The organism is Donghicola sp., assembly GCF_025210255.1.
GTDB lineage: Bacteria > Pseudomonadota > Alphaproteobacteria > Rhodobacterales > Rhodobacteraceae > Donghicola > Donghicola eburneus.
In genome coordinates, this window is sequence record NZ_JAOARZ010000007.1 from 1 (window position 1) to 109617 (window position 109617).

General features: G+C 60.4%; 102 protein-coding genes, 1 tRNA gene, 2 pseudogenes and 1 riboswitch. Of the genes and pseudogenes, 34 read left to right on the forward strand and 71 right to left on the reverse strand.

Going from position 1 to position 109617, the window contains the following annotated elements:
* Positions 1-192: 192 nt before the first annotated feature.
* Positions 193-399, forward strand: coding sequence for a DUF1127 domain-containing protein (locus N4A58_RS00555; RefSeq protein ID WP_072705660.1), 207 nt, complete (start codon positions 193-195; stop codon positions 397-399).
* Between the two features lie 70 nt (positions 400-469).
* Here the strand turns inward: N4A58_RS00555 and N4A58_RS00560 are convergent, their stop codons facing one another.
* Both N4A58_RS00560 and N4A58_RS00565 read right to left on the reverse strand, forming a co-directional pair.
* Positions 470-1336 (reverse strand): 50S ribosomal protein L11 methyltransferase, encoded by an 867-nt coding sequence (locus tag N4A58_RS00560; RefSeq protein WP_293706984.1) that lies wholly within the window; start codon positions 1334-1336, stop codon positions 470-472.
* A gap of 64 nt (positions 1337-1400) precedes the next feature.
* Positions 1401-2645 (reverse strand): MFS transporter, encoded by a 1245-nt coding sequence (locus N4A58_RS00565; protein WP_293706986.1) that lies wholly within the window; start codon positions 2643-2645, stop codon positions 1401-1403.
* Between the two features lie 295 nt (positions 2646-2940).
* Between N4A58_RS00565 and N4A58_RS00570 the strand changes: the two genes are divergently transcribed.
* Complete coding sequence (locus N4A58_RS00570; protein WP_293706987.1) at positions 2941-3990, forward strand: YeeE/YedE family protein; 1050 nt, start codon at positions 2941-2943, stop codon at positions 3988-3990.
* Here N4A58_RS00570 and N4A58_RS00575 read toward each other — a convergent pair.
* Positions 3975-4883, reverse strand: a complete 909-nt coding sequence (locus tag N4A58_RS00575; protein ID WP_293706988.1) for a LysR family transcriptional regulator — start codon at positions 4881-4883, stop codon at positions 3975-3977. The two genes, N4A58_RS00570 and N4A58_RS00575, sit on opposite strands and share 16 nt — an antisense overlap.
* Positions 4884-4948: 65 nt before the next feature.
* A complete protein-coding gene (locus N4A58_RS00580; RefSeq protein ID WP_293706989.1) occupies positions 4949-7141 on the reverse strand; it encodes a primosomal protein N' in 2193 nt (730 codons plus the stop codon).
* Positions 7142-7349: 208 nt separating this feature from the next.
* Between N4A58_RS00580 and N4A58_RS00585 the strand changes: the two genes are divergently transcribed.
* From N4A58_RS00585 to N4A58_RS00595, 3 genes are read left to right on the forward strand one after another with little or no spacing between them, the layout of a single operon-like run.
* A complete protein-coding gene (locus N4A58_RS00585; RefSeq protein WP_293706990.1) occupies positions 7350-8057 on the forward strand; it encodes a DUF484 family protein in 708 nt (235 codons plus the stop codon).
* A complete protein-coding gene (locus tag N4A58_RS00590) occupies positions 8054-8983 on the forward strand; it encodes a tyrosine recombinase XerC (protein ID WP_293706992.1) in 930 nt (309 codons plus the stop codon). The genes N4A58_RS00585 and N4A58_RS00590 overlap by 4 nt, the downstream gene beginning before the upstream one ends.
* 38 nt (positions 8984-9021) lie before the next feature.
* Positions 9022-9720 carry a CDP-alcohol phosphatidyltransferase family protein gene (locus N4A58_RS00595; RefSeq protein ID WP_293706993.1) on the forward strand — a complete coding sequence of 233 codons (699 nt, stop codon included), beginning with the start codon at positions 9022-9024 and terminating at the stop codon, positions 9718-9720.
* An 82-nt stretch (positions 9721-9802) separates the two neighbouring features.
* Here N4A58_RS00595 and ileS read toward each other — a convergent pair whose 3' ends face one another.
* Positions 9803-12706, reverse strand: a complete 2904-nt coding sequence (gene ileS / locus N4A58_RS00600) for an isoleucine--tRNA ligase (protein WP_293706995.1) — start codon at positions 12704-12706, stop codon at positions 9803-9805.
* A 251-nt stretch (positions 12707-12957) separates the two neighbouring features.
* Here ileS and N4A58_RS00605 point away from each other — a divergent pair, with 251 nt between their 5' ends.
* Positions 12958-13356, forward strand: a complete 399-nt coding sequence (locus N4A58_RS00605) for a group III truncated hemoglobin (protein WP_072705640.1) — start codon at positions 12958-12960, stop codon at positions 13354-13356.
* A 227-nt stretch (positions 13357-13583) separates the two neighbouring features.
* On the opposite strand, the gene N4A58_RS00610 is transcribed toward N4A58_RS00605, so the two are convergent.
* From N4A58_RS00610 to N4A58_RS00620, 3 genes are read right to left on the reverse strand one after another with little or no spacing between them, the layout of a single operon-like run.
* Entirely contained in the window at positions 13584-14588 is a 1005-nt protein-coding gene (locus N4A58_RS00610; RefSeq protein ID WP_293706997.1) for a YcjF family protein, read from the reverse strand.
* Complete coding sequence (locus N4A58_RS00615) at positions 14585-15028, reverse strand: GNAT family N-acetyltransferase (protein ID WP_293706998.1); 444 nt, start codon at positions 15026-15028, stop codon at positions 14585-14587. The genes N4A58_RS00610 and N4A58_RS00615 overlap by 4 nt, the downstream gene beginning before the upstream one ends.
* Positions 15025-16431 carry a YcjX family protein gene (locus N4A58_RS00620; protein WP_293707000.1) on the reverse strand — a complete coding sequence of 469 codons (1407 nt, stop codon included), beginning with the start codon at positions 16429-16431 and terminating at the stop codon, positions 15025-15027. Before N4A58_RS00620 ends, N4A58_RS00615 begins: the two co-directional genes overlap by 4 nt.
* A 121-nt stretch (positions 16432-16552) precedes the next feature.
* Here N4A58_RS00620 and truA point away from each other — a divergent pair, with 121 nt between their 5' ends.
* A complete protein-coding gene (truA, locus tag N4A58_RS00625) occupies positions 16553-17320 on the forward strand; it encodes a tRNA pseudouridine(38-40) synthase TruA (protein WP_293707098.1) in 768 nt (255 codons plus the stop codon).
* Positions 17321-17792: 472 nt separating this feature from the next.
* Complete coding sequence (locus tag N4A58_RS00630; RefSeq protein ID WP_293707001.1) at positions 17793-20615, forward strand: Calx-beta domain-containing protein; 2823 nt, start codon at positions 17793-17795, stop codon at positions 20613-20615.
* Between the two features lie 42 nt (positions 20616-20657).
* On the opposite strand, the gene N4A58_RS00635 is transcribed toward N4A58_RS00630, so the two are convergent.
* The 12 genes and pseudogenes from N4A58_RS00635 to N4A58_RS00690 form a co-directional block, all read right to left on the reverse strand.
* The gene (locus N4A58_RS00635; RefSeq protein WP_293707003.1) at positions 20658-21737 is read right to left on the reverse strand and encodes a DUF1513 domain-containing protein; all 1080 of its coding nucleotides are present in this window, start codon (positions 21735-21737) and stop codon (positions 20658-20660) included.
* 1 nt (position 21738) lies between these two features.
* A complete protein-coding gene (locus tag N4A58_RS00640; RefSeq protein WP_293707005.1) occupies positions 21739-22851 on the reverse strand; it encodes an imelysin family protein in 1113 nt (370 codons plus the stop codon).
* 2 nt (positions 22852-22853) lie between these two features.
* Positions 22854-24329 carry a di-heme oxidoredictase family protein gene (locus N4A58_RS00645; RefSeq protein ID WP_293707100.1) on the reverse strand — a complete coding sequence of 492 codons (1476 nt, stop codon included), beginning with the start codon at positions 24327-24329 and terminating at the stop codon, positions 22854-22856.
* Positions 24330-24351: 22 nt separating this feature from the next.
* Positions 24352-24840, reverse strand: coding sequence for a bacterioferritin (gene bfr, locus N4A58_RS00650; RefSeq protein WP_072705628.1), 489 nt, complete (start codon positions 24838-24840; stop codon positions 24352-24354).
* A pseudogene (locus N4A58_RS00655) lies at positions 24773-25103 on the reverse strand (bacterioferritin-associated ferredoxin). Before N4A58_RS00655 ends, bfr begins: the two are co-directional and overlap by 68 nt.
* Before the next feature lie 58 nt (positions 25104-25161).
* On the reverse strand, positions 25162-26415 hold the full coding sequence (locus tag N4A58_RS00660) for an imelysin family protein (protein ID WP_293707008.1): 1254 nt from the start codon (positions 26413-26415) through the stop codon (positions 25162-25164).
* Positions 26416-26569: 154 nt separating this feature from the next.
* Complete coding sequence (locus N4A58_RS00665; RefSeq protein ID WP_293707010.1) at positions 26570-28126, reverse strand: alkaline phosphatase PhoX; 1557 nt, start codon at positions 28124-28126, stop codon at positions 26570-26572.
* Between the two features lie 116 nt (positions 28127-28242).
* On the reverse strand, positions 28243-31542 hold the full coding sequence (locus N4A58_RS00670) for an error-prone DNA polymerase (RefSeq protein ID WP_293707011.1): 3300 nt from the start codon (positions 31540-31542) through the stop codon (positions 28243-28245).
* A gap of 6 nt (positions 31543-31548) precedes the next feature.
* Positions 31549-33030 (reverse strand): DNA polymerase Y family protein, encoded by a 1482-nt coding sequence (locus N4A58_RS00675; RefSeq protein WP_293707013.1) that lies wholly within the window; start codon positions 33028-33030, stop codon positions 31549-31551.
* A gap of 759 nt (positions 33031-33789) precedes the next feature.
* Positions 33790-33875, reverse strand: a tRNA-Leu gene (locus tag N4A58_RS00680).
* Positions 33876-33934: 59 nt separating this feature from the next.
* Positions 33935-34474 carry a tetratricopeptide repeat protein gene (locus N4A58_RS00685; protein ID WP_293707015.1) on the reverse strand — a complete coding sequence of 180 codons (540 nt, stop codon included), beginning with the start codon at positions 34472-34474 and terminating at the stop codon, positions 33935-33937.
* A gap of 30 nt (positions 34475-34504) precedes the next feature.
* Entirely contained in the window at positions 34505-34981 is a 477-nt protein-coding gene (locus tag N4A58_RS00690) for an Lrp/AsnC ligand binding domain-containing protein (RefSeq protein WP_293707016.1), read from the reverse strand.
* A gap of 109 nt (positions 34982-35090) precedes the next feature.
* On the opposite strand from N4A58_RS00690, the gene putA reads away from it, so the two are divergent.
* The gene (gene putA / locus N4A58_RS00695) at positions 35091-38519 is read left to right on the forward strand and encodes a bifunctional proline dehydrogenase/L-glutamate gamma-semialdehyde dehydrogenase PutA (RefSeq protein ID WP_293707018.1); all 3429 of its coding nucleotides are present in this window, start codon (positions 35091-35093) and stop codon (positions 38517-38519) included.
* A gap of 177 nt (positions 38520-38696) precedes the next feature.
* Positions 38697-39437, forward strand: a complete 741-nt coding sequence (locus tag N4A58_RS00700) for a rhomboid family intramembrane serine protease (RefSeq protein ID WP_293707020.1) — start codon at positions 38697-38699, stop codon at positions 39435-39437.
* A gap of 58 nt (positions 39438-39495) precedes the next feature.
* On the opposite strand, the gene N4A58_RS00705 is transcribed toward N4A58_RS00700, so the two are convergent.
* Both N4A58_RS00705 and N4A58_RS00710 read right to left on the reverse strand, forming a co-directional pair.
* Positions 39496-40287 (reverse strand): inositol monophosphatase family protein, encoded by a 792-nt coding sequence (locus tag N4A58_RS00705; RefSeq protein ID WP_293707021.1) that lies wholly within the window; start codon positions 40285-40287, stop codon positions 39496-39498.
* Between the two features lie 71 nt (positions 40288-40358).
* Complete coding sequence (locus N4A58_RS00710; protein WP_293707023.1) at positions 40359-41264, reverse strand: LysR family transcriptional regulator; 906 nt, start codon at positions 41262-41264, stop codon at positions 40359-40361.
* Positions 41265-41357: 93 nt separating this feature from the next.
* On the opposite strand from N4A58_RS00710, the gene metF reads away from it, so the two are divergent.
* Entirely contained in the window at positions 41358-42224 is an 867-nt protein-coding gene (metF, locus tag N4A58_RS00715) for a methylenetetrahydrofolate reductase [NAD(P)H] (protein ID WP_293707025.1), read from the forward strand.
* Positions 42225-42284: 60 nt separating this feature from the next.
* Positions 42285-42746 carry a PaaI family thioesterase gene (locus tag N4A58_RS00720; protein WP_293707027.1) on the forward strand — a complete coding sequence of 154 codons (462 nt, stop codon included), beginning with the start codon at positions 42285-42287 and terminating at the stop codon, positions 42744-42746.
* Here the strand turns inward: N4A58_RS00720 and N4A58_RS00725 are convergent.
* The gene (locus N4A58_RS00725; RefSeq protein WP_293707028.1) at positions 42739-43863 is read right to left on the reverse strand and encodes a DUF2235 domain-containing protein; all 1125 of its coding nucleotides are present in this window, start codon (positions 43861-43863) and stop codon (positions 42739-42741) included. The two genes, N4A58_RS00720 and N4A58_RS00725, sit on opposite strands and share 8 nt — an antisense overlap.
* Complete coding sequence (locus N4A58_RS00730) at positions 43844-46141, reverse strand: xanthine dehydrogenase family protein molybdopterin-binding subunit (protein WP_293707102.1); 2298 nt, start codon at positions 46139-46141, stop codon at positions 43844-43846. Before N4A58_RS00730 ends, N4A58_RS00725 begins: the two co-directional genes overlap by 20 nt.
* 166 nt (positions 46142-46307) lie before the next feature.
* On the opposite strand from N4A58_RS00730, the gene N4A58_RS00735 reads away from it, so the two are divergent.
* Positions 46308-46742, forward strand: a complete 435-nt coding sequence (locus N4A58_RS00735) for an Lrp/AsnC family transcriptional regulator (protein WP_072705572.1) — start codon at positions 46308-46310, stop codon at positions 46740-46742.
* Positions 46743-47005: 263 nt separating this feature from the next.
* Here N4A58_RS00735 and folD read toward each other — a convergent pair whose 3' ends face one another.
* From folD to N4A58_RS00800, 13 genes are all read right to left on the reverse strand, one after another.
* Positions 47006-47908, reverse strand: coding sequence for a bifunctional methylenetetrahydrofolate dehydrogenase/methenyltetrahydrofolate cyclohydrolase FolD (folD, locus tag N4A58_RS00740; protein WP_293707029.1), 903 nt, complete (start codon positions 47906-47908; stop codon positions 47006-47008).
* Between the two features lie 4 nt (positions 47909-47912).
* Positions 47913-48227, reverse strand: a complete 315-nt coding sequence (locus tag N4A58_RS00745) for a chorismate mutase (protein ID WP_293707030.1) — start codon at positions 48225-48227, stop codon at positions 47913-47915.
* Between the two features lie 87 nt (positions 48228-48314).
* Positions 48315-48914, reverse strand: a complete 600-nt coding sequence (locus N4A58_RS00750) for a sulfurase (protein ID WP_293707031.1) — start codon at positions 48912-48914, stop codon at positions 48315-48317.
* A 144-nt stretch (positions 48915-49058) separates the two neighbouring features.
* The gene (ftsH, locus tag N4A58_RS00755) at positions 49059-50975 is read right to left on the reverse strand and encodes an ATP-dependent zinc metalloprotease FtsH (RefSeq protein WP_072705564.1); all 1917 of its coding nucleotides are present in this window, start codon (positions 50973-50975) and stop codon (positions 49059-49061) included.
* A gap of 77 nt (positions 50976-51052) precedes the next feature.
* The gene (gene tilS / locus N4A58_RS00760; protein ID WP_293707032.1) at positions 51053-52282 is read right to left on the reverse strand and encodes a tRNA lysidine(34) synthetase TilS; all 1230 of its coding nucleotides are present in this window, start codon (positions 52280-52282) and stop codon (positions 51053-51055) included.
* Complete coding sequence (gene ybgF / locus N4A58_RS00765; protein ID WP_293707033.1) at positions 52279-53127, reverse strand: tol-pal system protein YbgF; 849 nt, start codon at positions 53125-53127, stop codon at positions 52279-52281. Before ybgF ends, tilS begins: the two co-directional genes overlap by 4 nt.
* A gap of 29 nt (positions 53128-53156) precedes the next feature.
* Positions 53157-53678, reverse strand: a complete 522-nt coding sequence (gene pal / locus N4A58_RS00770; RefSeq protein ID WP_293707034.1) for a peptidoglycan-associated lipoprotein Pal — start codon at positions 53676-53678, stop codon at positions 53157-53159.
* A gap of 64 nt (positions 53679-53742) precedes the next feature.
* Positions 53743-55074: a Tol-Pal system beta propeller repeat protein TolB gene (tolB, locus tag N4A58_RS00775; RefSeq protein WP_293707104.1), complete on the reverse strand. Its 1332-nt coding sequence runs from the start codon at positions 55072-55074 to the stop codon at positions 53743-53745.
* Positions 55075-55121: 47 nt separating this feature from the next.
* Positions 55122-56237: a cell envelope biogenesis protein TolA gene (locus tag N4A58_RS00780; RefSeq protein ID WP_293707035.1), complete on the reverse strand. Its 1116-nt coding sequence runs from the start codon at positions 56235-56237 to the stop codon at positions 55122-55124.
* 9 nt (positions 56238-56246) lie between these two features.
* Positions 56247-56714 (reverse strand): protein TolR, encoded by a 468-nt coding sequence (gene tolR / locus N4A58_RS00785; protein ID WP_072705554.1) that lies wholly within the window; start codon positions 56712-56714, stop codon positions 56247-56249.
* A gap of 3 nt (positions 56715-56717) precedes the next feature.
* Positions 56718-57413 (reverse strand): protein TolQ, encoded by a 696-nt coding sequence (gene tolQ, locus N4A58_RS00790; RefSeq protein ID WP_293707036.1) that lies wholly within the window; start codon positions 57411-57413, stop codon positions 56718-56720.
* Between the two features lie 120 nt (positions 57414-57533).
* Positions 57534-57923, reverse strand: a complete 390-nt coding sequence (gene ybgC / locus N4A58_RS00795; RefSeq protein ID WP_072705550.1) for a tol-pal system-associated acyl-CoA thioesterase — start codon at positions 57921-57923, stop codon at positions 57534-57536.
* A gap of 82 nt (positions 57924-58005) precedes the next feature.
* A complete protein-coding gene (locus N4A58_RS00800; protein ID WP_072705609.1) occupies positions 58006-58635 on the reverse strand; it encodes a hypothetical protein in 630 nt (209 codons plus the stop codon).
* Between the two features lie 205 nt (positions 58636-58840).
* Here N4A58_RS00800 and N4A58_RS00805 point away from each other — a divergent pair, with 205 nt between their 5' ends.
* The gene (locus tag N4A58_RS00805; protein WP_293707038.1) at positions 58841-59482 is read left to right on the forward strand and encodes a hypothetical protein; all 642 of its coding nucleotides are present in this window, start codon (positions 58841-58843) and stop codon (positions 59480-59482) included.
* Between the two features lie 230 nt (positions 59483-59712).
* Entirely contained in the window at positions 59713-60336 is a 624-nt protein-coding gene (locus N4A58_RS00810) for a 50S ribosomal protein L25/general stress protein Ctc (protein WP_072705546.1), read from the forward strand.
* A gap of 79 nt (positions 60337-60415) precedes the next feature.
* On the opposite strand, the gene N4A58_RS00815 is transcribed toward N4A58_RS00810, so the two are convergent.
* Positions 60416-60727 carry an antibiotic biosynthesis monooxygenase gene (locus tag N4A58_RS00815; protein WP_293707041.1) on the reverse strand — a complete coding sequence of 104 codons (312 nt, stop codon included), beginning with the start codon at positions 60725-60727 and terminating at the stop codon, positions 60416-60418.
* A gap of 100 nt (positions 60728-60827) precedes the next feature.
* On the opposite strand from N4A58_RS00815, the gene pth reads away from it, so the two are divergent.
* A complete protein-coding gene (pth, locus tag N4A58_RS00820) occupies positions 60828-61538 on the forward strand; it encodes an aminoacyl-tRNA hydrolase (protein ID WP_293707042.1) in 711 nt (236 codons plus the stop codon).
* A gap of 59 nt (positions 61539-61597) precedes the next feature.
* The gene (locus tag N4A58_RS00825; protein ID WP_293707043.1) at positions 61598-61969 is read left to right on the forward strand and encodes a DUF2237 domain-containing protein; all 372 of its coding nucleotides are present in this window, start codon (positions 61598-61600) and stop codon (positions 61967-61969) included.
* Here the strand turns inward: N4A58_RS00825 and N4A58_RS00830 are convergent.
* The 8 genes from N4A58_RS00830 to rpsA form a co-directional block, all read right to left on the reverse strand.
* Complete coding sequence (locus N4A58_RS00830; protein WP_293707044.1) at positions 61954-62493, reverse strand: LuxR C-terminal-related transcriptional regulator; 540 nt, start codon at positions 62491-62493, stop codon at positions 61954-61956. The two genes, N4A58_RS00825 and N4A58_RS00830, sit on opposite strands and share 16 nt — an antisense overlap.
* An 18-nt stretch (positions 62494-62511) precedes the next feature.
* A complete protein-coding gene (locus tag N4A58_RS00835) occupies positions 62512-62997 on the reverse strand; it encodes a PepSY domain-containing protein (protein WP_293707046.1) in 486 nt (161 codons plus the stop codon).
* Positions 62998-63078: 81 nt separating this feature from the next.
* Positions 63079-63540, reverse strand: a complete 462-nt coding sequence (locus N4A58_RS00840) for a hypothetical protein (protein ID WP_293707048.1) — start codon at positions 63538-63540, stop codon at positions 63079-63081.
* Positions 63541-63828: 288 nt separating this feature from the next.
* Positions 63829-65073 carry a tryptophan synthase subunit beta gene (gene trpB, locus N4A58_RS00845; protein WP_293707049.1) on the reverse strand — a complete coding sequence of 415 codons (1245 nt, stop codon included), beginning with the start codon at positions 65071-65073 and terminating at the stop codon, positions 63829-63831.
* A gap of 115 nt (positions 65074-65188) precedes the next feature.
* The gene (locus N4A58_RS00850) at positions 65189-65833 is read right to left on the reverse strand and encodes a phosphoribosylanthranilate isomerase (protein ID WP_293707050.1); all 645 of its coding nucleotides are present in this window, start codon (positions 65831-65833) and stop codon (positions 65189-65191) included.
* A 3-nt stretch (positions 65834-65836) separates the two neighbouring features.
* A complete protein-coding gene (locus N4A58_RS00855) occupies positions 65837-66187 on the reverse strand; it encodes a LapA family protein (protein WP_293707106.1) in 351 nt (116 codons plus the stop codon).
* A 2-nt stretch (positions 66188-66189) separates the two neighbouring features.
* Entirely contained in the window at positions 66190-66489 is a 300-nt protein-coding gene (ihfB, locus tag N4A58_RS00860) for an integration host factor subunit beta (RefSeq protein ID WP_072705531.1), read from the reverse strand.
* A 247-nt stretch (positions 66490-66736) separates the two neighbouring features.
* On the reverse strand, positions 66737-68413 hold the full coding sequence (rpsA, locus tag N4A58_RS00865; protein WP_072705529.1) for a 30S ribosomal protein S1: 1677 nt from the start codon (positions 68411-68413) through the stop codon (positions 66737-66739).
* Between the two features lie 222 nt (positions 68414-68635).
* On the opposite strand from rpsA, the gene N4A58_RS00870 reads away from it, so the two are divergent.
* A complete protein-coding gene (locus tag N4A58_RS00870) occupies positions 68636-69073 on the forward strand; it encodes a GNAT family N-acetyltransferase (protein ID WP_072705527.1) in 438 nt (145 codons plus the stop codon).
* Here N4A58_RS00870 and cmk read toward each other — a convergent pair.
* The 11 genes from cmk to miaB form a co-directional block, all read right to left on the reverse strand.
* Positions 69049-69669 (reverse strand): (d)CMP kinase, encoded by a 621-nt coding sequence (gene cmk / locus N4A58_RS00875; protein WP_072705525.1) that lies wholly within the window; start codon positions 69667-69669, stop codon positions 69049-69051. The genes N4A58_RS00870 and cmk overlap by 25 nt on opposite strands.
* Positions 69670-69799: 130 nt before the next feature.
* Positions 69800-71146 carry a 3-phosphoshikimate 1-carboxyvinyltransferase gene (gene aroA, locus N4A58_RS00880; protein WP_293707053.1) on the reverse strand — a complete coding sequence of 449 codons (1347 nt, stop codon included), beginning with the start codon at positions 71144-71146 and terminating at the stop codon, positions 69800-69802.
* Between the two features lie 66 nt (positions 71147-71212).
* A complete protein-coding gene (trmB, locus tag N4A58_RS00885) occupies positions 71213-71935 on the reverse strand; it encodes a tRNA (guanosine(46)-N7)-methyltransferase TrmB (protein WP_293707054.1) in 723 nt (240 codons plus the stop codon).
* Positions 71936-72057: 122 nt separating this feature from the next.
* Complete coding sequence (gene metK, locus N4A58_RS00890) at positions 72058-73227, reverse strand: methionine adenosyltransferase (protein ID WP_072705521.1); 1170 nt, start codon at positions 73225-73227, stop codon at positions 72058-72060.
* Between the two features lie 5 nt (positions 73228-73232).
* A riboswitch (SAM-SAH riboswitch) is annotated at positions 73233-73281 on the reverse strand.
* Between the two features lie 14 nt (positions 73282-73295).
* On the reverse strand, positions 73296-74795 hold the full coding sequence (gene lnt, locus N4A58_RS00895) for an apolipoprotein N-acyltransferase (RefSeq protein WP_293707056.1): 1500 nt from the start codon (positions 74793-74795) through the stop codon (positions 73296-73298).
* On the reverse strand, positions 74792-75685 hold the full coding sequence (locus tag N4A58_RS00900) for a hemolysin family protein (protein ID WP_072705519.1): 894 nt from the start codon (positions 75683-75685) through the stop codon (positions 74792-74794). Before N4A58_RS00900 ends, lnt begins: the two co-directional genes overlap by 4 nt.
* A gap of 36 nt (positions 75686-75721) precedes the next feature.
* Entirely contained in the window at positions 75722-76228 is a 507-nt protein-coding gene (gene ybeY / locus N4A58_RS00905; protein ID WP_072705517.1) for an rRNA maturation RNase YbeY, read from the reverse strand.
* A gap of 8 nt (positions 76229-76236) precedes the next feature.
* Entirely contained in the window at positions 76237-77241 is a 1005-nt protein-coding gene (locus tag N4A58_RS00910) for a PhoH family protein (RefSeq protein WP_293707059.1), read from the reverse strand.
* Between the two features lie 185 nt (positions 77242-77426).
* Positions 77427-77762 (reverse strand): hypothetical protein, encoded by a 336-nt coding sequence (locus N4A58_RS00915; RefSeq protein ID WP_072705513.1) that lies wholly within the window; start codon positions 77760-77762, stop codon positions 77427-77429.
* 12 nt (positions 77763-77774) lie between these two features.
* Entirely contained in the window at positions 77775-78383 is a 609-nt protein-coding gene (locus tag N4A58_RS00920) for an OmpA family protein (RefSeq protein WP_083595614.1), read from the reverse strand.
* 206 nt (positions 78384-78589) lie between these two features.
* Complete coding sequence (miaB, locus tag N4A58_RS00925) at positions 78590-79903, reverse strand: tRNA (N6-isopentenyl adenosine(37)-C2)-methylthiotransferase MiaB (RefSeq protein WP_293707060.1); 1314 nt, start codon at positions 79901-79903, stop codon at positions 78590-78592.
* Positions 79904-80023: 120 nt separating this feature from the next.
* Between miaB and N4A58_RS00930 the strand changes: the two genes are divergently transcribed.
* The 3 genes from N4A58_RS00930 to N4A58_RS00940 all read left to right on the forward strand — a co-directional run bounded on the left by N4A58_RS00930 (position 80024) and on the right by N4A58_RS00940 (position 84144).
* Entirely contained in the window at positions 80024-80902 is an 879-nt protein-coding gene (locus N4A58_RS00930; RefSeq protein WP_293707061.1) for a hypothetical protein, read from the forward strand.
* Positions 80903-81012: 110 nt separating this feature from the next.
* Complete coding sequence (locus N4A58_RS00935) at positions 81013-81525, forward strand: oxidoreductase (protein WP_293707062.1); 513 nt, start codon at positions 81013-81015, stop codon at positions 81523-81525.
* A gap of 15 nt (positions 81526-81540) precedes the next feature.
* Positions 81541-84144: a PAS domain-containing hybrid sensor histidine kinase/response regulator gene (locus N4A58_RS00940; protein WP_293707063.1), complete on the forward strand. Its 2604-nt coding sequence runs from the start codon at positions 81541-81543 to the stop codon at positions 84142-84144.
* Positions 84145-84190: 46 nt separating this feature from the next.
* Here the strand turns inward: N4A58_RS00940 and irrA are convergent, their stop codons facing one another.
* Positions 84191-84607, reverse strand: a complete 417-nt coding sequence (gene irrA / locus N4A58_RS00945) for an iron response transcriptional regulator IrrA (protein WP_293707065.1) — start codon at positions 84605-84607, stop codon at positions 84191-84193.
* Between the two features lie 193 nt (positions 84608-84800).
* Here irrA and fabA point away from each other — a divergent pair, with 193 nt between their 5' ends.
* From fabA to N4A58_RS00960, 3 genes are read left to right on the forward strand one after another with little or no spacing between them, the layout of a single operon-like run.
* The gene (gene fabA / locus N4A58_RS00950; protein WP_293707067.1) at positions 84801-85310 is read left to right on the forward strand and encodes a bifunctional 3-hydroxydecanoyl-ACP dehydratase/trans-2-decenoyl-ACP isomerase; all 510 of its coding nucleotides are present in this window, start codon (positions 84801-84803) and stop codon (positions 85308-85310) included.
* Between the two features lie 36 nt (positions 85311-85346).
* A complete protein-coding gene (gene fabB, locus N4A58_RS00955) occupies positions 85347-86576 on the forward strand; it encodes a beta-ketoacyl-ACP synthase I (protein WP_293707069.1) in 1230 nt (409 codons plus the stop codon).
* Positions 86577-86585: 9 nt separating this feature from the next.
* On the forward strand, positions 86586-87374 hold the full coding sequence (locus N4A58_RS00960) for an enoyl-ACP reductase (protein WP_293707070.1): 789 nt from the start codon (positions 86586-86588) through the stop codon (positions 87372-87374).
* Positions 87375-87870: 496 nt separating this feature from the next.
* Here the strand turns inward: N4A58_RS00960 and N4A58_RS00965 are convergent, their stop codons facing one another.
* A complete protein-coding gene (locus N4A58_RS00965; RefSeq protein WP_072705495.1) occupies positions 87871-88299 on the reverse strand; it encodes an FKBP-type peptidyl-prolyl cis-trans isomerase in 429 nt (142 codons plus the stop codon).
* A gap of 169 nt (positions 88300-88468) precedes the next feature.
* Between N4A58_RS00965 and N4A58_RS00970 the strand changes: the two genes are divergently transcribed.
* The 7 genes from N4A58_RS00970 to N4A58_RS01000 all read left to right on the forward strand — a co-directional run bounded on the left by N4A58_RS00970 (position 88469) and on the right by N4A58_RS01000 (position 94814).
* The gene (locus N4A58_RS00970) at positions 88469-89158 is read left to right on the forward strand and encodes a haloacid dehalogenase type II (RefSeq protein WP_293707072.1); all 690 of its coding nucleotides are present in this window, start codon (positions 88469-88471) and stop codon (positions 89156-89158) included.
* Entirely contained in the window at positions 89158-90000 is an 843-nt protein-coding gene (locus N4A58_RS00975) for an alpha/beta hydrolase (RefSeq protein ID WP_293707074.1), read from the forward strand. Before N4A58_RS00970 ends, N4A58_RS00975 begins: the two co-directional genes overlap by 1 nt.
* Positions 89997-90974: a threonine/serine dehydratase gene (locus N4A58_RS00980; protein WP_293707075.1), complete on the forward strand. Its 978-nt coding sequence runs from the start codon at positions 89997-89999 to the stop codon at positions 90972-90974. The genes N4A58_RS00975 and N4A58_RS00980 overlap by 4 nt, the downstream gene beginning before the upstream one ends.
* Before the next feature lie 89 nt (positions 90975-91063).
* Positions 91064-91855: a 3-oxoadipate enol-lactonase gene (pcaD, locus tag N4A58_RS00985; protein ID WP_293707077.1), complete on the forward strand. Its 792-nt coding sequence runs from the start codon at positions 91064-91066 to the stop codon at positions 91853-91855.
* Positions 91852-92565: an alpha/beta fold hydrolase gene (locus N4A58_RS00990; protein WP_293707079.1), complete on the forward strand. Its 714-nt coding sequence runs from the start codon at positions 91852-91854 to the stop codon at positions 92563-92565. The genes pcaD and N4A58_RS00990 overlap by 4 nt, the downstream gene beginning before the upstream one ends.
* 106 nt (positions 92566-92671) lie before the next feature.
* Positions 92672-92959: a helix-turn-helix transcriptional regulator gene (locus N4A58_RS00995; RefSeq protein WP_072705597.1), complete on the forward strand. Its 288-nt coding sequence runs from the start codon at positions 92672-92674 to the stop codon at positions 92957-92959.
* 118 nt (positions 92960-93077) lie between these two features.
* Positions 93078-94814, forward strand: a complete 1737-nt coding sequence (locus N4A58_RS01000; protein WP_293707081.1) for a sugar phosphorylase — start codon at positions 93078-93080, stop codon at positions 94812-94814.
* A gap of 55 nt (positions 94815-94869) precedes the next feature.
* Here the strand turns inward: N4A58_RS01000 and N4A58_RS01005 are convergent, their stop codons facing one another.
* Both N4A58_RS01005 and N4A58_RS01010 read right to left on the reverse strand, forming a co-directional pair.
* Positions 94870-96090: a glycosyl transferase gene (locus tag N4A58_RS01005; RefSeq protein WP_072705481.1), complete on the reverse strand. Its 1221-nt coding sequence runs from the start codon at positions 96088-96090 to the stop codon at positions 94870-94872.
* A gap of 19 nt (positions 96091-96109) precedes the next feature.
* Positions 96110-96886 carry a mannosyl-3-phosphoglycerate phosphatase gene (locus tag N4A58_RS01010; protein WP_293707082.1) on the reverse strand — a complete coding sequence of 259 codons (777 nt, stop codon included), beginning with the start codon at positions 96884-96886 and terminating at the stop codon, positions 96110-96112.
* 221 nt (positions 96887-97107) lie between these two features.
* Here N4A58_RS01010 and rpe point away from each other — a divergent pair, with 221 nt between their 5' ends.
* Both rpe and gph read left to right on the forward strand, forming a co-directional pair.
* A complete protein-coding gene (rpe, locus tag N4A58_RS01015; protein WP_072705477.1) occupies positions 97108-97794 on the forward strand; it encodes a ribulose-phosphate 3-epimerase in 687 nt (228 codons plus the stop codon).
* Positions 97795-98448 (forward strand): phosphoglycolate phosphatase, encoded by a 654-nt coding sequence (gene gph / locus N4A58_RS01020; protein ID WP_293707084.1) that lies wholly within the window; start codon positions 97795-97797, stop codon positions 98446-98448. It abuts the gene before it with no gap.
* On the opposite strand, the gene N4A58_RS01025 is transcribed toward gph, so the two are convergent.
* The 4 genes from N4A58_RS01025 to N4A58_RS01040 form a co-directional block, all read right to left on the reverse strand.
* A complete protein-coding gene (locus tag N4A58_RS01025) occupies positions 98445-99101 on the reverse strand; it encodes a PAS domain-containing protein (protein ID WP_293707085.1) in 657 nt (218 codons plus the stop codon). The genes gph and N4A58_RS01025 overlap by 4 nt on opposite strands.
* A gap of 57 nt (positions 99102-99158) precedes the next feature.
* Positions 99159-101732: an HWE histidine kinase domain-containing protein gene (locus N4A58_RS01030; RefSeq protein WP_293707087.1), complete on the reverse strand. Its 2574-nt coding sequence runs from the start codon at positions 101730-101732 to the stop codon at positions 99159-99161.
* Positions 101729-102328, reverse strand: a complete 600-nt coding sequence (locus tag N4A58_RS01035; protein ID WP_293707088.1) for a biliverdin-producing heme oxygenase — start codon at positions 102326-102328, stop codon at positions 101729-101731. The genes N4A58_RS01030 and N4A58_RS01035 overlap by 4 nt, the downstream gene beginning before the upstream one ends.
* 100 nt (positions 102329-102428) lie before the next feature.
* Positions 102429-103724, reverse strand: a complete 1296-nt coding sequence (locus N4A58_RS01040) for a DUF2254 domain-containing protein (protein WP_293707089.1) — start codon at positions 103722-103724, stop codon at positions 102429-102431.
* A gap of 191 nt (positions 103725-103915) precedes the next feature.
* On the opposite strand from N4A58_RS01040, the gene N4A58_RS01045 reads away from it, so the two are divergent.
* The gene (locus N4A58_RS01045; RefSeq protein WP_245780538.1) at positions 103916-104599 is read left to right on the forward strand and encodes a FadR/GntR family transcriptional regulator; all 684 of its coding nucleotides are present in this window, start codon (positions 103916-103918) and stop codon (positions 104597-104599) included.
* Positions 104600-104602: 3 nt separating this feature from the next.
* Here the strand turns inward: N4A58_RS01045 and N4A58_RS01050 are convergent, their stop codons facing one another.
* The 6 genes and pseudogenes from N4A58_RS01050 to N4A58_RS01075 all read right to left on the reverse strand — a co-directional run.
* Positions 104603-105229, reverse strand: coding sequence for an SGNH/GDSL hydrolase family protein (locus N4A58_RS01050; RefSeq protein ID WP_293707090.1), 627 nt, complete (start codon positions 105227-105229; stop codon positions 104603-104605).
* Positions 105226-106122, reverse strand: a complete 897-nt coding sequence (locus N4A58_RS01055; RefSeq protein ID WP_293707091.1) for a sugar kinase — start codon at positions 106120-106122, stop codon at positions 105226-105228. Before N4A58_RS01055 ends, N4A58_RS01050 begins: the two co-directional genes overlap by 4 nt.
* Positions 106123-106125: 3 nt before the next feature.
* A complete protein-coding gene (locus N4A58_RS01060; RefSeq protein ID WP_293707093.1) occupies positions 106126-106989 on the reverse strand; it encodes an amidohydrolase family protein in 864 nt (287 codons plus the stop codon).
* Positions 106989-108125, reverse strand: coding sequence for a mandelate racemase/muconate lactonizing enzyme family protein (locus tag N4A58_RS01065; protein WP_293707095.1), 1137 nt, complete (start codon positions 108123-108125; stop codon positions 106989-106991). Before N4A58_RS01065 ends, N4A58_RS01060 begins: the two co-directional genes overlap by 1 nt.
* A gap of 8 nt (positions 108126-108133) precedes the next feature.
* A complete protein-coding gene (kdgD, locus tag N4A58_RS01070; protein WP_293707097.1) occupies positions 108134-109039 on the reverse strand; it encodes a 5-dehydro-4-deoxyglucarate dehydratase in 906 nt (301 codons plus the stop codon).
* A 22-nt stretch (positions 109040-109061) separates the two neighbouring features.
* Positions 109062-109617, reverse strand: a pseudogene (locus tag N4A58_RS01075) (aldehyde dehydrogenase (NADP(+))); the annotation flags it as partial.

The window sequence follows — 109617 nt, forward strand, 5'->3', positions numbered from 1 at the left end:
CGGCGTCATATGGGTCTACGGCCTCGGCGACGACAGCGTCATCGCATTTACCCCGTTCGGGATCGAAAACCTGAAAGAACTCATCGAAATGGATCAAGACCGCGCGCATTGACGGCCCCACGGCCTACGCCGAATGCTTACGGATCAGGAAATCACTCCACTTTTTTCTTGCAACCTCGAAGGGACGCAAAAATGGCAGTTCTCGATATCACCCGCATCGACACCCCTGCGGCTGGCATTGGTGCCCGCCTTTGGCAGGCAGCAGTGCATTTCGCATATTCGCTGGCGGCCCCGACGGGCTCTGACAAGGCGCTGGACGCTCTGTCCGACGCGCAGCTGGACGATCTGGGCCTGTGCCGCGCAGACATCATCGACATGAAAAAAGCGCGCCGCTTCTAAGCCGCAGACCAGACCAACGCAAAAGGGCGCCTGATCCAGTCAGGCGCCCTTTTTGTATGTCAGCGTCAGATTACTTCTGCAGGGTCAGGGTCGACCAATCCCCAATGTCTTCGCGGTGGGCCAAGGTCATGCCCTGCGCCACATAGGCTTCGGTGACTTCGTCCGCCTGATCCACCAGTAGGCCGGACAGGATCGCGTAGCCGCCCTCGCCCAGATGCGAGGCCACATCGGGGGCCAGATCAATCAGCGGAGCCTTCAGGATGTTCGCAAAGACCAGATCAAAGGGCGCGGCATCGTGGAAAGTCTCGTGCTCGAAACCAGTCGCCTCGAGGCAGTTGACGCGGCCTTCCAGACCGTTGGCTTTGACGTTCGCTTCGGCGACTTCGACCGCGACGATATCGATGTCGCTGGCCAGAACGGGGTTCGGCCAAATACGCGCAGCGGCCATGCCCAGAACAGCGGTCCCGCAGCCGATATCAACCACGTTCTTGCCCTTGAACCCGCCCGTGTCCAAACGATCCAGCGCCCGCAAACAGCCCAGCGTGGTACCGTGGTGACCAGTGCCGAACGCCATTGCGGCTTCGATCAGCAGAGGCTCGCTATCCGCAGGCACCTTGTCCGCGTCGTGGCTGCCGTAGACAAAGAAACGCCCTGCGACCACAGGGGCCAGATCACGCCGCACTTTGGCGACCCAATCCGTTTCGGGCAGTTCGCTGACCACGAAATCCTGCGCGTCGTTCATGGACGCCAGCAGCGCCAAACCAGCCGCGTCGGGTTCTTCGGTGAAATAGCCGCCGACTTCCCACAGGCCCGAGCCATCTTCCATTTCGAACACGCCGATGCCGGTGGGCTCGGGGATCATGTTCTCCATCGCCACGCCCAAGGCTTCGGCGTTCTCTTTGGCGGTCAGCTTGGTATAGGCGGTGTAGGTGGGCATTTCGGACTCCTGTTCAGGCTTGCAGGGGGCGATAGGCCCCCTTCTGCCTTGGGTCAAGCGCCCTTTACTCTGCGACCGCAGCCACGAACCGGCTAAAGCGGGTTTCGTTGCCCTTTTCCGGATGGCGCGGGATCAGCAGTGCCAGACAGAGCGATGTCGCCGCCATCCCTGCCGCCAGCACAAAGACCGCGCCCGGCGATTGAAGCCACAGGTAGCCCAAGGCCGCAGGCAAGAAGACCGCCGCGATATGGTTGATGGTAAAGGCAACGGCCGCGGTCGGCGCGATATCACCGGGGTCCGCGATTTTCTGGAAATAGGTTTTGATCGCCAGCGCCATGGCAAAGAACAGGTGGTCGATCACATAGAGCACAGAGGCCAGAACGACGCCCCATCCAAACATGTAGATGCCGCCATACAGGCTAAACACAACGATGAGGCCGACATATTCAATCACCAGCGCCTTTTGCTCGCCAAAGCGGGACACCATTCGCCCGATCAGGGGCGCAAAGAACATGTTCGCGACAAGGTTAATCAAAAACAGCCCCGTGACCTCGTGCACGTCAAAGCCAAACCGTTCGACCATCATAAAGCCCGCAAAGACCACAAAGATCTGACGGCGCGCTCCGGCCATGAACTGAAGCAAGTAATACAGCCAGTAGCGGCGGCGCAGAACGAACTTCTTAACCTGAGGATTGGGTGCTTCGAACTGAGGATAGGCAAAGATCGCAAAGAGCGCGACCGCCGCCGTCACCCCGCCCGCAATCATGTAGACTGTGGAATAAGACAGCGAAAAGCTCTGCCACGTCAGCATGATCAGGCCGTAGGCCACCAGCGTCGCGGCACTGCCTGTCGCCAGCAAAGCGCCCAGAACTTTGGGCGCCTCCTCCTTGGACAGCCATTGCAGCTGGAGCGACTGGTTCACCGTCTCATAATAATGAAAGCCGATTGAGCTCAGCATTGTGACCACCAGAATTCCGCCCAATGACGGAAAGAACCCTGTGATCGCCGTCGCGACACCCAGCAAGATCAGAGAGACCAGCCCCAAGACCTGCTCTCGAATGATCAGCAGCAGCGCGATCACGCCAATCGCCAGAAAACCTGGAATTTCGCGCACCGTGTGTAGCCAGCCGATGTCAGAGCCATCGAACTGTGCCACCTCGATCACGAAGTTATTCAGCAGGGCAGACCATGTCGCAAACGCCACCGGCATCGCGGCGGCCATCACGAACAGCAATGTTTTGGGCTGACGCCATTTCGGCAAATGGCGCGCGTCGGCCAGCGGAAGCGGGGAAAAGAAAGAACGACTCATGCCAAGTCTATTACGCCCGCCCGTGATCGCTGGCAAAGCTCAATCTGCGCGGGACGTCGTAAACGGGTATTCCAATTCTGCACATAAAACACGTTGCGCGTGGTCGCGCATCGGCGGGACGACGCACCTCCCGATGAACTTCGCTAGATACGGCCTTCGTCCCGACAAAAGGCACTCCCCAATCGCGGAGCGAACAATCAGCGATCAAATTCACACATTCATATTCTGATACAAATCAAAGTACGCCGCGGCTGATCTGCGTAAACCCCTCCCAATCGCCCGACAGGAGAGCACAATGGACATACTCTGGATCGTCGAATCGCTGGGAGAGGCCGCAACTGCCGCTCTGTTCGGTCTGATCACCGGCGTGATCTTTGGCGTCGCTGCTCAGCGATCACGATTCTGCCTGCGGGCGGCGACGGTAGAATTTGGACGGTTCCAGATGGGGGACCGAGTGGCGGTCTGGCTTCTGACCTTCTCAACGGCGCTGGTCTGGGTACAGGCGGCAGAACTCAGCGGTCTGATGCAGGCCGAAGACGCACGAATGATGGCCGTCCCCGGAAGTTGGTCCGGTGCAATTCTTGGCGGGCTACTTTTCGGTTGCGGAATGGTGCTAGCCCGAGGCTGCTCTGGCCGGCTCTTGGTACTCGGGGCGACGGGCAATCTGCGCTCGATCGTCTCTGGCCTGATCTTCGCGGTCGTCGCACAAATGAGCCTGTCCGGCTGGCTCTCTCCGTTTCGGGACCGGCTGGCGGCCCTCTGGATCACGAGCGGCGGGCGCAACCTGAACCTAGAGGCTTCTGTAGGACTACCGGACTGGGGTGGGCTTATCCTTGGGCTTGGAATTGCTGTTTTTGCGTTAGAACTGTCGCGGCGCCAACAGATTGGCTGGACACGTCTGATGTTCGCGTCGGGCGTGGGGTTCGCTGTCGCGGTCGGCTGGGTCCTGACCTACGCCCTGTCCCAAGTCGCTTTTGACCCAGTGCAAATCGAAAGCGCGACGTTTACGGGACCCTCGGCCCACACGCTCATGTTCTTTCTCGAGCGTAACCCGGTGCTGGAGTTCGACGTCGGCCTCGTGCCCGGCGTATTCATCGGCGCCTTTGCCGCCTCTTGGTTCAAGGGCGAATTCAAATTCCAAGGGTTTGAGGACGAAGCCAATATGCGCCGCGCGATGCTCGGAGCGGCACTGATGGGCTTTGGCGGCATGTTGGCGGGGGGCTGCGCGATCGGCGCAGGTGTGACAGGCGGCTCGATCTTTGTCGGCACCGCCTGGCTGGCACTGTTTTGCATGTGGGTCGGCGCTATCGTCACCGACCGTATGGTGGATTACTCGGCCGAGTAACCTACCCCGCCCGCTTGACCGTCATTATTCGACTGCGAGAAACCCTCGCTCAGGCGGCGCTGCGCAACACTCTGGGCAATCCAGTCCACAACAGCGTTCACAATCGGATCGCGCTGACGCTTTTCTTGGTAAACTGCCCACAGGCTGCGGGTCGCAACGCTATGCGCACCAGTGATGATGTTGAGCGGCGATGTCGCAGGCAGGTGCAGACGGGGCACGATAGTCGCCAGACCGGTCGAGGCCGCCGCATCCATCGCAAGGCTGAAGTCTTCGACCCGCATGACGGGCGGACGACCGAAGCGTTCGTAGCCAGCTTGCATCTCGGGGGTCCAGTCCAGCTCGCGGCTCAGGGCAATCCAGTCACGACTGGTCGCATCAGGCTTTTGCACCGCGCAGAAGTGAACCTTGCCGACTTCGTGGCCCATCAGGGTGTCGTCCAGCGGACGGTTCATCCGCAGCGCGACGTCCACATCTTCACGGTCGAAGTTCGCTTCAATCGACGAACACAGAATTTCCAGCTCGATCCCGGGGTAACGCTCCATGAACGCCCCAAGCTGTTCTGTCAGATAATCTGCCGCAAGGAATCCCGTTGTGATAACTCGCGCCTTCTCTGCAGCCGACTGCAAATGGGGCAAGTTGTTGCCCAAACGCGCCAGATTTGACTCGAACTGTTCAATCACGTCCATCAGGGCGCGGCCTTCGGGCGTCAGACGCCAGCCGTCCCGACCTTGGACAAAGAGCTTTACCCCGACATCCTGAGAGATGCGGTGAATGCGGCGTGAGACGGTCGCAACATTAATATCGAGATGTTTTGCAGCAACGTTCATAGAACGGTGCCGCGCAAGTGCTGCGACGTACCGAAAGTCGTCCCAGTTTACCTTAGATGTAACCATAACAAACCAGACTCGTTAGACAGAAATATATTAACCTATGCAGAACACACTAAGAAAGTGCCTATCTACAGAAAGCTTTGCGGGTCGATATCTATTGTCAACCTTGTTGTGTTTTTTACCCTTACATTCCGCACCCAGAGCGCGATTGCTTTTTGCAAAGCCACCCCTTTAGGAGACTTGACCAACAATCGGACACGATGACGCCCCCTGATTCGTGCAATCGGGGCTGGAGCGGGCCCGAACACTTGTGCACCGACTGACCGAAGCGGCTCGCACTGTCTTGTAAGCTGGTTTGCCAAATCGAAGGCGTCATTTAATTCTTCTGACGAAACAATCACACCAGCCATGCGGCCATACGGGGGCACGCCCGCCGCCTGACGCTCGGCAGCTTCGGCCTGCCAGAAGCCCTCTTCATCGCCAGACAGGATGGCACGGATCACCGGATGTTCCGGCTGAAAGGTTTGCATCAAAGCAAGCCCGCGCTTGGTCGAGCGGCCTGCCCGCCCCGCAACCTGACGCATCAACTGGAACGTCCGCTCTGCTGCGCGAAGGTCAGAGCCCTGCAACCCCAGATCCGCGTCAATCACCCCTACCAGAGTGAGATTGGGAAAGTTGTGCCCTTTGGCCACCATCTGCGTGCCGATGATGATATCCGCCGCGCCATCCGCGATGCGTTTGATCTCTTCTTTCAATGCCCTAGCGCTGCCGAACAAATCCGACGACAGCACAGCAATGCGCGCATCGGGGAAAAGCGTCGTCGCCTCTTCGGCCAGACGTTCGACACCGGGTCCGACCGGAGCCAACTTACCTGCCACATGACAGCTGGGGCACTCCTCTGGCATCGGGGTGGTTTCGCCGCACTGGTGGCACATCAGTCGCTTTAGGAACCGGTGTTCGACCATGCGTGCATCGCAATGGGGACAGGCCACCTGATGGCCGCAGGCCCGACAGATCGTGACGGGAGCGTATCCGCGCCGATTCAGAAACAATAGGGCTTGCTCGCCTCGGTCGATACGCTCCTGCGCTGCCTTACGTAAAGTAGGTGAAATCCACGTGCTCGCGGCCAGTGTTTCAGCCCGCATATCGACGGCTTCCATCTCTGGCATGACCGCCTCTCCGAAGCGCGAGGTCAGATCGAGACGGTCGTATTTGCCCGCTTCGGCATTTGCCCATGTCTCAAGGCTGGGTGTTGCCGATGCCAGCACCACTCTTGCGGAACATAGGCTTGCACGTAGGACTGCCATATCCCGTGCATTGTAAAGGACGCCGTCCTCTTGTTTGTAAGACGTGTCGTGTTCTTCATCGACCACGATCAGCCCCAAATCGCGGAACGGCAGAAACAAGGCTGAGCGTGCACCGACCACAACTTGGGCACCGTTTTCAGCCACCATTTTCCACGTGCGGCGGCGTTCGGTCATCGTCACACCACTGTGCCATTCAGCAGGTCTGCCACCAAAACGGGCTTCGAGACGGGTCAGAAACTCCGATGTCAGCGCAATTTCCGGCAGCAGCACCAAGGCCTGACGCCCACGTTTCAGGCAGGCTGCGACCGCTTCGAGGTAGACCTCGGTCTTGCCCGAGCCCGTCACGCCCTTCAGCAACGTGGTGCCATAGGTGCCGCTGGCGATCCCTTGGGCTAAATGGGTGGCTGCAGCGGCCTGATCTTCGGTCAGGTCTTTGCCCTTGTGGTTCGGGTCTAGATGCGGAAAGGGCAAATCTTTGGGCGCATCCTCTTCGCGCAATGCCCCCTGCTTCACGAGCCCTTTGATGACAGAGGACGTCACCCCCGCCATTTCGGCCAGCTCGCGCTGGGTAAAGGCCAGCCCACCATATTCCCGCATCGTCTCCAGCACCCGCTGGCGCGCATCGGTCATCCGGTCGGGCTCGCCCTCTCCCAGCCGGTAGATCCGGCGCGTGGCAGGCGCATCGCTGAGGCCCGGAGCGCGGGTCGCCAGCCGCAGCATCGCAGGCAAAGGCGTCAGCGTGTAATCCGCCGCCTTGATGATAAAGTCCCGCAGCTCGTCGCGCATCGGCGGCACATCCAGCACCCGCAGTACAGCGCGCAGCTTGGCCCGATCATAGTCACCTGCCGCCGGCCCCCACACCACGCCCAACACGCGACGCGGCCCCAAGGGCACCTCAACATAAGAGCCGCTCCAGCACCCACCTTCGGGGGCGAGGTAATCCAAAGGGCGATCCAGCGGCTGCGTTGTCAGCACCGCACAGGGTTCGCCTGCCTCGAAATACGCTGGTTCCAAACTCCGGCTCCTCTGATTGGATCAGATATCCCCCTTGGCCTAGCCCCTTCGCAAGCAAACGCCAACCCGCGGAATTGATGCCAACGGGGCAACAGACGGAGCCTTTCGCGCAACAGGTCACCAACGGTTTACGATAGGTGCAATAAAACAAGGCGCGCGTGGATCGGCTGTGTTATAACGCGTGTAACTAAAAAAACAGGCCTACGACATGAGCAGTACGCAAAAGATCGAAACACCCTTGCGCGACCGCATTCTCGCTGAACCGGACCTCATTCTGGATGACCGCGACCTGATGCACGCGCTGATCGCCGCGAACGAACGCGCAATGGGCAGCAATATTGTTGACCTGCGCGGCTTGGCGATGGAACGACTGGAAACCCGTCTGGACCGGCTGGAGGACACTCATCGCAGCGTGATCGCAGCCGCCTACGAGAACCTCGCTGGGACCAATCAGGTGCACCGCGCTATTCTGGCTATGTTGGACCCCGTCACGTTTGAAGACTTCCTTGCCAATCTGGGCAGCGAGGTCTCTCAAATCCTGCGCGTGGATTGCCTGCGTCTGGTTCTGGAAACCCGCCAGAGCGCCGAAGAGCCCGCGATCAAGCGGCTGAGCAACGTGCTGTCATCTGCCGAAGAGGGGTTCGTTCGTGACTATCTGACCATGGGCCGCGGCGGGCAAACACGCCAAGTCACTCTGCGCCAGATCCAATCGGGCGACAGCCGTGTGCACGGCGACAAATACGCCGACATCCGCTCCGAAGCCTGCTTGCGTCTGAACTTTGGCGCGGGCCGCCTGCCCGGAATGCTGGTAATGGGCGCCGAAGACCCCCATCAGTTCACCCCGCAGCAGGGCGCGGACCTCTTGGAGTTCTTTGCTGGCGTTTTCGAACGGACCATGCGCCGCTGGCTGGCATGAGCCTGATCTCTGCCGCGCAGCGGGATGCGCTGGCCAATTGGCTGGCGCATGAGCGCGGGGTAAAGAACGCCTCTGACAACACGATCGAGGCCTACTCCAACGATGTGGTCGGTTTTCTGTCCTTCCTCGCCGCGCACCACGGTGGCGCCGAAGGGCTTGGCCCGCTGTTGCGCATCGCCCCTTCGGACATGCGGTCGTGGATGGCGAATGAGCGTGCCCGCGGGACAGGCGCGCGCAGCCTTGCGCGACGATTGTCAGCGGTGAAGACCTTTTTCCGCTGGCTGGCAGAGCGCGAAGGGTTTGACCCAACCAATGTCCTCTCAACTCGTGCCCCGCGTACACAGCGTCCCCTGCCCCGCCCCCTGACCGAGGATGCCGCCAAAGCTGTAATCGACACCGTTGGCACTCTGCCCCGTGAGGGGTGGGTCGGCACCCGAGACGTTGCGATCGTCACTTTGCTATATGGCTGCGGCCTGCGCATCTCAGAGGCGCTGGGCCTGACAGGCGCAGACGCCCCCTTGCCCGATGCCCTGAGAATTGTGGGCAAGGGCGGCAAAGAACGCGTTGTCCCTGTCATCCCCGCCGCCCGTCAGGCGGTCGCTGATTATGTCAAAGAATGCCCGTATGATCTGGGGCCGAAGGAGCCGCTGTTTCGCGGTGCGCGCGGCGGCGGCGTGAACCCCCGCGTCATCAGCAAAGCCATGGAAACGACGCGGATGCAGCTTGGCCTACCCTCTTCGGCCACGCCGCACGCCCTGCGGCACAGCTTTGCGACGCACCTGTTAAACGCGGGTGGCGACCTGCGTGCGATCCAAGAATTGTTGGGGCACGCGGCCCTTTCGACGACGCAAGTTTATACAGGTGTCGACAATGCACGGCTTCTGGACGTGTATTCTGCCGCCCACCCCCGAGCGAAACGCGGGTGACGGTTGCACCGTGCACCCCAATGCTGCATGAACAACCGATGAAACTCAGATCCGCCGCAATATCCGTACATCTTTTGACCGCGACCGGTGCCTGCATCGCGATGCTCGCCATGTTGGCCGCCGTGGAGCAAAACTGGTCCATGATGGTGCTCTGGCTCGTTGTTGCCTTTGCCGTCGATGGCGTGGACGGGCCTTTGGCTCGGAAATACGAGGTCGGCAAGAACGCCCCAGAGATTGATGGCGTGCTGATGGACCTGATCATCGATTACCTGACCTACGTGTTCATTCCAGCCTATGCTCTGTTCAAGTCCGGCTTGCTGCCCGGCTGGATGGGCTGGCTTGCGATTATGGTAATCACTTACACCAGCGCGCTCTATTATGCCGACACGCGCATGAAGACCGAAGACAAAAGCTTTCGCGGGTTTCCGGGCTGCTGGAACATGGCCATCCTGCCCTTGTTCGCGCTGAAGCCTTCGCCCGAGTTTATTGTGGGTCTGGTGATCGTGTTGGCCGTGGCGATGTTTTTGAACCTGCGCTTTATCCACCCCGTCCGCACGAAACGCTGGCGGGCAGTCTCCTTGCCGATTGCGCTGATCTGGACAGCTTCTGCGGCGTGGGCGGCATGGGTCGATTTCCATCCCGCGAGTTGGGCCGGTTGGGTGCTGGGGGCTAGCTCAATCTATCTGGTTCTGGTGGGGATTGTGCAGCAGATTATTCCGGAACGCCCAAAGGGGTAAGCGCCGGGGGCCAGCCCCCGGACCCCCGGAGTATTTTGGCAAAGATGAAAGAAGGGCGCCGTATCGGGCGCCCTTTTCTGTTTTAGTCGAGTGCGTCGTTGCAGCGTTTGCAGGTCGCTGCGTGGCTATGGGTGCCCACATCCGGCAGAATCTTCCAGCAACGCTGGCACTTCTCGCCGTCTGCTTTTTCAAAGACCACACCGACGCCCGCCTGGTCAGGCAGGCGGAACGCCTCTGCTGGTGCGGGATCTGCTGTCAGGGCGATACCCGAGGTGATGCAGATATCCTCGAACGCGACGGTTTTCAGGGCCGCAAGGGTGTCTGCGTCTTCGACGTGGACCACCGGAGCCGCTTCGAGCGAGGCACCGATGACTTTGTCTGTTCGTTGAACTTCGAGTGCAGCAGTCACCACCCGGCGGACTTTGCGAACGCTCGACCATTTGGCGGCCAGCGGTTCGTCCAGCCAGTCGGCGGGCGTTGCGGGGATGTCCTGTAGGTGGACCGAGCTGTCGTCACCGGGGAAGCGCTGAAGCCAGACCTCTTCCATGGTAAAGGTTAGGATCGGCGCGAGCCACGTGGTCAGGCGATGGAAGAGGATGTCCATAACCGTGCGGGCGGCGCGGCGGCGGATGCTGTCCGGCGCGTCACAATACAGCACGTCCTTGCGGATGTCGAAGTAGAACGACGAGAGTTCCACGGTGCAGAAGTTGAACAGCTGCTGGAACACGCCTTGGAAGTCGTAGGCCGTGTAGCCGGTGCGGACTTTGTGGTCGAGCTCGGCCAGACGGTGCAGAACCCAACGCTCCAGTTCGGGCATTTCGGCCACGTCCAGACGCTCTGCTTCGGTGAAGCCATCAAGGCTGCCGATCAGGAAGCGCATGGTGTTGCGCAGTCGACGGTAGCTGTCGGCGACGCCCTTCAGGATTTCCGGCCCGATGCGCAGGTCGGCAGTGTAGTCCGACTGGGCCACCCAAAGACGCAGGATATCGGCGCCGTATTGCTTGGTGACGTCTTCGGGCGACACGGTGTTGCCGAGCGATTTGGACATCTTGTTGCCCTTCTCGTCCAGCGTGAAGCCGTGGGTCAGCACGCCGCGATAGGGGGCACGGCCCTTTGTGCCGCAAGCCTGCAGCATCGAGCTGTGGAACCAGCCGCGGTGTTGGTCGGTGCCCTCGAGGTACAGGTCCGCGATGCCGTCCGCCGCGCCATCGGGACGATCACGCAGCACGAAGGCGTGGGTCGAACCGGAGTCGAACCACACGTCGAGGATGTCGAACACCTGCTCGTAGTCGTCAGGGTTCACCACGTTGCCAAGGAAGCGCTCTTTCGCGCCCTCTTTGTACCATGCATCCGCGCCTTCGGTCTCGAACGCTTCGTTGATACGCGCGTTGACCTCTTCGTTGCGGAGCAGGAAGTCTTCGTCCTGCGGTTTCGCGCCCACTTTGGTAAAGCAGGTCAGCGGTACGCCCCAAGCGCGCTGGCGCGACAGAACCCAGTCAGGGCGCGCTTCGATCATCGAATACAGGCGGTTGCGGCCGGTCTGCGGGGTCCACTTTACCAGCTGGTCGATGCTGGTCAGGGCGCGATCACGGATGGTTTTGCCGTAGGTGTCCTGACCGTCGCCAACCTCGCGGTCGATTGCCGCGAACCACTGGGGCGTGTTGCGGTAGATGACCGGCGCCTTGGAGCGCCACGAGTGCGGGTAGCTGTGCTTCATACGGCCACGGGCGATGATCCCGCCCGCCTCGACCAGCTTGGCGATGACGGTGGTGTTGGCTTTGCCCTCTTTGCCCTTGCGGTCAAAGACCTGAAGACCGGCAAAGAACGGCACGTGATCCAAGAATTCGGATTCCTCGCCCACGTTATAGGTCATGCGCTCGATCCAGTTGCGGGCGACAAAGACTTCGTAGTCCTCTTGGCCGTGGCTGGGGGCGGTGTGGACGAAACCTGTACCTGCGTCGTCGGTCACGTGATCACCATCAACCATGGGCACGTCGTAATCCCAGAAGCCGTCGGCCCCGTCGATTCCGTTGAACGGATGGGCACAGATCAGACCTTCGAATTCGCTGGGCGCGACGTCGCGGACCTTGGTGAATTCTGTCACACGGGATTTTTCCAGCGCATCAGCAGCCAGAGTGTTGGCGAAAAGGTACAGATCGCCGGGGTTGGTCCAGCTTTCCTCTTGGGTCGCGTCCACGCGGTACAGGCCGTATTCGATGCCGTTGCCGTAAGCGACTGCTTTGTTCGACGGGATGGTCCACGGGGTGGTGGTCCAGATCACGACGCGCGCAGTCTCCAGATCGCCGCCAGCGTTCTGGAAGCGGAAGGGCACCCAGATCGTGTGGCTCTGGTGATCATGGTACTCGACCTCGGCCTCGGCCAGAGCGGTCTTTTCAACGGGCGACCACATCACGGGCTTGGAGCCTTGATACAGCGTGCCGTTCATCAGGAACTTCTGGAACTCTTCGGCGATCACGCGCTCGGCGTGGAAGTTCATGGTCAGATAGGGATCGTCCCACGTGCCGGTGATGCCCAGACGCTTGAATTCTTTGCGCTGAACGTCGATCCAGCCCTCGGCAAACTTGCGGCATTCCTGACGGAAGTCGACGACAGGAACTTCGTCCTTGTTCTTGCCCTTCTTGCGGTACTGTTCTTCGATCTTCCATTCGATGGGCAGACCGTGGCAGTCCCAACCGGGGATGTAGCGCGCCTCGCGGCCCAGCATCTGCTGACTGCGCACAATGAAATCCTTGAGGATCTTGTTCAGCGCGTGACCAATGTGCAGGTTGCCGTTCGCATAGGGCGGGCCATCGTGCAGGATAAAGGGCTCGCGACCCTCGGCCTTGTCACGCAGCTGCTGATAGATGTCCATTTTCTCCCAGCGGGCCAGCCATTCGGGCTCTCGCTTGGGCAGACCGGCCCGCATGGGGAAGTCGGTCTTGGGCAGGAACAGAGTGTCTTTGTAGTCGGGCGTTTCGGCGCACATGTGTGGCGTCCTTCGGTCATGTTTTATGTCTGAGAGGGTGCGGCGGCGCGGTATCCCATACGCCTTATCCCGGCGGCTCGTTTGGATCAGAGCGCCGGGCTGATAATTCGAATAATGATCGCCATCACGAATGTCATGGCCGCCTTATATGATGCAGAAAACGGGGCGTAAAGCGCTGCGATGCATCGACCCGTTGCGGCGGTGCGGCACGGGCGATAGCCTGACCCGCGTTCCATTCAGAGAGTCGCCGTATGCCCTACCCCATCACTGGCCCCGATATTGACCGTGTCGTCACGAAATTCTACGCGCGGGTGCGGGTGCATCCTGTGCTGGGGCCCGTGTTTAATGGCCGGATTGCGGCCGATGCATGGCCCGCGCACGAGGACAAGATCAGCCGTTTCTGGCGTAATGCCCTACTGCAAGAGCGGAACTACCACGGTTTCCCCATGCGCACGCATCTGCAAACGCCCGAGATCAAGGCCGACATGTTCGCCCACTGGCTAAGTCTGTTTGATCAAGTGCTGGCAGAGGAGTTGGACGCAGAAATCGCAGAGCGTTGGTCTGCTGTTGCCCATCGGATCGGTGCAGGAATGCGGATCGGCGTGGCTGATCGTGACGCGCCCAAGGATGCCGTACCAAAGCTCTTTTAAGATCAACGGTGGCTCATTGGCGACCTGAAACGGGCGTGCTGGCTATATGGCGACAGAAAGGTGGCTGCGGCGCGAGCGGGCTGGTTCTAGGGGGCTTCAGAGCTGTGAGGGGGCTGGCGACTTGCTGGCTGCCTCGTTGATGTCAGGGATAGCCGACCGCGCAGACCGCGTCAATAAGTTGTTTTAAAACAAATACTTGACTGAATTACTCGGGTAGTTAGGGCATTCTATTTCTTGAAAAATCCAGTGAGCGCGCGCTGGACGACACCCCGCGCAGAGGGCTTTTTCTCGGCGATAAAGGGCAAGGGTCGGCAGACTTCAATCGCTGCGATTCCAACGCGGGCCGTCAGAGCGCCGTTCACCAAACCTTCGCCAAAGCGACGCGAAAGTTTCCCCAGCAAGCTGCCACCGATCAAAGGCTCAAGCATGTCATCGCCAACGGCCACGGCGCCCGTCGCCACAAGATGAGTCATCACAGCGCGCGCCAAGCGCCAGCTGCCCAACAGGCCCCCGCGCCCGCCATAAACTTCGGCCACACGGCGCATCATCCGCAGGTTTGCAGTCATCGCCGCCACCACATCCGCCAGCGCCAAAGGCACCATCGCGGTCACCGTTGCAACCTGACGGGCGGCGACCTCGACTTCTTTGACCGCCTGAGCATCAAGATGGGCCAAGAGTTCACGCTCAACCAAAGCAAGCGCATCTGTGGCCTCGATCGCATCGTCTTTGCGCTCTTTCAGGCGGTCACGACCCCAGCGCAGGTCATCGCGCCCTGCATACAGACGCTCCACGTCCCGCACGACAGCGCGCGCGGCGGCCAAGTCCTGCCCTTCGATGGCGGTGTTGGCCTGATGCTGGATCTTGTCGATACGCGAAAGACGGGCAATAGCCCCGAGCTCACGCAGCACAATCAGCAGGCACACCAGAACGAAGGCTGCGATCAGTCCAGTGACAATCGCGCCCAGAATAACGTTCTGCGCGATCAGGCCGGTCACAAAGTTCCACGCCGCGATCGAGATCATCGCCCCGATCACTGACACGAGCAGGCCCCAGAACCACCGCGCCAATACCGAAGGCTTGCGCGCTGCCAAAACAGCGACGGTTTGCATCGCGCGGCCTTCTGGCGCGTCGGGACCCAGATCGGGCACAGGTTCTGCCTGCGCCGGATTGGGCGTATCTGCTTCGACGGTCGTTGGCGTGTCCAGATCGAACAGGACCGGTCCTTTGCTCATTCAGCACCCCTTTCCCACAGGTACTCGACGTCGGGCAGCCCTTCGTCGTTGTAATCACCGTCGGTGCGCCCCACCTCTTTGAAACCCGACAGGCGGTAAAAAGCACGCGCCACGGTGTTCGCTTTGTACGTCCACAGCCGCAGCCGATCCGAGCGCTCTTTGGCATAGCTCATCAACTGCCGCCCCACGCCATTGCGGCGCGCATCCGGCGCCACATACAGGGCCAAAATCTCGTCCTCTGCCAACGCGATAAAGCCCATGGGCCGGTCCGCAGCGGCAATCGTCACCCAGCCCCGCTCAATCATGGTGGCGCAATACATGATATCCTCGGCGCTGGAGCGCACTTTGGGCAACCACGCCGTCTGGTCCACAAACTCAGTTAGCATCGCACCCATTTTCCCCGCATCGAGGTCATGGGCAGGCCGTAAATAGAAACTCATAAACGATCCCCAAACAAAAATTGCGCCGCACGGTCCAGTCGAATATGGGGCGGACCGTCCCCCGGCCGCAGGGTCAGCGGGGCCGGAGCAAAGCGCATGGCTTCAAAATCACCTTCCAGCCAACCGCCCTCTTCCCCGTTCAACAATACACGGGGGTCGGCAGGCAGTTCGCCGGGATACAGGGCGGCCATCCGCCCGTCTTCTAATAACTTGCCGCGCACCACATCTAAGGTCTGGCCATTGTGCTGGCGGCTCTCTTCGGTTGTTGCGCGCAGGGCCGCGATAGACATCGCTGCGGTTTCAGCTCCAGCAAAGCGGGCACGCTCGCGGGCCTCTCGGGTCAATTCCTCGATGATAGCGGTCAGGCGCTGGTGCTGGCTGTGATGCAGATGGTCCGCTTTGGTCGCCGCAAAGAGGATTTTCTCGACCCGCTTGCCGCGCAAAAGCTGGGTCAGGAAATCATTTCGGCCGGGGCGGAACGAGCCCAGAATGCCCTGCATCGTGTCGCGCATATCCTGAATGGCCTCGGGCCCCCGATGCAAGGCACCAAGCACATCCACGAGCACCACCTGCCGATCGATCCGCGCAAAATGCTCGCGGAAGAATGGTTTGACCACGCGGGCCTTGTAAGCCTCGAACCGTGTTTCCATCTCGCGCCACAGGCTGCGACGGGGCGCGTTGTCGGGCTTCAGCAGCGGCGCAAAGGTCAGCACAGGTGATCCGGCCAGATCACCGGGCAACAAAAAGCGGCCCGGCGTGCAGTCCGAGAACCCGTCTGCCCGCGCTGCATGAAGATACGCTGTAAAGGTTCGAGCGAGAGTTTGCGCGACCACCTCGTCCAACGGGGCAGCGGAGTCCGTGCCCCGCGCCATATCTACGTAGGGCGCGCCGAGCGCCCGCCCCTCAAGGCGGCGCAGGACACTTGCCGACCACTCCGCGTAACTCTGATCCAACAGGCCCAAGTCCAACAGCCACTCGCCCGGATAATCCACGATATCCAGATGCACAGTGCGCGGGCCGGACAGTCCACCGATCAGCCCATTCGGTTTGATCCGCATCGACAGGCGCAGCTCGCTGACGGCCCGCGTGCTGTCGGGCCAATGGGGATGCGCGCAGGTCAGGTCGGACAGGTGGGACTCATACTCGAACCGCGGCACAGTCACATCGGGCTGCGGCTGGAGAAAGGACGCCAGAATACGCCCTTCGGCGGCGGCGGTCAGGTGGCCCATGCGCCCACGGTCCAGCATGTTCGCCACGAGCGAGGTGATGAACACCGTCTTGCCCGCGCGCGCGAGCCCCGTCACCCCGAGCCTGATAACAGGTTCAAACAGTGCTTCGTTGATGCTGCCTGTGATGCCTTCGACGCCGCGCGTCAGTTCGTCTGCAATCCGCCCGATGACCAAATGGAACCGCCTCCCTCTTCGCGGCACAACCTAAGCATCGCATGACCGTAAAACCAGTAGCTGAATTCGGGGAATGCGAAGGTTGCTTGCCCTAATTGCGATCGCCCGCTACATCGCGCCCATGCCCAGATACGCTTTGCTTGTGGAATATGACGGAGCCCCCTTTGCCGGATGGCAAAGGCAGGCCGACCAGCCCTCGGTCCAAGGGGCGATCGAAGCCGCGCTCGCGCGTCTGGAAAAGCGTGACCACACCATCGCCGCCGCAGGCCGCACCGATGCAGGGGTTCACGCCTATGGTCAAGTCGCCCATTGTGACATGGACAAGGAGTGGGATCCGTTCCGCCTGTCCGAGGCATTGAATTTCCACCTCAAGCCCCTGCCCGTGTCGATCCGCGATTGTCGTCGTGTGGCCGACGACTGGCACGCCCGCTTTTCCGCGACAGAGCGGCAGTACATCTTTCGCCTGCTGAACCGCCGTGCCCCAGCGACGCATCTGCGCGGTTTCGTTTGGCAAGTGACCCAGCCGCTGGACCTGCACCCCATGCAAGAGGCCGCAAAACACCTGCTGGGCCTGCATGACTTCACCACTTTCCGCGCGTCGATTTGCCAAGCGGCCTCGCCGGTGAAAACGCTGGACAAGCTGGACATCGAACAGATCGAAACCGAGAGCGGCACCGAGTTCCGGTTCCATTTGGCCGCCCGCAGTTTCTTGCACAACCAAGTGCGCAGCTTCGTCGGCACGCTCGAGCGCGTCGGCGCGGGCTCTTGGGACCCCATTGACGTGAAAACCGCGCTGGAGGCGTGTGACCGCGCCGCATGTGGTCCGGTCAGTCCTCCGCAGGGCCTGTATCTGTCCAAGGTCGGATATCCAGACGATCCATTCGTCTGAGTCGCTCTGCGCTCAGCGGAGCAAGGCCTGCACTGCGTGCCTACAGTTTGAGCACTTGCGGCCGAAAACCTTCCAAACCCAGCCTAACAAATCCACACCCATAGCGTGTGTCAATTGTGTCGATTGCAACATTAAATCTTTAGCACAGCCGGCGCCCAAAGGTCTGGGGGAAGTCAAAAAAACCGAGCGACACATACAACGTGTAAGTGATTCACAAATCCTTAGCGGCCCACGACACCTCGTTTCATACAAATTCTTATTGTAAATCGCAGTTGCACCCTAACAAAACCTCCTCACCAAACGCGCTGTGTATTGTTAGCAGAATTAGTTTCACCGCGAATTAATTTGACCCACACGAAAAACAACCTAAAGCTGATTTGTATTTTAACGTCCGCTGAAACCCTGCTCCACCTTTCGCAGGCTTCATCATTTCACGACCAAAATATTCAAGCAGTCTATAGGAAGTTCAAAAGTGCCCTTGATCACGTCCTCATCCGGAATTGCGACTGAAAGCGATGCCGTTGTCTTCACACTATCCTTGTCCGCGCCAGCAGCAGACGCTGTCACAGTGCAGTACCAAGCCCAGCCCAACGGATCGGCCACGGACGCCGATCTCAGTTATAACTTTGCGAGCGGACACAACACGGGAACGGTGATTTTCAGCCCGGGGGAGACCACGGCAACAGTCACGATCTATACAAAATACGACTATATCGACGAACGGGACGAGTCCTTCACCCTTCGCCTGTTTAATCCCAGTGCAAACGCCGGTTTTGTCGATGATGCGCTGACCCTGTTGGCCACGGGCGTGATTTTGGATGACGATGGGGCCGGCGCAAATACCGACCTCTTTGTCTCTGACCCCGTGATTGTCGAGGGCAACAGCGCCACCCAAACTGCCGTTTTCGAGATCCGCCTCTCTCAGCCCGCCTCCACTGCGTTCAGCGTCGATTACACCACGAAAGACGGTGCCGCGAAGGCAGGCACCGATTATGTCCCAGCTTCGGGCACTCTGACTTTTGCAGCAGGCCAACAAGCTGCGACCGTGGGCGTCGAAGTCAAAGGAGACAAACGTTCTGAAGTGACAGAGGCTTTTGATTTGGTTCTGACGCCCTCTTCTTCTCTGTCACTGGGATCTACAAACCTAGCTGGCACAGCGACGATCCAAGACGATGACAGCGGCTCGGGACCCGTGATCTCGATATCGGATGGCACCTCGCTCGAATCCGAAGGCGTTTTGTTCGCCCTAACCCTGTCAGAACCGGCGACAGACGCTGTGACTGTAAACTATCAAACACGCCCCAACGGATCTGCGAATGACGACGACCTAAGCTACAGCTTCGGCAGCTCGCATAATACGGGCATCGTTACATTCGCAGCGGGTCAAACGACTGCTTTTGTCACAGTCTACACGAAGTACGATTACGTCGATGAGCGAGACGAGAGCTTTACCCTCGAACTTTATGATCCAAGCGAGAACGCTGTCCTTGCAGGTGGCGGAAACGTTCTGAGCGCAACGGGCTTCATTCTGGATGATGATGGCGCCGGCGTGAACAACGACATCTTCGTTTCTGACGTTGTCCTCGTCGAAGGAAAAAAGGGCACGCAAACCGCAGTGTTTGACATCCAATTGTCTCGGCCTGCCTCTAGCGACGTGACCGTCGACTACACAACCAAAGACGGCTCCGCGACGGCTGGCGAGGATTACATCGCCACATCGGGCAGTATTACTTTCGAACCCGGCCAACAGCTGGCATCGGTCGCGGTCGAGGTGAAGGGTGACAAGACACCGGAGCCAACCGAGTATTTTGATCTGATTGTGACGCCCACATCGTCTCAGTCGCTCGGGACAGCCAGCCTCGCTGGTACGGCCACCATTCAGGACGACGATAGCGGCAAGGGGCCCATTGTATCGCTATCAGATGGCCAAGCGGTCGAATCTGAAGCGGTCGTTTTTGAGGTCTCTCTGTCAAAGCCCGCAACTGATGCCATCACATTGAATTATAGAACTCTGTCCAACAGCTCGGCCGTGGATGACGACCTGAGCTATAGCTTCGCAAGTTCCCATAACTCGGGTGAAGTGACGTTTACGGCGGGTGAGACTACAGCCTTTGTCACAGTGTACACTAAGTATGATTACGTCGATGAGCGCGATGAAAGCTTTACCTTAGAGCTTTACAATGCACCCGAGAATGTCGGCTTTGCCGGCGGTGTCGACCGCTTGCGGGCCAATGGCGTGATCCTTGATGATGATGGCGCAGGCAGCAATACGATGCTTGTCGGTTCTCCCAACGACATCTTCGAAGGTGCGTCCCGCAGTCAAACTGTACCGGTCGAGGTTCATCTGTCGCAGCCCTTGGACAGCAAGCAGTCCTTCTTTGTCTCGGCGACGGAATTGACCGCGACTGAAGGCAAAGATTTTAGATTGGTGACCAAAACGATCAGCTTCGAGCCTGGCGAGACAACCGCAACTGTCTGGATCAAGACGTTCCGCGACAAGGCGACGGAAACGCCGGAAACCTTTTCGCTGGATTTCGAAGCCAAGGGAACAACGCAAGTGAATGGCGTGATCCCATCCGTCACGGTCACAATAGCGGACGGCCCCGGTTTTGTCCCCGGCCCCACAAACAAGGCGGACAAAATTACCGGAACAAGTGCCGGAGACAATCTTCGCGGACTTGGCGGAGACGACACAATCACGGGTGCTGGCGGCAATGACACCTTGAACGGGGACAACGGGAACGATGTGCTCAAGGGCGACGCAGGAAATGATCTGATATCCGGCGGCAATGGAGCCGATACCGTCAAAGGCGGCGGCGGCAGCGATGATCTGCGCGGAAACGGCGGAAACGACGAGCTGACGGGAAACAACGGGAACGATGAACTGTCGGGCGGCGCGGGTCACGACAATCTACTTGGTGGGGGCGGGTCTGACGTCTTGTTCGGTGATAGTGGACAGGACACCCTGAACGGGGGCAAAGGCCGCGATTACCTTGACGGCGGCAAAGGCGACGACGTTCTGACAGGAGGCGGTCAGCCGGATGATTTTGCCTACGACATCAAACGCGGCGGCAATGATACGATCACCGATTTTGGAGAAGCCGACACGCTCATCTTTTACAAACGTGGCTTCGAGATCACCAAGGAGAAGGCCAAAGCCTTTGTGAATGAATACGCCGAGGTGACTGACGACGGCGTTCTCTTTGACTTTGGCAAGAAAACCACGCTCTTAGTCGAGGATGTGGACACCACGGACGAGTTGATAAGCGCCATTAGTTTTGATTACGACCTTTGAAAGGTTGGACATGCAGGCTGAATGCTCAGCCTGCACCAAGGCTCAAACGCGTCGGATCGACACCAGATGGTTGTCCCAGCTGTAGCCTCCAGCGACATCCAGCATTTTGCCGCCCGACGCGCCCACTTCGAGCAAGCCCCCTGCGAGCGTAATCGCGAACCGGTCGCCGAATTGCGCGACGCCGCTGGCTTCGGGCAAGGCGCGACCGTTAATCGGAGCACCGGTTTGGCCGTCAAAGAACAGAACATGGCCGCCCTTGGGGCCCGTCATAACGATTTCGGACCCATCCGCCGAGATAGCGATACTGCCCGCGTATTGCTTGAGCCGTACAGTTTCGGGATGGTCAAAGAAGGCCAGCGCCTCGCCGCGGCGATGGCTGGCCATCAGGGGCACGGCGGTCAGAGGATTGCCTTGCCATTGCAGGGCGATCACCACGCGGCCCGTGTCGTCCGCCGCAATATGACGGATCGAGTTCAAGCGCATATCGGCGGGCGGTTCGACCTGATCCACGATCTGCCCCTGCGCATCCAGATAGGTCAGGTTCGGCTTCATGGATGGAATATTCAGGACCGCACGATCATAGTCCGGGTGGGTCTGCATCCCCCCATTCGCCACGGCAAAGCTGCCGTCGGACATGCGGATCATCTCGTGCGGACCAATCCCGCCAGAGGGCAACTCACCAATCCGCTTATAGCGATCCTCGGCGTCCCATATACCAAGACGGCCATCGGGCACGTCATAGGCATTTTCGGTGGTCAGCAGCAGTTTGCCATCAGCAGTGAACGCGCCATGCCCGTAGAAGTGCCGCCCCTCTGGGCTATCAAGGCGCGCGATTTCCGTCCCTGTGGCGCAGTCCAACACCACAGCGAACCGGCCTGGACGGCGGGCAAAAGCCACAGCCTCGGCACGGAAGGGATGGGCCGCTGCCGCATGCCCGCGCGACGGGATCGGCAATTCAAAGACCACGTCGCCCTGTTCGGTCAGACCTACGAGCCACGTGGAGTTGCCCTCTTTGGACGCCGCAGTCAGGTAGGCCGGCGCGCCCGCCATGGCCCAAGAGGGCCGTGCCATCGACAGGGCAGCGCCAGCGGCGCCAGAGATCAGAAAATGGCGGCGTTGCATCTCAGTCCCCGTCCGCTGCGCTGAAACCGGTCTCTACTCCTAGGTTCGGTCCAATCTCTTGGTCCATTTCCCCCTGCAAGTATTGCACTTTGCTTTGAAGCCCCTCGACACGGATATAGGACATTGGGTCGGCGACTGCCTCTGACACGGGCATACCGATGCTGTCGACGCGGCCCTCGGTTTGCTCGAACACGGTGTAGATCCAAGAGCGGTTATTCTCGGCGATGTCACCTGCGAACCCAAAGCGGACGACTTCTTCGATGCCCTTAAGCTGCGCAACGATGATATCGTTGGTCAAGCCAGAGCGCCATGCCTCGGCGTGTTTTGGATTGGGGCGCTCGTACGTGCCCAAGGGTCGCCCGAGCCGTGTGTCCGCAATGCGGGTCAGTCCGAAATCGAGCGCGGTATAAACGACTTTGGTGAACTCTGACGCATCAAGGTAGACTGGGTTGTCCGGTCCCGCAGTCCGCGCCAGATCAGCCCAGCCACCCTCGGCGAACCAACCATCGTGCAGATCAACAGCGATCCGGTGCAGGTTGCCCGAAATTCCGATCACCGCTGGACACGGCTCAACTCCTTCGGAGTAGGTCAGCATTTCAATCGCGGGCAGGCCTTGGGCCCCCACGGACAAGCCCGCCACAACTGCCGGATCGGCTTGCTCTTCGGCCGTCTTATTCAAGAGATCACGCAGGGCACGACCAACGAAATTCTTTTTGTCGGGCCAGAAATTCACGGTCAGCGCCGCGCCTTGGCTTTCGATTGGGCCAAACTGGTAGCTGTCTAGCGGCGCCCAAGCCATCCAAGCGTCGCGGAACTGCGCCTTGAAGGCTGCCTCGTCCGATTCACCCTCGCAATAAGCCAGCGCCGCGTCGGTCAATGCCTGTGTTTCGCTGACAAAGGACCCGAACTGGCGGTCAAACACCTCGAGCACGCGGCGGCGGATCGCTTCATGATCGACTACCCCTCGGCCCGGAGCGAAATAGGGCAGGCCCGTTTCCTCGGAATGGGTTTCCAGCGCCACGCCCGGCGCTTCTTTGTTCGCGATCGACTGTGCGGAGGTGGTCCCTGCAACGGCACAAAGGACCAAGGCGGACAGGATGGGTTTGACGGTCATTGTCACAAGGACTCCAGAAATTTGATCAGGGCGCCGCGATCTGCGGCTGTCATGAGGCGCACCGTTTCACGAGCAGCTTCAGCTTCGCCCCCATGCCACAGAATTGCTTCAAGCAGATTACGGGCGCGCCCATCATGCAGGAAATACGTATGCCCGCTGACGGTTTGGGTCATACCAATTCCCCAGAGCGGCGGCGTCCGCCATTCTTGGCCATTGGCCTGCCACTCTGGCCGATTATCAGCAAGGCCCGGCCCCATGTCATGCAGTAACATATCGGTGTAGGGCCAGATCAACTGGAAGCTCTGTTCCGGCTGGTCGTTCAGGCGATCTGTCACAAATTTCGGCGTGTGACAGCTGGTGCAGCCTGCATCATAGAACAGCTCCTTGCCGCGCAGGACCTCGGGATCGCCGGGATTGCGGCGGGCGGGCACGGCCAGATTGCGGCTGTAGAAGGTCACCAGATCTAGAACCTGATCCGAAACTTCGAGGTTCTGCTGCTCGGGCGTGTTGCCATCGGGCGCGGCGCGGCATTCGGTTTGCGCGGCGGTGCATTCGCCGTAGCCTTCGGGGAACATAGAGGTCGAGAGGCCGATATCCGAGTGAAAGGCCATGGCGCTTTGTTCGCGAATGGTGGCAGAACCAGCTTTCAGCCCGAACCGACCCAGCATTTCGCGGTCGAACTCATGGTTCCAGACCATGTTCGGGCGGCCGGAGATTCCATCGCCATCCGCATCTTCAGGGTCCGCATGGGCAAGGATATCGGCTGCGGGGATCGCCTCGAGCAAACCAAGGCCAATCATCTGTGGGGCTATGCGGGGGCTGAGCTGTACGTCGGGATGCAAGCGGCCCGATTGCAGGTCAACTACATCATACTCGGGTGCGCGCAGGGTAACGACAGAGCCATCGCCCAAGGTCACGGGCACGTCCGAGTAAGTGATCTGCATCTGCCCCTCGGGCGCAATGCCAGGGATGGATTTGTCCTGTAGTTGAAGGCCATAGGTCGGCTCTGGCGCGGCACCGAGATAGGCCAGCGTTTCCTCGGTCAGATCGCTTTGATCGGCGGGGATGGAGAGGCGCAGGAACATTGAAACGCCCTCGTCCTCGGCCCCTTCGGGCGGATGGCCGCGGCCGTCCTTGATGTGGCACCGCTGGCAGGCCCGCGCATTATAGAGCGGCCCGAGCCCGTCGCTGGACACGGTCGAGGATGGCGCTGTCACCCAGAGCTTCTTGAAGAACCCGTTGCCAACCTTGAAATCCAACTCCCGCTCGAACGGCATGTTGGCAGAGGCAAACGAGAACGCATCGCGGGTGCGGATGTCGAACTTGGTCGCGGCCCCAGCGGGATGGGTCTCGAACTGTTCGGGCTGGGTAAAGTCGGTCGTGGGCGCCGTCACAGCCGAAATGCGAGCCGCCTCTGCGGCGGTGCGCGGCACGACGTTCAGATGGGGCTCTGCCCCAGCGGCGCTGGCAAAGGTCACCCCTGCCAGCAGCCAAAGCGCCTTAGCTTTCGGCTTGGTCCGCAGAGTCCGCGTTGAGCATTTCGTAGCGCTCGCCGCCGATGCGGTTGTAGAGATCAAGCTGGGTCTCAAGGAAATCAATATGGCCTTCCTCGTCGGCGATCAGCTCTTCGAAGAGGTTCTTCGAGACATAGTCGCCAACACTGTCACAGTGGTCGCGCGCCTCTTTGTAGAGGGTGCGTGCGTCATGCTCTCCGGCGAGGTCACATTCAAGGGTTTCCTTGGCATTTTGCCCGATCCGCAGGGGATCCAGCTTCTGCAGGTTCGGATGACCCTCGAGGAAGATGATGCGGTCGATCAGCTTGTCCGCGTGGTTCATTTCCTCGATGCTTTCTGCACGGGATTTGGCGGCCAGTTTGCCCAGTCCCCAATCCTTTTGCAGGCGATAGTGTACCCAGTATTGGTTAATCGCAGTCAATTCGCTGCGCAGAGCTGCGTTCAGGTACTCGATGACCTTTGCGTCGCCTTTCATGGAAATTACCCTCCGTGTCCTGTGGTTGTTCGTTTAATTTGAGGCACGGCGACAGGGACGTCCAGTCGCGGAACAGGGTATCTTTCGTTCTTGCGCATGGTGGATAAAAACAAGGGCATACATCCCCCGCAGTCCGCCTGCTTGCCCAAAGCGCGGTAGATCCGGCCGGGCGTAATCACGATGCTCGGGTCCGAGGCCCGCATCCAGTCAACCGCCGCGTTAATGTCGTGGTCGGTGATATTCTGACAGCTACAAACAATCATTCTACGTCTCCGACACAAGAAAAGAGGGCGCCCCGAAAGGCGCCCCAGTCAGGTGTAATTACTGGAAAACAGCCGCTTCGTCGTCGAGGCTGTCCGACCCTTCGACCGAAACACCTTCGAGGCCGGCCACCGCGACGGCGCGCTCGATGTTGCGGGTCTGCGCGACCAGCGCGTCAACCGCCGCCATGATCAGCGCTTCGCCAGCTTCGTTGCCTGCGGCCAACATCTGGTCGTAGCTGGTGCCTGCTTCGGCGGTCGATTTGATCGCGCCCAGCTGCATCATGGTGTGGTTGATGTCTGCCATCAGGTTCGACGCCAGATCTGCGTCACGCTCTGCGACGTAATCGTTCAGCGAGGGGCCTTCGACGACCGAACCGTCCACGCGCACATAGCGGCCGGTATAGACGTTACGAATGCCCAGACCGTCGTAGTAGTGGCTATTGTGGGTGTTGTCCGAGAAGCAGTCGTGCTCTTCTTCGGGATCGTGCAGCAGAACGCCAAGCTTCATGCGCTCGCCCGCCTGTTCGCCGTAGGACAGCGACCCCAGACCGGTGAAGGCCATGACCAGACCTTCGGTGCCGTCAGCGGTCACATCTGCGCGGCCTTGGCCGTCAGCGCTCCAGTTGGCGACAGCGTCTTCCAGATCGGTGATCAGCAGGTCGGTCGCAGCCACCAGATACTGCGCACGGCGGTCACAGTTGCCGTTGGTGCAATTCTCGGTGTCAAAGTCGGTCGCGGGACGGTTGCCTGCGCCATGCTCGGTGCCGTTCAAGTCCTGACCCCACAGCAGGAATTCAATTGCGTGATAGCCGGTGGCCACGTTCGCTTCGATGCCATCAACTTCGTGCAGGGATTCCAGAACCGCAGGGGTGATGGTCGAGGCGTCGATGGTGGTGCCCGAAACCTCAAAGCTGGGGTTTGCGATCACGTTGGCAAGGCTGAAGGGGTTCTCGTCGTTGCCGCCAAACATGGGGTCAACGTAGTCGATCAGGCCCTCGTCCAGCGGCCATGCGTTCACTTTGCCTTCCCACTCGTCGACGGTTGGGTTGCCGAAACGGAACGCTTCAGTCTGCTGGTAGGGGACACGCGCGGCCAGCCAAGCCACCTTGGCCGCAGCCAGTGTCTCTTCGCTGGGGTTTGCGACCAGCGCATCAACCGCAGTTTTCAGGTCTTTGGCCAGAGTCAGGCTGTCTTCGTAGCCTGCCAGAGCGATGTCGGCATAGTTGTTCAGAACGTCAGCGGCCTCGACGGCCATGGCACCTGTGGCTGCAAAAGTCATCGCCGAAGCTAGAAGAGTGGCGCGAAGTGTCATGTCGAATCCCTTTAAAAGTCCTAATCGCGTTTCGTTAGAGGGGTGATTATCCGATTAAAGAAGTCAGGTAAAGAGTGTCTGACTTATTTACTCGGAAAACAAAATAGGGAGGACACAAAGTGCCCTCCCCTTGATCACGGTCTCCGCCAGCCGATTACGACTGCTGACCTTTGGTCCAGATCCACAGAGCGTTGTTCTCGTGGTTGCCGGTGTCTTCGCCGATGATGACCTGACCGTTGGCGCGCACCAGCAGGTTGTCAGGGTTCGAGATCGAGTCGACGGGGCACTGGTTGACCTCTGCGTCACCGTTGTAGCCGTGGCCTGCAACGACGGGCACCATCTTGGAGACGTTGAAGTTTGCGTCCAGTTCCATTTCGTAAACTACGCCGCACTTGTTCTCGGCGACGTCGATATGGCCTTCGCCATCCGACATGGTTTTCGAAACTTCGGACATTGCAACGTACATGTAGGGAACCGACCCGTCAGCCGCCGCGTCGAGGTTGATGTTCACGCCTTCCATTTTGCGGAACTCGGCGGTGGCGCCGATCGCTTTGGCCGCCTTGTTCGACTCCAGGAATGCAACGCGGGCATCCGCCGCTTCGCCATTGGCCCATGCTGCAACCTCTTCGTCAGAGATGTAGTTGGTTGCGCCAGCCGCGAAGTCTTCGGGCTTGATACCGTCATATTCAGCAACCCAGCCTGCGATCTCGTCTTCAGAGGCATGGCCCAGTTCGACCCATTCCATGCCGAACGAAGTCGTGGCCGCATCTGCGCCCGCGTCTGCTTCCTGTGTCAGCTTGGCCGCGTACAGGGTGCCCGAGGACAGATCGCCCGCAGTATCCGCAACAAACTTGAAGAACGCCTGACCGGTGCCGTCAGAGGTGGTGTAGGCGGTTTTCTGGTCGGGCATGACGACCGAGTTCTCGTGGCTCATGCGGCCCAGCGCCATACGCTTGACGGGGATCGCTTCGCCTGCGGGATCGGTGATCTCGACGATGAAGCCATAGTTGTAGGGGTTCGGGTATTCGCCCAGATATGACGCCAGCATCTGGGTGTCTTCGTGGTACTTGTACTCGGGGTTGTTCCACTCAGCGGTCTCGTCAAAGTACAGCTCTTCCGAGGTCAACGGCGTGCCCCAAGGCGATACGGTGCCAAAGCAGTTGACCCAAGTGCCGCCCACTTTGGAGAAGTCGACCATCTCGATGTCGCCAACAGTCCACTTGCCGTCCGCGTCGCGGGTCAGCGCGGCGCGCGACATGCCACCGGGGCGGTTTTCCCAGTTGGTGAACAGGAAGCCTTCGTTCTCGGATGTCGGCACATAGCCGTTGAAATCGGGGTCGTTCGAGATCAGCAGCTCCTCGCCCGCGATCGACTTGATAATCCCGGCGACGTTCTGGTCGCCCTCTTGCATCAGGATCTGGTAGTCGCCGAGCGAGGTGACGACCGACGATTTGCCTTCGATATCCGAGGGCACAGCCGATTCAGCAGCGTCCCAATTTGCGTTCGATACAACGCCAACGGTGGCTTTGGCAAAGGTGCTGTTCAGCTCGTCCGAGGGGTGCTGGACGTTGAAGAACAGGTCGTTGCCCTGTTCGAACAGGCCGGTGATTTCACCATCAAGCGGGACGGTCGCAACGCGGGTCAGGCTCTCTGCATATGCTGCCGAGGTCATCGCGGTGGCTGCCAGAAGGACTGCAATCGTCTTTTTCATAGGTCGCTCCAATAATAACACAGACCCTGCCCCGCGCGGGGAGGGTTCTGGCGTCGGAGCTATCAGCGGGATGTGACCATTCGCCTTCACTGCGGTGAAGGTTTTGTGACGCCCCCTCAGTGGAAGTCACGACTGGGGAACAGCCGCTTGGCCTGCTCCCGTGGATGGCGGGCACGAGGCGCGGGCGGGCCGGATTGCCATGTTTCGGGCTTTTGTGGGCCTTCGGGGTCGGACAGCCGCGACAGCATCCACGACAAATCCTCGACCTCTTGGGCGATGACATGAACCACCTGCCCTTCGCGCTGGATATAACCGTTGATCCGCACCAAACGCCCGCCAATGACCGCGCGCCGGAACTGTTCATAGACCTTGGGCCAGACGACCACGTTGCTGGTGCCGGTCTCGTCCTCTAGCGTCATAAAGATCACCCCGCTGGCCGTGCCCGGCCGCTGGCGCGTGATCACCAGCCCGCAGACCGACGTCCGCCCCAATGGCGCGGTGGCCAGCCGTTCATGAGCCAACAGGTTCGGGATATGGGGCCGCAGCAGCTCCATCGGGTGGGCGCGCAGGGACAAGCGCAAGGACAGATAGTCGTCCACGACCTCTTCGCCCAAGGTCATGGCGGGCAGGTTCACATCGGGCTCGATGATGCCTTCTTCCTGGCTGAGATCACTGAACAGGGGCAAGGGCTTGGGGGCCCGCAGCGCCTTGACCTGCCACAGGGCATCCCGCCGCCGCAGCCGCAGATCGGCAAAAGCATCGGCCTGCGCCAGCTTTTCCAGCGCCACAGGGGGCACACCGGCGCGGCGCCACAGGCTCTCGACACTGGCATAACCGTTGCCACGGGCGGCGCTGATCCATTGGGCATCCTCTTGGCGCAGCCCTTTGACCTGCCGGAACCCCAAGCGCACCGCCAGTTGCCCGTCCGGCCTGCGCTCCAAAGTGTTGTCCCAGTCGCTCATGTTCACGCAGACGGGACGGATTTCGATCCCGTGGTCCCGCATATCCCGCACGATCTGCGCAGGGGCATAAAACCCCATAGGCTGCGAATTCAGCAGCGCACAGCCGAACGCCGCCGGATGGTGCCGTTTGAGCCAAGCAGAGGCATAGACCAGCAGCGCGAAACTGGCGGCGTGGCTCTCGGGGAAACCGTATTCGCCAAACCCCTCGATCTGACTGAAACACCGCTCTGCGAAATCAGGCGCGTAGCCCCGCGACAGCATCCCGCCCACAAACCGGTCGCGGAAGGTGCTGATCGTCCCCATCCGCTTAAAGGTCGCCAGACTGCGCCGCAGACGGTCCGCCTCGCCCGGACTGAAGCCCGCGGCGACGATGGCGATCTGCATGGCTTGCTCTTGGAACAGCGGCACCCCAAGCGTTTTGCCCAAGACATTGCGCAAATCTTCGGAGGGCAGCATCACAGGCTCCTGCCCTTGCCGCCGCCGGATATAGGGATGCACCATGCCGCCCTGAATGGGACCGGGGCGGACAATGGCGACCTCGATCACCAGATCATAGAACTGGCGCGGCTGCATGCGGGGCAAGAAGTTCAACTGCGCGCGGCTTTCCACCTGAAACACCCCGATCGCGTCGGCCGCGCACAGCATGTCATAGGTCCGTGCATCCTCTCGCGGCAGGTTTTCCAGCGTGTAGCGCGGCCCGCCCTGCCCCGCGATCAGGTCAAAGCTTTTGCGAATGCACGTCAGCATCCCAAGGCTCAGGACATCGACCTTGAGAATCCCCAAGGCGTCGATGTCGTCCTTGTCCCACTCAATGACCGTGCGCCCTTCCATCGCGGCGTTTTCAATCGGGCAGAGTTCATCCAGCCGACCGCGCGTGATGATAAAGCCCCCCACATGCTGCGAGAGGTGACGCGGAAAGCCCGTGATCTCTCCGATCAGGCGCAGGGTCAGGGCCAGCCGCCGGTCGTTCGGGTCCAGCCCCAATTCGCGCACCCGTTCCGGGTCCAAACCACTGCGGGACCACCCGCTCGCCTGCCCTGCAAGCGCGCCGATCAAATCCTCGCTCAGGCCCATGACCTTGCCGACCTCGCGGATGGCGGCGCGGCTGCGGAAATGGATCACCGTGGCGCAGAGCCCCGCGCGGTGCCGTCCGTATTTCTCGTAGATGTGCTGGATCACCTCTTCGCGGCGCTCGTGTTCGAAATCCACGTCGATATCCGGCGGCTCGCCCCGCTGTTCACTGACAAACCGCTCGAACACCATGGTGATCACCTCGGGCCCCACCTCTGTCACACCGAGCGCATAACAGAGGATCGAGTTCGCCGCCGACCCGCGCCCTTGGCACAGGATGCCCCGACTGCGGGCGAATTCCACGATGTCATGGACGGTCAGGAAGTAGGCGGCAAAACCCAGCTTCTCGACCAGTTGCAACTCTTTGGTAACCATCATGCGGGTGCGTTCGGTGATCCCCGCAGGATAGCGCCGCCGCAAGCCCTGCTCGACCAACCGCGCCAGCCGTGCCTGAGGCGTCTCGCCGTCCGCGATCTCGTCGGGGTATTCATAGGACAACTCCGACAGGTCAAAGGCGCAGCGGCCCGCGACCTCGATCGTGCGGCGCAGGGCGGCGGGATAGGCCGCAAAGATGCGGGCCATATCCTCGGGGGTTTTCAACCTGCGTTCCGCGTTCAAGAGCGCGTGCTGCCCGATCCGGTCGATCACCAGCCCCTCGCGCAGGCAGGTCAGCACATCGGCCATCTGGCGGCGGCTGGCGTGGTGCATCAGCACATCATTCAGCGCCACCATCGGGGCCGAGCACGCCTGCGCCGCCCGCGCACATCCCGCCAGATGGGCCGCATCCGTCCCGTCATAGCGCGGTGCCGCCCCGAAATAGAGCTGCCCCGGTGCCGTCCGCGCCAACTGCGTCAATTGCCCCAACATCCGCGCATCTTCGGGGTCGATCATGGGCAGGGCGACCATCACCAGATCGGCGCAATTCTCTAGCAGATCGGCAAAGCCCAGATCACAGCCCCCCTTGTCCGCGCGCCGCTTGCCCAAGGTCAGCAGCCGCGACAGCCGCGCATAGCCATCGCGGTTCATCGGGTAGGCCAAGATATGCGCGTCGCAATCGCGCAGCACGATCCGCGCGCCCACGATCAGGCGCGGCAGATGCACGACCTGCGCGGTCACCGTTTCGGGCGTTTTCCACTGCTGACGGCTCGACGGGTCCACCCCGACCGAGGACCGGATGACCACGGTCGCACCCTCTTCCTCGGCGGTGCGTTTAATCTCGCGCAAGGCCGACCACGCGCGCACCACGCCGGCCAGCGAATTGCGGTCGGTGATGGCCACAGCCTCCAGCCCCAGTTCGGCGGCACGGCTGACCATTTCCTCGGGGTGCGAGGCCCCGCGCAGAAAGGTGAAGTTCGTTGTGACAGCAAGCTCGGCGTAGGTCATGGCAAATCAGAACAGCCCCTGCACGTACCACGCAGGGTCTTGGGGCGTGTGGAACATCCACAGCCGCCAGCCCTCGCGGGTTTGCACGCGCCAATAATCCCGCAGGCCCGACCGCCACGCGGGATCGTCCAGCCACCATTCGGGCGCGATCCGCTCTGGTCCCTCGGCCTCTAGCAGGTGCAGGTCCATCCGCCGCCACCGGAACCGGCGCGGCACGGCCCGCGCGCCCGACCCGCCCACCGCTTCGGGCGCAAAGATCAGCACAGGCCGCGCCCGTGGCACATCCGGCCAGCCCCGCGCCGGTTCCGACCATGCCGCCGCTGCCGTGCTGAACGCCCTCTCTGGGATATGGCTCTCTGCCGGTTGCCAGCGCAGGACATTTTCCAACCCTAAGCGCCCACCGAGCCGCGTCATCAGATCGGCCAAGGCCCCTGCCCGCGCGATATCCCCGGGCACCGAATGCGCCGTCACCTGTTCGGGCGGCAAAGCCTCGGCCACCGTCGCCTCCAGCCGCATCTGGTCGATGCCATAGCCGGCGTCGATCTCGTCAACGCCCTTGGCGAATAGGGGCGCAATATCCTCGGGCTTGCGCATGGGCCGCGCCAGTCGCAACTCGACCGAGGCATCGCGCAAATCCACCCGCCGCAGGGTCAGCAACAGGGTCCGCGCACCCTCTCCGCTCTCCTCGAGCTGCGGACAGAGCTGCCCCAGCAAATGCCGCACCCCCTCCATGACGTCATCGGTCCGGCCAATGGGCTCAGCCAAGGTCAACCGCGACGCAGGGCGTTCGCGCTCGGCCACCGGCGTGATGGATTCAGGCTGCCCCCCCAGCGCCTGATCCAACCGGACCAACGGCTCCTGCCCGAACCGCCGCCCCACCGTCGCACGGGGCAAGGCCGCCAGATCCGCCACCTTGCGCACCCCCAGACGGGCGAGCCCCTCGATCACGTCGTCCTCCAGCCGCAGGGCGCCCACAGGCAACGGCCAGAGCCGCGCACGCACCTGATCCCCCAGCGCGATCCCTTCGTCATAGCGGGCCAGCGCCCACGCCGCGCCCCGCGTCGGCGCCACCCCCAGCCGCACGGTAAACCCCGCCCGCATCAAGCGCTGGCGTAAGTCGGCCATCAGCGCCTCTGGCCCACCCATCAGATGGGACGATCCAGTGATATCCATGACCAGCCCATCTTCGCCCTCGAGCCCGACCCAAGGGCAATAGCGCCCCGCCCACCGCGCCAGCATTCGCAAGAATCGCGCGTCCCCCCGCGGATCGGCGGGCACCGTCGTCAGATCGGGGCACATGGCCCGCGCATCAGCGAGGCCCATCCCCGCCTGCAATCCGGCCCGCGAGGCGGCCATGCTCAGACATGTAACCTGCTCTGACCCGCGGTTCCGCCCGACCACAGCAAAAGGCCCCGCCACCGAACGGCGACGCAGGGCGCGCTGGCTGGCCAGGCGCAGGAACCAAACAGACAGTATCTCGCGACTCACAATGAACCTCCGACTCGAATGTTCACTATATGTTCTATTTACCAAACTGTCCCGCCGCGCAAAGGGGGCCGGTAATTTGAAAGTTCAAATATGAGAAAATCGCCACGCCATTTGGTGCGCGATCAGCAAGACCTGATACGCGGCATAATCCCCGCAGAACGTCCGATCGCGTCGGATCGAAAACGCCCCTCAAACACAATCGACTTAGGTTCGGAGGCGCCCGCTTCTTGAATACGGGCTGTCAGAATAGTCGGATAGGTGCGCCCGGGCTCGCAATCTGGAAAATCAAACTTCATTAGCTGATTCAAAGGCGTGTTCGATTGCAGCGGACAGTTAGGATGCTCAGTACATTTCACGTCACCAATTCTCAGTTCAATCGAGAGCACTTGGATCGGAGTCTTTCGACGATTTGTAATGACCGCCGTTTCACTGAAGGTGGTTGATCCAAAAAACTTGTCAGGATTATGAGACACTGTGAGAGGCAGCGACGCAAAACGCAAAAAAATGTTCGCGCAAGATATTAAGGTGGATAGCATTGCTTTTACTCTCTTGGGGGAAGCAGAAGCTATACCAAACGCCAAATCCAGTCGAGCCTTCGCTCGGAAATATGACGCCCAAATAAAAAAGTGTCGTCCACATCTCAGGCCACAGGAGGCAAAGTCGTCAGATACAGATCTGCCGACGCTCAACGCCTATCGTCATTGGTTGCACGATCTCGGAAGTCACACCAGCCAACATCCAATGGCTTGGAGCTTGTGTTGGTACCCGCGGCCGGACTCGAACCGGCACGGCACAAAGGCCTAGGGATTTTAAGTCCCCTATGTCTACCATTCCATCACGCGGGCACGTGTCTGGGTGCGCGGACATTACCGTTCTGTGCGAGGAATGCAACGTGGAATAGGTGTTATAATTCCTCGCCTTGCGGCTCTTTTAACAACGCACGCTCGGGCAGCCACGGGTTCAAGGCCAGCGCCTGTTTCAGGATGACTTGCGCCTCTGCGTCACGGCCAAGGGCGATCAGGGTCATGGCCTTGCCCGTCATGGCGCCCAAGTGCTGGGGCGTCAGGGCCAAAGCACGGTCGATATCGGGCAGCGCGGCCTCGTAGTCCTCTTGGACAAAGCGGATAATGGCGCGCTGGTTGTACCCTTCGGCATAGTTGGGACAGTAGTCGGTCAGTGCATCAAAGGCTTTGATCGCAGCGGGCAAATCGCCCATCCGGGACCGCTCCATCCCCGCATCCAGATAGTCCTGCGCAGTTTGGTCCGGCGCGTCGGTCAGCACCCGCCACATGCGATTGTGCAAATCCAGCGCGACATTGCGATCAGGAGCCTTGGCGAAACGCGAAACGACAGCGCTTAGGGCCTGCTCCTGCGCGGGGTCAGGCGGGCATTCGGCCAGCGCGGCGGCAGGCCACAAGGTCAAGAGCAGCAACCGTTTCATCATAGAAATGATCTGTGCCGCACCCCGCTTGCGTCAAGTCAAATCCCCCGACACGGTTTCCTTGACCGCTTCCATCACTACAAAGGTCGAGGTGTGCGAAACCCCTGGCAGGGTCGAAATCTTCTCGCCCAAAACCTGACGATAGGACGCCATATCCCGCGTGCGGATCTTCAGCAGGTAGTCGAAATTCCCCGCAATCATATGGCATTGCTCGACCTCGGCGATCTTGGCCACGGCGCGATTAAAGGCGGTCAAAGCTGTCTCTCGGGTGTCTGCGAGCTTCACCTCGACAAAGGCCACGTGGTCCAGCCCCAGCTTTACCGGATCCAGCAGCGCGCGGTACCCGATGATGATCCCCGACATCTCGAGCCGCCGCAGGCGCGCTTGGGTGGGGGATTTCGACAAGCCAATCCGCTTGGCCAGCTCGGTCACACTCAGCCGCGCCTCGCGGCCCAGCTCGGACAGAATCGCGTAATCGAACCGGTCAAGGTTCGCCTGATCATCTTGCATCGCAAAACCCCTTAAATAAAGTCGATGTGAATAGCCAAACTCCGCAACATCGGGAATATTGGCTGCATATCCTTCTGTATTATGGCCCAAATGGGAAAGGAACACCATGATGCTAGATGAGAAGATGGCGTTGCCCCTGCGGATTGACGCAGCCACCTACGCCAATGAAGACGCTGTGCTGGCCGCTCTGGTAGAGGCCGCAGACCTATCCGCCGCAGATCGCGCCCAGATTTCCGCCAACGCCGCAAAACTGGTCACAGACATTCGCGGTCGTACCAATCCGGGCCTGATGGAGGTCTTTTTGGCGGAATACGGCCTGTCCACGGACGAAGGCATCGCCCTGATGTGTCTGGCCGAGGCCCTGCTGCGCGTGCCCGACGCCGACACCATCGATGCCCTGATCGAGGACAAGATCGCCCCCAGTGACTGGGGCAAGCACATGGGCCACTCGACCTCGTCCTTGGTGAACGCCTCGACTTGGGCGCTCTTGCTGACGGGCAAGGTGCTCGAGGAAAAGAAGCCCGGACCTGTGGGCCATCTGCGCAGCACAATCCGCCGTTTGGGCGAGCCTGTCATCCGCACCGCCGTCGGGCGCGCGATGAAGGAAATGGGCCGCCAGTTCGTGCTGGGTGAAAACATCGAAGCCGCCATGAAACGCGCCGCCAAGATGGAAGAGCGCGGCTACACCTATTCCTACGACATGCTCGGCGAGGCGGCCCGCACCTACGAGGATGCAGAGCGGTATTTCACCGCCTATTCCCGCGCGATCACTGCCATTGCCAGCGCCTGTACCCATCAGGACATCCGCAAGAACCCCGGAATTTCGGTCAAACTCTCGGCGCTGCACCCGCGCTATACCATGGCGCAGCGGGACGCGATGATGCCCCTGCTGGTGGAGCGTCTGACCAAGCTGTGCGTCCAAGCCGCCGAGGCTGGCATGGGCCTGAACATCGATGCCGAAGAGGCCAACCGTCTCGCCCTGTCGCTCGAGGTCATCGAGGCCACCATGGCCGATCCCCGTCTGGCCGGATGGGAGGGCTTTGGCATCGTCGTCCAGGCCTATGGCAAGCGCGCCGGTGATGCGATCGACTGGCTCTATGAGACCGCGCAGCGCCTTGATCGCAAGATCATGGTCCGTCTGGTCAAGGGCGCCTATTGGGACACCGAAATCAAGCACGCCCAAGTCATGGGTGTCAGCGATTTCCCCGTTTTCACCGACAAGCACGCCACCGACATCAGCTATATCGCGAACGCCAAGAAGCTGCTGTCGATGACCGACCGCATCTACCCCCAATTCGCCACTCACAACGCGCACACCGTTCAGGCCGTGCTGCACTATGCGGGCAGCGACCGTGACAGCTTCGAGTTCCAGCGCCTTCATGGCATGGGCGAGAGCCTGCACGACATCGTGCACACGGGTGAAAAGACCCGCTGTCGCATCTATGCGCCTGTTGGCGCCCACCGCGATCTGCTGGCCTATCTGGTCCGCCGCCTCTTGGAAAACGGCGCGAACAGTTCGTTCGTGAACCAGATCGTGAACGAGGCGGTTCCGCCTTCGGTCGTCGCCTCTGACCCGTTTGACGCGGTTGCGGGCCGCCCCGCGCACCTGCTGACTGGCCCCGAACTATTCGGCGACCGCCCCAACTCTATGGGCTGGGATATTGAACACGCGCAAACCCTGTCGACAGTCGAACACGATCGCAACGTCTGGCGCGCGCACCAGTGGCATGCCGCGCCTTTGCTGGCGGGAGCGCCTGCACCAGAAACCGCGATTGACGTTGCGAACCCTGCTCTCCCTGGCGACATTCCGGGCACCGTCAGCTTTGCGTCGCCAGCCGACGTGGAAACCGCCCTGTCTGCCGCCACCCCTTGGGCCGCAGACCGTGCCACCCGCGCCGCCGTGCTGAACCGCGCCGCAGACCTGTTCGAAGCCAACTACGGCGAGCTTTTCGCCTTGATCAGCCGCGAGGCCGGCAAGTCCCTGCCCGACGCCATTGCCGAGCTGCGCGAGGCCGTGGATTTCCTACGCTACTACGCTGCCAACGCCCCCGAGGCCGCGCCCGTCGGCACCTTCACCTGTATTTCACCGTGGAACTTCCCCTTGGCGATCTTCACTGGTCAGGTGTCCGCCGCACTGGCCACCGGCAACGCCGTTCTGGCCAAACCCGCCGAGCAAACGCCCCTGATCGCCTTCCGCGCAGTCCAACTGATGCACGAGGCGGGCGTTCCCGCGACTGCCCTGCAGTTTCTGCCGGGTGCGGGGGATGTGGGTGCGGCGATGACTTCGGACGCCCGCGTGGGCGGCGTGGCCTTTACCGGCTCGACCGAAACCGCGCTGAAAATCCGCAGCGCAATGGCGAAACACATGGCCCCCGGCGCCCCGCTGATCGCGGAAACTGGCGGTCTGAACGCCATGATCGTGGACAGCACCGCCCTGCCCGAACAGGCGGTCCAGGCCGTGATCGAAAGCGCCTTCCAGTCCGCGGGTCAGCGCTGCTCGGCCCTGCGGTGTCTGTATGTCCAAGAGGACATCGCCCCAAACCTGCAAAAGATGCTGATCGGCGCGATGAACACCCTGACCGTCGGCAACCCGTGGGAGATCAGCACAGATGTCGGCCCCGTCATCGACGAAGATGCGCAATCCGGTATCCTAGCCTACATCAACTCTGCACGCGCAGAAGGACGTGTTCTGCATGAAATGGCCGCCCCAAGCGACGGCACGTTCGTGGCGCCGACCCTGCTGCGGGTTGGCTCGATCAAAGAGATGGAGCGCGAAATCTTTGGCCCCGTGCTGCATCTGGCGACCTTCAAGGCCGGTGAACTGGACCAGGTCATCGCGGAAATCAACGGCACGGGCTATGGCCTGACCTTTGGCCTGCAAACGCGGATCGACGACCGTGTGCAGCACGTGACCGAGGCTGTCCACGCGGGCAACATCTACGTCAACCGCAACCAGATCGGTGCGATCGTCGGCAGCCAACCCTTTGGCGGCGAAGGTCTGTCCGGCACTGGCCCCAAGGCGGGTGGCCCGAACTATCTGACCCGCTTCACCAAGCGCCCCGCCCCCGCGCAGGCCGCCGAGTGGCCGGTTCCGATGGCGGAAGCCGACCTGCAAAAACTGGTGGATCAAGCGGGCGAAGGCCCAGCCCCGACCACCATCACCCTGCCCGGTCCGACCGGCGAATCGAACCGCTTGACCGCAATGGCACGTCCGCCTGTCCTTTGCATTGGCCCGACGGCGGCGCTCGCGGCGGAACAAGCTGCGGCGATCCGGTCCCTTGGCGGTGTGGCAGTGGTGGCTACCGGAGCCGTTACGCCCGACGCGTTGCGCTCCCTGCGCGGCATCTCAGGCGTGGTTTACTGGGGCGATGACGCGACAGCGCGCAGCTACGGCGTGGCTCTGAGTGAACGCACTGACCCGATCCTGCCTCTGATCACCGGCCAACCCGACACCGGACATGCCCGTCACGAGCGCCATGTGTGCGTCGATACCACTGCAGCGGGCGGAAACGCCGCCCTGCTGGCTGCATCGTCCTAAGCGCAGTCGATACCTGGACGTAGGCGGCAGTTCGTATCGCGCTGCCGCCTTTTTCGTATGCGCAGGCGGGGGCCAGCCCCCGCAACCCCGGGGTATTTTGGCCAAGATGAAGGGATGAGTAAGGTTAATTCGGGGTGGGCCTTGACCGGAGGGGGTCCGCGCCCGATCTCCTAAGGTATGTTTCCGATCAGAGACCAGAACCCGTCGAGGCAGATGCCTTATGTCACTTATGCCTTGATCACGGCGAATGTGCTGGCATTTTTCAGTCATTGGCCGCTTTTGGTCAGCGATGCAGAGCTGCAGCGCGTTTATGTAGAGTACGCGATGTTTCCTGTGATGATTGTGCATGGCGAACATCTGTACACGCTGTTCACTTCGATGTTCATGCACGGCAGCTTCATGCACATCGCAGGGAATATGCTGTTTCTCTATATCTTTGGCGACAACATGGAAGAGCAGTTCGGCAGGGGTCGGTATCTGCTCTTCTATCTGGCCTCGGGTCTGGCTGCAGCCGTGTTTCAGATTGCTGCGGATCCGTTTAGCTCTGTCCCCATGGTCGGAGCCTCGGGGGCAATCGCGGGCGTAATGGGCGGCTACCTGCTGCTGTTTCCAAAGGCGCGCGTCGATATTCTGCTAATCCTGATCATCATCTGGCGCGTCATCACTGTGCCCGCGTGGCTGATGCTGGGCTTGTGGTTTACGTTCCAGCTGTTTGGCGGACTGGGAACGCCGACCGACGAAGGCGGGGTCGCCTATTGGGCACATATCGGCGGGTTCGTCGCCGGTATTGCGCTGACCTGGCCCTTGTGGCGCCGCAAAGGCGGTCGCCGTTTCTGGGATCGACAGATCGGCTTGCGCAGCATTCAGCGCGACTACACGTGGCACCGGACGCAGGTGCCTCGGGTCCGGCGTAGGTAGAAACGCAAAAGGCCGCTCCAACAAAGAGCGGCCTTTGAAAATCAGTGATGCGCGGCGATCAGACTTCGCGGATGATCTTGGCGAAGCGGTCGTAAACATCGGGGTTCGCAACCAGAATTTCGCCATCTTCCAAAGGATCGCGGCCTTCGCGGATCGGGCCTACCATGCCGCCCGCTTCGGAGACCAGCAGCATACCCGCCGCGAAATCCCACGAGTGCATCTCACGCTCCCAGTAGCCCTCGTAGCGGCCAGCGGCCACGTAAGCCAGATCCAGCGAGGCTGCGCCCCAGCGGCGAACGCCAGCGCATTCTGGCATCAGACGCGACAGGTCGCGGATGGTTGCGGGCAGAGTGCGCTTGGTGCCCCACGGAACGCCGGTCGCAAACACCGAGTCGACGATCTGGTGACGGCCCGATACACGCAAACGCTTCTGGTCGTTCAGCCAGCAGCCCGCGCCCTTTTCGGCAAAGAACATCTCGTCCTTGGCAGGGTCAAACACCACGGCCGATACGATCTGGCCCTTGTGCTCCAGCGCGATCGACACAGCCCAGTGGGGCATGCCATGCAGGTAGTTGGTGGTGCCGTCCAGCGGGTCGACGATCCAGCGACGGGTGGGGTCTTCGCCCTTCACTTCGCCGGTTTCCTCGCCAAGGTACCCATAGGTCGGGCGGGCACCCAGCAGCTCTTCGCGCAGGGTGTGCTCTGCAGCCAGGTCGGCGCGGCTCACGAAGTCGCCCGCGCCCTTGCGCGAGACCTGAAGGTTTTCGACTTCGCGGAAGTCCTTGACCAGCGAACGGCCCGCCTTGCGTGCCGCCTTGATCATGATGTTCAGATTTGCGCTGCCCTGCATCCAACCGGCTCCTTTGTCTCAAGGCGCCCGTTTACGCATTCAAACCCCGTTTGCCAAGGGCTGATTCCCGTTCAAACCGCTTGCAGCTTGTGCGCCTCTTCTTCGGCCAGACGCAGCAGATCAACCATATAGGGTTTCTGGCGATCCTCTTCACGCAAAGCGGCATAGAGACGGCGGGTGATCCCGTTCTTGGTCAGGGGGCGCGTGACATAGTCACTATTATACTTCACCTCGCGGACCACCCAGTCAGGCAGAACGGCGACACCACGGTTCGAGGCGACCAAGAGCAGAATCACCGCGGTCAGTTCGGCCTGACGCACAGCAGCTGGCTCGACCTTGGCGGGGGTCAGCAACTGGTTGAAAATGTCCAAACGCGCGCGCTCCACAGGATAGGTGATCAGCGTCTCGCCGCGGAAATCTGTTGCGTCGATATAGGGTTTCTGCGCCAGCGGGTTGTCTTTGGAGGCCACAAAGATCGGGTGATAATCGAAAAGCGGCTCGAAAATCACATCACGCAGGTCTTCGGGGTCCGAAGATACGACCACATCCACCTCTTCCTTTTGCAAGGCGGGCAGCGCGTCAAAGGCCAGGCCGGGGCGGATATCGACGTCAACATCGGGCCAGAGCTTGCGGAACTGTTCCAGCACCGGAAAGAGCCATTCGAAACAGGCGTGGCATTCGATCGCGATGTGCAGGCGCCCCGATTTGCCGGACCGCAAACCCATAAACTCCTCTTGAATCGCTTCGACCTCGGGCAAGATGCGGTTTGCTGCACGCAGCAGACGCATCCCAGCGGCCGACAATTTCATAGGCTTGGACTTGCGCACAAACAGCTCGACGCCGCACTGCTCTTCCAACCCTTTGATTTGGTGAGACAAAGCAGATTGCGTGATGTTCAGGATATCCGCCGCACGGGCCAAACCGCCCGCCTCGTGAATAGCTTTGATGCTGCGCAAATGGCGGAACTCTATGTGCATCTTGGAGTTTGGCTCATGTTGATGTTGAAGATAATGAGTTTGTCTCACACCGACGTTTGTGAGACAAGAGCGACATAACAAAGGAGCTTATCCATGACCGCACCGCGCATTTCGTTCGAATTCTTCCCGCCCCAGTCGCTGGAAGCATCGTTCCGTCTCTGGGATACTGTGCAGGTGCTGGCCCCCATGGAACCCCGTTTTGTTTCCGTGACTTATGGCGCTGGCGGCACCACCCGTGACCTGACCCACGAGGCTGTGACCACCCTGCACAAGACTACAGGTCTGCCCGTAGCGGCTCACCTCACTTGCGTCAACGCCACTCGCGAAGAGACTCTGAACATCGCCAACAGCTATGCAGAGGCCGGCATCAACCAGATCGTCGCCCTGCGCGGCGACCCGCCCAAGGGAACCGGAGGCTTTAAGGCACACCCCGAGGGCTTTGCCGACAGCTGCGAGCTGATCAGCGCGCTGGCCGACACCGGCAAGTTCACCCTGCGTGTGGGCGCCTACCCCGAGAAGCACCCCGAAGCGACCGACCACAAAGCGGACGTCGAGTGGCTGAAGCGCAAGCTGGACGCCGGTGCATCCGAGGCGCTGACCCAGTTCTTCTTCGAGGCAGAGACGTTCTTGCGCTTCCGTGACGCTTGCGCCGATGCGGGCATCACCGCACCGATCATCCCTGGCATCCTGCCGATCGAAAACTGGAAGGGCGTCAAGAAATTCTCGGCGGCGTGCGGCACCTCGGTTCCCGCATGGCTGGACGACGCCTTTGACAAGGCGATCCGTGATGGCCGTCAGGACCTGCTGGCCACCGCGCTCTGCACCGAGCTGTGTGACGAGCTGCTGCAAGAAGGCGTCGAAGACCTGCACTTCTATACCCTGAACCGTCCCGAACTGACCCGCGACGTGTGCCACGCCATCGGCGTTACCCCGCAGGTCAAGCTTCAGAACGTTGCCTGATCCGAACAATCGGGGCATGTTGCACACGCAGCATGCCCCTTTTTGTGACTGGCAGGATTTATGACTAAAGACACCTCTTCCGACGCCCCGCTGAGCCCAGAGCTTTCGGGGCTCGAAAACCTTTTGCGGATCATTAATGGTGAATCGCCCGAGCCTCCGATCTGGGCCGCGATGGGCTATTCCATGACCCACGCCGCCCATGGCACCGTCACCCTGCGCGGTGCACCGAAGTCCGATCACACCAATCTGGTCGGTTCGACCCACGGCGGCTGGTACGCAACGCTGCTGGACAGCGCCCTTGGCGGCGCGGTGAACAGCACCAGCAAACCCGGCGAGCATTCCCTGACATTAGAACTCAAGGTCAACATCATCCGCCCGATTCCCGTCGGAATGGAGGTCGAAGCCGTGGGCGAGGTTGATCACGCAGGCCGCCGCACCGGCGTTGCCCATGCGCGCATCACAGGGGTCGAGGATGGCAAGCTCTACGCCACCGCGTCGACCACGATGCTTACGATCAGCTAATCACGATATCCTTGGGCGGGATCGCTTCTGACGCCAATGTCGGCGGGGGCACGACTGCCGACCGCGCGGCCTGATCGCTGGCCCAGACATGATCGTCATACCGGCCATGAACCGTCTCGTGCAGCGACTCAGAGATATCCGCGCCGACGGTCCGTGCTTTACGCGCTAAAAACACTTTGCCCAGCCCGCGCCACGTTCCCATGTTCGGCGCCCTAGGGTCCGTGGGAAAGCGGTAGCGCCAGTTCGGTGGTAATGTCAGACCACAGTCTTCGGCCTTTTCCAGCATCCAGACGAGCGGAATATTCGACAAGGGCCGCGCCTCTAGGAAGCCGTCCAATTGCCCGCCCACATCCCCGTGGGTGCCGCGGAACCACACTTGCTCTACATGGGTGGGGCAATCATCCGTCGTCTCCCACATCACTGGCGAAAACCCGACGCGCGTCTCATCCAGCGCCAACGCCTGATAGCCGTGGCGGATCGACGGCCCCAGCAGATGATTGTGGAATTTGTATTTCCGGTCCGCCGCCGCCGCGAAAAAGGGCAGACGGTTTCCCAGCGCCTTGACCGTGTCCCAAACGCCGACCATGTCGATGGGTATCTCGTCGTGACACACACGGCTCAGGAACGCGCGATCCGTGTCATGCACGCCGCGCTGATACATGCGGTAGATGTTGCGCACATTGCGAACCGTTGCCTCTGGTCCGCGCAGCAGGCCGACACTGTCGATGACCCCCGCTAGTGAGCGGACCGCATAAGCCCCCCGCGAGTAGCCGAACAAGAAGATTCGATCGCCGGGATGGTAGCGCGAGGCCAGATAACCATAAGCTCGCCGGATCTGGCGGTTCAGCCCCCGCCCCTGCATCACGTCGTTCCAACTGCGCCAATCACGCAGCTGAATGCCCGCTTCGTAGTACAGCGACACAGGCATCCCGACCTCGTGCAGCAGGCGGTAAGTCAGGCCAGCATTCGTCTCCATCCCCAAGGTGAGGCGGGACATGGTACCGTCGAGAATAATAACATGAGTGACCGGCTGACGGGTATAGCTCCGCGCCGTATGCAATTCCTTGGGGCTGGCCCGCAGCCAACCCAGAAACCTATCACTCAGCCGCCACCGCATCGCTCTTCAACAGCTCCCACATTTTCAGAGGGGTAAAGGGCATGTCGACCCTTGTGATTCCTCTGCTCCAAACTGCGTCCTGCACCGCATTCCCTACAGCAGCCAGTGCACCAACCGTGCCAGCTTCGCCGCAGCCCTTCATTCCCATCACATTTGCCGTGCTGGGAACGGGCTCTGACGTGAACGATACCCAAGGACAATCTACTGCCCGCGGCATCGCGTAATCCATAAAGGTCGCGGTCAAGAGCTGGCCCGTATCATCATACACCACATGCTCGGAAATGGCTTGGCCAATCCCTTGGGCGACCCCGCCATGGACCTGCCCCTCGGCCAGCAAGGGGTTGATGAGGTTGCCGAAATCATCAACCACGGTATAGCGGTCCACAGTCACGACGCCTGTGTCGGGGTCAATCTCGACCTCTGCAATATGCGCGCCGTTCGGATAAGACCGACCGGGCAGCTTGGCCCGCGCCTCGTGGGTCAGCAGATCGCTACGCCCCGCATCCCGCGCCATCTGCGCCGCCTCCAGCATAGTCGGAGCGGTGTTCGACCCCTCGATCCGGAAGCGTTCGTCGTCAAAGCTGACATCCCCTACTGGCACACCCTCGGCATCCGCCAAAAATGCCGCGAAAGCTTCGATCATCTTGGCCGTCGTTGCCAGAGTGGCGGTGTTCTGGGTAGTCACAGAGCGGGACCCGCCCGTCCCGCCGCCCCGCGCAATCAAGTCACTGTCGCCTTGGATCACGGAAATCCGCTCGACCGGAATGCCGGTCTGGTCGCTCAGGAACTGGGCATAGACCGTCTCGTGCCCCTGCCCGTTCGACTGCGTACCGACATAGATCGACACGGTGCCATCGTCGTGAAATTCGACCTTAGCCCCTTCGGACGGATCGCCAAGGATGCTCTCGATGTAGTAACACAGCCCCATGCCGCGCAGACGCCCCTGCGCCGCGCTCGCGTCTTTTCGGGCGGCAAAGCCCTTCAGGTCCGCCTCGGCCTCTGCCCGATCCAGAACGCGATTGAAGTCCCCCACGTCGTACAACTCCCCGGTCGCCGATTTATAGGGAAAGGCATCCACGGGGATAAAGTTCCGCCGCCGCAGCTCGATCGGGTCCACGTCCAGCATCCGCGCTGCGTGATCCATGCAGCGTTCCAGCGCATAGATCGCCTCGGGGCGGCCTGCGCCGCGATAGGCGTCCACCTGCACCGTGTTGGTGTAATACCCACGCGACCGCAGATAGGTGGTCTGCACATCGTAGGTGCCGGTCAGTACCTTGGCGAACAAACCTGCCTGAATCGCCTGCCCATTCTCGGAGTTATAGGCCCCAAGGTTACAGCGCGTGTCCACGCGGTAGCCCACCATTTTCAGATCCGCGTCAAAGGCCATCTCGCAGCACGACACCAGATCGCGCCCGCCATTGTCCGACAGCATCGACTCGGTCCGCTCGGCGAACCATTTCACCGGCTGACCCAGAACCCGCGCCGCCTGCGCCACCGCGAAATATTCGGGATAGCCCATGGCCTTCATGCCGAAACCGCCCCCCACATCGGGGTTGGTGACGCGAATCTGCTCGGGCTCCAAACCCATCGCCTTGGCCAGATCGCCCTTCATCGCCCACACGCCCTGCCCGTTAAAGGCAAAGTGCAAGCGGCTGCCGTCCCACTCGGCGAAACAGCCGCGCGGCTCCATCGAATTTACGATGATCCGGTTGTCCTCGATCTCCAGCGAAACCACATGAGCGGCTTCGGCGAACACCGCCTCCGTCGCAGCCTCGTCCCCCATGTCCCAATCAAAGGCACAGTTGTCCGGGGCTTCGGGATGCACGACAGGCCCGCCCGCGTCATAATCCAGCTTTGCGGGCAGCTCTTCATAGTCCAGTTCGATCAACTCGACCGCATCCTTGGCCGCTTGCGCCGTCTCAGCGACGACCAGCGCCACAGGCTCCCCGACGAATCGCAATACATCCCGCGCCAGCATCGGGCGCTCCGGCGCTGCAGCCTTGCTGCCATCGCGGTTCGTCAGAACCATCCCGCGCATGGCCACATTCATGCCCGCCGCGATCAGATCCTCGCAAGTCAGCACACACAGCACGCCATCCGCCTCGCGCGCTGCTGATACGTCCAGCGTTGTGATCCGCCCATGCGCCACCGGAGAGCGTAAGAACACCCCGACACCTGCGCCGTCGGGCACGATATCATCGACATAACGCCCCCCGCCGGTCAGAAAACGGATGTCCTCGCGGCGCGTCACCGGCTGGCTCTTGCCGAACTTCTCCATGCTGTCCTCCATAGCGGTCTTTCTTCCGACAGTAGTCGGCCTATCCAACAAGTCCAGCCACCATCATCCATCCGCGTCAGACTGTCAGGCATTCATCACCTTGCCGAAATGCAAAGTCATATCGTATGATTCGGCAAAGCAATTTGCCCAAGGACCGGTGCAGACCATGCAACTTGACGCAACAGACCTCGCCCTGATCGCAGCCCTGTCGGAAAATGCCCGCATGAGCGTCTCGACCATCGCGCGCCGCATCGGCTTGGCCCGCACCACGGTCCAAGCGCGTCTCGAACGTCTGGAAAAATCCGGCGTGATCGAGGGCTACTCGATCCGCCTCGGCGCGGGCGCCCGCCCCGCCATCAGCGGCACGCTTTTGGTCTGCACAGATCCTCACGAAACCTCGGCCATCGTTGGGCGCATCAAATCCCTGCCAGAGGTCAAGGCCATCCACAGCGCCTCGGGCCGCTATGATCTGGTGATCGAGGTTGCCACAGACGACACCGCCACTTTGGACCGCACCCTCGAATGGATCGGCAGCGCCCGCGGCGTCAAAGAGATCGAGAGCCTGATCCACCTCGCCACCAAGCTCGAACGCCGCACCTGACCCCTGCTGCTTCGGAGCCTGCCCTCGCACGCAGGACCAAGAGACGGGCAAAGGGCTCCGGCGCAAGGCAAATCGCGGAGGCTCCGCGCGGCACGCGGGGATACCGCTATTTTCCTTGAGACGGGGACCGCCGCCTGTCACGCCAGTCCATGCGCGAGGGTAGGCTTCGTTGCTGCTTTGGTGAGGTCCCGAGCACCCCACAAACAAAAAAGCGCGCGGGCCAGCGGACCGCGCACCTTTGAATTCGCCAATCCTGAGCCAGCTTATGCGGTCAGACCCTGAGGCTCCGCCAAACCATTCGCGCGGCAGCACGCGGTGACGGTGTTCGCCAACAGGCACGCAATGGTCATGGGGCCCACGCCGCCCGGAACAGGGGTGATCGCGCCCGCGACGGCCGCAGCGCTCTCGAAATGCACGTCGCCAACCAGACGGGTTTTGCCCTCGCCCTTTTCGGGGGCATCAATGCGGTTGATGCCCACGTCGATCACAGTCGCACCTTCTTTGATCCAGTCGCCGGGAACCATCTCGGGACGGCCAACAGCGGCCACCACGATATCCGCGCGGCGGACCACATCGGCAAGATCCTTCGTGCGGCTATGCGCGATGGTAACAGTGCAGCTTTCCCCCAACAGCAGTTGCGCCATCGGCTTGCCCACGATGTTCGAACGGCCAATCACGACCGCGTCCATACCCGACAGCGACCCGTGATGATCGCGCAGCATCATGAGGCAGCCCAGCGGCGTGCAAGGCACCATGGCCTTCTGACCGGTGCCCAGCAGACCCACGTTCGAGATATGGAAGCCGTCCACGTCCTTGGCCGGATCGATCGAGTTGATCACCAGATCGCTGTCCAGATGATCGGGCAGCGGCAGCTGCACCAGAATACCGTGAACCGCAGGATCATTGTTCAGCTGATCAATCAGCGCCAGCAGATCCGCCTCGGATGTGGCGGCATCAAGCTTGTGCTCGTAGCTGTTCATGCCCGCTTCAACCGTCTGCTTGCCCTTCGAGCGGACATAGACTTGCGACGCGGGGTCCTCACCCACCAGAACCACCGCCAGACCGGGGGTGATGCCGTGCTCTTCTTTCAGGCGGCTGACATGGCCTGCCACCTTTTCGCGTACCGAGGCCGCAAAGGCCTTGCCGTCGATGATCTTCGCGGTCATCTGGTTACTCCTTGTGGGTCCCGAGAACCCGTTCCTCGCGATCGATCGACCAGTCGATGATCTTGCGCCAGAGGCTCTCAGTCAAATCGGGGTCAAGCCCCTGCGAATCCGCCTTATTGCGCACGTTAGCGACAACTTGCTCGACTCGGTCGCGAATACGGGCGGGTAAACCTGCGTCCGGTTTCAACTGGATGGCGCGGTCGATATAGGTCGCACGCTCAACCAATAGGGCCACAAGCTGGGTGTCCAGATCATCTATCTGGGCACGCAAGGTAGGCATGTCGGGGCATTCGGTAGGGGCGCGGCGCGTCCTGTCCATCCTGTCATATCTCCTGCGGGCAAGTGTTGCGCCCGCAGGTAGTCGGTTCTGACGCTCAGAACAAGTCTGCGATCGGCCCTAAACGGTTTATTCCGCCCGCGCGGCGTCCAGATGTTGCCAAACGGGCTGATCGGGAATGTGTAAGCGCAGGATATCGCCAACCTTGAGCGCACCAGGACGTTCGACCCAAGCGGTCACACCGCGGCGGTTCACGGCTGCCGTCTTAAAGGCTTTGCCTTTGCCCGGCGCGTCTTCTTCGATCACCTTGGCGGGCAGATGGCAGGGGCGGTTTTCCATGTCGATCACCAGCGTCGCCCCGCTCTCGGCCTGCAAGCGCGAGGACGGCGGGACGTGTGTGAAATCGGGAATGCCCTCGATCACGATGCTGATGCCAGCCCATGCGGGGTTGAACGCATCGACACCCATTTCGGCAGCGATTTCGGTCAGTTCCTCGGCAGACAGAATCGTCAGCTGGCGGACATTGGCGATCTCTGTGCCCCTGGGGTGCTGTGATTTCACGCGGGTGCAAGAGGGGCGGGTCTCACCGCCATGCGCCTCGGTCGCAACGCCAGCCCATGTCAGGTCCATCTGCTCTAGCGGCTCGGAGGCCAGTGATGCATCGCGGTCTGGCACGTGCCCCAGCCAAGTGATCTTTGCGGTGAAGGATGTGGGCTTGAGGGCGGGCATGATGAGTCCTTTCGTGCGTCGAGACTGTGTGCGCCTTCGGGATAGTGAGTATTTTCAGCAAAAAGAAGCGGGGAATTGTGTTCCGGCCACCAGAGGCCGGAAAAGCAAAACGCCCCGCTGTTGGGCGGGGCGTTCAGTATGGCGTTATGCCGAAGGTTCGGGTTCCGGTGTGTCCCCCGACGGCTTGTTCTTGCCGCGGGTTTTGGGGATCGCCGTGATGCTGCTGGAGCCAGCGTCATCCTCGTCATCCTGACCCGAGGCTTGGGGCGGCTCACCGCGCATGACGCGCTTGATCTCTTCGCCGGTCAGGGTCTCGTATTCGAGCAGACCCTTGGCCAGACGCTCCCACTCTTCGTTCTTCTCGGTGAGGATCTGGTAGGCGCGCTCGTATCCGCGTTGGATGATGCCGCGCACTTCCTCTTCGATCAGTTCTTTGGTGTGGGCCGAAACCGACAGGCCTGCGGTGTTACCAGAGTAGCCTTCGTGGGCTTCGGAATAGTCGATGTTGCCGACCTTGTCCGACATGCCCCAGCGCAGGACCATGGCACGGGCCAGAGCGGAAGCCTGCTGGATGTCGCCAGCCGGACCGTTCGAGACCATGTCTTCGCCGTACTTGATGATCTCGGCGGCTTTGCCCGCCATGGTCATCGCCAGCTTTTCCTCGCATTCCGACTTGTGCCAGTTCAGGCGGTCGATTTCCGGAAGGCTGACGACCATACCCAGTGCGCCACCGCGCGGGATGATCGTCGCTTTGTAGACCGGATCACACTGAGGCAGTTCCAGACCGACCACTGCGTGACCTGCCTCGTGGTAGGCGGTCTTTTCCTTTTGGTCGGCGGTCAGGACCATGCTGCGACGCTCGGCGCCCATCATGACCTTGTCCTTGGCGTTTTCGAAATCTTCCATCGTGATGAAACGACGACCGATACGAGCGGCCATCAGCGCGGCCTCGTTCACGAGGTTCGCCAGATCCGCACCCGAGAAGCCGGGTGTGCCGCGCGCAATGATGCGTAGGTCGACGTCGGGGCCCAGCGGGGTCTTGCGCGCGTGAACGCCCAGGATCTTTTCGCGGCCTTTGATGTCGGGGTTCGGCACGGTGACCTGACGGTCAAAGCGGCCCGGACGCAGCAGTGCGGGGTCCAGAACGTCGCGGCGGTTGGTGGCCGCGATAATGATCACGCCCTCGTTCGCCTCGAAGCCGTCCATTTCGACCAGCAGCTGGTTCAGGGTCTGCTCGCGCTCGTCGTTGCCGCCGCCGATGCCGACACCACGGGCACGGCCCACAGCGTCGATCTCGTCGATGAAGACGATACAAGGCGCGTTTTTTTTCGCCTGTTCGAACATGTCACGGACGCGGCTTGCGCCCACACCCACGAACATTTCCACGAAATCCGAACCCGAGATGGTGAAGAAGGGAACGCCCGCTTCACCCGCGATCGAGCGGGCCAGCAGCGTCTTACCGGTACCCGGAGGGCCCACCAGCAGCGCGCCTTTGGGGATCTTGCCGCCCAGACGGCTGAACTTCTGCGGGTTGCGCAGGAATTCCACGATCTCTTCGAGCTCTTCCTTGGCCTCGTCGATGCCTGCCACGTCGTCAAAGGTGACGCGGCCGTGCTTCTCGGTCAGCAGCTTGGCCTTGGACTTGCCAAAGCCCATAGCGCCGCCACGGCCACCGCCGCCGCCCTGCATCCGGTTCATAAAGAAAATCCAGACGCCGATCAGCAGCAGGAACGGCAGCAGGGACACGAGGAAGGTCTGAAGACCGCTCTGTTCCTGACTCCGTGCCTCGAACGGAATGTTGTTGTCGACCAGGGTCTGGGTGATCTGAGCGTCACCGGGTTTGATCGTCTGGTAGTCCCGACCGTCACTGCCTTGGAAGCGGATGGTTTCCCCATCCAGCGTCACACGGGCGACGTTGCCGTTGTCCACAGACTGCACAAACTCCGAATAGCTGACGGTCTGGCTCTGCATCGAGGTGCCACTGCCACTGAACAGATTGAACAGGGCAAGGACCAGCAGAAACAGCACGACCCAGAATGCGATGCTACGCGCGTTTTGCAAAAGTCATCTCCTTGAAGTCCAAAGCCAGAGACGCGCCCTGACCTTTTCACACCAAAATAGAGAGTCGCAGGCGAGGTTCAATGCGATAAGATGCTTTGAGTGAAATCATCTGCCCCGATTTCACGGTTAATCTGCCATCCGCAGGCCCAACCGGCCATCGGCGCGGCGATCAACCGATCGTTTTTCCACACCGCTGGCTCTGCGATCAGGGCAGCGTAGGGGCGCGTGTCAGGGCGCCCATCGGGCAGTTGACGCATGCCTTCGGGGCCCAAAGCGCGGATTTCGGCGGGTTCCGCGCCCGCTGGCGGGATGGCCTGCCAAACTCCATCCCACAGGGCTGGCGGCGTGGCCACGGTGTCCCGCACAGCATTGTATTCACGGAAAATAGCGATAGCGCCCTTGCGCGGACGCAGGGCGCATCCCGCCAAAGTCGTCGGCTGTTCGTCCCGCAGATTCGCGATCGCCCCCTCGACCGCATCAGAGCGCGGCGCATACGGCGCGGGCGCGATCCACCGCAGTGCCGCCAAAATCAGACGGCGCGAAATTTCTGTCGGGGCGGCCCACAGAGGCTCTGCCTGTAATTCCAGCAGTCCGCCATCGACTGTGGCAATTTGCGCAGCCAAATCCGATGTAATTTCTTCTAAAGCGTCCCGCGCTTGCTGCTGGTGCAGGGCCACTTGCGCCAAAACATCCGGCCCGATCCCCAATTCTGTCAGCAGCGGCATCGCCTTGCGCATTTTTACGCGAGTGAAGCGTTCATTCTCGTTGGATGGGTCATCGACCCACGACACGTCGCTCTGGCTCAGCCAGTCGCGGATGTCCTGACGGGGGCACTCCAACATCGGGCGCCACCAGTGCCCCCAATACGCTTCGCGCCACTCGGGCATCGCGGACAGACCGTCCACACCTGACGCCCGCGACAGCCGCATCAGCACCGTCTCGGCCTGATCATCCTGCGTGTGCCCCAAGGCAACGACCGGTATCTCTCGCTCTGCCGCCCACGCACCAATCAGGCGCTGACGCGCACGGCGGGCGGCGTCCTGCAGGTTCCCCTGCCCGCTCCAATCGGTCCATTCCAGAATATCGTGGCTCAGCCCCAACAGCCGCGCCGCCTCTGCCACGCCCTCAGCCTCGGCCCGCGACTCGGGGCGCAGCCCATGATCCACGGTGACGATCTGCGGCTTCAGCCCTGCCGCCACCGCAGCCCGCATCAACCCCGCAGAATCAGAGCCCCCCGACACCGCAATGCCGAGGGGCTGTGGCGCAGCCCGAAGCCGCGCAATGACGTTACGAAGCGCCGCGCTCACGAGCAGCCCAGATCGCCCATCGCCGTGCTGGCATCGGACACCGCCGGATCACCGGGGAAGCGGACGCTGACCTCGGACAAGGTCACGCACGCCTCGTTCAACTGGCCAAGCTGCCCCAGAGCTGATCCCAGTCCGGTCAAGGCTTCGGCAGCGCCGGGCCCTTCGGGATCAGTGGAAAACGCCTGCAGGTAGGCGCGCGCGCTTTCGCGGGTGTCCGCCTGCTGCTTCAGCGCCTTGGCGCGGCCCAGATGGGCCGTCGCGGTCAAGGGACTGCCAGGATACGCCTCAATGAACGACGCGAAATCTGCCGCCGCCTCGTCAAAGCGCCCTTCGGTCAGGGCCAATTGCGCACGGTCGAAATCCGCTTGCTCGCTGACAGCCAGTTCGGTGCCAGCGGACTCCGTCCCGCCCGTCGCAGGCTGGATCGGAGAGACCGGCATAGCCGCCCCCGTCTCTGCCCCGCCCAAACGCGGCATGTCCTCAAGCGTCGAGATATCGCAGCTGGCTTCCAATTCGCACAAACGGAAGTTCAGATCATTCACGCGGTTGGTGCCCGCTGTCACGACGGTTTCGATCCGGTGGCCCAACTCCTCGATCCGGTTGGTCAGACGGGTCATTTCGGATTCGATGGCGTCCACACGGGTCAGCACCGATCCGCCCTGCACCGATCCACCAGGCGCGCCTGTGGTGGACAGCTCGCGCTTCAGCCGCTGGATATCCACATTCAGCACAGACAACTGCTGACGCAAATCCGCCAGCGTTGCCTCGTCCGCCTGCTGCGCCCAAACAGGCGCACCAGCCAGAACTGTCCCGATCATCAGCGCACCCAAGGTCTGCCGGATCATCCCAAACTCCTTTTAAACGCGGTCACAAATCAGCTGGAAAAGGCACTGCCCGAAATCACGGTCACAGCGCGGCGGTTCTGCGAATAGCAGTCCTCGCTCGAACAGACAGCGATGGGGCGTTCCTTGCCATACGACACGGTTTCCAGACGGGTCGCGGGCACACCCTGCGAGATCAGGAAATCACGCACAGCCGTGGCACGGCGCGCACCCAGCGCGATGTTGTACTCGCGCGTGCCCTGCTCGTCCGCGTGCCCTTCGATGATAGCTTTGTAGTCGCTATTGGTCAGCAGCCACTGGGCTTGCTTGTACAGGGTTTCCTGCGCGGTTGCGGTCAGCGACGACTGGTCCACAAGGAACAGCACACGGTCACCAACGGCCTGCTGGAAATACGCGGGGCTCGACGGATCGCCATAGGCACCATTTGCGCCTGCGCCATAGCCTGCGCCCGCACCAGCGCCCCCGTCCGCGCCAAAACGGTCCGCACCGGTTTTGGAACACGCCGAGAGGCCAAGGGCCGCAACGAGAACTGCGATTGTGCCAAGAGTTTTCATGATTTAGGTTCCTGCTCTTTCGATTTTTGAGCTTTATAACACAAGGCTTGCGCCCAAGATACGGTTACCGCTGTAACGGAGACCACGCGGGGTCCGATCCGCCTGCGGGAATGCTGACACGCTTCAGATTGCGACCCGAGATATCGACCGAGTACAGCGCTGCGGCACCATTCTCGCCCTGCGTTTCACGGGTGAACATGATCACGCGGCCATTGGGCGACCAAGTCGGGCCTTCGTCCAAGAAAGACGCGGTCAGAAGACGCTCTTCGCTGCCATCCACGCGCATCACGCCAATGTGGAAGCGGCCTTTGTTCTGCTTGGTGAACGCGATCATATCCCCTCGGGGCGACCACACGGGCGTGCCATAACGGCCATCGCCAAAGCTGATGCGGGTCGGCTCGCCGCCGCTCGCGGACATAATGTACAGCTGCTGGCTGCCCGAGCGGTCACTCTCGAACACGATCTTGCTGCCATCCGGGCTAAAGCTCGGCGCAGTCTCGATCGACGGCGCACTGGTCAAACGGTTGCGCTGCCCCGACGCAAGGTTCAGCGAATAGAGGTCCGTGTTGCCGCCCTCTGTCACCGAATAGACCACGGTGTTGCCATCAGGCCCGAAACGGGGTGCAAAGCTCATGGTGCCGGGCTGATCGGCCAGCGGGCGGCGGGTCGCGCTGCCCACGTCCATCACATAGATGCGGGGGAAGCCGCTCTCGTAGCTGGTATACAGCACCCGATCACCCGTGGGTGAAAAGCGCGGGGCCAGCACGATGCTGCTGCTGTCGGTCAGGTAGTTCACGTTCGCGCCGTCGTAATCCATGATCGCAAGACGCTTCTGACGCTGGGCTTTGGGGCCCTGCTCGGACACGAACACCACGCGGCTGTCAAAATACGGGCCTTCGCCGGTGATGCGGCTATAGACCTGATCGGCGACCTTATGGGCCATGCGGCGCCAGCCATCGGTGGTGCCTGCAAATTGCAGCCCCTCGCCCATCTCACCGTTGCTGAACACGTCATGCAGGCGGAATTTCACGATCAGACGACCGCTCGCATCCGTGGACACGGCACCCGTCACCAGCGCCTGCGCGTTCACGGCCTTCCAATCGGCATACTGCACCGGAGCCGAGAAATTGCTGATCGTGCTGATATGCGCCTCGCGGGGAATCTCGCGGAACAGGCCCGTGCCCACCAGATCGGCGGCGATCACGCGGGTCAGCTGCGCGGCCATATCCTGCGCGCCAGCGGTTTCCGCCACGAATTGCGGGACCGCGATCGGCATCGGTTCGATCACACCCTGGGTAATATCAATCCGGAGCGGCCCGCCCTGCGCAAAAACAGGGGCAGCGGTGCCAGCGACCAGAGCAAGTGCCAGAGCGAGGGCGTGTGCAAAGGGTTTCATCATTACTCCATCCTCACGTTCGGTGAGTCTCTGTTCCTTGGGTGACCCTAACGCAATCTCATCTGCGAAGGATCAAAAGTCATTTCGATCTGTTTCCACTGCTCGTATTTTTCCGAGGGCAGCGGATATCCTTGGCGTTGGCAGCGCAAAATGGCGCGGCGCGCGGCCTGATAGGCAGTCTCGACGGCGGGGCCTTCGCCCCCTGACGCGGACACAAGGTTGATACTGCCCTGATCCACGGTTCCGTCGGGGTTCATGTTCATGCCGACCACGACCGTCACGTTTGCCGCTTGCGATCCCACGTCCACAACCCAGCACTGCTGGACCGACACGCGCAGACCTTCACGCTCTCCGGCGCTCAGGGGCGGGGCGGCACTGCGGCTTGGCGCAGGCTCGCTGGTCGCGCCGCCCAAGGCTTCGGCCAACGCGCCCTCTAGCGCACCGGCCAGCGGATCGTCCGCCGGTTCCGGCTCTGCCGGCGTCTCGACGGGCGGCTCTTCCTCTGCCGGCTCCTCGGCCTCGGCGGTTTCAACCGGCGGAGGCGTCGGACGGTTCGGACGCATCATCGGGCGCAAAGATTGCTCCATCGACGAGGCAGGCTCCTCGGCTTCGGTCACGATCTCTGTCGTTGCGGCCTCTGGCGCGGCGGCCTGTTGTTCTTCTTGCACAGGGGCCTCGGCGGGCACCTCGGCATCCGCAGCCTCTTGGCGCTCGGGCGCGACCTCGACATCCTCTGGCGGGGCCTCGACCGGCTCGGGCGCTACGCGGGGCGCCTCTTCGGGGGTCGGCGTATCGCTCGGCGGCGCATCAGGGGCCTCTGCCGCGACCTCGGGGATCACGGGCGCGGGCTCCGGCTGCGGGGCCGGTTCGGGTTCAGGCTCCGGTTCCGGCTCGGGCGCAGGCGGCGTCACAGGCAGTTCGGGCGGGCGCAGCGCCTGATCCAACTCCTGAGGCGTGTCGGCCTCTGTCGGCTGGGGCACGACCTCTTCGGCATCCTCGGCGGTCTGCGGCGCAGTTAGCGCGGCAAACTCCTCGGCCGAAATCAGCGAGACATCGGTGGCGTTCTCAATGGGCAAAGGCTCCGAGTTGAAGGCCCCGCCAAAGATCGCCCACAGCAGCAGCACCGTGTGCCCTGCGCCAGAGATATAGGTGCCGGTCTTCACCGTTCGCCCCTAGTTCCCAGACCCTGTCAGGCGCGCCCCGCCAGTATCGGTCACCAGACCAATATCGGGGAAGCCCCCCGCACTCAGCGCACCCATCACTGTCATCACATCCGAATACGGGACGTTGCCATCGGCCCGCAAAAACACTTTGGTCGTCGCCCGCTCTGCGCCAATGGCCTGCAGACGGCTGACCAGATCTTCCATCGCCACATCGGTGGTCATGATCATCACGCGGCCATCGCCGGTCATGGTCACGGTCAGCGGCTCCTCCTGATCAGACGACAGCGCGCCCGCCGCCGATTTCGGCAGCTCCACCGGGACACCCACGGTCATCAGCGGCGCCGCGACCATAAAGATGATCAAGAGCACCAGCATCACATCCACAAAAGGCGTGATGTTGATCTCGGCCATCGGCTGCGCCCGACTGCGGCGACGGCCGCCCGACGCTCTCTCTCGTTTCATGACACCCGCGCCCATGGATCAGCTATCCAGCTGGCGCGACAGGATGGTCGAGAATTCGTCGGCAAACGCCTCGTACCCGCCCAAAATCTTGTCCGAAATGGTGCTGAGCTGGTTATAGAACACAACCGCCGGGATCGCCGCCAACAGACCCAACGCCGTCGCCAGCAGCGCCTCGGCGATACCGGGTGCCACAACCGCAAGCGAGGTGTTCTGCTGCTCTGCAATCTCGATAAAAGAGTTCATGATGCCGACCACGGTGCCGAACAGACCCACGAACGGGGTCACAGACCCGATGGTCGCCAGATAGCCCAGCTGCCCCTGCAGATCATCCGCCTCGCGGGTGATGGCCACGTTCATGCTGCGCTCAATGCGCGCTTGAGCGTTGGGGATCAGATGGCCTTCGGCGTCATGGCTGCGGCGCCACTCTGTCATCGCGGCCGCAAAAATCCGTTCCTGTCGCCCCTCGGGGTCCGGCCCCAAATTGTCGAACAATTCGTCCAAGGGCTCACCCGACCAGAACGCATCGTCAAAGACCGCGGATTCGCGCTTGGCCTTCCGGTACACGATGTACTTCTGGATGATAATCGACCACGCCCACACAGAGGCGGCGATCAATAGGATCATTACGATTTTAACGACGAATGTCGCGCGTGCAAAAAGGGCCCAGAAGGAGAAATCAATCTCCTGCGCCACTGCGAGGGTCGTTGCGTCCATATGCCTGCTCTTGCCTTCAGATCCGCACTTTTCAATGCGCGGTTAGTGTCGCAGCAAAATACAGCGTTTTGGAGAGGCTTGCCAACACAAGCGCGTCAACAAGCCGTAATACTGCCTTTTTTAGTGCAGAAGCAGGCGAATACTCGCCGGAAGCCGCGCCGGATGGCCCGTTTCGGACAGGGCGACCACGGTCACTTGTGCGGCAAATAACACTTCTTCGCCGCGCTTGACCTCTTGGTGCAGAATAATGCGAGCACCCGTGACCGCCTCAAGGGTCGTTTCGACCACCAAATCGTCATCGAAACGTGCAGGTGACAGGTAATCGGCCTCAACACGCCGCACCGCGAAAACGATTCCCTCTGATTCCTTCAGGGCCTTCTGATCCACACCCAGCCCGCGCACCCACTCGGTCCGCGCCCGCTCAATGAATTTCAGATAGTTGGCATAGTAAACAATACCTGCCAGATCGGTGTCTTCGTAATAGACCCGCAAGGAAAACCGGTGCGTCATAAAAGTGCCTCTTGCTGAACACGGCCGACCCTAAGGCCGCCCCTCAGCGCGAGCAACCCACAACACCCGCTTACACCCCGCGTCAGTCCGGCGCGTACATCGCCACCCGCGCCGACAAGCGCAGGGCGTGGCTTGGGTCCTGCGCCATCGCGGGCATCACAGGATCATAGGCCGCCTTGATCAGCCCCGCAAAATCGGGCCGCAGGATCGTATGATCCCCCGCCACAGCCAAGGGGCTGCGATCCCGAAACGCCTCGTCCGACCAGAGCAGCATGGTCTGCACGATCTGGCTCAGCGCCAAGGTCTCTGCCGGCACCTTGGACAGCTCCTTGTCCATCCGCAAAAACACAAAGGCCGCGCGGATCGCCCCATCCTTGTCAAACCGGAAGAACCGGTACTGGTTGGCATCTGCAGCTTCCAGCCGCCCGACCAGCGGCCCCAAATCGGGCACCAACTGTTCCATGTGCGGCACCTCGGTCAACTCTTTCCACTCGCGGAAAAAGAACACCATCAGGTTCGAGCCCAGTTCCGGATCGGTCTCTGCCAGCTGATGCCCCGCCAGCGCGACCACAGCCTCCAGCGCGCCCTTGACCACCTGCAACGTCGCCTCTTCGACCCCGAACACCACCGGTGCAATCGGGCGGCCCCAGCGGGCAAACAGATACTCACCACTGCTGCGGGTAAAAAGAGCTTCGACCTCTTCAGGCGCCATGGCATCCTCCAAACACAATCTTTCCCAACCCTTACGCGACCCCCGACCGAATTTCCAGCAAACCCGCCCTTTCATCTTGGCCCAAATACCCATCAGGCCGCAGGCCATGCGCGCGGCACGCGCGCAACACCACCCCTCCAACCGGTCAGACAGCTTGACAAGTCGCCGCTCCCGCAGACAACCATAAGAAAACACGGATGAATTGATGCTGGTCTTTCTCAAACACAATCTGGTTTTCTTCGCCGTCCCCAAGACCGGCACAACCTCTTACCAAGCCGCCCTCAGGGGCAAGGCCGACATCATCATGCGCGGCGCCCCTGCGGTGAAACACCTGAACATGCGCAAGTACGAGCGCAGCTTCGGCCCCTTCCTGCAAAAGGCGTTCAACCTCGTGCCCGAACGGATGGGCGTCATGCGCGAACCGCTCGACCTGATGCGCAGTTGGTACAAATACCGCTCGCGGCTCAAAGCCGACGACAAAAACTCGACCGCCAACATGAGTTTCGAGCAATTCGTCGAGCTGTCCCTGCAGGTCAAACCGCCTTCGGTTGCCGCCGTCGGCACCCAAATGAACTTCCTCGCGGGCAAATCCGGCAAGAACGGCATGCACCACCTCTTTGCGATCGAGCACGCAGAACTCTTGGACGAATTTCTGGCCAACATCTTCGAAGAGCCGATGAAAATCCCGCGCAAGAACGTCTCGCCCAAGGCCCCGACCCCCATCTCGGACGAACTGGCCCTGCGCTTCCGCCAGGAACGCGCTGATGAATACGCGCTCTATGACGCGCTCATCGCATCGGGCGGTTATCTAAGCACCCCCCAAGAGGACACCGAATCAGCCGCCTGACCTGTGGCCCGAAACAGCCTCTACCCCCGCAAAACAGGGGATTTTCCAGCCTTTCTGGCCTGTTTTGCGCGCATACGCTCTTTCCCTATCCGGTAAATTCGACTATACGCCCGCGAACGGATCGTCCCGCAGCCCACCAGCGCGGGACGCTTCGTTTTTGGGCCGGCGCGAACCGGCATTGACCGGGCATACACCCTTGGAGGATGCCCACAATTTTTGGAGATTAAATCATGGCACGTGAAGTCCTTGATTTCGAAGCACAAGTGCGCACGGGGACAGGCAAGGGGGCCGCTCGTCAAGCTCGTCGCGAGAACCTCGTTCCTGGTATTGTTTACGGCGGTGGCGTTGACCCCCAGCCGATCAACATTCCCTACAACAAGCTGATCAAAGCGCTGAAGAACGGCCGCTTCCTGTCGCAGCTGTGGAACCTGAAGGTCGAAGGCCAAGAAGACGTGCGCGTCATCTGCCGCAACGTCCAGCGCGATGTTGTCAAAGACCTGCCGACCCACGTTGACTTCATGCGTCTGCGCCGCACCTCGCGTGTGAACCTCTTCATCCACGTTGAGTTCATCAACGACGAAGAATGCCCCGGCCTGAAAAAAGGCGGCGTTCTGACCGTTGTACGTCCCGACGTAGAGCTGATGGTCACCGCAGGCGACATCCCCGAGAAGCTGGTTGTTGACCTGGCAGGCCGCCAGATCGGCGACGTGATCCACATCTCGGACATCACCCTGCCCGAGGGCACTCGCCCCACCATCACCGATCGTGACTTCGTAATCGCGAACATCTCGGCGCCCGCGGGCCTCGTTGGTGGCGATGACGACGAAGAAGAAGCAGAAGGCGGCGAAGAGTAATCTTCCCCCTCTGATCCTATCGGATACGGAAAACGGAGCCTTCGGGCTCCGTTTTTTGTTGTCTAGGGATCTGTTCGGATCACTCGACCGACTGGACGGTCTCGAAAATCTCTAGCTCTGGCGGGCCCATATACATGTCCTTGTTGCTGCCCGCGCCCTTGTGGGCCATGCGGAACGCCTCGGACTTGGTCCACGCCACGAACGACGCCTCATCCGCCCACGCGGTGTGCGAGGCATACAGGACATAGTCCTCGGCCTCTGGCCCCTTCATCAGGTTGAATGATTTGAACCCGGGAACGGTGTTCAGATGGCTGTCGCGGCTGCGCCAGACCTCTTCGAACGCCTCTTCGGATCCCTTTTTGACTTTAAACCGGTTCATCGTGAGGTACATCAGCCCCTCCTTTACGTCTTTGTCATTGCGGCAAGGGTGGCGAAGGCTGCCCTGACTTGGCTTATATGCCCTCGCAGCCCATCAGCAAGGAAGGTTCCAGATGCTCCTCTTCGTCGGTCTTGGAAATCCCGGTGCGAAATACGCAGGCAACCGGCACAATATCGGCTTCATGGCACTGGACCAGATCGCCGCCGACCACGGCTTCCCCCCGTGGAAGTCTCGCTTCAACGGCCAAGTGACCGAGGGCCGCTTTGGCTCCGACCGCGCGATCCTGCTCAAGCCCGAGACCTTCATGAACCTGTCCGGCCAGTCCGTGGGCGAGGCGATGCGGTATTACAAGCTAGAGCCGCAGGACGTCATCGTCTTTCACGACGAGCTCGACCTTGCCCCCGGCAAACTGCGCGTCAAACAGGGCGGCGGCCACGCGGGTCACAACGGTCTGCGCTCGATCCACCAGCACATCGGCGCCGAATATGGCCGCGTCCGTCTGGGCATAGGTCACCCTGGCCACAAGGACAAAGTCGCCTCTTACGTGCTGAACGACTTTGCCAAGGCCGAACAGGGCTGGCTCGACGACATGATGCGCGGCATCTCGGACGGGGCCCCTGCCCTTGCCCGTGGCGACAATTCGAAATTCCAGAACGCGGTCGCCCTGCGCGTGAACCCGCCCCGCAATGGCAGCACCGGCGGCGATCCGGCGAAAAAGCCCAAGGCCAAGCCCGAACCCAAGCCCGCAGCCGCGCCCGAACCGCAGGCCCCTGCCGAAGACACGCGCACCCCCCTGCAAAAGCTGGCCGACAAGTTCCGCTAGGGCTGGTCAGCCGCCCGCGCTGGGCTATCCTACCAAAGACATCCAGAAAGGCAGAGCAGATGGAAAAGGAACCTTCCCTCAACGTGAACGGCGGCCCCTTGCGCCCCTGCTCCACCGACCCGCTGACCGGTTTCTTCCGCGACGGGTCGTGCAACACCTGCTGGCAGGACCAAGGCAGCCACACGGTCTGCGCCGTCATGACCGCCGAATTCCTCGCTTTTTCGAAATATGTGGGGAATGACCTGTCGACCCCGCGGCTGGAGTTCGGCTTCCCCGGCCTCATGCCCGGCGACAAATGGTGCCTCTGCGCCAGCCGCTTCCTGCAGGCCCATGACGAAGGCTGCGCCCCTCAGGTTGATCTCGAGGCCACGCACCAGCGCGCCCTCGACATCATCCCGCTTGAAGTGCTCGAGACTTATTCCGCCGCCTGACGGAACGGACTGGGCTGGGATTCGTCCATCAAGAGGTCCTCGATAATCACGCTCATCAACTGCGCACGGCCGGACACACTGGCCTTGCGATAGATAGCGGCGGTCTGCGCCTTGACCGTGCCCTCGGACGTGTTGCGCATTCCCGCGATCTCGGCGGTCGACAGCCCCTTGAACGCAAACAGCGCCACGTCCCGCTCGGCCGGTGTCAGGCCCCACTCCAGAAACCGCTCTTCCAGCAGTTCCATGAACTCACGGCTGGCCGCCCGCAACCGGGTCTCGGCCGCCTCGGCCCGCCGCGCAGTGTTCCGCAGCACCATACCGCCGACAATAATGCCCAGCAGCAAACCGATCGCCGCCCCGATCTCGACCAGTTCAAACAGGCCCCAAGGCACCAGATTGAACGGCAGCCCCAGCACAGACACAACAATTTCCCAGATAAATACCAAGGCACAAAACGCCTGCAGCCCGATGACCGAGGCCATCCCAAGGCGCTGCAGGCGCATCTTCTTTTCTGCTTCTTTCATTGTGTTCCCTTGCGCCCCCTAGTCGTCATCGCGATCGTTGTCCCGATCGTCTTTGTCGTCATCGCGCCCACCCCCACGGTCATCGTCGCGATCATCCTTGTCGTCTTTGTCGTCATCGCGATCATCATCACGGTCGTCGTCGCGATCATTGTCCCGATCATCGTCACCGTCATCGTCGCGGTCACTATCCCGATCATCCCTGTCATCAGATCCACCGGACCAGTCGCGGTTCCGCTCGCCCGAACCGCCGCGCCGATCATCATCGTCGTCGTCAGAGTGATCTCGTAAGATCGCGCCATTGCTGGGCTGCACCACCACCTCGCGAGAGCCGTTCTCTCCTGTCGCGACAAAGCGCAGCCGCCCCAGCAACGTCCGCGACACCGTGATCTTGGTATATCCTTCAGCGGCCAGTTCCTGAATGATCGCTTCTTTGACCGTTTCTGCATGGCCCGCGACGGGCACCAGCCCGATCCCGAAAACCAATCCTGCCAAAACTTTCTTCATGCGGTCTTCCCAGTCTCCAAGCGTACGCCCTGTGCATGATACCACGCACAGGGCCCGCTTTGCTAATTATGTACGTGCGGCTTAGTGGTTTCCGCCGCCATGCCCATCGCGGTCTCTGTCATGATCGCGATCCCGATCACGGTCGCGCCCGCCATCATCGTCGTCGGAATCATCATCGTCGTCGTCATCCGAGCTGTCATCGGAACTGTCGTCAGAGCTATCGTCCGAGCTGCTGTCATCATCAGACTCGTCGTCGTCGTCATCACGATCGTCACGGCCATGCCCCTTGCGGCCGCCGCGCGTGGCTTCGGTCGTGGTCGCCGCGCCGCTCTCGGTATCGTAGTCGATCTCGTAGTAACTGGACCCGTCCGTCGCCAGCACCGAAGTCACCGTCCCATCCCGAGAGGTCCGCACCGCGACCGCGCTGTAGCCCGCGTCTGTCGTGGCGCTGATCGCCTCTTCCACGGTCAGGGCAAACACCTGCGCGCCGCCCACACACAGCACCCCCACCAGCGCCACGCGCGCCGTCAGTTTGTTGATCATCGTGATCTCTCCCGTCTGCGCCAGAAATGTCTCTGGCCTCTGCCTCTGTCTTGGGCAGAGCCAGCCGCCAAGAAAATGCGCCAAGGGGTATAGAGCGGGTTATGGCGCGCCTGCAGACCACCCCTAAACCCTAGGCCTAGAGCCAGCCGGAACGTCATGACGTAAACCATACGCCAGCCATACGTGAACTGGCATCGCCAAACCCCTTGTTTTCATGGGCCAGACACGAAAAACCCCGCAGGCGAAACTGCGGGGCTGTTCATCAGTCGTTAAGCTGTTCGGCGGGGTTTAGCCCAGATCGCGGCCTTCTTCGCCCGCGATGTTCACACCCAAATGGCGCGCCACGGTAAAGATGTCTTTGTCGCCACGGCCACACATGTTCATGACGATCAGGTGGTCTTTGGGCAGAGTCGGCGCGATCTTGGCAACGTGGGCCAGCGCGTGGCAGGGCTCGAGCGCGGGGATGATACCTTCGGTGCTGCACGACAGCTGGAACGCCTCAAGCGCCTCTTTGTCGGTGATCGAGACATATTCCGCGCGGCCGGTATCATGCAGCCAGCTGTGCTCTGGGCCGATCCCCGGATAGTCGAGACCTGCAGAAATACTATGCCCTTCAAGGATTTGGCCATCCTCGTCCTGCAGCAGATAGGTGCGATTGCCATGCAGCACGCCCGGACGACCGCCGGTCAACGAAGCACAGTGCTCCATCTTTTCGTTCACGCCCTTGCCGCCCGCTTCGACACCGATGATGCCGACTTCTTTGTCATCAAGGAACGGGTAGAACAGGCCCATCGCGTTCGAACCACCGCCGATCGCAGCGATCAGAGTGTCGGGCAGACGGCCTTCGGCCTCCATAATCTGCTCGCGGGTTTCCTTGCCGATGATGGCTTGGAAATCACGGACCATCGCGGGATAGGGGTGCGGACCCGCCACGGTGCCAATGCAGTAGAAGGTCTCTTCCACGTTGGTCACCCAGTCCCGCAGCGCATCGTTCATCGCGTCCTTCAGCGTCCCCCGACCACTGGTCACAGGCACAACCTCAGCCCCCAGCAGGCGCATCCGGAACACGTTGGGCTTCTGACGCTCAACGTCGTGCGCGCCCATATAAACAACGCATTTCAGGCCGAATTTCGCACAGACGGTCGCGGTCGCAACGCCATGCTGGCCGGCACCGGTTTCCGCGATGATGCGGGTCTTGCCCATGCGGCGGGCCAGAATGATCTGACCCAACACGTTGTTGATTTTGTGCGCGCCGGTGTGGTTCAGCTCGTCGCGCTTAAAGTACACCTTGGCCCCGCCAAGCTGCTCGGTCAGGCGCTCTGCGTAATACAGCGGCGACGGACGGCCCACGTAGTGTTTCCACAGGTAGTCCATCTCGGCCCAGAACTCGGGATCGGTCTTGGCATGCTCGTACTGCTCCTCAAGCTCGAGGATCAGCGGCATCAGCGTTTCCGACACGAACCGTCCGCCGAATTTGCCAAAGCGGCCTTTGTCATCGGGTCCGGTCATGAAGCTGTTGAAAAGATCATTCATCTCGGGCGCCTTTCAACTGAGATTTTGCACGTGGATATGCAACATAGAGCGGCATTTCCAGCGAAAAGCGGCAATCGGTCCCGCCATCGCGAAACCGCCGCCACAAAGGGGTGCATCAGGCCAGAGCGGCCTGCATGAATTCCTTGATTTTCTGGGGATCTTTGACGCCCGGCGCACTTTCGACTCCAGAGGACAGATCAACCTGACGGGTGCCCGTCCGCGCGATCGCCTCGGCCACATTGCCTGCGTGCAGACCGCCCGCCAGCATCCACGGCACTGCCCACTCGCGCCCCTCCAGCAGACGCCAGTCAAAGGACAGCCCGTTGCCACCTGGCAAATCCGCGTCCTTGGGCGCCTTGGCATCCACAAGGATCTGGTCGGCAACCGTCTCGTATTCGGCAATACGCGCCAGATCATCTGCGCCCGAAAGACCCACGACCTTCATCACAGGCAGTCCATAGCGCTTTTTGACCTCGGTCACACGCTCTGGGCTTTCGGACCCGTGCAGCTGGATCATATCGAGCGGCACCGCCCCCGTGATCGCATCCAACAGGTCATTATCCGCGTTCACAGTCAAAGCCACCTTGGCCACACCCAAAGGCACCTCAACGGCCAAATCACGGGCTTGTTCGATGGTCACGTTACGGGGGCTCTTGGGAAAGAACACAAAACCAACGTAGCGCGCCCCGGCCTCTGCCGCAGCGCGCACGTCTTCTGCGGTGCTCAGACCGCAGATTTTAACTCTGATTCCAGAGGGCATGGGTTAGCCGTTGCTCTCCAACAGGGCCAGAACCTCGTCCTTACCCTTGTGCTTCTCGCCGCGCAGCTTTTCGACTTCGCGGTTCAGGCTCTGCGCCGCGTGCTTCTGGCGGCGGGCTTCGGCGCGGTGCTTGTGCTCGCGCATCCACTCCCAGACGAACCCGATCAAAAGACCAGCGATCACGCTGGCAAAGATCACAAGGAACAAGGGCAGTTCGATCATGAAATTCCAGCCAGCGATGTCCGCCAGACCTTCGGGCAGCAATTGCAGGCTGACAGCTTCACGGTTGGCCGCGGCGATCGCGACCAAAGCGACCGCAATCACGGCCAAAAATGCATAACGAATATAGCGGATCATTATTCTTCTTCAGACTCTTCCAAACCATTCAACCGGTCACGCAGCAGCTTGCCGGTTTTGAAGAAAGGTACAAATTTCTCTTCGACTTCAACAGTCTCACCGGTCCGAGGATTGCGACCGATCCGCGCATCACGCTTCTTCACCGAAAAAGCACCAAAGCCGCGCAACTCGACTCTGTCTCCCCGCGCCATTGCTTCGGTGATTTCTTCGAAGACCGTATTCACGATGCGCTCGACATCGCGTTGATACAGGTGCGGATTTTCGTCGGCAATGATCTGAATGAGTTCCGAACGGATCATCAGATGTCTCCCCCTCGCCAGCAATATATCTTGTAAATCTGATAATAGGGCCAAATGCCTGAAAACGAAACAAAATCGCAGGCAAGTCGTGAATTTTGGTATCTTTCTGCCCACGAACCCCGTTTTTGCAGGAATGCCGCAGCACAGAATCCATCCGTTTGGTCGGTTTTTCACCGAATCGGCCATAGAAAAAGCCCCGCAGAAAACCTGCGGGGCTAATGTAACTCTTTGATTTAAGGAACGAGGATTACTCGTTGCCCTTCAGCGCTGCGCCAAGGATATCGCCGAGCGATGCACCCGAGTCCGAGCTGCCGAACTGTTCGACGGCTTCTTTCTCTTCTGCAATCTCGCGTGCCTTGATCGACAGGCCCAGACGACGCGACTTGCTGTCGACGTTGGTGACGCGAACGTCGATCTTGTCGCCAACCTGGAAACGCTCGGGGCGCTGGTCCGCACGGTCACGCGACAGGTCCGAGCGACGGATGAAGGACTTCATGCCTTCGTAGTCGACTTCGATGCCGCCGTCTTCGATCGCGGTCACTTCAACAGTGATGATCGAGCCGCGCTTCACGCCGCCAATGGCTTCTGCGAAGGGATCGCCGCCAACAGCTTTGACGGACAGCGAGATACGCTCTTTCTCGACGTCGACTTCCGAGACAACCGCTTTGACAACGTCGCCTTTGGTGTAGTCGCCGATGACGTCTTCGCCGCGGCCTTCCCAAGTGAGGTCCGACAGGTGAACCATGCCGTCGATGTCGCCTTCGAGGCCGATGAACAGACCGAATTCGGTGATGTTCTTGACTTCGCCTTCAACAACGGTGCCCTCGGGGTGGGTCTCAGCAAAGACTTCCCAGGGGTTACGCATGCACTGCTTGAGACCCAGCGAAACGCGACGCTTGGCTTCGTCGATTTCCAGCACCATGACTTCGACTTCCTGCGAGGTCGAAACGATTTTGCCGGGGTGGACGTTTTTCTTGGTCCACGACATTTCCGAAACGTGCACCAGACCTTCGACGCCGGGCTCCAGCTCCACGAACGCACCGTAGTCGGTGATGTTGGTGACGCGGCCGGTGTGAACGGTTTCCAGCGGGTACTTCGCAGCAACCGAATCCCACGGATCGGCTTGCAGCTGCTTCATGCCCAAGCTGATGCGGTGGGTTTCTTTGTTGATCTTGATGACCTGAACCTTGACGGTTTCGCCGATCGACAGGATCTCGGAGGGGTGGTTTACACGGCGCCATGCCATGTCGGTGACGTGCAGCAGGCCGTCAACGCCGCCCAGGTCAACGAATGCACCGTACTCGGTGATGTTCTTGACAACACCCTCGACCGCCTGACCTTCGGACAGGTTGCCGATGACTTCTGCACGCTGCTCGGCGCGCGACTCTTCCAGGATGGCGCGGCGCGACACAACGATGTTGCCACGGCGACGGTCCATTTTCAGGATCTGGAAGGGCTGCTTCAGACCCATCAGCGGGCCTGCGTCGCGTACGGGGCGTACGTCAACCTGCGAGCCGGGCAGGAACGCAACTGCGCCACCCAGATCGACGGTGAAGCCACCTTTGACGCGGCCGAAGATCGCGCCTTCGACGCGTGCATCGTCTGCGTATGCTTTTTCCAGGCGGTCCCATGCTTCTTCACGGCGTGCCATCTCGCGCGAGATAACAGCTTCGCCGCGGGCGTTTTCAGCAGAGCGCAGGAACACTTCTACTTCGTCGCCGACTGCGATTTCAGGAGCTTCGCCGGGGTTTGCGAATTCTTTCAGATCAACGCGGCCTTCCATTTTGTAGCCTACGTCGATGATGGCTTGGCCCGCTTCGATTGCGATGACCTTACCTTTGACAACCGAACCTTCTTCGGGGGTGTCGATTTCGAAGCTTTCTTGCAGGAGGGCTTCGAATTCCTCCATCATTGCGTTCGCCATAGCGTCCGTTTTTCCTTTACTAACGTTTTTTCTGGCCGAGCGGTTGTCTCCGCCGGTCTTTGGGTTGGTCTTTCGGGCGATTTTCAAACAAAGCAGGGCCGGTTGGTGTATCCGACCCTTGGGTTCCGTCTGGTCATTGCCATGTTGACGAGGCGCGGAATAAGCGATTTTCGTCCCACTGGCAAGCACCAGACCCCGTGAAACCCAGCGAAACAGGCCCCGATGCAGGTTCAAATCGTTCAAATCAGCGCCAAGGACACCCTGCCCCTGCGCCATTCCGTGCTCTGGCCAGATCATCCGGTGGATTTCAGCCGCGTTGCTGGCGACGAGTCGGCCCTACATTTCGGCGCCCACGTAGGCGGCAAAATGGTCAGTGTCCTGTCGCTCTTCAAAAACGAGTCCGCGATGCAGTTACGTAAGTTTGCAACCCGTTCTGACTGTCAAGGACAAGGCGTCGGCACGCTCATGATGCGCCATGCGCTCAGCGTGGCAGAGGCATCTGGCGCGGATCGGGTTTGGCTCAGCGCCCGCGAAAGCGCCATGCCATTCTACGCGAAATTCGGGTTCCAGCCTTTCGGCGACGTCTTTTTCAAAGAGAGCCAACCCTACCGCAATATGCAGATCAGCCTGCCTGATCAGAGCTTGGCCAGTTCCGCCTGACGCGCCTCAATCCGTTTGACGGCAGACGCGACGGCCTCTTCGATTGACAAGCTGGTGGTGTCCAGTTGCAGAGCGTCATCCGCTGCTTTCATCGGGGCATCCGCACGGGTGCTGTCACGGCGATCCCGCTCGCGCAAATCTGCCAAAACCTCTTCGATCGAGACCTTGTGCCCTTTGAAGGTCAGCTCTTTCCAGCGCCGTTCCGCACGGACATCGTCGCTGGCAGTAACAAACAGCTTCACCTCGGCGTCGGGGCAAATGACAGTGCCAATATCGCGCCCGTCCAATACCGCCCCCCCTGCCCGCGCTGCAAAGGCCCGCTGAAAATCGACCAAAGCTTTGCGGACGTCCGGCATCGCAGCGACTTTACTGGCAGCTTGGGCCACGTCGGGCGCGCGTAAAGCGTCGCCCTGCAAATCCTCTGCCGTGAGGGTTTGTGCCGCTTCCAGCGCGGGCGTCCCGTCCAAAGTCTTGCGCCCCGTCGCGCGATACAGCAGGCCCGTATCCAAATGTGCAAACCCGAAATGCGCAGCAATTGCGCGGGAAATCGTGCCTTTGCCGGATGCGGCAGGTCCATCAATCGCGACTGTGAACATAGGGGCCTCCTGTCAATCGGATGTCCGTCCTAGCCCAGACCGCCATCGGGAACAAGCATCCCGCAAACTACGGGCAATTTCCTGCAACCAAACCCAAAGAAAAAGGCGACCCGCTCGGGCCGCCCTCTGATCAAGTCCGCTCGATTTTCGCCCCGAGCCCGCTCATCAGCGTCTCGAAGATCGGGAAGCTGGTGGCAATCGCGCCGCCGTCATCCACGCTGATCGGCTTCTGGCTGCACAGACCGCCCACGAGGAACGACATGGCAATGCGGTGATCCAGATGGGTCTCGCAGGTCGCGCCGCCGGGAACGTTGCCCGCACCCAGACCTTTAACGATCCACCAATCATCGCCCTCTTCGACCTCGACCCCATTTGCGCGCAGGCCCTTGGCCATCGCATCAATGCGGTCGCTTTCCTTGACCCGCAATTCTTTGACGCCGCGCATCACGGTGTCGTCGGTCGCATTGGCCGCGACAACGGACAGCACAGGGTATTCGTCGATCATCGAGGCCGCACGTTCGGGCGGCACCGTGATGCCCTTCATGTTGGGCGAATATTTTGCACGAAGGTCCGCCATCGGCTCACCGCCCTCAACGCGCTCGTTTTCATAGGTCAGGTCCGCGCCCATCTCGCGCAGGGTGGTGAACAAGCCAGCGCGGGTCGGGTTCAGCCCGATATTCGGGATCAATACGTCAGACCCGGGGGTGACCAGCGCTGCACAGACAGGAAAAGCCGCCGATGACGGGTCGCGCGGGACGGTGATGTCCTGAGGCTTCAACTCGGGCTGGCCCTTCAGGGTGATCACGCGGCCCTCTTCGGTCTCCACGGTCGAAATCTCGGCGCCGAAACCGGCCAGCATGCGCTCGGTGTGGTCGCGGGTGGCTTCTTTCTCGATGACCACAGTCTCGCCCGGCACATTCAGACCCGCCAGCAGCACCGCCGACTTCACCTGAGCCGAGGGCATTGGAACGGTATAGCGCACAGGGGTCGGCTCTGCCGCGCCGACGATAGTCATTGGCAAACGGCCACCGCTGCGACCAACCGCCTGCGCACCAAACAGCGCAATCGGATCGGTCACACGGGCCATCGGACGCTTGTTCAAGCTGGCATCGCCAGTAAAGGTCACGGTGATCGGACAAGTCGCCATCGCGCCCATGATCAGACGCACGCCAGTGCCAGAGTTCCCGCAATCGATCACATTGTCAGGCTCGGCAAAGCCGCCAACGCCGACACCTTTGACCGACCAGTTGCCGCCACCGTGGTTTGTGACTTCGGCACCGAACGCCTGCATCGCTTTTGCGGTGTCCAGAACGTCCTGCCCTTCGAGCAAACCGGTGATCTTGGTCTCGCCCACGGCCATCGCCCCAAGGATCAGCGAACGGTGGCTGATCGATTTGTCCCCGGGGACATGAGCCTCTCCGGTCAGGGGACCAGAAGCATAGGCGGTCATCGGGATGGGCGTGCCATGTGCAGACATCGGGCGTTCCTCGTTCAATCAATCCGCCCTTCTGTTATCGCAAACAAAGGGCATGGTCTATCGCCCTCAGCGGCGACGGAAAGTCATGTAATGGGGCGTGCGCCCCTCGCGCAGAGCCTTCTGCTCGTAGCGCGTGGAAATCCAGTCGCCCCAAGGCTCGCGCCAGTCTGACGGCCCTTCGGCCAGCCACTCAAAGCCCGCTTGCGGAACCTCTTGCATGGTCTGGCGGACATAGTCGGGAATGTCAGTCGCGACGCGGAACTCGGACCCTTGCGCCATCACCTGCGCCAAGGGCTGCAAGTGCTCCTGCGTCACAAACCGGCGGCGATGGTGCCGCTTCTTAGGCCACGGATCGGGGTAGTTCAGAAAGGCCTTCTGGACGCAGCCGTCGGGCAATACATCAAACAGATCGCGCGCATCACCGGGGTGCACCTTCAGGTTGGTCACCCCAGCCTCGCGGATTTTTCCCAGCAACATGGCGACACCGTTGATAAACGGCTCGCACCCGATAATCCCCATATCGGGATAGGTCTTGGCCATGTGCACCAGATGCTCGCCGCCGCCAAAGCCGATTTCCAGCCACAGCGGGCGCCCGTCGAACATGGCCTCCACATCCAACTTCTCGCGATCAGGATTCACATCCCAACCGACAGGACCGGGGGACAAAGGCTCCAGATCCTCTTCCAGAAATTCCTTCTGGTTCGGCCGCAAGGTCTTGCCCTTGAACCGTCCATAGAAGTTACGCCAAGGCGCGCCAGAGGGGTGTGTTTTCGGTGTCTCGTCGCTCATGGCCTGCCCAATAAAGCCGCGCCCTGCCCAAAACAAGCCCCAGCTTCTTTTTGCGTCAAATACTCGAAAACGAAACAGGGCCCACAAGGGGCCCCGTCTACGAATCTTGATGTCGCCGGAAATCAGCGAATTTCGCGGGCCAGAGCCTCTGCCAGATCGGTGCGCTCCCAGCTAAATCCGCCATCCGCCTCGGGCGCGCGACCAAAGTGGCCGTAGGCCGCAGTGCGCGAATAGATCGGCTTGTTCAGGTCCAGATGCGTGCGGATTCCACGGGGTGACAGGTCCATCACGCGGGGAATCGCTGCCTCGATTGCGGCCTCCTCGATTTTACCTGTGCCGTGGCAATCCACGTAAATCGACAAGGGCTTCGCAACGCCAATCGCGTAGCTCACCTGCAAAGTGCACTTGTCCGCCAGCCCTGCAGCCACGATGTTCTTGGCCAGATACCGCGCGGCGTAGGCAGCAGAGCGGTCCACCTTGGTCGGGTCTTTGCCGCTGAATGCACCGCCGCCGTGGGGAGCGGCGCCGCCGTAGGTATCCACGATAATCTTGCGACCCGTCAGGCCCGCGTCCCCATCGGGACCACCAATCACAAACGTCCCAGTGGGGTTCACCCACCACTCGGTCTTCGCGGTCAGCAATTCAGCCGGGATGATCTCGCGGATATAGGGCTCGACAATCGCGCGGATGTCGTCGCTGGTCTGCGCTTCGTCCGCATGCTGGTGCGACAGCACGATCGAGGTCACTTCAACAGGCTTGCCGTCCTCGTAGCGCAACGAAATCTGCGATTTCGCGTCGGGACGCAGGGTCGGCTCCGCGCCGGATTTGCGTGCATCCGCCAGACGGCGCAACACCGCGTGTGCATACTGGATCGGCGCGGGCATCAGCTCGGGGGTTTCGTTGGTCGCGAAACCGAACATGATCCCTTGGTCTCCCGCCCCATCACGGTCCACACCCTGCGCAATGTGCGCGGACTGCTCATGCAAGAAGTTCAGCACGTGGCAGGTGTTCCAGTGGAACTGCTCTTGCTCGTAACCGATGTCACGGATGCAATCACGGGCGATCTGGGTGATGCTGCCCATATAGTTGCGCAGCTGCTCCTGATCGGACAAGCCCACTTCGCCGCCGACAACCACCATCCCGCTGGTCGCAAAGGTTTCGCAAGCCACGCGCGCGTTTTCCTCGGCTGACAGCAGCGCGTCGAGCACCGCGTCCGAGATACGATCGCACACCTTATCAGGATGCCCCTCGGAGACAGATTCCGAGGTGAAGATGTAGTTCTGTCTGGTCATTGAAGTGCTCCATTAGATGTCGCTAGTCACGCCAGGAAGCCGTTGTGACAGGAATATGAAAAAGGCCCCTAAGCTTCTCCGGCATCCGCGTCAACGGAAATCGGACCGCGAAACTGGAAAGCTGATGCAACTATTCCTAAAATCAAGAGCATAGCGAGCCAATCACCCGTCCGGCTATACAGCGTCATCTTTCGAGAGGTTGGCACGGGCAGGTCCAGATAACCTGCGCTGTTCAGTTCAACCTGCCCCAGCACGTTGCCGTAGGCGTCGATAACCGCCGAAATCCCGGTATTAGCCGAGCGGACAACTGGAATGCCGGACTCGATCGCCCGCATCCGCGCGATGGCCAGATGCTGATAAGGACCCGAGAAGTTGCCGAACCAAGCGTCGTTGGTCATATGCACCAGCAGCGCGGGACGCTCGGGCGCGCCGAATACATTCTGAGGAAAGAGCGCCTCGTAACAAATCAGCGGCAGGATCGGTCCGACCCCCGGTACGTCGAACACGTGGGGCCCGTCCCCCGCCGAATAGCCGCCCACTCCGAACGCCGCGAGGCCCGTCAAACCAAAGCGGTCAAAGAACGCTTGGAATGGCAGATACTCCCCGAAGGGCACAAGGTGGTATTTGTCGTAGACCGCAACCGGCGCGCCCGCATCATCCAGCAGAATAGCAGAGTTGAACCAGCGCCCCGCCCCTTCTGTCCGCTGAATGCCGAGCAGCACTTCGCTGCCCGCAGCCTGCTCTGCCACATACCCCAAAGCAGGGCCTGCATATTCCAGAACAAAGGGGACAGCCGTTTCGGGCCAGATGACCAAATCGGGGCGCGGATCGGCAGGCGCAGCGGTAAATGCAACTTGGCGGTCAAAGAACTTGCGGACGTTGGCCTCGGTCCATTTTTGGCTCTGGACAGCGTTGGGTTGGATCACGCGCGCGATGGGCAGATCGCCAGACACATCGGATTTCGGAACAGGCCAGAACACCCCTGCCCCGATTAACAGCGCCAAAGGCACAGCAATCCATCGCCGACGCACGATCAAAGGCACCGCCGCACAGACCAACAAAAACGCCAGATTCACCCCATGCGGCCCGATCCAAGCAGCGGCCTGATAGGCGCCCCAATTCACCAAACCCTGCGAGGCAAGCGCCCACGGGAATCCCGTCAGCACGTAGGCCCGCAAAAGCTCGACCAGCGCCAGCGTTCCCGCATAGGCCAACGGATGCCCGCCAATCCTTTTCGCGATGTAACCCGCCAGCCCCCAGAACAAGGCCAGCCCACCCGCCATAAAGACCAGCGCAAAAGGGGCCATCCAGCCGAACACCTCTGGTTCGATCAAGAAGGGCTCAACAATCCAAGACAGCGTGACAGCGAAATAGCCGGTGCCAAAGAGCCAGCCGAACTTGGCAGCCTGTTTCGGCGAGGCGCATCGAGGCCACCACCACAAAGCTGCCACGAAACCCGCAAGAAGAGCGGGCAGAAAATCAAATGGCGCCTGACCCATCGCGGCCACGGCGCCAGATATCAAAGGGGCGCCCCACCCGATCATGAGGCGCCGCAAGCGTTGGGTCATTCAGCGGCCACTCCGCCTTCGGGTGTTGGCCGGACACGCATGCGCTTGATGCGTCGCGGATCGGCGTCAATCACCTCAAACTCGAAGCCCGCAGGGTGCTGGATCACCTCGCCGCGCGCTGGAACACGGCCCGCCAGCATAAAGATCAAACCGCCCAAGGTATCGATCTCTTCTTCGTCGACGTCTTCGTTGTCAGTCAGGGAGTGACCCAGCTCTTCTTCGAAGTCGTCCAGAGGGGTCTTGGCCAGTACGATGTAACGACCGTTCGGCTCTTTCGTCCAGAACTGGTCGTCATCAGTGTCGTGCTCATCCTCGATCTCGCCCACGACCTGTTCGATCAGGTCTTCAATGGTCAGCAGACCGTCCACACCACCATATTCATCAATCACGAGTGCCATGTGCCGACGCTCTGTCTGCATCTTTTGCAGCAGCACCCCGATCGTCATCGACGGCGGGACGAAAAGCAGCGGTCGGATCAGCCCGTTAATGTCAAATGTCTCGGTCTCGCCAAACCCGTGCTTCAGGGCAAAGTCCTTGAGGTGGATCATCCCAACGGGTGTGTCGAGCGTGCCCTCGTAAACCGGTAGACGCGACATCCCGCTCTCGCGGAACACATCGACCAGACCTTCGAGGGAAATGTCGTTGGGGACAGCTTCAATCTCGACTTTGGGAATCGCGACATCTTCGACCCGCATGCGGCGCAAGTTCGCCAGACCAACCGTGGGTGCGCCCCCGTCTGGGGTGTCCTCGCCGTCCTCTGCGCCTTCGCCAGAAGGGCCTATGATTGAAAAGAATTTCCGCAGGAATCCGCTGTTACTTGCTGCTTCATCCCCATCCACCGGAAGCGCGCCTGGCGCTGCGATAGAAGATCCGTCGTTGGTGTCGCCCATTAATCCTGTTCCAAAACCCGCAACCTGTCCGTTGCTTTATAAAGTATATGGGTCAGGAATACCCATTTTGCCAAGTATTTCCGTTTCGATCCCCTCCATGAGCGTTGCATCCATGTCATCGATATGGTCGTGCCCTAACAGGTGCAGGACCGCATGAACGGTCAGATGGATCACGTGGTTCTCGAACGGAATGCCGCCTGCCTCGGCCTCGGCCAGACAGGTGTCGTAGGAAATCGCGATATCTCCCAGTTCTTCGGGCGGGCCATCGGGATCGGGAAGGTCGGGATAAAACGGCGTCTCACCCGGTGCGTCAGGTGCACGCTCTTCGGATGGCCAAGACAACACGTTCGTGGCCTTGTCCTTTTCGCGAAAGTCGGCGTTCAGCTCTTTGATCCGCGCGTCATCACAGGCAAGGACGGCGATTTCCCAGCCGTCCGTGCCAAGTTCCAGATGCTCCAGGACTGCGGTTGCGGCCTTTTCGGCCAACTCTTCGAGACCGACCTCTTCCCAGCGGTCGTCCTCGATGACGCAATCGGTGATCATGCTGTGCCCTACTGTTGCTGCTGACGCTGCTGCTGGCGCTCGAACGCCTTCTGCGAGTCCTCGTCATACGCTTCGATGATCGCGCGCACCAGAGGATGTCGCACAACATCGCTGGCAGTAAAGTAGCTGAAGCTGATGTCCTTGATCCCATTTAGCAGTTGCTCAGCATGGGACAGCCCGGATTGGACACCACGCGGTAGATCGACCTGCGAACGGTCGCCGGTGATCACCATGCGGCTGCCTTCGCCAAGCCGAGTCAGGAACATCTTCATCTGCATGGTCGTGGCGTTTTGCGCCTCGTCCAGCACCACAAAGGCGTTCGACAGCGTCCGGCCACGCATAAAGGCCAGCGGCGCGATCTCGATCTTCTTTTCCTCTTTCAGCTTGGCCAGCTGTTTTCCAGGTAAGAAGTCGTTCAGCGCGTCATAGAGAGGCTGCATATAGGGATCGACTTTGTCCTCCATCGCGCCGGGCAAGAAGCCCAAGCGTTCGCCTGCCTCGACAGCCGGACGGGACAGAATAATCTTGTCGACCTTGCCATCGATGAACATCGACACGCCGACCGCCACAGCCAGATAGGTTTTACCCGTACCGGCAGGGCCGATGCCGAACGCCAGCTCATGCTCGAACAGCGCTTTCACATAAGCCTTCTGCGCGTCGGTCCGAGGTTCGATCACCTTCTTGCGGGTCTTGATCTCGTAATTGCCGCGCCCGAACATCTCGAGCTGGTCGCCCTTGGTCGTAGGTTCAGGCGGGTGCGTGTCCATCCGCAATTCGCGGTCCACATCCGCAGGCTCGACAGAGCGGCCGGTTTCCAGACGCTCGTACAAGGTCTCCAGCACATCAAGCGCGATGTCTGCATTGTCTTGTTCGCCAATGATGGTGATCTGGTTCCCGCGGCGGACCAACTGAACGGTCAGCGCCTTTTCAATCTGGGTCAGGTGTCTGTCGTATTCGCCGCAAAGCGTTGACAGCAGACGGTTATCTTCGAATTCAATGAAGAGTTCAGCCATGGTCCAGCACACTTCTGCTGGCGGACGGGGCGCGTAATTTCAAGTTGCTCTCCGCTAAGTCTTTTCTTGATGCTGCCAACTTCAGAAGGCCTGCGCAAGTCTTGGTACGTAATTGTGACAGGCGCACACAGAAAAACCCCGACAAAGCGCCGGGGTTCCTGTGAATTTTAAAGCATTTGCGATTTTTAAATCGGGTCGCCGATGATCGCGGTCGCGCCCTCTTTGAAGTCGCCGGTTGCATATGTCGGCGGGGCCGCACCGGAACACACGGGCTTGCCGTATTTGTCCAGACGCTGAGACAGATAGCCTTCGACACCGTCGTCGATGATCCAGTGGTCGCAACCGTTCGGATCAACCCAGATGCCTGCCTGCAGTTGGCTCAGATCTTTTGAGTCGATGCCGCGGTCACGGGTCATGTCGCCGTTGTTGCCACCAAGAAAGCCGCCCTCCCAAGTACCGCCTTCGCAGGCTGCCAAGGTCAGAACGCAAGAACCGATAAGAAGGGATTTGATGAGTTTCATGTTTTCCTCACATTACCGGATGCAGAAGATTTCGACGCGGCGGTTTTGCGCCATACCCTCAACGGTGTCGTTCGGAGCCTTGGGGATCCGCTCTCCGTAACCGCGAATGTCGATGATCGGCGCGCCGACCGAATTGCCAACCTTGGCCACAGCATTCGCGCGGCGCAGGGACAGCTTCATGTTGTATTCGTCGCTCGCGCGGCTGTCAGTGTGACCGGCCACAATGTAAGCACGGGCATCTGCGCCCTGAAAGAATTCCTGCAGACGCTGGCGGCCCGGCGCGGTAATCCGCGAGCTATCGGTCGGGAAATACTGGTCGGTATTCAGAACGCCGCACAGGTTCCGCTCGTGGCAGACAGGGGTTCCGTCGCGGCGCACGTGGGGGCTCATGTAGCCCTCGGCACCATCATCCATCACCCAATGCTCGCAGCCATCGGGGTCAATCCAGATCGTGGGAATGTACTGCTCGCCCTGAACAGTGACCGTGGCACCCTGCTGAACTTGCTGCACGCCGTAGTTCTCGTTGGTGACGTACCCTTGCTGTGCAAATGCAGTTCCGGCCGCCAGCGCAGTGCAGGCCGCAACGATGGCGCCAGCAGTGCGTGTCAAACTTTTTTTCATATTTCCTTCCCCGATCCGAACAATTTCGCAAATAGGAACCTTAAACGAAACTTACCCGAAGGCTTATCTCTAATCCATTGGGGAAAATCGTTTATATCCGGCTAAGGGAATAGCTACACACGTCCGAATGAAAACAATAAGCCCGTTACCCCCATAATGATGAGAATAACGGGACAGTCAACACTTTGACAGGCGGCTAGCCCGAATCAGACGAGGCGACCTGCCAGCGAATTCGGGCCACTTTCGGTGATTTCCACCTCGCGCAGATCACCGGCTGTCAATCCGTCCGCCTGAACGTGCACCGCGTGCAGGTATTCAGATTTACCGACCATCTGACCTTCTAGTCGACCGGGCTTTTCAAAAAGGACGTTTACCTTGCGGCCGACCATATCATCCTGCACCTCGCGTTGGTGGCGGGTGATAACCGCTTGCAGGCGGGACAAGCGCTCGGATTTGACGTCTTCGGAGAGCTGTTCCCGCTCGGCAGCGGGGGTGCCGGGGCGCGTGGAGTACTTAAAGGAATAGGCGTACCCGTATTTCACCGCTTCGAGCAGATCTATGGTCGCCTGGAAATCCTCTTCGGTTTCTTCGGGGAAGCCGACGATGAAATCACCCGACATCAGAATATCAGGACGCGCCTCGCGAATACGCTCGATGAGTTTGAGGTATTCTTCGGCGGTGTGGCTGCGGTTCATCCGTTTCAGGATCTTGTCAGAGCCGGACTGCACGGGCAGGTGCAGATAGGGCATCAATTTCTTGCAGGTGCCATGTGCCTCGATCAGGTCATCAGACATGTCGTTCGGGTGGCTGGTCGTGAAACGAATCCGCTCCAACCCATCGACTTTGTCCAGTTCCCAGATCAGCTTGGCCAGCGACCAGGTGCCGCCCTCGCCTTCACCGTGGTAAGCATTCACGTTCTGACCCAGCAGAGTGATCTCGCGCACACCGCGTTCCACCAGATCATTGGCCTCTCGGATGATTTGCTGAACCGGACGCGAGACTTCTGCACCGCGAGTATAAGGCACCACACAGAACGCACAGAATTTGTCACAGCCCTCTTGGACCGACAGGAAGGCGGTCGGGCCGCGCGACGCCTTGGGACGGCCTTTGAGCTTCTCGAACTTGTCTTCTTCGGGGAAGTCGATGTCCACGGGCTTCAGGCCCGCACGTGACTTTGCTTCCAACTCAGGCAGACGGTGGTAGCTCTGCGGTCCCACGACCAGATCGACCATGGGCTGGCGACGCATGATCTCTTCGCCCTCGGCCTGAGCCACACAGCCAGCCACACCGATGCGTAGATCGGGCTTCTCGGCCTTGAGGTTCTTGAAACGGCCCAATTCGGAATAGACCTTCTCGGCGGCCTTCTCGCGAATGTGGCAGGTGTTCAGCAGGATCATGTCCGCGTCTTCGGGCGTCTCGGTTTTGACGTACCCGTCCATGACTTCGGCCATCCGCTCGCTGTCGTAGACGTTCATCTGACAGCCATAGGTTTTGATGTACAGCTTCTTAGGCTCGGCCATGACGCGCTTCCGGTTCTGTATGGGGAAAGTTTGAGCGCAGCTTTTATCCCCTTGGGGCTTATCTTGCAATGGCAGGCAGAATGACCCAATTTGGGCGGGATCGCATCATAGGATCAATTGATGAACTACGCGAATTTGAACGAATTTTTGAAACGTGGGACCGCAATTTTTGCCAAAGGTCCCATCGCCCTGATCTTTGCCGAAGATCCGGTAGAGCTCGACTCAACCATTTTGCACCACCTTTGCCTCGGGTTTCGGAATGTCGTGATTTTCGGCGGCCCAACCATCGAGATCGAACCCCACATCACCGAAGGGCCGGACGCAGAGAAAGTGCATTTCGTGATGTACGACCTCTTGCCTGACGGCGCCCTGCCCCATGCCGTGAATGCCGTGTCCGAACAGATGCAGGGCCAATGGGTCTATTACTGCTACAACGCCGAGTATCTGTTTTTCCCCTTCTGCGAGACGCGTACCATTGGCGAAATGGTCACCTTCCACACCGAGGAGCGCCGCGATGCGATGCTGACCTATGTGGTTGATCTGTATGCCAAGGACCTGAACGAGCATCCCGATGCGGTGAACCTCGACGAAGCATATTTGGACCGTTCAGGCTATTTCGCTTTGGGGCGCCCTGATGCCATGCGCCACCCCAAGGAACGGCAGCTCGATTTCTTTGGCGGATTGCGCTGGCGGTTCGAAGAGTATGTCCCCGCACCGCGCCGCAAAATCGACCGAATCTCTATCTTCAAAGCCAAGCCCGGCGTGGGCCTGCTGAACGACTACACGTTCACCGACGAGGAGTATAATACGTACTCTTGCCCGTGGCATCACAACCTGACAGCCGCAGTTGCCAGTTTTCGCGCCGCTAAGGCGCTGCGCCGCAACCCCGGCAGCGCCTTCAACATCCATAGTTTTATGTGGCACGCATCGACAAAATTCGAATGGGATTCCGCACAGTTGATGGACCTTGGCCTGATGGAACCGGGGCAGTGGTTCTGACCCGAATACAACCTTTCGGAGGTAATGAATGGTCCATTGATCAGGTGCCCGCCCTTATGGTGGCGTGATAAGCCAACAACGAAGCCATTTTTTACGTAGGAGGCGTAGTCATGTCTTTCATGGATTTCATGGGGAAAACCTTCGCGATCGCGGCACTCGGGCTTGCCCCCGCCATGGCCGATGCGCTCGATGCCCCCACCGGCGAAGTTGTTCTGACCATCACCGGAAACATCACAGAAACCAACAACGGCGATCAGGCGGATTTCGACATCGAAATGCTCGAAGCTCTGGGCACCGAAAGCTTTGATACCACCACCCAGTGGACCGAAGGCACTCCGACCTTCAAAGGACCCAGCCTGAAGACCGTGCTAGATGCTGTTGGCGCAGGCTCGACCGAGTTGCGGGCCACCGCGCTGAATGACTACTCTATCGAAATGGACGCAGGCACCGACGGCTTCCCCGGGCCTGTTATTGCGACCAAGATGAACGGCGAGCCAATGTCGGTCCGCAGCAAAGGCCCCCTGTGGCTGGTCTACCCTTACGATCTGGACCCCAAGTTCCAGAGCGAGGTCGTTTTCTCGAACAGCATCTGGCAGCTCCGCTCGATCAACGTCGCGGACTAATTCAGGACCCCTGACGTGTCGAACAAGCGCAAGCCAGAGCAAATCCGCCTGAAAGGGCGCGGCCTTCGAATGGTCGCGCTCGTGCTCTTTATTGGCATTGCTCTGGCTTCTGTGACGGCACTGACCCTCAGCGTCTTTCAAAAACAAAAGGAACTGCAAGTCGCGACGTCCGACAGTGTGATCTGGACGCTGTCGCAGCTCGAAGTCGAATACCTGAAGTTTTCTTCCGCACTTCTGGAAGCCCGCACAGACGGGGACAACCCTGCCAAGCTGCGTGACCTGCGCCAGAAGTTCGACATTTTTTACAGCCGGGTGGACACGGTTTCAAACCTACGCGGCCTGTACAAGTACGAAGGCGGCGCAGAAACGCGCGCCATCTTTGGAGTGATCCGAAATGAATTGGATCAGTCCATTCCCCTGATCGACGGCAGCGACGCGATGCTGGCCGCGGGCCTGCCGACGCTGTCAGACCGCGATGCTCGGATCGGCAAATTGGTCCGCACCGCATCGCTGGAAAATCTACAGAACTACGTCGGGATTTCGAACGTCGCCCGCGAGACTGTGCTGCGCATGATGCAGATGCTGGGGGCTTTGACCATCGGCATGATGATTGCGCTGGCCGTGACCATCCTGATCCTGTTCCGCTTGGCTGGCACCAATGAACGCCGCGCCATCGAGCAGCGCCAATTGGCTGCCCGCATGCAGACCATCTTGGACAGCTCTCTTGACGCAGTTCTGGTGGTGGACACTGACGGCTTTATCCACCAGTTCAACGGCGCCGCAGAAAAGGTCTTTGGCTACACAAGCGCCGAAGTGATTGGCGGCAACCTGACAGATCTGATCATTCCCGAAGAATACCGCCGCGCTCACGAGATCGGGATGCAGCGCATGCGCGACCGCGGGGAAACCCGCCTGGTCGGCCGAGGCCGGATCGAGATTGAGGCACAGCGCAAATCAGGAGCGATCTTTCCTGTAGAACTGTCCATCGAAGAAGTTGTCTCGGACGACGAAATCTATTTCGTCAGCTTCATCCGCGACATCTCTGATCGCAAACAAGCCGAGCGCGAATTGGTCGAAGCCCGTGACCGCGCACTGGCTGGCGAGCGGACCAAGTCTCGCTTCCTGGCGATCATGAGCCACGAGATGCGCACGCCGCTCAACGGGCTCTTGGGCATGCTCGACCTGCTGCGTCAGACCCGTACCGACAACAAACAGAACTTCTACATCGACAATATGGACTTCTCGGGTCGCGTCCTGCTCGACCTGATTAACAATGTTCTAGACCTGACCAAGCTCGACACCGAAGTTGATGGGCTGAACAATTCCAGCTTCGACCCCGAACGTCTGATCCAAGAGGTTCTGGCCTCGCAACTGGCGCTCGCTCGCAAGAACGACAACCAGCTGCACTACGAATGGGTTGGCGATCCGGTCAAAGGCGTGCTGTCTGATCGCGCCCGTCTGCGCCAGATCCTGCTGAACCTTGTGAACAATGCGATCAAGTTCACCGAAAACGGCGAGATCACCGTCGAGGCAGAGATTCTGGATCCTCTGACCATGGACGGCCGCCCCGAATTGGAGTTGCGCATTCTGGACACCGGTTGCGGAATTCCAGAGAGCGACCTCGACCGCGTGTTCGATGACTTTGAAACTGTGGATGCCAACTACGACCGCGCCGTCGAGGGCTCTGGCCTCGGCCTCGGGATCGTGCGCCGGCTGGTGCAGATGATGGGCGGCAAAATCGGCGTCGAGAGCGAAGTCGACGAAGGCAGCCTGTTCTGGGTCCGCCTGCCCATCGTCAAGACCGAGACCAACGACGATCCTGCTCAATTCGCCGCTCTGGCCAACACCGTCAAAGCAGGTGCGAACCTGTTGATGGTCGAGGATAACGAGATCAACCGCCGCGTTCTGCGCGAGATGCTAGAGGCGCAAGGGCACACGGTATCCGAAGCCCACAACGGTCTGGAAGCGGTCGAAAAGACCAGCATTGATCTATACGATGCAATCCTGATGGACATCTCCATGCCTGGTATGGATGGCGTCACCGCGACAAAGCACATCCGCGCCAGCGGCGGGCCGAATGCCCATTCGCCGATCATCGCAGTCACGGCCCACGCCATGCCCGAGGAGATGCAGAGCTTTATCGACGCGGGGATGAACGCTGTTCTCAACAAACCCGTCGTTCGCAACGAGCTCAGCAAGACGTTGAACCAGTGGATTGGCGAGGATGACAGCTTTGACCCTGACCACGTCGAAGAAGCAGAACCCGAAGAGAATGTGATCAAGTCGCTTGCCCGCGATCTGCCGCCAGAGGATTTGGCGGGACTGGTCGGGCGCTTTATCACCGAGACGGACGGCGTATTCGTAGAGATGGCCGCGATGCCGCATGACGAAGAGCACCGCGCCGAAATCACCTCAATGGTGCACAAAACCGCAGGCTCGGCAGGCAGCTTTGGCCTCAGCGACTTCCACCACGATCTGGCCGCGGCTCAAACGGGCCTAAAGACTGACCCAGATTTCGACATCGGCGCGTCCGTCAGCCATCTGAACCGCAGCTGGCAAATCGCACGGGAAGAAGTCGTAAAAACTCTCGACGATCTACAGATTACTGTGGAGCATTAAAAAGGGGCCCTCGCGGCCCCTTCGCTATATCCCCTGTTGTGCCGTCTTACTTGCGGCGCAAGCGGATCACCACATCGACCTTGGCAATTTCCATCCCTGCAGGTGCGTTGGGCAAGCTGATGATTTCCAGATCCTCAGCGGGGGCGTCAGTCAGGCGCGCCTCGTCTTCCCAGTAGAAGTGCGGGTGGTCGTGGGTGTTCGTGTCGAAATAGCTCTTGGAGCCATCCACCGTCACCTCGTTGATCAGCCCCACGTCGCAAAATGCGCGCAAGGTATTATAAACTGTCGCCAGCGACACCTTGTGCCCCTGCTTCAGCGCGGCGGAATACAGGCTCTCTGCGGTGACGTGGCGATCTTCGCCGTCGCCAACCAGCAACTCGGCAAGTGCCAGACGCTGACGCGTCGGACGCAGACCTGCTGTCGCAAGCCAGTCGGTTCCGCGTTCTGTCGCTTTGGTAGTCATGCTGCCTCGGGCTGTTCTGGGTCAAAGCAGAATATAGGACGTTTCCCTATGGTTTTTCAACGCCCCGAATTGATCATCCAATCGGACGTATAACGCCGCGGATGATCGTCATGCCCTTGCCACCCTTTGCGCGCGGGTGCTAAGGGGTGCGAAACGCGAAATGACCGTAAATCCATAATAAGGAGCCGCCTCGATGGCCGATTATCCCACCAGCTTCGACAAAGATGAGCTGCTGAAATGCGCCCGCGGTGAATTGTTCGGACCCGGAAACGCACAGCTGCCCGCCCCGCCGATGCTGATGATGGACCGGATCACCGAGGTATCCGGCGATGGCGGCGAGCACGGCAAAGGCCACATCATCGCAGAATTCGATATCACACCGGACCTGTGGTTCTTTGACTGTCACTTCCCCGGCAACCCGATCATGCCCGGCTGTTTGGGTCTGGACGGCCTGTGGCAGCTGACCGGCTTTAACTTGGGCTGGCGTGGCTGGCAGGGTCGTGGCTATGCACTGGGTGTTGGCGAAGTCAAGCTGACCGGCATGGTCCGCCCCGATCGCAAAATGCTGACCTATCGCGTGAACTTCACCAAAGCCGTGCAGACCCGCCGTCTGACCATGGGTGTGGCAGACGGTATCGTCGAGGCCGATGGCGAAGTCATCTATCAGGTCAAAGATATGAAGGTCGCTCTCTCCGAGAGCTAATCCATCACGATTTCCATCAGGGAAGAGGAGTGCGCCATGCGCCGCGTCGTCGTCACAGGATTGGGCGTTGTATCGTCCATTGGTAACAATGCCGCCGAAGTTCTGGACAGCCTGAAGGCTGGCCGTTCGGGCATCACCGCCAACGAGGACATGAAGGAATACGGCTTTCGCAGCCAGATCGCAGGCGCGATCAACCTTGATGTCACCCAGCACGTAGACAAGCGCACCCTGCGCTTCATGGGCCCCGGTGCGGCCTATGCCCATATCGCCATGCAGCAGGCCATCGCCGATGCCGGTCTTGAAGAGTCTGACATCGTGAACGAGCGCACCGGCCTTGTTGCCGGTTCGGGCGGTCCCTCGACCAGCTCCATGCTCGCTGCCCACCAGACGGTTCTGAAGAACATGTCGCCCAAGCGGATCGGGCCCTTTGCGGTTCCGAAATGCATGAGCTCGACCATCTCGGCCAACCTGTCGACCGCGTTCAAGATCAAGGGCATCAACTACTCGATCACCTCGGCATGCTCGACCTCTTTGCACTGCATCGGCAACGCAGCCGAGCAGATCATGATGGGCAAGCAGGACGTGATGTTCGCGGGCGGCGGCGAAGAGCTGGATTGGACCCTGTCCTGCCTGTTCGACGCGATGGGCGCGATGTCCTCGAAATACAACGACACCCCCGAGAAAGCGTCGCGTGCGTTTGACGCGGACCGTGATGGTTTCGTCATCGGTGGCGGCGGCGGTATCGTCGTTCTGGAAGATCTGGAGCACGCTCTGGCCCGCGGCGCAAAAATCTACGCCGAAGTGACCGGCTATGCGGCGACCTCGGATGGCCACGACATGGTTGCCCCCAGCGGCGAAGGCGGCGAGCGCGCGATGCGTCTGGCCCTGCAGTCCCTGAACCCCGAGCGCAAAGTTGGCTACATCAATGCGCACGGCACCTCGACCCCCGTGGGCGATGTGGGCGAAGTCGAGGCAGTCCGCCGCGTCTTTGGCGAGGGCAGCACGCCGCTGATCTCCTCGACAAAATCGATGACCGGTCACAGCCAGGGCGCAACCGGTGCCCAAGAGGCGATCTACTGCCTCTTGATGCTGCAGAACGACTTCATCGCACCGTCGATCAACGTCGAAACGCTGGACCCCGCGCTGAAGCCCGAGGAAATTGCGACGGCGCGCGTGGATAACGCGGGGCTCGACACTGTTATGACCAACTCGTTTGGTTTCGGCGGGACCAACGGGTCCATGCTGCTCAGCAAGTATCTGGGGTGATTTTAGAAGATGGCTGATTTGATGAAGGGCAAGCGCGGTCTGGTGATGGGTGTCGCCAACAACCGCTCGATTGCTTGGGGCATTGCAAGCGCAATGGCCGCCGAGGGCGCGGAACTGGCGTTCTCTTACCAAGGCGAAGCGTTCGGTCAGCGGGTCAAACCGCTGGCAGAGAGCGTGGGCTCAGATTTCCTGGTTGATATGGACGTCACCGACGAGGCGTCCTTGGACGCAGGCTTTGCCGCGCTCAAAGAGCGTTGGGACAGCATCGACTTTGTCGTTCACGCGATCGCGTATTCGGACAAGAACGAGCTGACGGGCCGTTTCATCAACACCAGCCGTGACAACTTCAAGCACTCGTTGGAAATTAGCTGCTACAGCTTCATCGACGTGGCGCGCCGCGCGTCCGAGATGATGCCAAACGGCGGTACGCTGCTCACCCTGACCTATCAGGGCTCGAACCGCGTGACCCCATACTACAACGTCATGGGCGTGGCCAAGGCAGCGCTGGAATCGGCCACCCGCTATCTGGCCAACGATCTGGGCCAACAGGGCATCCGCGTGAACGCGATCTCGCCCGGCCCGATGAAAACGCTGGCAGGCGCAGCCATCGGCGGCGCACGTAAAACCTTCAAGCACACCGCAGCGAACGCGCCCTTGGGCGACAACGCTACGCTCGAAGCCGTGGGTGGCACCGCTGTTTACCTGGCCTCGGACTACGGCGCGTGCACCAGCGGCGAGATCATCACCGTGGATGGAGGCTTCCACGTCCTAGGTATGCCGCAAGCAGACAACATCTGATCTTGTCTGCTTGCCGAATTCAAAACGCGCATCCGCACGGGTGCGCGTTTTGAATTTGCGGCTAAGCTTGCGCAGGTCTGGGTCTCAATGAACGGGCGACACCAGTCCAGATCCGGCAGTATTCCGATGCGTGTGAACAGCCAGCTATAATCATCCGGGCAATAATGATGCGCGAGATCAGGGGATTTTGCGCCCCAAAGCACGGTCGTACCCTGCACAACCTCAACGCCGAGCGCGGGCTAAATTGCGGAGTGAGAGTAGGCGCGAGAACTCATCCGCTAGCATCCCTTGCAATGGCATGCCGATGTTATGACCGCAGGCACATTCACCAAAACGGCAGTTGCGCCGCAGCGGCAAGTTCCAGACGCAGGCAGTGTTTGCGCGGGCATGGGCATCTCCTGCTAGACAAAGGTCTTGGCTACCACTCTCAGCGCCCTGCCCCAAAAAACAAGGGCGACCCAAAGGCCGCCCCGTCAAACCGTCTTGAGCGAAGAGATCAGGCGATCTCGACCAGCTCGAGCGCGAAGGTCAGATCCTGACCGGCCAGCGGGTGGTTTGCGTCCAGAACCACCTGCTCTTCGGTGACTTCCTGAACGACGACGGGAACAACTTGACCCGAGGGGGTCTGCATCTGCAGCTGCAGGCCAACTTCCAGCGGGATGTCTGCGGGAATGTCTGCGCGCGGCACGGGCTGGCACGCTTCTTCCTGACGCTCGCCATAGGCTTCGGCTGCGGGGATGGTGATGTTTTTCTTCTCGCCAACGGTCATGCCGGTGACGCCCTTGTCAAAGCCAGCGATCACTTGGCCGCTGCCCAGAGTGAATTCCAGTGGGTCACGACCCGCCGAGCTGTCGAACTGGCTGCCATCGTTCAGAGTGCCAGTGTAATGGATGCGTACTTTATCGCCCGATTTTGCTTCGGTCATGAGGGACTCGCTTTCTACATTTTCGGAGGGTGAGTTGGCGGAGGCCACGGTCCGTTGCGCGGGTTCTCCTTTGCGATCCCTACGAACTTAGGGATCGTGCCCGCAGATTGCAAACCGCTTTTATTTTATGGGGAATGCGTGCAGTCTATGCCCACAAGGGGAGGAGACCTTGATGACATCGACCTGTATTTTCGACGCCTATGGCACGCTCTTCGACGTGTCGGGCGCCGCCAAACAGGCTGCGTCCACACCAGAGGGACAGGCATTGGCGGACCACTGGCCCGCCTTGGCTGCATCGTGGCGGGCAAAGCAGCTGGAATACACTTGGCTCAGAGCCATCACCGGGGCCCATACCGATTTCTGGCAGGTGACCCAAGACAGTCTGGACTGGTCGCTCGAGGCGATGGGACTGGATCAGGATGCCACCCTTCGGGCGCAGCTTCTGGATCTCTATCGGGCACTACCTGCCTATCCTGAGGTGCCCGAAATCCTGCGCTCCCTGAAGTCCATGGGCAAACGATGTGCAATCCTGTCGAATGGATCGCCGAAAATGCTGGAAGATGCGGTAGAGTCCGCGGGAATTGCGAATTTTCTTGACGGTTTGATCTCGGTCGAAGACGCAGGTGTCTACAAGCCGGATTACGCTGTCTATGATCTGGTTGGCGCACGCTTTGACACCAGCGCGGATGAAGTCCTGTTCGTCTCGTCCAATGGATGGGATGCCGCTGGTGCTGCGGGCTACGGTTTCTACACGCTCTGGGTCAATCGCATGGGTCAGCCGATCGACAGGATGCCGTGGCGGCCCCGTTTCGTCGCTGCAGACTTGACCGGAATTACAGACGTTTTGGAGGAAATCTAATGCCCCGTTTTGACACAAGTGATGGACTGAGCCTGCATTACACCGACCAAGGTGACGGACTGCCCGTGCTGTGCCTGCCGGGGCTGACCCGCAATGGCGACGATTTCCAGTTCGTGCTGCCCCATCTCAAGGGTGTGCGTGCGATCACACTCGACAGTCGTGGGCGCGGGCTGTCCGAGTGGGATGGCGACTACATGAACTATTCGATCCCGCGCGAGGCTGCGGATGTGGTCGAGCTCTGCGCATTTCTAGGATTGGAACGGGTCGTCATCCTTGGGACATCTCGCGGCGGCCTGATCGCGATGGGGCTGGCGGTGACGCATCCGCAGCTCCTGCAGGGTGTTATTCTGAACGACATCGGCCCTGTCATCGACGAAGACGGACTGGACCGGATCAAGGATTACGTGGGCGTCACCCCGCGCTTTCCCGATCTGGAAACCGCTGCGCAAACAATGGCCAAAGCAGAAGCTGGCGGAGAGTTTCCAAACGTCCCGTTGTCGCGCTGGCGCGCACATGCGGCAGCGATCTACCGTCAGGCCGACAACCACGTGGTGCTGCGCTACGATCCGCGGCTCGGGGATGCCATGCGCGAGCAAGCCAAGGCAGGCGACTTTCCCGATCTGTGGCCCTTCTTTGACGCGCTCAAAGGTAAACCGGTTGCTGTGATCCGCGGGGCAAATTCGGATCTCTTGTCCGAAGCGACGGTTGCTGAAATGTCGCGACGTCACGGGGACTTGGTGGTCGCGACCGTGCCGGATCGGGGCCATGTGCCTTTCCTCGATGAACCCGAAGCGTTAAAGGCAATCAACGCTGTTCTAAAGAGTATCCGAGTTCCTGCATGACCGACATTGCTGCGATCACCGCCGCCGCCGAACGCCTAAAGGGTCACGCCCGCCGCACCCCGCTGCTGGAGTCACCCTTTCTTAACGAGTTGGCGGGGCGGCGGGTTCTGGTCAAACCAGAGTGTTTGCAGCACACCGGATCTTTTAAATTCCGCGGGGCATGGTCTGCCCTCTCGGCGCTGGACCCAAAGGTCCGCGCCAAAGGCGTTTTAGCTTATTCCAGCGGAAACCATGCTCAAGGGATCGCCTATGCCGCTGCGCGCCATGGTGTGCCCTCGGTCATCGTGATGCCCGAAGATGCCCCCGCCCTGAAACTGGCGAACACCCGCGCCTTAGGTGCCGAGGTGGTGACCTATGATCGCGTGGGCGGCGAAAGCCGAGAAGCGGTCGGCCAAGCCCTGAGCAAAGAGCGCGGTGTGACCTTGATCAAACCCTATGACGAGCCCATGGTGATCGCGGGCCAAGGCACCACAGGTCTTGAGATCGCAGTGCAAGCGGCGGAACTGGGTGTCACAACAGGCGACGTCCTAGTGTGCTGCGGGGGCGGCGGATTGACAGCTGGGGTCGCACTAGCGCTCGAGGCGCACGCACCCCAGATGCGCGCCCGTCCCGTTGAACCCGTCGGTTTCGACGACACGAAACGGTCGCTGATCGCTGGGGAAATCCTTTCGAATGACCGCCCGTCCGGCAGTATCTGCGACGCGATCGTGACGCCTGCGCCGGGTCTATTGACCTTTCCGATCCAGCAGCGCCTCTGCGGACCGGGGATCGCTGTTACGGACAATAACGCCTTGCGCGCAATGGCCCAAGCGTTCCTGCGGCTCAAGATCGTTGCCGAACCGGGGGGGGCCGTCGCCTTGGCCGCAGCGCTCTACCATACGGACGACATCCAAGGTGACGCCGTCGTTGCGGTTGTTTCTGGCGGCAATGTTGATCCGGCACAATTCAGCGAAGCGCTTGCGACGCTGGAGTAATCGGCGGATTTAGACCGGCTCTGTGCGAAAGAGTTGCCCTGTGCACCTTCGCCGCGTAGGCTCTGCGCACCCAAAAATAAGAATAAAATATGCCTTTCGCTTTTCTCCCTGACTTGCGGCTCCACTACCGCGACGAAGGCCCCAAACATGCACCTGCGTTGGTTCTTGTCCATGCGCTGGGAACGGACCTTACGATCTGGGATCAGGTGTGCAACTTGTTGCCAGACACGCTGCGCGTGATCCGCTTTGATCTGCGGGGCCATGGGAAATCCGACGTGCCTGCGGGCCCCTACAGCATGGGCGCACTCGTGCGCGACACAGAACGTCTGCTGGACCACCTGAATGCCAAGGATGTTGCCTTTTGCGGCTTATCCATCGGCGGCCTGATTGCCCAAGGGATCGCTGTCAAGCGGCTTGATCTGGTGCGCTGCCTGATCCTGTCCAATACTGCTGCCCGCATCGGCCACGAAACACTTTGGGCGAAACGGATTGAAGAGGCCCGCACCCAAGGGCACGGCGCCGTGGTTCAAGCGTCGCTCGCGCGCTGGTTCCCGCGTCAGGATTTGTCCGCGCCGCATATCCAGCGGGTGAAAGAAATCCTCGAAGACACATCACCCGAGGGCTACATCGCCGCCATGGAAGCGATCAAGGGCACGGACTTCTACACACCGACGGCCAGCTTGCGCCTGCCCACACTGGGGATAGGGGCTGTCAACGATGCCTCAACCCCGCCAGATCTGGTGCGCGAAACCACCGAACTGATCCCCGGCTCCGAATTTTCATTGATCCGCCGTGCAGGCCACCTGCCCTGTGTGGACCAACCCGAAACCTATGCCCGCGTGCTAACTGATTTCCTGAATGCGACAGGACACCTCTCATGAGTGATTTTCTCCTAATTCACGGCTCTTGCCATGGCGCTTGGTGCTGGCGCGATCTGATCCCTGCCCTGCGCACCCGCGGCCATTCGGCCCGCGCCATCGACCTGCCAAGCCACGGTTCGGACGGTACACCCTTGGCCGATGTCACGCTGGATATGTACGCCGAGGCGATTCTCAAGGCCATGAAGGGCCCCACCATCGTTGTGGGACACAGCATGGCGGGCTTTCCGATTTCGCGCGCGGCAGAGTTGGACCCCACCAATTTCGAGCGGCTCGTCTACGTCTGCGCCTATGCGCCCCGCAACGGCATGGGGCTGGCAGACATGCGCCGCGAAGCGCCCTATCAGCCGCTCATGCAGGCGGTGATCAAAGCCCCAGACGGGATCAGCTTTGGCATCGATCCAGCGCAGGCGCGGGATGTTTTCTATCACGACTGCCCGCCAGAGACGGTTGCATTCGCCCTGACGCGACTGGGGCAACAGCCAATCAAACCGCAGGAAACCCCGATAGAGATTGCCGAAAACTATGCGTCAGTGCCCAAAAGCTACATCCGCTGTGACGATGACCGCACAATCCCGCCGGAATATCAGCGAACGATGACAGAGGGTTGGCCAGAGCGCGATGTATACGCTATGGACTGCTCGCACTCTCCGTTTTTTGCAGACCCTACCCGCTTGGCAGGTTTGCTAAACAAGATTGCTGCCGGAGAATAGAGCCCGAGAGTCTCGAATCCGGATTAACCCGCAGGTATAGTGTCGCGACGAAAAGCAGAATCATATGAACGCGCCCTTGGAAAAATTGCACGCCGAACCCTCCGAGATGTCGAGCAACGCTCAGGCAGCTGCGGCTTATCTCAAGACGTTGGCCCACGAAGGTCGACTGATGATCCTGTGCCATCTGGGCTCGGGGGAACGCAGTGTGGGCGAGTTGGAGCAGCTTTTGGACATTCGTCAGGCAGCTGTCAGCCAGATGCTGGCCCGCCTGCGAGAAGAGGGGCTGGTCTCGACCCGCCGCGACGGCAAAACCATCTACTACAGCCTTGCAGATGATCGCACCACGCAAGTGATCAACATGCTGTATTCGCTGTTCTGCGCCCCCAAAGACTGACCTGAGCCACTGCCCAATTATTCGGCGACTGCCCGCGATGCGGGCCTTTCCGATGCGCGGGGGCTTTCAATCGGGGACCTAGTGCTTAGTCTGGCCTAAAAAGAAGGCCCTTTTGATTATGCGCGACCCGTTTCTGATCCGCCTGCATGACCTGCTGACGCAGATTTACCCCGACCATGATCCAGCCGAGTTGAGCCAAGCGGTGCAGCACGCCTTCTGGCCAGAGGGGACAGCGCGCCGCAAGCGGCCTCGGACGCCGTCGAACAATCTGTGGTCCGAGCGGGACTGCATGGTTATCACCTACGGCAATTCGATCCGTGACGGGCAGCACAAGCCTTTGGACCTGCTGCGCGATTTCCTGACCCGCCACCTGAAGGGCGTGATCAATGGCGTGCATATCCTGCCGTTCTTTCCCTTTACTTCGGACGATGGCTTTGCGGTCACGGACTACCGCACCGTAAACCCTACCCTCGGCGACTGGCCGGACATCCAGCGCATCGCCAAGCAGTTCAAGCTGATGTCAGATCTGGTTCTGAACCATGTCAGCAGCCAGTCCACTTGGTTCAACGAATACCGTCAGGGGCACGAGCCCTATGACAAGTTTTTCTTCGAAGCCTCGCCCGAGGATGATCTGTCCGAAGTCGTCCGCCCGCGCACGCACCCCTTGCTGCGCGAGGTGAATACGGCCAATGGCACGCGCCATGTTTGGTGCACCTTTAGCCATGATCAGGTCGATCTGGACTTCCGCAATCCAGAGGTTTTGCTCGAATTCCTGCGGGTTACGCGCCTGCACATCGACAATGGCGTGCGGATCGTGCGTCTGGATGCGGTCGCCTTTATCTGGAAGGAGATCGGCACCAAGTCGATCCACATGCCCCAGACCCACGCCATTGTGCGCCTGATGCGTCTGCTCGCTGACTTTGCCCAAGAGCCCGTGATCCTACTCACCGAAACCAATGTGCCGAACGCGGAAAACCTGTCCTACTTCGGGAACCGGAACGAGGCGCATGCGGTTTACAACTTCTCTTTGCCGCCCCTACTGCTGCACGCCATGCTCTCGGGTTCCGCAAAGTATCTGAACCGTTGGCAGGCGACCATGCCACCCGCCCAACTTGGCTGTGCTTATTTGAATTTCTCGGCCAGCCATGACGGGATTGGAATGCGCCCTGCCGAAGGTATCCTGCCCCCTGCAGAAACCGAGCAGGTCATCGACTGCGTCAAGGCCCACGGCGGCCTTGTTTCGATGCGCAGCCTGCCCAATGGCGGGCAAAGCCCTTATGAACTGAACATCACCTTCTTTGACGCGCTCAAAGGGACGATGAAGGGGCAGGACGATCTACAGATTGATCGCTTCCTTGCGGCCCAGAGCATCGTCATGGCTTTGGAAGGTATTCCTGCGTTCTACATCCACGTGCTCTTGGCGACCTCGAACGATCTGGCTGGGGTCGAGAAAACTGGCTTGAACCGCGCCATCAACCGCCACCGGTGGGATTACCCTGCTCTGAACGCTGAGCTATCGGACCCGCAGAGCACACAGAGCCGCGTCCTGACCGAAATGAAGCGCCGAATTTCGATCCGTGGCCGCCAGCCTGCATTCCACCCCAATGCCACACAGTTCACCCTGCAACTGGACGACCGCATCTTTGGCATCTGGCGTCAGAGTCTGGAACGGGACCAGTCCATCTTTGCCCTGCATAATGTCAGCGACGAAACAGTCGAGATTGATCCCGTTTCCATCAACTTGATCGACGGGCACGACTGGTACGATCTGCTGACAGGAGAGGTCATTCACACGCACGGCCAGAAAATCCAATTGGCCCCTTATCAATGCCGCTGGATCAGCAACCACCTTTAACGACAAAGGGGCCCTCCGGGGCCCCTTCTTTCATCCGCACCATGCAACACAGACCTCAGGCGAGGTCTGCGTAGTCGTCTTTGACCGCGGTCAGCATATCCGCCATCAAAGTCGGGTCTGCCGCGTGCACGCGCGACCACGTGGGGATAAAGGGCGTCTCAAACGGGTTATCTAGGAACGCATGCCCCGCCGTCATGATGTTCTCGGCAAAGAGCTCTATGCTCTGCTCTTCTTTGTGGCGGTCGATGGTCAGGCCATTCATTTCCGCATCGTTGTAATAGCTTTCAAGCACATCAAGCGCGGTGCGGTAATAGACAGCCTTGAGCGTACGGAAGACGTTGGGCGTGAACACTGTGCCGTCCGCAGCCAACTTGCGGAAAATCGCCTTGCAGATGTCGGTGGACATCCGGTTTAGGCCCGTCGCGGCATCCTCGGGCGACAGCTCTTGGTGCTTGTGATCGTAGGCATCGCTGATCTCGACCTGACAGACCGACTTCGGCGCAAGGTTCCGCCATGCCTCGGACAGGACGCCAATCTCCAGCCCCCAATCGCTGGGGATGCGCAGATCTGGCAGCATCGCTGTGCGCATGGCGAACTCGCCAGACAGCGGGTAGCGGAAGCTCCGCAGGAAATCGATGTAGTCCTTGTCGCCCACGACCTTCTTGAGTGCGATCAGCAATGGGCTGACCAGCAGGCGCGTCACGCGTCCATTGATTTTGCCGTCCCCGATGCGGGGGTAGTAGCCCTTGGACAGCTGATAGGGGAATCGCGGGTTCGCAACAGGATACACCAGACGGGTCAGCATATCCTTCTTGTAGGTGGCGATGTCGCAGTCGTGGATCGCCATGACCGAGGTATCGCGACACGCCATCATGTAGCCCAAACAGCCCCAAACGTTTTTGCCTTTGCCCGGCTCGGCAGGGTACAGGCCGTGGTATTGAAGCCGCTCACCAATCGCCAGATTGCGCGGACTGTCGTTCCAGATCACCACATGGTTCTGCGGTAGGCGGGAAAAGAATTTGACCGCGTGCCGATACTGTTCGGCATTGGCACGGTCGAGACCAATAATGATCCGGTGCAGATAGGGTACCTTGGACAGCTCGTCGACGATCTGTTCGATTGCGGGCAATTCAAGCTCTGAATAGAGACAGGGCAGGATCAGGGTGATCTTGCGGTCCTCGGCAAAGGTGGTCAGCTCGTGGCTCATCTCCTCGGCTGTTTTGGCGCGCAGGTTGTGGAGCGTTGCAATATGTCCATTCTGGTGAAAATCGGCCAAGGTTCTGATCCTTATTGTTTTATTTATACCGTCGCGAGATGTCCCGCACCGCGTGCGCCCAACCTTCGGGGCCTGCCAGTTGTTCCCGTATAACGCGCCCCTCGGCCTCGCCCTGCAAGGGGGACAAAGGTGCGCGATGGGGGTTCGGAATGATCACGCCGTGGGTCGCGTTCTGGATCATTTCGATGTCATTGGGTGCGTCCCCCAAGGCGATGCTGGGAGGCTGACCGTACATGGCCAGCACTTCGGCCATCGCATCGGATTTCATCCTGCCCCACCCCAGCGTCAGAAACCGCCCTCCATCTCGTGCTGTCACCCCAAGAGCAGCGAGCGCCGAGACAAAGGCGTCTCTGTCCTCGTTTGTGCCTGTCCACACCCCAGGCTCGGAGAAGGCCCTTAGCGCGGCTTTTTCAGCACTCTCAAGCGGCAGGCCGGTCGCCTCAGCCACACCTACCGCGTCCGTGTCCCCGAAACCGCAGTAGTGCTGTCGAAGCGCATCTGGCACTTGGTTCAATACTTCGCGTAATTGGAAATAAGGTGCGCGATCGGGCAACTCGCCCGCCCCAGCTGGCATCACCCCTGCGCCGTTTTCACAGATCGCGGGCCATGCATCCAGCGCCATCGCGCTACGCAATTCTGCAATCTCTGGCGCTGTTTTGGAGCTGGTGAGGATCACCGGAATGCCCCTCTCTGCCAAGTCGTTCAGAACCGGCTTTGCGGGCGACCAATCATAGGTCTCGTGGTCCAACAGAGTGCCGTCCAAATCGGTAAAAACAATCAAAGGCGGGGTCGTCATTCGGTCCTCCTGGCAGGCACTATCCCGTGCGGACCGTGACACCACAATGAAGGGCCGCGCAATTATTACCCAAGATTCAGCATATCGCCTGATTTTTGAGCAAACCATTTAGCCTAACCAACGAACCGCGCACCGCATTTTGCGACTGCCAAGCGGCGGCAAATAGTCTAGAGCATGTCCCAAGAAAACGCGCATTGCTGCGCCACCCAAGGAGACGCCAGATGAGCTTTGACCGGTCTATCAAGATTGCCCCTTCGATCCTGTCGGCAGATTTCGCCAACTTCGGACAGGAAATCCAAGCGATTGAAGCTCAGGGCGCAGACTGGGTCCACGTAGACGTCATGGACGGACACTTCGTTCCAAACCTGACCTTTGGTGCGCCAGCGGTCAAAGCCTTTCGCCCGCACGTGAAAACGGTGATGGATGTGCATCTGATGATCAGCCCAGTTGATGCTTACATCGACGCTTATGCGGACGCAGGCGCCGACTACCTGACCGCCCACATTGAGGCAGGCCCCCACATCCACCGCACTCTTCAGGCGATCCGCGGCGCGGGCATGAAGGCCGGCGTCGCACTGAACCCCGGCACTCCTGCGGACGCGATCGAGCACCTGCTGGACCTAACCGATCTGGTCTGCGTCATGACCGTAAACCCCGGCTTTGGCGGCCAGAAGTTCATCGACCTGACGACCAAAATCCGCAAGCTGCGCGAGATGATTGGGGATCGCCCCGTACATATCGAGATCGATGGCGGTGTTGACCCGACCACGGCGCCTCTGGTCGCTGCAGCGGGCGCGGACGTACTGGTCGCGGGCTCTGCCGTGTTCCGTGGCGGATCCGTCAACAACCCCGAGGTCTATGGCGAAAACATTCGTACCATTCGTGCGGCTGCCGAAAGCGCTCAGTAAATGGCGCGCATCATTTTTGATCTGGACGGCACGCTGATTGACAGCGCGCCGGACATCCAAGCTGTGGCCAACGGCGTCCTAGGGGCCGAGGGGCATCAGCCGATCACATTGGAGCAGACGCGCAGCTTTATCGGCAACGGCGCACCGACGTTCGTGGCGCGCATGCGCGCAGCGCGGGACATTCCCGACAGCGAACAGGACCGACTGCTCACGGCGTTCAAAATTGGCTATGTCAGCGCAGTTGATCTGACCGTGGTGTTTGATGGCGTTGTGCCTGCGCTAGAGGCGCTGAAGGCTAAAGGGCATAGCTTGGGCATCTGTACCAACAAACCCTTCAAACCGACCGAAGCTATTCTAGCGCATCTCGATATGGCGCGCTTGTTCGATAGCGTCATTGGCGGCGACACGCTGCCCACCCACAAGCCCGACCCAGCGATGCTGCACGCAGCAGCAGACGCGCTTGGCGATGGACCGGTGATCTACGTCGGGGATAGCGAAGTAGACGCCGAAACCGCGCAGCGCGGTGGCGTGCCTTTCCTGTTCTTTACCGAGGGCTACCACAAGACTGATCTAAACAGCATCCCAAAGACCGCAGCCTTTGGAAGCTACGCGGACTTCGTTGATCTGATTGAGAAAACACTCGCGCTGGCTTAAGCCAGCGCGTCTTTCTGAGCTTCCTCGACAGCCTCGACCGCGCTCTGCAGGCGGGCAATCGCATCGTGGCACTTCAGACTGCACTCGTGCAGATATTGCGAGAGCTCCGCCACCTTCTCTGCGTCGGGTTCACGCGACAGAATACGCGAGGCACCGGCCGTCATGCTGACGATGTTATTCAGATTGTGCAGCGAATCCTTGTTCGCGGCGAGCAGCGATTGCATCGCCTCGATTGTCTCTGGCTGCGCGCCGACAGGATAGGGATGCGCTGTTACGTCGTTCGAGATCACTAGCAACGAATCCACGGCATTCTCTTGGGAATTCAGAGGGAGAACCTCGACGACCCACGACCGCATAACACCGTCGCCAGTCTGGAAAGTGCCCGAAAAGCTGTTCGCAATGCCGCGGAAACCCTGGTCCACCGCAGAGATGGCACGCTGCTGGGACTCGCCATCCCAGAGAGAAGTCCAGACCTGACCGCAGAAATCCTCTTGGCAGACCTGCAAAATCGCCAGCCCACGCTCGTTTACAGCGCGTACCACACCATGTTGATCGAGAACCTTTACACACATGTTGGCGCGCTGCGCGACCGTTCCAAGCACTGTCTCCAACGCTGACGCATCGATGCGCAAATCGCCGAGAAGGATACTCATTTCAGAACCCACCTTTCCTTCGGCACTAGCGTACACAGCGAACGCGCCAAACAGAAATCACTTTTTACTGGCATCCATGGCTTCGGCCACCGCAGCCTCGAGAGTTTCGTTCGAAAACGGCTTTCTAACAAAAGGACAATCGGGGTAGAGCCCCTTCAAATCCTCGCGATCACCATACCCTGTTGCGACAACAAATGGGACCCCAATTTCTGCAAGCTTTTCGGCAACGGGCAGCGATTGCTCTGATCCCAAGTTCACATCAAGAACCGCGATCTGAAGGTCGTGAGTCTCGATTTCCTTGAGGGCGTCGTTGACGTTAGAACAGATGCGCACGTCGGTCGCCCCGAGTTCCGTCATGATGTCTGCCGCATCCATGGCGATGATCATCGTATCTTCAAGCACAAGCGCAACGCCCGTCAGGTTGACTGGATCGGCGCTCTCTTCGGCGACGACTGACTTTGTCTCTTCGACGACGACAAATTCGACGTGGCTTGCAGGAATGACAAAGCGGGCTTCGACGCCGGACACTTTGTACTGAATGTCCGCCTCCCCTTGAAGCTCGAAAGGGACGAACCGTTCGATGATCGAAGAGCCAAAGCCCCGGCGTTTCGGCGGCGTTACTGCAGGACCACCGCGCTCGCGCCAATCAATGGTCAACCCGCCCACACTGTCTTTGCCCAGAGCGATGATCAGGCGGCCGCTCTCGTTGCTCAGGCACCCGTATTTCACCGAGTTGGTCACCAATTCATGGATGACCAGTGCCAGATTGGTAAAGGCACGCGGCGATATCTGAACGTCATCCCCCAGCAATTCTATGCGGCCAGACGATTCACCGCCTGTGTAGGCCGCCAATTCCAGATGGATCAAATCCTTGAGCGAGGAATAATCCCACTCGTCCTCGGTCAGTTGGTCGTGCGCCCGGGCCAGCGACTGGATACGGCCATCCAAACGCTGTGCAAAAGCCTCTGCTGTGTCGCGCTCCTGCGAGCTTTGCTTCACCAGTCCGCGCATCAGGTTCAGGATGTTGCGAACGCGGTGGTTCAACTCTGAAATCAGCAGCTCTTGGCGTTCTTGGGCGCGCTTGCGCTCATCGGCAGTGGCATCAGTAATCTTGAGGAAAATCTCAAGCAAAAGCACACGCAAGAGCTCTGCCGAGTGCTTGGCGTGTTCATTCCACGGGACGCAATGCCCCGCGACGATCTCTCGCCACGCATCAAAGCTTTTGCGCGGTGTCAGACGCAGGCCGTTGGGTCCGGGCGTCACCGGCTTTTGCGGATTGCCCGCCCATGTGACAGAGGTTGCAATCTCGCGGCGGAAAAGAACCAAATAGTCCCGCGGTCTGCGTGAAATGGGGATCGCCATCAGACCCGCAAAGCGATCCACACAGTCGACCGCAGGTTTGTACTGTTTGCCAATGCTATCGCTCGTGAAAACGCCCGATGCTGCAGTGGTGTTCAGGAAACGGGCCAGACCGGCGAATTCTTCTTTGGTCGGGGTCGAGCCAATCTGGTGAAAATCACCATCGGAAAATAGGACCATTCCGTCATGGGGGATTACTTCACGCAGGTCACTGGAAACCTTGATCAGGCTCTCCGCCAGGTCTTCGCCCTGCGCCATCAATGCCATGAGACGGGTCTGTAGGCTCGACATTTCGGACTGCGCGCGGGACCGCTCCTGCTCTTCCAAATGGGTCAGTTCATAGGAAAAGAGGTGGGCGAACAGTTCCACCGCTGTGCGACGCTCAAATTCCAGATAGCGCGGAGAGTGATGGTGGCAGGCGAACAAGCCCCACAGCTCTCCGTTGCGCATGATCGACACGGACATCGACGCCTGAACGCCCATGTTCCGCAGGTACTCCAGATGAATCGGGGACACCGCACGCGTCACCGACAGCGACAGGTCCAGCGGGCTGCCTTCGGGCGAGACCTGAGGGTAGAGCGCGCTGCCCTCGTCATCGACATCCGCAATCAATCGCAGCAGGCTGCGCTTATAAAGTTGGCGCGCCTGCACTGGGATGTCAGACGCCGGAAAGCGCAGCCCCAGATAGCTTGGCAAGTCACCGCGACGGTTCTCCGCCACAACAGAACCAGAGGCATCGCCCTGAAACTGGTAGACCATCACACTGTCAAAGCCGGTCAACAACCGCACGGCGCGCGCCGCCTCGGTCACCACCTGATTGATATCGCCAGCCGCGCGGATGCGCTGTATCAGGGGATAGACATCCGACAGAGTATCGGAATCCACATGTTGGGTTTGCTTGGGCTCGCATTCGATGATCGTGTGCCGTCCGCTTTTGTGGATCGACACATCGTAGTGGGTCATCGGGTCCAGCAGCTTGATACCGAATAGGCGCGCGATCGTTTCTCGACCTTCCAGAACTTTGGCACGGATGCGCGACATGGCTTTGCGCGGCATCACCGCATCCAACGGCGTGCCAATCAGGTTCTCTGGTGTCTCGTGTAGGACAGGCTCAATATTCTCGGACACATGCTGAATGATCCAGTCAGAGGATACAGCAATCAGAACACCATAAGACTGCGTGCGGCCCAAAATATGAATGGGCTCACGGTCGCAGGTCGTCAGGTCGACTTGGCCATCATACGGCTCACCTGAAGCTAAGGCATCGTTCACGAGTATTTCCCTGTCATGTCACGGGTTCGGGCTTCGGCATCATGGAATAAATGAAAACCCGCAATTACGCTAGCGCAGATGTCGTCAGCCTCGGGTCCAGCGCCAGCCATGCCTTGCAAACGTGCACACAAATCTTGCCAAGCGTGCTTGTAATCTTGGGGTGTAAAATAAAGCGGGATACGCTCGATCCCGTGCTTGATCAGGTTGCGGCGCAGCACTTCGGTGCCCATGCGTGAGCCGATCACCAGATAGGCCACAGCCAACGGGTGCAGGTCCCGCTTGTGACGCAACACGGGGACAGACAATTCATAATATCGGCAGTCTTGCTCTAAACGGTCCAACGTTTCGGACAGAAGGATGAGCGTGTTCTCGTCGTGCGGTACGCGCGCAGCTGTCGACAGAGCGGTCAAACCGGCCATTTGGGCCGCCAAAAACGATCCCAGATGGTCAAGAGGCGCATCTTGGAAGGGGGTAAATAGATGATCCAATTCCTCGTGGACCGCGTGGGTTTCCGCCCGCAATCGCTTGAGCAAATCTTGGTCAGGAAGTTGGGAGCCGAACTCGGATGTCCGGTCATATCCAATCGGTAGCTTCAAAATAAGTCCTCTTCAGCAGCCGAGTTGTCCCCGACCATACCAACCAAAGCACTGAACACACAGGAGGTTCCAAAGAAAATAGTCGTACTCAAAGAAAAAGCTACAAAAGATGAGTCAGATCGGCATGTTTCCGCAAGCGGGTGATGTCGTCATCACACATGCCCGCGTCCGTACATCTTTGAATACTCAGATCCGCCAGCGCGGTGGCTGCCGGTCCAAACACTTCTGCATTATTCTGTGCCAGCGCTTTCAATGCAATATGCAACCGTATTTGAACTTCGACAAAGGCCGCGCCATCGCGCGTGAGCGCATGAAATGCGTCATCAATCATGTTCTGGCCAGAGATCGGGGGCATATGAACCCGCTTGCAATCCGGCTCGTCCGGCGGTTCGGGCTTCCAAAGGCTCAGCACCCGTGCTTGCCGCGAGATCACGTCAATTGCGGTACCCGGATCATTCACTGCAGGAGATAGCGCACGCAGCGCAATCTCTGACAAAACAATCAGACCGAAGCGCGGATCTTGGTCAAAGTTGCGTTCGCGCCCGATGGTGACACCTTGGCGCACCGTCGCCATCTGCTCTTCGTCTAGCCGCGTGCCCGTCACATAGAGGATTGGAATGGAAGGATGCACGAATTTGCCTGCGGGTTCAGAGATCCAAACCTCGATATCCATCTCCTCGGACAGCTTATCCAGCCCTGCCACATCCACATGCTGCACATACCCGACCTGCGCCGGATAGACCGCCCGTGCATCCGGAGGGATTGCTCCAAGACGCGGGGTAGCGCCAAGAAAGGGCGCTGCGACACGGGCCTTGATCGCTTGGGTCGCAGCTTGCTCCACCCGGTCGAGCGTGTCGTTCATGCGGCCGAAGTTGATCAAGTGGGAGATCCACCGCAGCAGCGCCAGAACGACCGTGGCCACAACCAATACGGTCGAGACGAACAGCAGGAATTTCCCGTCGTCGCTGTAAAGGCCCGCCTCCAGTCCGATGATTGCCATCAAACTGAACAGAAACGCCCCAAGGAAAGTCGCCAGCACGTTCTGCGTCGTCGTGTCCTGCTGCAGCAAAGCCGTGGATCTGGGGGTGGCCGAGGTTGCCGCCGCCGCATAGGCCTGCACTGCGATAGACAGCGAGAATGTCGTCACTGCCAACATTGATGAAGCGATGATCTGAAGCACCTCTTCAACCGCACCATCACCTGGATCAAACCTTAGATTTTCGGGGACATATGGGGCCAAAGACGGGGACACCAAGGCAGCCAGCACGGCGATCGCGCCGTATCCCAGCACCCTCACCCAGATTTCCTTGAGCACCTGCCGCAATTTCCACAGGTATTGTCCCAGCACGGCGGCACTCCTTTGCTTTGCATCGAAGTGGAACGCGCCATCCGACATTGGGTTCCCCGCCCGCGATGCGCTTTTCGCAGCGAAGTCTGACATACAATTGCAATTGTATGTCAGACTCTTGTACCCTTGAACCAAATCCTGCCAGTCCGCGCAACGCTTGGGCCGCAAAGCCCATCCGAGCCGCGCAACCAGCAGTTATCAGGAGCAAAACAATAACAACCTCGGCCCGCAAAACACTGGTGGCAACCCTACGAGATGACCTTCGGGCCATGATCCTTTCTGGGAAGTATTGCCCCGGCGACAAACTTCCTAGCGAAGCGCAACTCACCCGCGATCACACCGTCAGCCGCACGGTTGTGCGAGAGGCGATTGCCGCCCTGCGCGCCGATGGCTTGGTCGAGCCACGCCAAGGGTCAGGCGTCTACGTGCTAGAGCCCGCCGCCGAGGTGCCTGCACCCTTTACCAACATCGACAGCGCGCGCTTGTCATCGATGATCGAACTGTTGGAATTGCGCACCGCAGTCGAGGTCGAGGCCGCCGGTCTGGCCGCACAACGCCGCAGCCCCTCGCAAGAAGAGCGGATCATCGACGCCCTGCGCACAGTGACAGACGCGAACACCAGTGGCGCGCCCTCTGCCGATGCGGATTTCGATCTGCACCTCGCCATCGCCGAGGCGACAAACAATCCACGCTTCTGCGAATTTTTGCAGGTGGTCGGTCCGAACAGCATTCCGCGGCGCGCTTTGGACACGGCATCGTCCGAAGGCTCCCCGCATGCTTATGGGGCCATGATCAACACAGAGCACGACAACATCGTCACCGCCATTCTGAACGGCGACGAGCAAGGCGCGCGCGACGCGATGCGGCAACACCTGAAGGGCAGCCAACAGCGCTATCGCACGCTCCTTCGCGCTGCCACTTAACGGTCAGAGGTTCAGGAGTTCCCGCACCGGCGCTGCTAATGCACTGCCGATCGAAGCTGTGTCTTTTGCGGGCAAATGCACGCCATCAATGGCCGAGGTCGTGGCAACCGTCCCCGCGTCGAAAAACGCAACGCCAAGGTCCAGCGCCAACTGCTGATACGTAGGCGCAAGACGCTGAGTTTCCGCCACATCACGCCCACCGCCCGTCACACCGTCTGGCCCGATCACGCAGGGCGGCGGAGAGACCAGAAGCACCTCGGGCGTTTGCCCGATGCCTTCATAGGGATGGGTGCGGATGATCTGCGCCAGACGCTTCATCCCCGCAGTAGCCCCCTCGGCGCGGCCGCAGATCGTGGGCTTCAAATCGTTGGTCCCAAGCATCACGATCACCAAATCCAGCGGGCTGTGGGAATGCAGTAGGATTGGCAGCACCTTGGCGCCGTTTCGACAACAGGGACCAGAATGGTCGTCAAATACGGTGGTCCGGCCACCGAGCCCTTCGGAGATCACCTCGACCCCAAGCTCCTGCTGCAACACGTTCGGCCACAGGAACTCTGCAGGATGGCGGGTGCCATCTTCGGGTTTGTGGCCCCATGTTAGGCTGTCACCAAATGCAAGAATGCGGGTCATGCGGCGTCCTTTGCGATCTGATCCATGGGCATGAGCGCCCCCTTGTGGCCGATCACTTGCTTGGCGATCCCGTGGGCATAACGCGCCGCTTCAGGTGCGGGTATGCCCTGTAAGCGGGCACTAAAATATGCACCATTGAAGCTGTCTCCCGCGCCAGTGGTATCCACGGGCTGCGCCTTGGGACCGGGTTCGATCAGATGAGTTTGGCCATCTGCCAGCACCAGCATGTCGCCACCGCCGTTCTTGACCACGATTTCGGTCGCGCCCGCGTCGGCGTAACGTTTCAGCGTCGCCTCGGGGTCTGCGTCGCCAAAGAAATCTGCCTCGTCCTCGTAGCTCGGTAGGGCAATCTCACTGACACGCGCGGCCTGCATGATCGCCTCGCACATCGTCTCGGTATCGGGCCAAAGGCGCGGGCGCAGGTTGGGGTCAAAAGCAATTCGTTGCCCCTGCAGAGCCTCCAGCAAAGCGGCGCGGCGATCAGCGGTCAGAATGCCCAATGTGATCCCCGAGAAATACACCAGATCGGCCCCGTTCACAGCCGCGGTCAAGGTCGCCGGATCGTCCGCCAGACAGCGCGCCGCTGCCTGATCGCGCCAGTAGGTAAAGCTGCGCTCACCGTCCTTTAGGGTAATCATATAGAGGCCCGCCACGCGGGTCGGATGGCGCATTACGTGGTCCGTGCCGATGCCCCCTGCCCCCATGAAATCGAGCATCTGCTGCGACACCGGATCAGTGCCAACGCAGGTCACGTAATCCACTGATCCAGCAGGCAAAGTCGCCCGCGCGTACCAAGCTGTGTTGAACGTGTCCCCTGCAAAACCCGAACGCCAGAGGTTCTCTCCGGCGCCCGACAGCTCAATCATACATTCCCCGATAGAAACCAGTCTCATGCCTCACTCCCATTTGGGAAAACCGTAAAGCTCCTGAGGGTTTTCTACCAGTGCCAACTGCAACGATTTCTCGTCCGGCAGCCAAGACAGAACCGTGTCGGTCAACGCTGCGTCGTCGGGATAATCCTCGGTCTTTTTAGCAAGGTTGTGGGGCCAGTTGGTGCCCCAGATGATGCGCTCGGGGGCATAGGCGGCAATGTCCCGCGCGACCTCGGCGATATCGGGGAAGTCGGGGCCGCCGACCAAAGTGGCCTCGTAGCAGCCCGCGAACTTGAACCAGACGTTGCCAGTGTCGATCAGGCGCTTGATTGTGTCCACATGTGCAGGCGTGACGCCGCCGAAAATCTTGCCGTGATGGTCCAGAACCCAGCGGGATTTGAGGGCCTTCAAGCGCGGCTCCAGATCGGGCAAGGCAGTGCCGTCAAACTGCAAGGCAGTCATCCAGCCCGCATCGGCAGCCTTGGCGTCGACGGCCTCTAGCTGCTCCAGCCCCACTGCCCCACCTGGCAGGTCCATGATCCGCGCGCCGACGATACCGGCGGCGGTCAGGCGCTCCATCTCGGCGTCCGAGGTGTCCTTGCTGATCACCGCCACACCCTTGGCCAGATCGCCCATCTCGGCCACGCAGGCCAGCAGACAGGCGTTGTCCGCCTGATGGGCGTTGCCTTGGGTGATCACCACGCGGTCGATCCCAAGCCATTCCATCGCTTGGCGGTACATATCGGGCGTCGGCAAGGGCGCGGGCGGCAGGCCCGGACCGCCATCCACCGCGGGATAGCCCGGCACGTACATGTGCATCTGGGTGTCGATGGTACCACGCGGCAGGATGGTTTTCGGCGGCTCGCCGTTCAGCTTGCGGTCAATCATCACGCGTCCTTCATGGCAAATTCACGCAGCGCATCGCGGTTAATCTCGATCCCCAAGCCAGGGGCGTTCGGGATCTGGACGACGCCGTTCTGGTGTTCGATGGGCGTGGTCAGGACGGCCTGACGGAAGGGGTTATGGGTCCGGTCAAACTCCATGATCGGATCGACGGGGTTGGGCCGCACAGGGCTGGGGATTTGCGCCGCCATCCACTGAAGCGCCGCCGCGATCTGGACGCCCGTGCCCCAGACGTGCGGCACCAGACGGATGCCGCTGGTCGCCGCCATATCGGCCACGCGCCGCATCTCGGTAAAGCCGCCCACCCCGCACAGGTCAGGCTGCGCAATGTCCACCAGACGTTTTGCAAAGGGCTCGGCAAAGCCCCAGCGGGTGTGCCATGTCTCGCCTCCGGCAACAGGGATCGGCTGGCGGGCGCGCACATCGGCATAGGCCCCCAGCTGTTCGGGGACGACGGGCTCTTCGAACCAGTCGATGTCATAGTTGGCGGCCTTGTTCCCCAGACGCACTGCATCCACCACATCATAGCCGTGGTTGGCGTCGATCATCAGGCGCATGTCGTCGCCCATCACATCGCGGACGGCACGAATGACGCGCAGGTCCTCGTCCACATCAAAGCCGATCTTGATCTTGGCGGCGTGGAAACCGGCGGCCTTGTGAGCGGCCATTTCACTGGCGTTACCCTCGACCCGATCCACGCCATCGCGTTTGAAGCTGCCGGTGGCATAGGCGCGAACACTCTCGCGGAAGCGGCCCCCAAGCAACATCGACACGGACTGCCCCAGCGCCTTGCCCTTGATATCCCACAGAGCGATATCGATGCCGGACAATGCCGTGACCGCCAGCCCGCGCTGCCCCTGATCGCGCAGCGCGTTATAGCAGGTGGCCCAGATTTTCTCGGTCTCCATCGGGTTCTGCCCGATCAGCCAACCCTTGTAGGCCGCGACCACCGACGCGTTGGGGCGCGCGGGCCCCAAACATTCGCCCCACCCGATGGTGCCATCGTCGCAGATGACCTCCACCAGCACATGGGCGCGGCGGTCGAACCGCATCGAGGCGCTCTCGAACGGCGTCTCGAGGCGGTGTTCCAACAGGTGGGTACGAACGTCGGTGATCTTCATTTTGGGCCTCAGACGGGGTTGGCGTCGATGATCTGCTGCAGGATCTGCTCTTCTTCGGGGGTCAGGTCCGACAAGGGCGACCGCACGGTGCCCGCGTCAAAGCCAACCAGACGGACGCCCGCCTTGATCGCCGAAACCGCATAGCCTTTGCGGCGCGAGCGCAGGTCCATGAACGGATAGAAGAAGCCTTTCAGGATCTCTTCGCAAGTGGCGCGATCCCCGGCCCGCAACGCGTTGTAGAACTTGTTCGCCAGCGCGGGGACAAAGTTGAACACGGCCGAGGAATAGGTGGTGAACCCAGCCCCCAGATAGGCCTCAGCAAACAGCTCTGCGGTGGGCATGCCCCCCAGATACATTAGACGGTCGCCCATCTTGGCCGTGATCTGGCGGACCAGACCGATATCGCCCGTGCCGTCCTTGAAGCCGATCAGGTTGGGGCAATCATCACACAGGCGCGCCAGAGTATCGGGCTGCAGCACCGCGTTGTCTCGGTTGTAAACCATCACGCCGAAATCTACCGACTGGCAGACCTTTTTGACGTGTTCGAACAGGCCCTCTTGGGGGGCATCGATCAGATAGTGGGGCAGAAGCAGAATGCCATCTGCACCGACCTTCTGCACGGACTGAGCAATCTCGACCGCCATTTCGGTGCCATAGCCGCAGCCCGACACGATGGCGGTTTTGCCCGCGCTTTCCTTGGCCGCCTGAACGATAGTCGGGATTTCCGACGGGGTCAGTGAAAAGAATTCGCCCGTGCCGCCTGCGGCAAACAGAACCGGTGCATCAAAGCCCGCCAGCCAGTCGATATGCTTCTGGTAGCTGTCCTGCTGGAATGCACCATTGCCGTCGAAATGGGTCACGGGGAACGATAGCAGTCCCGAACCAAGGGCTGCTTTGATCTCGTTGGGGGTCATTTTCTAGTCTCCTTGGATGGTCTTATGCCAAATCGTCGGGCAGGATCGATGCTGGGATGTTCTGATAGCACACGGGGCGCAAGAAGCGGCGGATGGACAGGGTGCCCACCGAGGTTGCGCCAAAGTTCGTCGACGCCGGATAGGGCCCGCCGTGAACCATGCTGTCGCAAACCTCGACCCCTGTGGGGAAGCCGTTGGCCAGAACGCGGCCTGCCTTGCGCTCCAGCACCGGCAGGAGGCGGCGCGCCAGTGTCGCATCGCTATCGTCCATGTGCAGGGTCGCGGTCAGCTGGCCGACAAAGGACTTGGCGACCTCGATCATCTGGGCCTCGTCCTTGGCGACAACCACCAGACCGAGGGGACCAAAGACTTCTTCGCTCAGGGCGTGGTTGCCGATCCAGTCGTCCGCGGACACACGGAACAAGAACGGCTTGGCTTCGCGGGTGTCGCACATTGACGTCAGCATGTCCTGAACCCCAGCCGCGCCCTGCATCTTGGCCGCACCATCGCGATAGGCCGCCGCAATTCCGTCGGTCAGCATGACCTGCGCACCGCTCTCGGACAGGGCTGCACGGGCC

Coding starts and splice junctions, on each gene's coding strand:
- ihfB (WP_072705531.1), bottom strand. CDS start 66,489: ATGATCCGTTCGGAACTCATTCAGATCATTGCCGACGAAAATCCGCAC.
- N4A58_RS00830 (WP_293707044.1), bottom strand. CDS start 62,493: ATGAAAGAAGCAGAAAAGAAGATGCGCCTGCAGCGCCTTGGGATGGCC.
- N4A58_RS00910 (WP_293707059.1), bottom strand. CDS start 77,241: ATGGCTGAACTCTTCATTGAATTCGAAGATAACCGTCTGCTGTCAACG.
- N4A58_RS00900 (WP_072705519.1), bottom strand. CDS start 75,685: ATGGGCGACACCAACGACGGATCTTCTATCGCAGCGCCAGGCGCGCTT.
- N4A58_RS00840 (WP_293707048.1), bottom strand. CDS start 63,540: ATGATCAACAAACTGACGGCGCGCGTGGCGCTGGTGGGGGTGCTGTGT.
- pth (WP_293707042.1), top strand. CDS start 60,828: ATGCTCCTCTTCGTCGGTCTTGGAAATCCCGGTGCGAAATACGCAGGC.
- N4A58_RS00700 (WP_293707020.1), top strand. CDS start 38,697: ATGTTTCCGATCAGAGACCAGAACCCGTCGAGGCAGATGCCTTATGTC.
- N4A58_RS01000 (WP_293707081.1), top strand. CDS start 93,078: ATGCGCGACCCGTTTCTGATCCGCCTGCATGACCTGCTGACGCAGATT.
- N4A58_RS00870 (WP_072705527.1), top strand. CDS start 68,636: ATGCAGGTTCAAATCGTTCAAATCAGCGCCAAGGACACCCTGCCCCTG.
- N4A58_RS00610 (WP_293706997.1), bottom strand. CDS start 14,588: ATGAGCAAAGGACCGGTCCTGTTCGATCTGGACACGCCAACGACCGTC.
- lnt (WP_293707056.1), bottom strand. CDS start 74,795: ATGACCCAACGCTTGCGGCGCCTCATGATCGGGTGGGGCGCCCCTTTG.
- N4A58_RS01040 (WP_293707089.1), bottom strand. CDS start 103,724: ATGTCGGATGGCGCGTTCCACTTCGATGCAAAGCAAAGGAGTGCCGCC.
- N4A58_RS00565 (WP_293706986.1), bottom strand. CDS start 2,645: ATGAGTCGTTCTTTCTTTTCCCCGCTTCCGCTGGCCGACGCGCGCCAT.
- N4A58_RS00670 (WP_293707011.1), bottom strand. CDS start 31,542: ATGACCTACGCCGAGCTTGCTGTCACAACGAACTTCACCTTTCTGCGC.
- N4A58_RS00730 (WP_293707102.1), bottom strand. CDS start 46,141: ATGGAGAAGTTCGGCAAGAGCCAGCCGGTGACGCGCCGCGAGGACATC.
- N4A58_RS00555 (WP_072705660.1), top strand. CDS start 193: ATGGCAGTTCTCGATATCACCCGCATCGACACCCCTGCGGCTGGCATT.
- N4A58_RS00980 (WP_293707075.1), top strand. CDS start 89,997: ATGACCGACATTGCTGCGATCACCGCCGCCGCCGAACGCCTAAAGGGT.
- N4A58_RS01065 (WP_293707095.1), bottom strand. CDS start 108,125: ATGAAGATCACCGACGTTCGTACCCACCTGTTGGAACACCGCCTCGAG.
- N4A58_RS00585 (WP_293706990.1), top strand. CDS start 7,350: ATGAGCAGTACGCAAAAGATCGAAACACCCTTGCGCGACCGCATTCTC.
- N4A58_RS00990 (WP_293707079.1), top strand. CDS start 91,852: ATGAGTGATTTTCTCCTAATTCACGGCTCTTGCCATGGCGCTTGGTGC.
- N4A58_RS00710 (WP_293707023.1), bottom strand. CDS start 41,264: ATGCACATAGAGTTCCGCCATTTGCGCAGCATCAAAGCTATTCACGAG.
- N4A58_RS01060 (WP_293707093.1), bottom strand. CDS start 106,989: ATGATTGACCGCAAGCTGAACGGCGAGCCGCCGAAAACCATCCTGCCG.
- N4A58_RS00705 (WP_293707021.1), bottom strand. CDS start 40,287: ATGCAGGGCAGCGCAAATCTGAACATCATGATCAAGGCGGCACGCAAG.
- N4A58_RS00935 (WP_293707062.1), top strand. CDS start 81,013: ATGTCTTTCATGGATTTCATGGGGAAAACCTTCGCGATCGCGGCACTC.
- irrA (WP_293707065.1), bottom strand. CDS start 84,607: ATGACTACCAAAGCGACAGAACGCGGAACCGACTGGCTTGCGACAGCA.
- N4A58_RS00720 (WP_293707027.1), top strand. CDS start 42,285: ATGACTAAAGACACCTCTTCCGACGCCCCGCTGAGCCCAGAGCTTTCG.
- N4A58_RS00615 (WP_293706998.1), bottom strand. CDS start 15,028: ATGAGTTTCTATTTACGGCCTGCCCATGACCTCGATGCGGGGAAAATG.
- ybgF (WP_293707033.1), bottom strand. CDS start 53,127: ATGATCCGGCAGACCTTGGGTGCGCTGATGATCGGGACAGTTCTGGCT.
- N4A58_RS00590 (WP_293706992.1), top strand. CDS start 8,054: ATGAGCCTGATCTCTGCCGCGCAGCGGGATGCGCTGGCCAATTGGCTG.
- miaB (WP_293707060.1), bottom strand. CDS start 79,903: ATGGCCGAGCCTAAGAAGCTGTACATCAAAACCTATGGCTGTCAGATG.
- N4A58_RS00965 (WP_072705495.1), bottom strand. CDS start 88,299: ATGACCGAAGCAAAATCGGGCGATAAAGTACGCATCCATTACACTGGC.
- N4A58_RS01050 (WP_293707090.1), bottom strand. CDS start 105,229: ATGACCCGCATTCTTGCATTTGGTGACAGCCTAACATGGGGCCACAAA.
- N4A58_RS00960 (WP_293707070.1), top strand. CDS start 86,586: ATGGCTGATTTGATGAAGGGCAAGCGCGGTCTGGTGATGGGTGTCGCC.
- N4A58_RS00995 (WP_072705597.1), top strand. CDS start 92,672: ATGTCGAGCAACGCTCAGGCAGCTGCGGCTTATCTCAAGACGTTGGCC.
- ileS (WP_293706995.1), bottom strand. CDS start 12,706: ATGTGCGCCGAAACGCCCGACTACAAAGACACTCTGTTCCTGCCCAAG.
- fabA (WP_293707067.1), top strand. CDS start 84,801: ATGGCCGATTATCCCACCAGCTTCGACAAAGATGAGCTGCTGAAATGC.
- metF (WP_293707025.1), top strand. CDS start 41,358: ATGACCGCACCGCGCATTTCGTTCGAATTCTTCCCGCCCCAGTCGCTG.
- metK (WP_072705521.1), bottom strand. CDS start 73,227: ATGACCAGACAGAACTACATCTTCACCTCGGAATCTGTCTCCGAGGGG.
- gph (WP_293707084.1), top strand. CDS start 97,795: ATGGCGCGCATCATTTTTGATCTGGACGGCACGCTGATTGACAGCGCG.
- N4A58_RS00690 (WP_293707016.1), bottom strand. CDS start 34,981: ATGCAAGATGATCAGGCGAACCTTGACCGGTTCGATTACGCGATTCTG.
- N4A58_RS00835 (WP_293707046.1), bottom strand. CDS start 62,997: ATGAAGAAAGTTTTGGCAGGATTGGTTTTCGGGATCGGGCTGGTGCCC.
- tolR (WP_072705554.1), bottom strand. CDS start 56,714: ATGGGCGCGGGTGTCATGAAACGAGAGAGAGCGTCGGGCGGCCGTCGC.
- N4A58_RS00750 (WP_293707031.1), bottom strand. CDS start 48,914: ATGCCCGCCCTCAAGCCCACATCCTTCACCGCAAAGATCACTTGGCTG.
- N4A58_RS00805 (WP_293707038.1), top strand. CDS start 58,841: ATGCTGGTCTTTCTCAAACACAATCTGGTTTTCTTCGCCGTCCCCAAG.
- trpB (WP_293707049.1), bottom strand. CDS start 65,073: ATGAATGATCTTTTCAACAGCTTCATGACCGGACCCGATGACAAAGGC.
- N4A58_RS00810 (WP_072705546.1), top strand. CDS start 59,713: ATGGCACGTGAAGTCCTTGATTTCGAAGCACAAGTGCGCACGGGGACA.
- pal (WP_293707034.1), bottom strand. CDS start 53,678: ATGAAAACTCTTGGCACAATCGCAGTTCTCGTTGCGGCCCTTGGCCTC.
- N4A58_RS00605 (WP_072705640.1), top strand. CDS start 12,958: ATGCCCTACCCCATCACTGGCCCCGATATTGACCGTGTCGTCACGAAA.
- N4A58_RS00850 (WP_293707050.1), bottom strand. CDS start 65,833: ATGCCCTCTGGAATCAGAGTTAAAATCTGCGGTCTGAGCACCGCAGAA.
- ybeY (WP_072705517.1), bottom strand. CDS start 76,228: ATGATCACCGATTGCGTCATCGAGGACGACCGCTGGGAAGAGGTCGGT.
- N4A58_RS00595 (WP_293706993.1), top strand. CDS start 9,022: ATGAAACTCAGATCCGCCGCAATATCCGTACATCTTTTGACCGCGACC.
- kdgD (WP_293707097.1), bottom strand. CDS start 109,039: ATGACCCCCAACGAGATCAAAGCAGCCCTTGGTTCGGGACTGCTATCG.
- rpe (WP_072705477.1), top strand. CDS start 97,108: ATGAGCTTTGACCGGTCTATCAAGATTGCCCCTTCGATCCTGTCGGCA.
- N4A58_RS00575 (WP_293706988.1), bottom strand. CDS start 4,883: ATGGTTACATCTAAGGTAAACTGGGACGACTTTCGGTACGTCGCAGCA.
- N4A58_RS00815 (WP_293707041.1), bottom strand. CDS start 60,727: ATGTACCTCACGATGAACCGGTTTAAAGTCAAAAAGGGATCCGAAGAG.
- N4A58_RS00745 (WP_293707030.1), bottom strand. CDS start 48,227: ATGGACAGGACGCGCCGCGCCCCTACCGAATGCCCCGACATGCCTACC.
- N4A58_RS00660 (WP_293707008.1), bottom strand. CDS start 26,415: ATGACACTTCGCGCCACTCTTCTAGCTTCGGCGATGACTTTTGCAGCC.
- N4A58_RS01025 (WP_293707085.1), bottom strand. CDS start 99,101: ATGAGTATCCTTCTCGGCGATTTGCGCATCGATGCGTCAGCGTTGGAG.
- folD (WP_293707029.1), bottom strand. CDS start 47,908: ATGACCGCGAAGATCATCGACGGCAAGGCCTTTGCGGCCTCGGTACGC.
- N4A58_RS00920 (WP_083595614.1), bottom strand. CDS start 78,383: ATGAAAAAAAGTTTGACACGCACTGCTGGCGCCATCGTTGCGGCCTGC.
- N4A58_RS00735 (WP_072705572.1), top strand. CDS start 46,308: ATGCAACTTGACGCAACAGACCTCGCCCTGATCGCAGCCCTGTCGGAA.
- ybgC (WP_072705550.1), bottom strand. CDS start 57,923: ATGACGCACCGGTTTTCCTTGCGGGTCTATTACGAAGACACCGATCTG.
- trmB (WP_293707054.1), bottom strand. CDS start 71,935: ATGAGCGACGAGACACCGAAAACACACCCCTCTGGCGCGCCTTGGCGT.
- N4A58_RS00930 (WP_293707061.1), top strand. CDS start 80,024: ATGAACTACGCGAATTTGAACGAATTTTTGAAACGTGGGACCGCAATT.
- N4A58_RS00725 (WP_293707028.1), bottom strand. CDS start 43,863: ATGCGGTGGCGGCTGAGTGATAGGTTTCTGGGTTGGCTGCGGGCCAGC.
- putA (WP_293707018.1), top strand. CDS start 35,091: ATGCTAGATGAGAAGATGGCGTTGCCCCTGCGGATTGACGCAGCCACC.
- N4A58_RS00825 (WP_293707043.1), top strand. CDS start 61,598: ATGGAAAAGGAACCTTCCCTCAACGTGAACGGCGGCCCCTTGCGCCCC.
- N4A58_RS00640 (WP_293707005.1), bottom strand. CDS start 22,851: ATGACCGTCAAACCCATCCTGTCCGCCTTGGTCCTTTGTGCCGTTGCA.
- N4A58_RS00665 (WP_293707010.1), bottom strand. CDS start 28,126: ATGAAAAAGACGATTGCAGTCCTTCTGGCAGCCACCGCGATGACCTCG.
- aroA (WP_293707053.1), bottom strand. CDS start 71,146: ATGTCTGCACATGGCACGCCCATCCCGATGACCGCCTATGCTTCTGGT.
- N4A58_RS00975 (WP_293707074.1), top strand. CDS start 89,158: ATGCCCCGTTTTGACACAAGTGATGGACTGAGCCTGCATTACACCGAC.
- tolQ (WP_293707036.1), bottom strand. CDS start 57,413: ATGGACGCAACGACCCTCGCAGTGGCGCAGGAGATTGATTTCTCCTTC.
- truA (WP_293707098.1), top strand. CDS start 16,553: ATGCCCAGATACGCTTTGCTTGTGGAATATGACGGAGCCCCCTTTGCC.
- N4A58_RS00560 (WP_293706984.1), bottom strand. CDS start 1,336: ATGCCCACCTACACCGCCTATACCAAGCTGACCGCCAAAGAGAACGCC.
- rpsA (WP_072705529.1), bottom strand. CDS start 68,413: ATGGCGAACGCAATGATGGAGGAATTCGAAGCCCTCCTGCAAGAAAGC.
- pcaD (WP_293707077.1), top strand. CDS start 91,064: ATGCCTTTCGCTTTTCTCCCTGACTTGCGGCTCCACTACCGCGACGAA.
- tolB (WP_293707104.1), bottom strand. CDS start 55,074: ATGAAACCCTTTGCACACGCCCTCGCTCTGGCACTTGCTCTGGTCGCT.
- cmk (WP_072705525.1), bottom strand. CDS start 69,669: ATGTTCACAGTCGCGATTGATGGACCTGCCGCATCCGGCAAAGGCACG.
- fabB (WP_293707069.1), top strand. CDS start 85,347: ATGCGCCGCGTCGTCGTCACAGGATTGGGCGTTGTATCGTCCATTGGT.
- bfr (WP_072705628.1), bottom strand. CDS start 24,840: ATGAAAGGCGACGCAAAGGTCATCGAGTACCTGAACGCAGCTCTGCGC.
- N4A58_RS00635 (WP_293707003.1), bottom strand. CDS start 21,737: ATGCAACGCCGCCATTTTCTGATCTCTGGCGCCGCTGGCGCTGCCCTG.
- N4A58_RS00570 (WP_293706987.1), top strand. CDS start 2,941: ATGGACATACTCTGGATCGTCGAATCGCTGGGAGAGGCCGCAACTGCC.
- N4A58_RS01010 (WP_293707082.1), bottom strand. CDS start 96,886: ATGACGACCCCGCCTTTGATTGTTTTTACCGATTTGGACGGCACTCTG.
- N4A58_RS01055 (WP_293707091.1), bottom strand. CDS start 106,122: ATGAGACTGGTTTCTATCGGGGAATGTATGATTGAGCTGTCGGGCGCC.
- N4A58_RS00915 (WP_072705513.1), bottom strand. CDS start 77,762: ATGAAACTCATCAAATCCCTTCTTATCGGTTCTTGCGTTCTGACCTTG.
- N4A58_RS00800 (WP_072705609.1), bottom strand. CDS start 58,635: ATGGCGCCTGAAGAGGTCGAAGCTCTTTTTACCCGCAGCAGTGGTGAG.
- N4A58_RS00685 (WP_293707015.1), bottom strand. CDS start 34,474: ATGATGAAACGGTTGCTGCTCTTGACCTTGTGGCCTGCCGCCGCGCTG.